General features: G+C 49.2%; 109 protein-coding genes and 1 riboswitch (2 of these 110 running past the window's edge). Of the genes, 102 read left to right on the top strand and 7 right to left on the bottom strand.

Annotated elements, in window-relative coordinates; genetic code table 11:
* Nucleotides 1–151: the 5' portion of a phospho-sugar mutase gene (locus BUA12_RS03670; RefSeq protein WP_245772734.1), read on the bottom strand. 1,496 nt of this gene lie to the left of the window's left edge; only the first 151 of its 1,647 coding nucleotides appear in the window; the start codon lies at nucleotides 149–151; the stop codon falls past the left edge of the window.
* Nucleotides 152–165: 14 nt separating this feature from the next.
* Nucleotides 166–1,860, bottom strand: coding sequence for an Rqc2 family fibronectin-binding protein (locus BUA12_RS03665; protein ID WP_072708401.1), 1,695 nt, complete (start codon nucleotides 1,858–1,860; stop codon nucleotides 166–168).
* A gap of 132 nt (nucleotides 1,861–1,992) precedes the next feature.
* On the opposite strand from BUA12_RS03665, the gene gmk reads away from it, so the two are divergent.
* The 10 genes from gmk (at nucleotide 1,993) to BUA12_RS03615 (ending at nucleotide 13,837) form a co-directional block, all read left to right on the top strand.
* The gene (gene gmk, locus BUA12_RS03660) at nucleotides 1,993–2,616 is read left to right on the top strand and encodes a guanylate kinase (RefSeq protein ID WP_072708398.1); all 624 of its coding nucleotides are present in this window, start codon (nucleotides 1,993–1,995) and stop codon (nucleotides 2,614–2,616) included.
* The gene (gene rpoZ, locus BUA12_RS03655) at nucleotides 2,616–2,810 is read left to right on the top strand and encodes a DNA-directed RNA polymerase subunit omega (protein WP_072708396.1); all 195 of its coding nucleotides are present in this window, start codon (nucleotides 2,616–2,618) and stop codon (nucleotides 2,808–2,810) included. The genes gmk and rpoZ overlap by 1 nt, the downstream gene beginning before the upstream one ends.
* Nucleotides 2,811–2,856: 46 nt before the next feature.
* Nucleotides 2,857–4,059 carry a bifunctional phosphopantothenoylcysteine decarboxylase/phosphopantothenate--cysteine ligase CoaBC gene (gene coaBC, locus BUA12_RS03650; protein WP_072708394.1) on the top strand — a complete coding sequence of 401 codons (1,203 nt, stop codon included), beginning with the start codon at nucleotides 2,857–2,859 and terminating at the stop codon, nucleotides 4,057–4,059.
* On the top strand, nucleotides 4,059–6,437 hold the full coding sequence (gene priA, locus BUA12_RS03645) for a primosomal protein N' (RefSeq protein ID WP_072708901.1): 2,379 nt from the start codon (nucleotides 4,059–4,061) through the stop codon (nucleotides 6,435–6,437). Before coaBC ends, priA begins: the two co-directional genes overlap by 1 nt.
* 9 nt (nucleotides 6,438–6,446) lie before the next feature.
* Nucleotides 6,447–7,376: a methionyl-tRNA formyltransferase gene (gene fmt / locus BUA12_RS03640; RefSeq protein WP_072708392.1), complete on the top strand. Its 930-nt coding sequence runs from the start codon at nucleotides 6,447–6,449 to the stop codon at nucleotides 7,374–7,376.
* 5 nt (nucleotides 7,377–7,381) lie between these two features.
* Nucleotides 7,382–8,692: a 16S rRNA (cytosine(967)-C(5))-methyltransferase RsmB gene (rsmB, locus tag BUA12_RS03635; RefSeq protein ID WP_178138215.1), complete on the top strand. Its 1,311-nt coding sequence runs from the start codon at nucleotides 7,382–7,384 to the stop codon at nucleotides 8,690–8,692.
* On the top strand, nucleotides 8,685–9,788 hold the full coding sequence (gene rlmN, locus BUA12_RS03630; protein WP_072708388.1) for a dual-specificity RNA methyltransferase RlmN: 1,104 nt from the start codon (nucleotides 8,685–8,687) through the stop codon (nucleotides 9,786–9,788). The genes rsmB and rlmN overlap by 8 nt, the downstream gene beginning before the upstream one ends.
* Before the next feature lies 1 nt (nucleotide 9,789).
* The gene (locus tag BUA12_RS03625; RefSeq protein WP_072708385.1) at nucleotides 9,790–10,536 is read left to right on the top strand and encodes a Stp1/IreP family PP2C-type Ser/Thr phosphatase; all 747 of its coding nucleotides are present in this window, start codon (nucleotides 9,790–9,792) and stop codon (nucleotides 10,534–10,536) included.
* The gene (gene pknB / locus BUA12_RS03620) at nucleotides 10,533–12,473 is read left to right on the top strand and encodes a Stk1 family PASTA domain-containing Ser/Thr kinase (RefSeq protein ID WP_072708383.1); all 1,941 of its coding nucleotides are present in this window, start codon (nucleotides 10,533–10,535) and stop codon (nucleotides 12,471–12,473) included. The genes BUA12_RS03625 and pknB overlap by 4 nt, the downstream gene beginning before the upstream one ends.
* 89 nt (nucleotides 12,474–12,562) lie before the next feature.
* On the top strand, nucleotides 12,563–13,837 hold the full coding sequence (locus tag BUA12_RS03615; RefSeq protein ID WP_072708381.1) for a cytochrome P450: 1,275 nt from the start codon (nucleotides 12,563–12,565) through the stop codon (nucleotides 13,835–13,837).
* 46 nt (nucleotides 13,838–13,883) lie between these two features.
* On the opposite strand, the gene BUA12_RS03610 is transcribed toward BUA12_RS03615, so the two are convergent.
* On the bottom strand, nucleotides 13,884–14,195 hold the full coding sequence (locus tag BUA12_RS03610) for a rhodanese-like domain-containing protein (RefSeq protein WP_072708379.1): 312 nt from the start codon (nucleotides 14,193–14,195) through the stop codon (nucleotides 13,884–13,886).
* Between the two features lie 93 nt (nucleotides 14,196–14,288).
* Here BUA12_RS03610 and rsgA point away from each other — a divergent pair, with 93 nt between their 5' ends.
* From rsgA to BUA12_RS03590, 4 genes are read left to right on the top strand one after another with little or no spacing between them, the layout of a single operon-like run.
* Complete coding sequence (rsgA, locus tag BUA12_RS03605; RefSeq protein ID WP_072708377.1) at nucleotides 14,289–15,152, top strand: ribosome small subunit-dependent GTPase A; 864 nt, start codon at nucleotides 14,289–14,291, stop codon at nucleotides 15,150–15,152.
* Nucleotide 15,153: 1 nt separating this feature from the next.
* Nucleotides 15,154–15,798: a ribulose-phosphate 3-epimerase gene (rpe, locus tag BUA12_RS03600; protein WP_072708374.1), complete on the top strand. Its 645-nt coding sequence runs from the start codon at nucleotides 15,154–15,156 to the stop codon at nucleotides 15,796–15,798.
* A complete protein-coding gene (locus tag BUA12_RS03595) occupies nucleotides 15,799–16,419 on the top strand; it encodes a thiamine diphosphokinase (protein WP_072708372.1) in 621 nt (206 codons plus the stop codon).
* A 14-nt stretch (nucleotides 16,420–16,433) separates the two neighbouring features.
* Nucleotides 16,434–17,135, top strand: coding sequence for a DUF554 domain-containing protein (locus BUA12_RS03590; RefSeq protein WP_072708370.1), 702 nt, complete (start codon nucleotides 16,434–16,436; stop codon nucleotides 17,133–17,135).
* Between the two features lie 122 nt (nucleotides 17,136–17,257).
* Here BUA12_RS03590 and rpmB read toward each other — a convergent pair whose 3' ends face one another.
* Entirely contained in the window at nucleotides 17,258–17,446 is a 189-nt protein-coding gene (gene rpmB / locus BUA12_RS03585; RefSeq protein WP_072708368.1) for a 50S ribosomal protein L28, read from the bottom strand.
* A 406-nt stretch (nucleotides 17,447–17,852) separates the two neighbouring features.
* Here rpmB and BUA12_RS03580 point away from each other — a divergent pair, with 406 nt between their 5' ends.
* The 6 genes from BUA12_RS03580 to BUA12_RS03555 all read left to right on the top strand — a co-directional run bounded on the left by BUA12_RS03580 (nucleotide 17,853) and on the right by BUA12_RS03555 (nucleotide 24,142).
* Nucleotides 17,853–18,221 carry an Asp23/Gls24 family envelope stress response protein gene (locus BUA12_RS03580; protein ID WP_072708366.1) on the top strand — a complete coding sequence of 123 codons (369 nt, stop codon included), beginning with the start codon at nucleotides 17,853–17,855 and terminating at the stop codon, nucleotides 18,219–18,221.
* 23 nt (nucleotides 18,222–18,244) lie between these two features.
* Nucleotides 18,245–19,891 (top strand): DAK2 domain-containing protein, encoded by a 1,647-nt coding sequence (locus tag BUA12_RS03575; protein ID WP_072708900.1) that lies wholly within the window; start codon nucleotides 18,245–18,247, stop codon nucleotides 19,889–19,891.
* A gap of 72 nt (nucleotides 19,892–19,963) precedes the next feature.
* A complete protein-coding gene (gene sdaAB, locus BUA12_RS03570; RefSeq protein ID WP_072708364.1) occupies nucleotides 19,964–20,629 on the top strand; it encodes an L-serine ammonia-lyase, iron-sulfur-dependent subunit beta in 666 nt (221 codons plus the stop codon).
* A gap of 15 nt (nucleotides 20,630–20,644) precedes the next feature.
* Nucleotides 20,645–21,517 (top strand): L-serine ammonia-lyase, iron-sulfur-dependent, subunit alpha, encoded by an 873-nt coding sequence (gene sdaAA, locus BUA12_RS03565; protein ID WP_072708362.1) that lies wholly within the window; start codon nucleotides 20,645–20,647, stop codon nucleotides 21,515–21,517.
* Between the two features lies 1 nt (nucleotide 21,518).
* Entirely contained in the window at nucleotides 21,519–23,492 is a 1,974-nt protein-coding gene (gene recG / locus BUA12_RS03560) for an ATP-dependent DNA helicase RecG (protein WP_072708360.1), read from the top strand.
* Nucleotides 23,489–24,142, top strand: a complete 654-nt coding sequence (locus tag BUA12_RS03555; protein ID WP_072708359.1) for a class A sortase — start codon at nucleotides 23,489–23,491, stop codon at nucleotides 24,140–24,142. The genes recG and BUA12_RS03555 overlap by 4 nt, the downstream gene beginning before the upstream one ends.
* Before the next feature lie 222 nt (nucleotides 24,143–24,364).
* Here the strand turns inward: BUA12_RS03555 and BUA12_RS03550 are convergent, their stop codons facing one another.
* Nucleotides 24,365–25,552: an NADH-dependent flavin oxidoreductase gene (locus tag BUA12_RS03550; protein ID WP_072708357.1), complete on the bottom strand. Its 1,188-nt coding sequence runs from the start codon at nucleotides 25,550–25,552 to the stop codon at nucleotides 24,365–24,367.
* Between the two features lie 161 nt (nucleotides 25,553–25,713).
* Here BUA12_RS03550 and BUA12_RS03545 point away from each other — a divergent pair, with 161 nt between their 5' ends.
* The 61 genes from BUA12_RS03545 (at nucleotide 25,714) to rny (ending at nucleotide 89,722) form a co-directional block, all read left to right on the top strand.
* Nucleotides 25,714–26,751, top strand: a complete 1,038-nt coding sequence (locus BUA12_RS03545; protein WP_072708355.1) for an LLM class flavin-dependent oxidoreductase — start codon at nucleotides 25,714–25,716, stop codon at nucleotides 26,749–26,751.
* Entirely contained in the window at nucleotides 26,748–27,080 is a 333-nt protein-coding gene (locus BUA12_RS03540) for a glycine cleavage system H family protein (RefSeq protein WP_072708353.1), read from the top strand. Before BUA12_RS03545 ends, BUA12_RS03540 begins: the two co-directional genes overlap by 4 nt.
* A 77-nt stretch (nucleotides 27,081–27,157) precedes the next feature.
* Nucleotides 27,158–27,937, top strand: a complete 780-nt coding sequence (locus BUA12_RS03535) for a protein-ADP-ribose hydrolase (protein WP_415735765.1) — start codon at nucleotides 27,158–27,160, stop codon at nucleotides 27,935–27,937.
* Between the two features lie 16 nt (nucleotides 27,938–27,953).
* Nucleotides 27,954–28,835 (top strand): SIR2 family NAD-dependent protein deacylase, encoded by an 882-nt coding sequence (locus BUA12_RS03530; protein ID WP_072708350.1) that lies wholly within the window; start codon nucleotides 27,954–27,956, stop codon nucleotides 28,833–28,835.
* 5 nt (nucleotides 28,836–28,840) lie between these two features.
* Nucleotides 28,841–29,863, top strand: a complete 1,023-nt coding sequence (gene lplA / locus BUA12_RS03525) for a lipoate--protein ligase (protein ID WP_072708348.1) — start codon at nucleotides 28,841–28,843, stop codon at nucleotides 29,861–29,863.
* 157 nt (nucleotides 29,864–30,020) lie between these two features.
* On the top strand, nucleotides 30,021–30,593 hold the full coding sequence (gene fapR, locus BUA12_RS03520; RefSeq protein ID WP_072708346.1) for a transcription factor FapR: 573 nt from the start codon (nucleotides 30,021–30,023) through the stop codon (nucleotides 30,591–30,593).
* On the top strand, nucleotides 30,586–31,566 hold the full coding sequence (gene plsX / locus BUA12_RS03515) for a phosphate acyltransferase PlsX (RefSeq protein WP_072708345.1): 981 nt from the start codon (nucleotides 30,586–30,588) through the stop codon (nucleotides 31,564–31,566). Before fapR ends, plsX begins: the two co-directional genes overlap by 8 nt.
* A complete protein-coding gene (gene fabD / locus BUA12_RS03510; protein ID WP_072708343.1) occupies nucleotides 31,563–32,468 on the top strand; it encodes an ACP S-malonyltransferase in 906 nt (301 codons plus the stop codon). Before plsX ends, fabD begins: the two co-directional genes overlap by 4 nt.
* The gene (gene fabG / locus BUA12_RS03505) at nucleotides 32,461–33,198 is read left to right on the top strand and encodes a 3-oxoacyl-[acyl-carrier-protein] reductase (protein WP_072708341.1); all 738 of its coding nucleotides are present in this window, start codon (nucleotides 32,461–32,463) and stop codon (nucleotides 33,196–33,198) included. Before fabD ends, fabG begins: the two co-directional genes overlap by 8 nt.
* Before the next feature lie 33 nt (nucleotides 33,199–33,231).
* Nucleotides 33,232–33,465, top strand: coding sequence for an acyl carrier protein (locus BUA12_RS03500; RefSeq protein WP_072708339.1), 234 nt, complete (start codon nucleotides 33,232–33,234; stop codon nucleotides 33,463–33,465).
* Nucleotides 33,466–33,568: 103 nt separating this feature from the next.
* Nucleotides 33,569–34,318 (top strand): ribonuclease III, encoded by a 750-nt coding sequence (gene rnc, locus BUA12_RS03495; RefSeq protein ID WP_084669873.1) that lies wholly within the window; start codon nucleotides 33,569–33,571, stop codon nucleotides 34,316–34,318.
* Between the two features lie 10 nt (nucleotides 34,319–34,328).
* A complete protein-coding gene (gene smc / locus BUA12_RS03490; protein ID WP_072708337.1) occupies nucleotides 34,329–37,868 on the top strand; it encodes a chromosome segregation protein SMC in 3,540 nt (1,179 codons plus the stop codon).
* Between the two features lie 26 nt (nucleotides 37,869–37,894).
* Nucleotides 37,895–39,013, top strand: a complete 1,119-nt coding sequence (ftsY, locus tag BUA12_RS03485) for a signal recognition particle-docking protein FtsY (protein ID WP_072708335.1) — start codon at nucleotides 37,895–37,897, stop codon at nucleotides 39,011–39,013.
* Nucleotides 39,006–39,347: a putative DNA-binding protein gene (locus BUA12_RS03480; RefSeq protein ID WP_072708333.1), complete on the top strand. Its 342-nt coding sequence runs from the start codon at nucleotides 39,006–39,008 to the stop codon at nucleotides 39,345–39,347. Before ftsY ends, BUA12_RS03480 begins: the two co-directional genes overlap by 8 nt.
* Nucleotides 39,348–39,349: 2 nt before the next feature.
* The gene (ffh, locus tag BUA12_RS03475; RefSeq protein ID WP_072708331.1) at nucleotides 39,350–40,696 is read left to right on the top strand and encodes a signal recognition particle protein; all 1,347 of its coding nucleotides are present in this window, start codon (nucleotides 39,350–39,352) and stop codon (nucleotides 40,694–40,696) included.
* Between the two features lie 98 nt (nucleotides 40,697–40,794).
* Entirely contained in the window at nucleotides 40,795–41,070 is a 276-nt protein-coding gene (gene rpsP / locus BUA12_RS03470) for a 30S ribosomal protein S16 (protein ID WP_072708329.1), read from the top strand.
* 5 nt (nucleotides 41,071–41,075) lie between these two features.
* Complete coding sequence (locus BUA12_RS03465) at nucleotides 41,076–41,303, top strand: KH domain-containing protein (RefSeq protein ID WP_072708327.1); 228 nt, start codon at nucleotides 41,076–41,078, stop codon at nucleotides 41,301–41,303.
* A 152-nt stretch (nucleotides 41,304–41,455) separates the two neighbouring features.
* A complete protein-coding gene (rimM, locus tag BUA12_RS03460; protein WP_072708325.1) occupies nucleotides 41,456–41,947 on the top strand; it encodes a ribosome maturation factor RimM in 492 nt (163 codons plus the stop codon).
* Nucleotides 41,944–42,609 carry a tRNA (guanosine(37)-N1)-methyltransferase TrmD gene (trmD, locus tag BUA12_RS03455; RefSeq protein WP_072708323.1) on the top strand — a complete coding sequence of 222 codons (666 nt, stop codon included), beginning with the start codon at nucleotides 41,944–41,946 and terminating at the stop codon, nucleotides 42,607–42,609. Before rimM ends, trmD begins: the two co-directional genes overlap by 4 nt.
* Before the next feature lie 131 nt (nucleotides 42,610–42,740).
* The gene (gene rplS, locus BUA12_RS03450; RefSeq protein ID WP_072708321.1) at nucleotides 42,741–43,088 is read left to right on the top strand and encodes a 50S ribosomal protein L19; all 348 of its coding nucleotides are present in this window, start codon (nucleotides 42,741–42,743) and stop codon (nucleotides 43,086–43,088) included.
* Nucleotides 43,089–43,193: 105 nt separating this feature from the next.
* Nucleotides 43,194–44,063 carry a ribosome biogenesis GTPase YlqF gene (gene ylqF / locus BUA12_RS03445; RefSeq protein WP_072708319.1) on the top strand — a complete coding sequence of 290 codons (870 nt, stop codon included), beginning with the start codon at nucleotides 43,194–43,196 and terminating at the stop codon, nucleotides 44,061–44,063.
* The gene (gene rnhB / locus BUA12_RS03440; RefSeq protein WP_072708318.1) at nucleotides 44,047–44,814 is read left to right on the top strand and encodes a ribonuclease HII; all 768 of its coding nucleotides are present in this window, start codon (nucleotides 44,047–44,049) and stop codon (nucleotides 44,812–44,814) included. The genes ylqF and rnhB overlap by 17 nt, the downstream gene beginning before the upstream one ends.
* A gap of 267 nt (nucleotides 44,815–45,081) precedes the next feature.
* Nucleotides 45,082–46,308, top strand: coding sequence for an ADP-forming succinate--CoA ligase subunit beta (sucC, locus tag BUA12_RS03435; RefSeq protein WP_281248119.1), 1,227 nt, complete (start codon nucleotides 45,082–45,084; stop codon nucleotides 46,306–46,308).
* 21 nt (nucleotides 46,309–46,329) lie between these two features.
* Complete coding sequence (gene sucD, locus BUA12_RS03430) at nucleotides 46,330–47,238, top strand: succinate--CoA ligase subunit alpha (RefSeq protein WP_072708314.1); 909 nt, start codon at nucleotides 46,330–46,332, stop codon at nucleotides 47,236–47,238.
* A 159-nt stretch (nucleotides 47,239–47,397) separates the two neighbouring features.
* Nucleotides 47,398–48,195 carry a DNA-processing protein DprA gene (dprA, locus tag BUA12_RS03425; RefSeq protein WP_084669872.1) on the top strand — a complete coding sequence of 266 codons (798 nt, stop codon included), beginning with the start codon at nucleotides 47,398–47,400 and terminating at the stop codon, nucleotides 48,193–48,195.
* A gap of 107 nt (nucleotides 48,196–48,302) precedes the next feature.
* Nucleotides 48,303–50,372 carry a type I DNA topoisomerase gene (gene topA, locus BUA12_RS03420; protein ID WP_072708312.1) on the top strand — a complete coding sequence of 690 codons (2,070 nt, stop codon included), beginning with the start codon at nucleotides 48,303–48,305 and terminating at the stop codon, nucleotides 50,370–50,372.
* A 210-nt stretch (nucleotides 50,373–50,582) separates the two neighbouring features.
* Nucleotides 50,583–51,464: a site-specific tyrosine recombinase/integron integrase gene (gene xerA / locus BUA12_RS13175; RefSeq protein ID WP_072708310.1), complete on the top strand. Its 882-nt coding sequence runs from the start codon at nucleotides 50,583–50,585 to the stop codon at nucleotides 51,462–51,464.
* A 4-nt stretch (nucleotides 51,465–51,468) separates the two neighbouring features.
* Nucleotides 51,469–52,008: an ATP-dependent protease subunit HslV gene (gene hslV / locus BUA12_RS03410; protein WP_072708308.1), complete on the top strand. Its 540-nt coding sequence runs from the start codon at nucleotides 51,469–51,471 to the stop codon at nucleotides 52,006–52,008.
* Nucleotides 52,009–52,021: 13 nt separating this feature from the next.
* Nucleotides 52,022–53,392, top strand: a complete 1,371-nt coding sequence (gene hslU / locus BUA12_RS03405) for an ATP-dependent protease ATPase subunit HslU (protein WP_072708306.1) — start codon at nucleotides 52,022–52,024, stop codon at nucleotides 53,390–53,392.
* Between the two features lie 21 nt (nucleotides 53,393–53,413).
* On the top strand, nucleotides 53,414–54,184 hold the full coding sequence (gene codY / locus BUA12_RS03400) for a GTP-sensing pleiotropic transcriptional regulator CodY (RefSeq protein WP_072708304.1): 771 nt from the start codon (nucleotides 53,414–53,416) through the stop codon (nucleotides 54,182–54,184).
* A 151-nt stretch (nucleotides 54,185–54,335) separates the two neighbouring features.
* On the top strand, nucleotides 54,336–55,112 hold the full coding sequence (rpsB, locus tag BUA12_RS03395; RefSeq protein WP_072708302.1) for a 30S ribosomal protein S2: 777 nt from the start codon (nucleotides 54,336–54,338) through the stop codon (nucleotides 55,110–55,112).
* An 89-nt stretch (nucleotides 55,113–55,201) separates the two neighbouring features.
* Nucleotides 55,202–56,083: a translation elongation factor Ts gene (gene tsf / locus BUA12_RS03390; protein ID WP_072708300.1), complete on the top strand. Its 882-nt coding sequence runs from the start codon at nucleotides 55,202–55,204 to the stop codon at nucleotides 56,081–56,083.
* Nucleotides 56,084–56,150: 67 nt separating this feature from the next.
* A complete protein-coding gene (gene pyrH / locus BUA12_RS03385) occupies nucleotides 56,151–56,873 on the top strand; it encodes a UMP kinase (RefSeq protein WP_072708298.1) in 723 nt (240 codons plus the stop codon).
* Nucleotides 56,874–56,894: 21 nt separating this feature from the next.
* On the top strand, nucleotides 56,895–57,452 hold the full coding sequence (frr, locus tag BUA12_RS03380; RefSeq protein WP_072708296.1) for a ribosome recycling factor: 558 nt from the start codon (nucleotides 56,895–56,897) through the stop codon (nucleotides 57,450–57,452).
* A 124-nt stretch (nucleotides 57,453–57,576) separates the two neighbouring features.
* On the top strand, nucleotides 57,577–58,323 hold the full coding sequence (gene uppS / locus BUA12_RS03375) for an undecaprenyl pyrophosphate synthase (RefSeq protein ID WP_072708294.1): 747 nt from the start codon (nucleotides 57,577–57,579) through the stop codon (nucleotides 58,321–58,323).
* A 3-nt stretch (nucleotides 58,324–58,326) separates the two neighbouring features.
* The gene (locus tag BUA12_RS03370; protein WP_072708292.1) at nucleotides 58,327–59,121 is read left to right on the top strand and encodes a phosphatidate cytidylyltransferase; all 795 of its coding nucleotides are present in this window, start codon (nucleotides 58,327–58,329) and stop codon (nucleotides 59,119–59,121) included.
* Between the two features lie 18 nt (nucleotides 59,122–59,139).
* Nucleotides 59,140–60,264: a 1-deoxy-D-xylulose-5-phosphate reductoisomerase gene (gene dxr, locus BUA12_RS03365; protein ID WP_072708290.1), complete on the top strand. Its 1,125-nt coding sequence runs from the start codon at nucleotides 59,140–59,142 to the stop codon at nucleotides 60,262–60,264.
* Entirely contained in the window at nucleotides 60,261–61,553 is a 1,293-nt protein-coding gene (gene rseP / locus BUA12_RS03360; protein WP_072708288.1) for an RIP metalloprotease RseP, read from the top strand. Before dxr ends, rseP begins: the two co-directional genes overlap by 4 nt.
* Before the next feature lie 11 nt (nucleotides 61,554–61,564).
* Entirely contained in the window at nucleotides 61,565–63,250 is a 1,686-nt protein-coding gene (locus BUA12_RS03355; protein WP_072708286.1) for a proline--tRNA ligase, read from the top strand.
* 40 nt (nucleotides 63,251–63,290) lie between these two features.
* Entirely contained in the window at nucleotides 63,291–67,571 is a 4,281-nt protein-coding gene (locus BUA12_RS03350) for a PolC-type DNA polymerase III (protein WP_072708284.1), read from the top strand.
* Nucleotides 67,572–67,690: 119 nt separating this feature from the next.
* Entirely contained in the window at nucleotides 67,691–68,158 is a 468-nt protein-coding gene (rimP, locus tag BUA12_RS03345) for a ribosome maturation factor RimP (protein ID WP_072708282.1), read from the top strand.
* A gap of 13 nt (nucleotides 68,159–68,171) precedes the next feature.
* Entirely contained in the window at nucleotides 68,172–69,233 is a 1,062-nt protein-coding gene (gene nusA / locus BUA12_RS03340) for a transcription termination factor NusA (RefSeq protein WP_072708279.1), read from the top strand.
* Between the two features lie 26 nt (nucleotides 69,234–69,259).
* Nucleotides 69,260–69,544, top strand: coding sequence for an RNase P modulator RnpM (rnpM, locus tag BUA12_RS03335; protein WP_072708277.1), 285 nt, complete (start codon nucleotides 69,260–69,262; stop codon nucleotides 69,542–69,544).
* On the top strand, nucleotides 69,541–69,849 hold the full coding sequence (locus tag BUA12_RS03330) for a L7Ae/L30e/S12e/Gadd45 family ribosomal protein (RefSeq protein WP_072708274.1): 309 nt from the start codon (nucleotides 69,541–69,543) through the stop codon (nucleotides 69,847–69,849). Before rnpM ends, BUA12_RS03330 begins: the two co-directional genes overlap by 4 nt.
* 4 nt (nucleotides 69,850–69,853) lie before the next feature.
* A complete protein-coding gene (gene infB, locus BUA12_RS03325; RefSeq protein ID WP_072708272.1) occupies nucleotides 69,854–71,935 on the top strand; it encodes a translation initiation factor IF-2 in 2,082 nt (693 codons plus the stop codon).
* Nucleotides 71,936–71,939: 4 nt separating this feature from the next.
* Nucleotides 71,940–72,275 (top strand): 30S ribosome-binding factor RbfA, encoded by a 336-nt coding sequence (gene rbfA, locus BUA12_RS03320; RefSeq protein ID WP_072708270.1) that lies wholly within the window; start codon nucleotides 71,940–71,942, stop codon nucleotides 72,273–72,275.
* Nucleotides 72,276–72,328: 53 nt separating this feature from the next.
* On the top strand, nucleotides 72,329–73,246 hold the full coding sequence (truB, locus tag BUA12_RS03315; RefSeq protein WP_072708268.1) for a tRNA pseudouridine(55) synthase TruB: 918 nt from the start codon (nucleotides 72,329–72,331) through the stop codon (nucleotides 73,244–73,246).
* Between the two features lie 16 nt (nucleotides 73,247–73,262).
* Nucleotides 73,263–74,207: a bifunctional riboflavin kinase/FAD synthetase gene (locus BUA12_RS03310; RefSeq protein ID WP_072708266.1), complete on the top strand. Its 945-nt coding sequence runs from the start codon at nucleotides 73,263–73,265 to the stop codon at nucleotides 74,205–74,207.
* A 97-nt stretch (nucleotides 74,208–74,304) separates the two neighbouring features.
* Entirely contained in the window at nucleotides 74,305–74,574 is a 270-nt protein-coding gene (rpsO, locus tag BUA12_RS03305; protein ID WP_072708264.1) for a 30S ribosomal protein S15, read from the top strand.
* A gap of 106 nt (nucleotides 74,575–74,680) precedes the next feature.
* Nucleotides 74,681–76,801 (top strand): polyribonucleotide nucleotidyltransferase, encoded by a 2,121-nt coding sequence (gene pnp, locus BUA12_RS03300; RefSeq protein ID WP_072708262.1) that lies wholly within the window; start codon nucleotides 74,681–74,683, stop codon nucleotides 76,799–76,801.
* Complete coding sequence (locus tag BUA12_RS03295; protein WP_072708260.1) at nucleotides 76,798–77,055, top strand: hypothetical protein; 258 nt, start codon at nucleotides 76,798–76,800, stop codon at nucleotides 77,053–77,055. Before pnp ends, BUA12_RS03295 begins: the two co-directional genes overlap by 4 nt.
* 17 nt (nucleotides 77,056–77,072) lie before the next feature.
* Nucleotides 77,073–78,749 (top strand): ribonuclease J, encoded by a 1,677-nt coding sequence (locus BUA12_RS03290; protein WP_245772733.1) that lies wholly within the window; start codon nucleotides 77,073–77,075, stop codon nucleotides 78,747–78,749.
* A 210-nt stretch (nucleotides 78,750–78,959) separates the two neighbouring features.
* The gene (locus tag BUA12_RS03285) at nucleotides 78,960–81,317 is read left to right on the top strand and encodes a DNA translocase FtsK (RefSeq protein WP_435387542.1); all 2,358 of its coding nucleotides are present in this window, start codon (nucleotides 78,960–78,962) and stop codon (nucleotides 81,315–81,317) included.
* Nucleotides 81,318–81,327: 10 nt separating this feature from the next.
* Nucleotides 81,328–82,572 carry an EF-P 5-aminopentanol modification-associated protein YfmF gene (gene yfmF, locus BUA12_RS03280; RefSeq protein WP_072708253.1) on the top strand — a complete coding sequence of 415 codons (1,245 nt, stop codon included), beginning with the start codon at nucleotides 81,328–81,330 and terminating at the stop codon, nucleotides 82,570–82,572.
* A 4-nt stretch (nucleotides 82,573–82,576) separates the two neighbouring features.
* Nucleotides 82,577–83,878 carry an EF-P 5-aminopentanol modification-associated protein YfmH gene (gene yfmH / locus BUA12_RS03275; RefSeq protein WP_072708251.1) on the top strand — a complete coding sequence of 434 codons (1,302 nt, stop codon included), beginning with the start codon at nucleotides 82,577–82,579 and terminating at the stop codon, nucleotides 83,876–83,878.
* Nucleotides 83,871–84,563, top strand: coding sequence for an SDR family NAD(P)-dependent oxidoreductase (locus BUA12_RS03270; RefSeq protein ID WP_072708248.1), 693 nt, complete (start codon nucleotides 83,871–83,873; stop codon nucleotides 84,561–84,563). The genes yfmH and BUA12_RS03270 overlap by 8 nt, the downstream gene beginning before the upstream one ends.
* Nucleotides 84,563–85,381: a DUF3388 domain-containing protein gene (locus tag BUA12_RS03265; protein ID WP_245772748.1), complete on the top strand. Its 819-nt coding sequence runs from the start codon at nucleotides 84,563–84,565 to the stop codon at nucleotides 85,379–85,381. Before BUA12_RS03270 ends, BUA12_RS03265 begins: the two co-directional genes overlap by 1 nt.
* Before the next feature lie 8 nt (nucleotides 85,382–85,389).
* Complete coding sequence (locus BUA12_RS03260) at nucleotides 85,390–86,223, top strand: helix-turn-helix domain-containing protein (protein ID WP_072708246.1); 834 nt, start codon at nucleotides 85,390–85,392, stop codon at nucleotides 86,221–86,223.
* A gap of 4 nt (nucleotides 86,224–86,227) precedes the next feature.
* The gene (gene pgsA / locus BUA12_RS03255) at nucleotides 86,228–86,812 is read left to right on the top strand and encodes a CDP-diacylglycerol--glycerol-3-phosphate 3-phosphatidyltransferase (protein WP_072708244.1); all 585 of its coding nucleotides are present in this window, start codon (nucleotides 86,228–86,230) and stop codon (nucleotides 86,810–86,812) included.
* A gap of 147 nt (nucleotides 86,813–86,959) precedes the next feature.
* Nucleotides 86,960–88,018, top strand: coding sequence for a recombinase RecA (gene recA / locus BUA12_RS03250; protein WP_072708242.1), 1,059 nt, complete (start codon nucleotides 86,960–86,962; stop codon nucleotides 88,016–88,018).
* 144 nt (nucleotides 88,019–88,162) lie between these two features.
* A complete protein-coding gene (gene rny / locus BUA12_RS03245) occupies nucleotides 88,163–89,722 on the top strand; it encodes a ribonuclease Y (protein ID WP_072708240.1) in 1,560 nt (519 codons plus the stop codon).
* 103 nt (nucleotides 89,723–89,825) lie between these two features.
* Here rny and BUA12_RS03240 read toward each other — a convergent pair whose 3' ends face one another.
* On the bottom strand, nucleotides 89,826–90,044 hold the full coding sequence (locus tag BUA12_RS03240; RefSeq protein WP_072708238.1) for a hypothetical protein: 219 nt from the start codon (nucleotides 90,042–90,044) through the stop codon (nucleotides 89,826–89,828).
* 95 nt (nucleotides 90,045–90,139) lie between these two features.
* On the opposite strand from BUA12_RS03240, the gene BUA12_RS03235 reads away from it, so the two are divergent.
* The 18 genes from BUA12_RS03235 (at nucleotide 90,140) to hfq (ending at nucleotide 111,311) form a co-directional block, all read left to right on the top strand.
* Nucleotides 90,140–90,898, top strand: a complete 759-nt coding sequence (locus BUA12_RS03235; RefSeq protein WP_072708236.1) for a TIGR00282 family metallophosphoesterase — start codon at nucleotides 90,140–90,142, stop codon at nucleotides 90,896–90,898.
* Between the two features lie 102 nt (nucleotides 90,899–91,000).
* Nucleotides 91,001–92,764 (top strand): 2-oxoacid:acceptor oxidoreductase subunit alpha, encoded by a 1,764-nt coding sequence (locus BUA12_RS03230; RefSeq protein ID WP_072708234.1) that lies wholly within the window; start codon nucleotides 91,001–91,003, stop codon nucleotides 92,762–92,764.
* Nucleotides 92,765–93,631: a 2-oxoacid:ferredoxin oxidoreductase subunit beta gene (locus BUA12_RS03225; protein WP_072708232.1), complete on the top strand. Its 867-nt coding sequence runs from the start codon at nucleotides 92,765–92,767 to the stop codon at nucleotides 93,629–93,631. It begins immediately after the preceding gene.
* A gap of 217 nt (nucleotides 93,632–93,848) precedes the next feature.
* A complete protein-coding gene (locus BUA12_RS03220; RefSeq protein WP_072708230.1) occupies nucleotides 93,849–94,751 on the top strand; it encodes a nuclease-related domain-containing protein in 903 nt (300 codons plus the stop codon).
* Between the two features lie 311 nt (nucleotides 94,752–95,062).
* The gene (locus tag BUA12_RS03215; RefSeq protein WP_072708227.1) at nucleotides 95,063–95,590 is read left to right on the top strand and encodes a cysteine hydrolase family protein; all 528 of its coding nucleotides are present in this window, start codon (nucleotides 95,063–95,065) and stop codon (nucleotides 95,588–95,590) included.
* A 110-nt stretch (nucleotides 95,591–95,700) separates the two neighbouring features.
* Nucleotides 95,701–97,422, top strand: a complete 1,722-nt coding sequence (locus BUA12_RS03210; protein WP_072708225.1) for an ABC transporter ATP-binding protein — start codon at nucleotides 95,701–95,703, stop codon at nucleotides 97,420–97,422.
* A complete protein-coding gene (locus tag BUA12_RS03205) occupies nucleotides 97,415–99,235 on the top strand; it encodes an ABC transporter ATP-binding protein (RefSeq protein ID WP_072708222.1) in 1,821 nt (606 codons plus the stop codon). The genes BUA12_RS03210 and BUA12_RS03205 overlap by 8 nt, the downstream gene beginning before the upstream one ends.
* 51 nt (nucleotides 99,236–99,286) lie before the next feature.
* A riboswitch (TPP riboswitch) is annotated at nucleotides 99,287–99,377 on the top strand.
* 63 nt (nucleotides 99,378–99,440) lie between these two features.
* Nucleotides 99,441–100,022: an ECF transporter S component gene (locus tag BUA12_RS03200; RefSeq protein WP_072708220.1), complete on the top strand. Its 582-nt coding sequence runs from the start codon at nucleotides 99,441–99,443 to the stop codon at nucleotides 100,020–100,022.
* 5 nt (nucleotides 100,023–100,027) lie between these two features.
* Nucleotides 100,028–101,434, top strand: coding sequence for an ABC transporter ATP-binding protein (locus BUA12_RS03195; RefSeq protein WP_072708218.1), 1,407 nt, complete (start codon nucleotides 100,028–100,030; stop codon nucleotides 101,432–101,434).
* Nucleotides 101,427–102,218 carry an energy-coupling factor transporter transmembrane component T family protein gene (locus BUA12_RS03190; RefSeq protein ID WP_072708216.1) on the top strand — a complete coding sequence of 264 codons (792 nt, stop codon included), beginning with the start codon at nucleotides 101,427–101,429 and terminating at the stop codon, nucleotides 102,216–102,218. Before BUA12_RS03195 ends, BUA12_RS03190 begins: the two co-directional genes overlap by 8 nt.
* A gap of 81 nt (nucleotides 102,219–102,299) precedes the next feature.
* Nucleotides 102,300–103,838 (top strand): tRNA (N6-isopentenyl adenosine(37)-C2)-methylthiotransferase MiaB, encoded by a 1,539-nt coding sequence (miaB, locus tag BUA12_RS03185; protein WP_072708214.1) that lies wholly within the window; start codon nucleotides 102,300–102,302, stop codon nucleotides 103,836–103,838.
* Entirely contained in the window at nucleotides 103,838–104,266 is a 429-nt protein-coding gene (locus BUA12_RS03180; protein ID WP_072708212.1) for a YlbF/YmcA family competence regulator, read from the top strand. The genes miaB and BUA12_RS03180 overlap by 1 nt, the downstream gene beginning before the upstream one ends.
* A 63-nt stretch (nucleotides 104,267–104,329) precedes the next feature.
* A complete protein-coding gene (thiW, locus tag BUA12_RS03175) occupies nucleotides 104,330–104,821 on the top strand; it encodes an energy coupling factor transporter S component ThiW (RefSeq protein ID WP_072708210.1) in 492 nt (163 codons plus the stop codon).
* 69 nt (nucleotides 104,822–104,890) lie between these two features.
* The gene (gene mutS / locus BUA12_RS03170) at nucleotides 104,891–107,431 is read left to right on the top strand and encodes a DNA mismatch repair protein MutS (RefSeq protein ID WP_072708208.1); all 2,541 of its coding nucleotides are present in this window, start codon (nucleotides 104,891–104,893) and stop codon (nucleotides 107,429–107,431) included.
* Entirely contained in the window at nucleotides 107,424–109,289 is a 1,866-nt protein-coding gene (gene mutL, locus BUA12_RS03165; RefSeq protein ID WP_072708206.1) for a DNA mismatch repair endonuclease MutL, read from the top strand. Before mutS ends, mutL begins: the two co-directional genes overlap by 8 nt.
* 13 nt (nucleotides 109,290–109,302) lie before the next feature.
* The gene (locus BUA12_RS03160; protein ID WP_072708204.1) at nucleotides 109,303–110,181 is read left to right on the top strand and encodes an alpha/beta fold hydrolase; all 879 of its coding nucleotides are present in this window, start codon (nucleotides 109,303–109,305) and stop codon (nucleotides 110,179–110,181) included.
* The gene (miaA, locus tag BUA12_RS03155) at nucleotides 110,168–111,100 is read left to right on the top strand and encodes a tRNA (adenosine(37)-N6)-dimethylallyltransferase MiaA (protein ID WP_072708202.1); all 933 of its coding nucleotides are present in this window, start codon (nucleotides 110,168–110,170) and stop codon (nucleotides 111,098–111,100) included. The genes BUA12_RS03160 and miaA overlap by 14 nt, the downstream gene beginning before the upstream one ends.
* 16 nt (nucleotides 111,101–111,116) lie before the next feature.
* Nucleotides 111,117–111,311: an RNA chaperone Hfq gene (gene hfq, locus BUA12_RS03150; RefSeq protein WP_072708200.1), complete on the top strand. Its 195-nt coding sequence runs from the start codon at nucleotides 111,117–111,119 to the stop codon at nucleotides 111,309–111,311.
* Between the two features lie 33 nt (nucleotides 111,312–111,344).
* Here the strand turns inward: hfq and BUA12_RS03145 are convergent, their stop codons facing one another.
* Nucleotides 111,345–111,830: a glutathione peroxidase gene (locus BUA12_RS03145; RefSeq protein WP_084669869.1), complete on the bottom strand. Its 486-nt coding sequence runs from the start codon at nucleotides 111,828–111,830 to the stop codon at nucleotides 111,345–111,347.
* Nucleotides 111,831–111,949: 119 nt separating this feature from the next.
* Between BUA12_RS03145 and hflX the strand changes: the two genes are divergently transcribed.
* The 3 genes in view from hflX to BUA12_RS03130 are tightly spaced (at most 21 nt apart) and all read left to right on the top strand, a layout consistent with a single transcriptional unit that may run on beyond the window.
* Entirely contained in the window at nucleotides 111,950–113,200 is a 1,251-nt protein-coding gene (hflX, locus tag BUA12_RS03140) for a GTPase HflX (RefSeq protein WP_072708199.1), read from the top strand.
* A complete protein-coding gene (locus tag BUA12_RS03135) occupies nucleotides 113,178–114,398 on the top strand; it encodes a methionine gamma-lyase family protein (protein ID WP_072708197.1) in 1,221 nt (406 codons plus the stop codon). The genes hflX and BUA12_RS03135 overlap by 23 nt, the downstream gene beginning before the upstream one ends.
* A gap of 21 nt (nucleotides 114,399–114,419) precedes the next feature.
* Nucleotides 114,420–115,343, top strand: partial view of a protein adenylyltransferase SelO gene (locus tag BUA12_RS03130; RefSeq protein ID WP_072708195.1) — the 5' portion only. 519 nt of this gene lie beyond the right edge of the window; the window shows 924 of its 1,443 coding nt (coding positions 1–924); the start codon lies at nucleotides 114,420–114,422; its stop codon lies off the right edge, out of view.

The following is a 115,343-nucleotide window of genomic DNA, read 5'->3' as shown; positions in this document are numbered from 1 at the left end:
GTCCGAGGCCGATTTTACCGCGGATCCCCGCAGTCCCGAATTTAAGTTCCGAAGCATATGCATCTTCATGATCGGCTCCACCCGCCTCCGAATACATTTCTTCCGTGATCAGACTGTCTTTCAAATATTTTTCCCATTCTTCACTTGCCACTCGTTTCACCTCATTCATGTCGTTACTTTCATCTTATCAATTTCATGCCCGACCGGGGTAGCGAAAACGGTCTTCTGGTCGGTATAAGTGACGAACCCGGGCTTGGCACCGGATATCTTGTGCACATATTTGATTTCCGTATAATCCACAGGTACGGATTCCGAGCTGCCCGCCTTTGAATGGTAGGCTGCAATCTTCGCCGCATCGTGTATATCCGCTTCTTCAATCTCATGCGGCGGATGGGCGATGACCACATGGGATCCGGGGATGTCCTTCGTATGGAACCATAGATGGTTATTGCGGGATTTCTTTGAAGTCAGGTAATCATTCTGTTTGTTGTTCTTGCCGACGAGCACCGTCAGACCATTCGAGGTCCTGAATTCATGCAGCTGTATTTTCTTTTTCTTTTTCTTCTTACCGGTGTTCCTGAATTTGAGGATGCCTTCCTCGACAAGTTCCTCCCTGATCTCCTCCACTTCATCGGAGGTGGTGATCGCATCCATCTGATGCAGCAGGCTCTCGAAGTATGCCTTGTCCTGATACGACTTCTCCAGCTGCTCGTAGGCAGTGCTCTCACGGTTCTTCAGCTTGTTGTACATGCGGTAATATCTTTGTGCGTTCTCACTCGGTGCGATATCCGGATTGAGCGGAATCGTCACTTCTTCATTCGTGTAATAATCCAGGACGGTCACTTCTTTGTCATAACGTCTGATTTCATGCATGAAGGCAGTGATCAGCTCGCCGTACTTTTGATATTCGTCCTTCTTTTCAGATTCCTTCAGATCTTCCTTCAGTTTCTCGATCTTGCGCTCCACCCGGTCGTGTTCCCTCTCGATGACATGCAGGTAGTCCTGCGCCTTCTGGCGGATGAGGTTGTTACGGAAGCGGTTATGATAGTAATCATCGAGAAGGGCGCCCAGCGTCGGATACACTTCGGGGTCGCCGTCGATATGATGCAGTCTTGTAAAATAGAATACATCCTTATCGAGATGATACAGGGCCGGTGTGATTTCTTCCGCCTGCTTCAGACGCTCTTTGATGGCGGGGACGATATTCTGCATCGTGAAATGATTTGCATGATGTTCGACTTCTTTTATGAACAGCGGGCTGAAACCTTCAACCGCCTTCAATATCTGCCGGTTCAATTTACCGCTGTTGAAGTCGATACGGGCGGGGAGTCCATTTATTTCATCCGTCCTCGGGTTAAGCTTTTCATCCGTCGGCGGCGCCTCATACCTGAAACCGGGCATGACCGTCCTGACATTATTATTCGGGGTCAGGTGCTTGATGCCCGAGATGATTTTATAGTCCTCATCCGTCATGATGATGTTGGAATGTTTGCCCATGATTTCAAGTATCAGTACCCTCGTCATATCATCGCCGATTTCATTTTTGGAATTGACCGTGATGTGGACTTTGCGGTCATTTCCGATCTGCTCGATGGCCTTTATGATACCGCCTTCCATATGCTTTCTCAGCACACGGGAGAACATCGGCGGGTCAAAAGGGAATTCATACTTTTGAGCAGTCAGGTGGAACCTTGCATACATGGGATGTGCACTGATCAGCAGCTGGTGATTTTCACCTTGGCTGCGTATCTTGAAAATCAGTGTGGTATCATCCATCTGCTGAATTTTGTTGATTTTGCCCGATTGTATGATTTTCAGTTCCTCACACAATGCATGAACAAAATTACCATCAAATGCCATTTACATCTCTCCTTAATTACACTACCTGAATATTTTACCATGAACATTTATATATCAATAATTTTTAAGATGAATTTTAACAATATATATGATACATTAGGAGATAATCACAAAAAAGAAAGGTAACTCGCTATGACTTCAGACAAAGGACTTTTGATTGTGCTCTCAGGCCCTTCAGGTGTCGGAAAAGGCACAGTTAGAAAGGCGATTTTTGATGATCCGGATACAACGTTTAAATATTCAATTTCGATGACGACCCGCAGGCAGCGGGATGGTGAAGTGGATGGTGTGGATTACTTTTTCAAGACGAAGGAAGAATTTGAGTCATTGATTGAACAGGATAAATTCATAGAATATGCCGAGTATGTGGGCAACTATTACGGCACACCGATCGATTATGTGGTGGAAACGATGGAAAATGGTCATGATGTCTTCTTGGAAATTGAAGTGGAAGGCGCCAAACAGGTCCGCGAAAAGTTTCCGGAAGCGCTCTTCATCTTTTTGGCACCACCGAATCTCGCACAGCTCGAGGAACGCCTGATCGGCCGGGGCACCGACTCGATGGAAGTGATCAAACACCGCATCACGGAAGCGAAGAGGGAACTGAAGCTCATGAACCTGTACGATTATGTTGTGATCAATGAAGATGTACAACAGGCGAAGGGGCGTGTACAATGTATAGTCGAAGCTTCGCATATGAGGCGGGCACGTGTGGAATCAAAATTAAGAAAGTTATTATTGGAGGTCAATAATTAATGTTATACCCACCGGTACATGAACTGAAGAAAACCGTGGATTCGAAATATCTGGTAGTGACCCTGGCTGCAAAGCGGGCAAGGGAGCTGCAGGACTATCCGGACAGGACGGCCCTGGATGAATATGAATCACTTAAAACAGTAGGCATGGCACTCGAAGAGATTGCTGAAAATAGAGTAAGGCCGCTAAACTAGCTGACAATACTTTGTCAGCTTTTTTTAAAATTGAGGTGAGGTTAAGATGGCAAACATAGTCATAGGTGTGACAGGAAGCATCGCAGCTTATAAAGCTGTCGATCTGACGAGTAAACTGGTACAGAGTGGACATGAAGTGAAAGTGGTACTGACTGGAAATGCGATGGAGTTCATCACCCCGCTTGCTTTCCAGGCAATCGGGCGCAATCATGTATATACAGACACCTTCAGAGAAGAGGATCCGGCGGTGATTTCACATATCAATATCGGCGAATGGGCGGATTTGATCATTGTTGCACCGGTGTCGGCGAACACCATCAGTAAGCTGGCCAACGGCATATATGACAATATGCTGTTGAATGTCCTTGCTGCGAATACAAAGCCCGTACTGCTTGCACCTGCAATGAATGTCCATATGTACGAGCAGCCTGCGGTCCAAAGGAACATGAAATTACTCCTTGATGAGGGGTATCAAATACTCGATGCGGAATCCGGCTTCCTTGCCTGCGGGTATAATGCGAAGGGCCGGATGGCCAATGTCCCGGATATCATGGGTTATATAGAAGACTTTTTAGACGGTGAAGAAAATGCACCCCTTACAGGCAAAAAGGTGGTGATCACTGCCGGCCCGACCCGGGAGGCGCTGGACCCGGTCCGTTACATGACCAACCACTCCAGCGGCAAGATGGGGTACAGCCTTGCTGAAAGCTTCAAATCACTCGGAGCGGATGTGGTGCTGATCAGCGGTCCGGTCACATTGACGCCTCCGGACGGCGTGACGACCCTCGGCGTCATCTCGACTGAAGACATGTTCCAGGCGGTGAAAAGTCATATGGATGCCGACATCGGCGTATTTGCTGCAGCAGTGAGTGATTACACGCCCGTCAGCTTTTCGGAAGGGAAGATGAAGAAGACGGACGCGTCGGACAATCTGGTGATCGAGCTGAAGAAAACACCCGACATCTTGAAATATGCCGGCCATAACAGCGCAGGCATGTACATCATCGGATTCGCTGCAGAAACGGATGATGTAAGGGAGTATGCACTTAAAAAATTGAAGGACAAGAACGCCGACTGCATCATCATGAATGATGTTTCAAATCCCGAAATCGGCATGAACAGCGACGATAATGAAGTGACGCTGCTGTTCAGGGACGGTTCAGAAAAACATCTGAAAAAGTCCTCAAAATCGCAGATTGCCCGACAAATCACCCGGGAACTGCTGGAATATGACGGACGTGGGCGATGATGTTTGCATCGGTGATCGTGAGCATTACAGCAAGTGACGTCAATAAGGTGTTCGAATATAAAATACCTGAAGGTCTCTCGGACCTGATCAAAGTGGGACACAGGGTGCTCGTCCCTTTCGGTCCCCGTCAAATCCAGGGTTATGTCGTCGATATAAAAGACGAGGTGGAGTATGATGCGGCCAGGATCAAGCCGATCATACGCGCCCTCGATATCAGACCGGTTTTGACACCGGAACTGATTCAACTGGCCGGTCATCTGGCGGACCACTACATCGCCTCCTATATTTCAGTCATAGAGACGATCCTGCCGGCAGCCCTTAAGAGCAAATCGAAAAAGATGCTGTCCCTCCACAGCCCGGGCGGTGAAGCGGAACTTGCATGGCAGGGGATGAACCTGCCGCATGAAGTCGAGGTCAAGACGCTCTCCGCTTCCCAGCTTGCGGCATTGAAGCCTTATATCACATCAGGGGAAGTCATTGAAGAAACCGTCCTCACGCAGCATACGAAGAAGAAATATGCCCGGGCACTGAAGCCCACTTTCGCACCGCGTGGGGACTTCGGACGTGCGTATAAGCAGCTGGAACTGCTCGATTTCATCGAACAGCATGATGAGTACGTCCTCCTGTCGGAAGTGCTGGAGCACGGCTACACTTCAGGAACGGTCAATGAACTGGTGAAAAAGGGATATGTCCGGAGAACCGATGTGGTGGTCGAACGCGATCCTTACAAGTCCAGGGTCTTTGAAGAGGATCCGCCCAAGGAACTGAACAGTGAACAGGAGTATGCATACAATGAAATCATCCGGGCCGTAGAGGAAGACACGGCGGAGACCTTTCTTCTGCACGGGGTGACCGGCAGCGGAAAGACGGAGATTTATCTGCAGACCATCGCACATGTGCTGGATAAAGGTCGTACCGCACTCATGCTGGTGCCGGAAATCGCGCTCACACCACAGATGGTCAACCGCTTCAAAGCCCGTTTCGGTGACGAAGTGGCGGTCCTCCACTCGGGGTTGTCGCACGGTGAGAAATATGATGAATGGCTGAAAGTGAGGAACGGCGGCGCGAAAGTGGTCGTCGGGGCACGGAGCAGCGTGTTCGCACCGGTGGAAAACCTCGGCATCATCATCATCGATGAGGAACATGAAACCACTTATAAACAGCAGGACCGTCCGATGTATCATGCGGCAGAGGTTGCCAAATACCGGAGCCGGTATTATAATTGTTCGGTGATTCTGGGGTCGGCGACACCTTCACTTGAAAGTTATGCACGCAGTGAGAGGGGTGTCTATACAAGGATCGAGCTGAACCACAGGGCAGTGACGCGGACCCTCCCTGAAACGAAGATCGTCGATATGTCGGTCGAACACAGGAGCGGCAATATATCCATCGTCTCAGACACACTCAGGGAAGCCATCGAGGAGAGGATCAGGCTTGGGGAACAGACCGTACTTCTTCTGAACAGACGGGGTTATGCGAACTTCCAGATCTGTCAGGACTGCGGCCATGTGCCGAACTGCCCCAATTGCGATATCTCGCTCACCTACCATAAGGCACAGTATTCCCTACTGTGCCATTATTGCGGTTATGAAGACGGTGTGAAACGTGAATGTGATAATTGCAGCAGCGATGAAGTCACCTTCAGGGGCACAGGTACGGAGAAAGTGGAGGAAATATTGAGGGATATGTTCAATACCGGCATCGTCAGGATGGATAATGATACGACGCGCAGGAAAGGGATGCATGAAAAACTGCTGGATAAGTTCGAACAGGAGAAAGTTCCGATCCTGCTCGGCACCCAGATGATCGCGAAAGGGCTGGATTATCCGAATGTGACACTCGTCGGTGTGTTGAATGCCGATACGATGCTGAACATCCCCGACTTCCGGGCCAATGAGAAAACGTACCAGCTTCTGACCCAGGTGGCGGGGAGGGCCGGCCGGCATGAGCTGTCCGGGGAAGTGATTTTCCAGACCTACAATCCCGGCCACTATGCGATAGATCTGGCACAGGGGAATGATTACAGGACGTTCTATGAGAAGGAGATGGCATTCAGAAGACTTGCCAGATACTCACCGTATTACTTCCATGTCCTGTTCACAGTCTCCCATGAAACGGTGCAGAAATGTCTCGAAGCGACCACGCATATCCATCAGGCACTCGTGAAGAGTGTCACGGACAAAGCCATCATCGTCGGTCCATCCCCGAGTCCGATAGAGCGGATCAATAACCAGTACCGTTTCCAAATACTGCTGAAATACAAGAATGAACCAAATCTACTCGAAGTTCTGCATGAAATCAATCTGCATTATAATGAACTTTACAAAAAAGAAAAATTATCATTGAAGATTGATGTGGATCCGAAGTACATTATGTAGGAGGATATGATGCCCAATATAATATTCATGGGGACACCCGATTTCTCGGTGCCCATATTAAAAGATTTACACGAACAGTACGGGGTGGGCCTGGTGGTGAGCCAGCCGGATAAGCCGGTCGGGAGGAAGCGCGTCATGACCCCGCCCAAAGTCGCCGCGGCAGCGCATGAATTGAATATAGAAGTATACCAGCCGGATGACATAAAAGATGAAGCGGCGATGGCGGTGCTTGAGAGCTTCAAGCCGGATATCATCGTCACTGCAGCGTACGGCCAGATACTGCCGGAACCGCTGCTTCAGCTGCCGAAATACGGTGCGGTCAATGTCCATGCGTCCCTGCTGCCGGCGCTGCGGGGCGGTGCGCCGATACACCACGCGATAATAAGCGGTGCCGACAAGACGGGGATCACCATCATGTATATGGCAAAAGGCCTCGACTCCGGTGATATCATCACCCAGAGGGCGCTTTCAATCCAGGAAGAGGATGACACCGGCGCGCTTCATGACAAACTGAGCCGTCTCGGCAGTGAACTGCTTCTTGAAACTCTCCCGTCCATATTCGAAGGATCGAATGAAAGAACACCCCAGGACCACGCCTCGGCCACCTACAGCCCGAACATCACAAAAGAGGATGAACTGCTTGATTTCGACAGGCCTGCACGGCAGGTCTTCAATCATATCCGCGGACTTTCACCTTTTCCGGGGGCCTATACGAACCTCGAGGACAAACGGTTTAAGATCTACAGTGCAAAACTCACCGGTGAGAAGACGACCGGGCAGCCAGGGGAAATTTTAAGTGTGCACGATGAAGGCTTTTTAGTCGCCACAGGCGATGAAAAACTGCTCGTTATGGAAGTGCAGCTTGCAGGAAAGAAGAAAGTCTCTGCGAAGAAATTTATTCAAAACCGTGAAGACTTGATCGGCCGGTTATTAGGATGATGAATATGACAGTGAGAGAAACCGCATTTGATGCTTATTTGAAAATCATGGATGAGAAGGCCTACAGTAATATCGTCATAGACGAAGTGCTGAATTCGGGGGAGGTGTCTCCTAAAGACAGCGGCTTGTTCACCGAGCTGATATACGGGACGCTGTCCCGCCAGCTCACCCTGAATTTCTATCTGCAGCCGTTCCTCAGGACGAAAGTGAAGAAATGGCACAGGCATCTGCTCAACATGGCGGCCTACCAGATGGTGTATCTGGATCGTGTGCCCGCATACGCCGTCATCAATGAAACCGTCGAAATCGCAAAAGAATACGGCGGCAGGCAGGCGGCTAATGCCACAAATGCCATACTCCGGAATTTCATGCGTGAACCGCTGAGGGAAATTGCGGAGATTAAAAATCCTGAGAAGAGGCTCTCCGTTGAGACGAGCATCCCTCTATGGGTGATCAAGCACTGGAAGACGCACTACAAGGCTGAAGGGGCTGAAAAGATCGCCAGGAGCCTTGCCACCCATCCGGAGATGTACATCAGGGTGAATACCAGATATACGGACCCTGTATCATTAAAGGAAAAACTGGACCTGGAGGGGCACCCGGTCGAGCTGACTGAACTGCATCCGGATGCCCTTGTAGTCAGCAGCGGTGCGAGCATAATGAACACCGGGTCTTATATGGATGGTGACTTCAGCATCCAGGATGTGAGCTCGATGTTCGTCAACACCGCGCTTGAGCCCCGTAACGGCGATGTCATCCTGGATGCATGCAGTGCACCGGGCGGGAAAGGTCTCCATGTGCTCGAAAAGAATCCGGACGGGCACGTGGATTTAAGCGATGTCCATGCTCATAAAGTCCGCACCATAGAGCGGAATGCAAACAGGCTGAAACTTGAGAATTACGATGCTTTCAAAGGGGATGCAACGCAACATGAATACCCGCGGATGTACGATAAAATCATAGTGGATGCACCGTGTTCCGGATTGGGCGTGATCAAAAGGAAGCCGGAGATCAGATATGAGAGGAACAGCAAGGATATCGACAACCTTGTGGATTTGCAGCTTGAAATACTCGACCATGTGAAAAAGTTTTTAAAACCCGGCGGCACATTGATTTATGCGACATGCACCATCCACCAGATGGAAAATGAAAATGTGGCATATACTTTTGTCAAAAGTAATGATAACTTTAAATTTGAAGATTTTCACATTCCGGCACTGGACTTTACAGGGCCGCACCGCCAAATACTGCCATACGAATTAAATACCGACGGCTTCTTCATCGCCCGGTTCAAAAAGGATGTTTTAAATGATTGAAAGACCCCAGATAAAACCAGTTAAAGACTTATTCCAGCCGGAATTCGACACACCTTCCATCTATACGTCATCCAAGGATGACCTGATCGCTCGGATGACTGAATGGAACGAGGAAGAATACAGGGGAAGCCAGATCTTCGAATGGCTGTACCAGCACCGGGTGGATGACTTTGATGAAATGAAGAACCTCCCGAAAACCCTGCGTGAAAAACTGAAGTCGCACTACAGCATCGAGCCGCTCGAAACGCTCGTCAAACAGGAAAGTTTGGACGGCACGATGAAATTCCTGTTCAAACTGAGGGATGGCTATACGATAGAAACGGTCCTGATGAGGCATGATTACGGTAATTCCGTCTGTGTGACGACTCAGGTCGGCTGCCGCATCGGCTGTTCTTTCTGCGCTTCGACGCTCGGCGGACTGAAACGTAATCTCGAAGCAGGGGAAATCGTCTCCCAGGTCGTACAGATACAAAAGGCGCTGGACGAGACCGGTGAGAGGGTGTCCAGCATCGTCATCATGGGAATAGGCGAACCCTTTGAGAATTACAACCCGATGATGCAGTTCATCAGAATCATGAATCATGATGACGGCTTGAATATCGGTGCACGCCATATCACCGTTTCAACGAGCGGCATCGTCCCGAGGATATATGACTTTGCCGATGAAGACATCCAGATCAATTTTGCAGTCAGCCTCCATGCACCGACAAATGAGCAGCGCTCCAGCCTGATGCCGGTCAACCGTGCATATGATATCGAAAAACTGATGCATTCATTGAGATATTACCAGCAGCAGACCAGCCGCAGGATTTCATTCGAATACGGTCTGTTCGGCGGTGTGAATGACAGGAAGGAAGATGCGGTGAAACTTGCGTCGCTCATCAAAGACCTGAAATGCCATGTCAACCTGATACCGGTGAACCATGTGCCGGAAAGAAATTATGTCAGAACGACACGTGACGACATATTCGACTTTCTGGAGACGCTCAACCAGCAGGGCATCAACGCGACAGTCAGGCGCGAGCAGGGAACGGACATCGATGCTGCATGCGGGCAGCTGAGAGCGAAAGAATCAAAAGAAGAAACGAGGGGTTAACTTGGAAATCATTGACAAGAGTATTCGTGGCAAATTTCGTGAACTGAATGAGGACAGAACCGGCGTTTTTTATAATGGTACAAATCAGGTGTTGTTTTTGGTCGCGGATGGCATGGGCGGCCACGCCCATGGAGATGTGGCATCTAAATTTGTCAATGATGAAATCCAGGCGGCCTGGGAGCAGGAAAACCTCATCAAAAGCGGCCGGGGGGAAGCTTTTTTACGTGAGCTGGTCATCCGGACCAACCGTAAGCTGCATGATCTGCAGCAGAGCCATCCCGATTACAGGGGGATGGGCACCACGCTGGTGCTGGCGGCCATCATCGAAGATGTCATATTCATATTGAATGTGGGGGATTCAAGAGCTTATGTGATGAGGCATCGTGCAATCGAGCAGGTGACCAGGGATCACTCTTTTGTCAATCTGCTTGTGGAATCCGGTGAAATCTCTGAAGAAGAGGCCAAGAACCATCCTAAAAGAAATATCATCACGAAAGCGCTGGGGACAGACAGGCTGATCCAGCCCGATATATTCCGACTGAGGAACAGGCAGTATGATTACATCCTCCTTGCATCCGACGGACTCACTGATGTGCTCAGGGAAGATGATATCCACCGTACGCTCTATCAGCGGGACCTGAGTCTGCATGAACGGCTCGATTCATTGATCGGGCAGGCTGAGGCAAATGCATCCAAAGACAATATCAGCGCCTGCCTTGCCGACTTGAAGGTGGGTGCGAAAATGTGATAGGCAGATTACTGTCGGAAAGGTACAAAATACTGAAGTACCTCGGCGGGGGGATGAGCTCCGTCTATCTTGCAGAAGATATCATCCTGAACCGTAATGTAGTGGTCAAGATGATAAAAGTTGATGCCCATAATGAGGAGAAGTCCCGTCTCAGGTTTCAGCGGGAAGTACAGAGTACGATCCAGCTCTCACATCCAAACATAGTGAATGTACTCGATGTGGACGAAACCGATGAATATCAGCTGCTGGTGACCGAGGTTGTGGACGGCCCGACCTTAAAACAATATATCGAGGAAAACCATCCGATTTCGATTGAAGAATCGGTGCGCCTTGCAGTCGAGGTTTTGACAGGGATCGAACATGCACATCACCGGGGCATCATTCACCGGGACATCAAACCGCAAAACATCCTTCTCGACAGTGAGCATCGGGTGAGGATCACTGATTTCGGCATCGCCAAAGCACTCAGTGAGACAAGGATGACGGAGACGAACCAGGTCATGGGTTCCGTACAGTATATTTCGCCTGAACAGGCAAAAGGGCAGGATACTGACGAAAGAACGGATATTTACTCTTTTGGGATCGTCCTGTTCGAACTGCTGACAGGGCGGGTCCCGTTCAGCGGTGAAACACCGGTTTCGGTCGCTTTGAAGCAGATATCCGAAGAGCTGCCGGAAATCGACGATTACAGGCCGATCCCCCAGGGTTTGAAGAATATCATTTTGAGGTGCACGGAAAAGAAGCCTGCAGACCGTTACCGGCACGTCGATATGATTTTGGCGGATTTGAGCAAGTATGACACCATCAGCACCCCTTATGTCAATTCTGTTGACGGCCCGGATGAACAGACGATCAAGACGGACAAAATTAAACCACTGGCGCCACCTTCAACTCCTGCCGGGGAAGGTGTGAAGCCGCCTGAAGACAGGAAGAGCGGCTGGCTCTGGCTGGTGCCTTTGCTGTTTCTGCTCTCAGCTGCCGGGCTCGCCGCCTATATGATGTTCCCGGAAGAGGAAGAGGTGACGGCTTTGGCCATGCCTGATTTCCAGGGCATGACGATTGAATCCGCCGAAGCCGTCCTCTCCGAATATCAGCTTGAGATGGGGGAGGTCACTGAGGATTACGATGATGCATTCGCAGCGGGAGAAGTCATCGCGACCAGCCCGGAAAGCGGTGAGGTTGTGGCATTCGGCAGCACCGTGGATTTCATTGTGAGCGCCGGACCGGAACCTTATACGATGGCAGACTTCACCGGCGGGAATTTCACAGATATACAGGGTGCATTGAATGACATCAACTTCAACCGCATCGACCTGAATGAAGTATATTCGGATACCGAGGCAGGAACGATACTCAGTCAGTCGATCAGCCCCGGGGAGGAAGTCCATCCGGATGAACATACCCTTGTACTCGAAGTTTCCCAGGGTGTGGAACCGGTCGAAATCGTGAATTTTGCCGGGGAGCCATACGAAACTGCAAGGGAGCAGCTCGAGCAGAACGGCTTCAATGTCGTCCTGTCCCAGGAGCTTTACAGCGAGGAGGTCGAGCAGGGTTTCGTCATCAGCCAGGATCCGAGTTACGGCAGCTTTCTACCCGGATCGACCATAAACCTCGTGGTTTCACTCGGCACAGAGCCCCCTAAAAATATGCTGTATTCAACGACGGTCACCATCCCCTATGGTGAAACCGGGGCATCCGGAGGAGATGAAGAGGATGGAGAGGGTGCTTCGGATGAAGACAACCCGCCTAAAAGAGTTGACATTTATTTGGAAGATGCAAACAATCCGGATATCGATGATGTCCATGAGACCATTGAAATCAATGAAGACACCTCATACACCGTCCGTCTTGAAATTGAACCCGATGGCAGGGGGATGTTCAGGGTGGAAGTGGACGGGGAACAAGTCATTGATGAAGTTATACCTTACTCTGAATAGGGTAAACCATAAATAACATGCAAATGTTGGTAATCACAGCCTGACTTATAATATAATGAGTTAGAAAACAGTTAATTGGAGGATCTTTCATGGCTACTATTAAAAAAGACAAAGGAATCGATAACACAGCTAAGATAGCGAAACAGGGGTATTTGTATACAACCAATCAGAGGGAACGCCTGGGTGTCAAAGATGGTGTATTTGAGACCCGCGGACTGGGTGGCAAGAGGATCATCATACTGTCCGGTAAAGACGGTGCTGAATTGTTTTATGACAACGATAAAGTGGAACGTTCGGGCACACTGCCAAAACGTGTGGTGAATACTTTATTCGGTAAAGGTGCAATTCATACGACGACCGGCAAAGTCCATGTCGACCGTAAAGCGCTCTTCATGTCCTTGATGACAGAAGGGAACCTTCAATATTTAAGGGAGCTGACCCGCAACCACTGGCTGATGAACACGCAGAGGATGGAGAACATGGACCAGGTCAACGTGTACCGTGAATCCATCATTCTTCTGACCAAAGTCGGCACACGCTGGGCAGGGGTCCAGGCTCCTGAAAAAGAAATCGAAAACATCGCTACGGATATGGACATCATGATCGATTCATTCAAAGCGATCGGCAGCGCATTCAAAGGCTACAGGGCTTCCAAAGCGGCACGCCGCCGTGTCGAAGACTGGCTTGAAGATCAGATCATACAGACACGCAAAGGCAAGATCCACCCGCCAAAAGGCACTGCACTTTATGAATTCGCACATTGGAAAGACTACAAAGGTGAGCCGATGGACTCCAGACTTTGCGGCATCGATCTGATGAATACATTCCGTCCATTGATCGCAATCAACAGGTTCATCGCTTTCGGTGCGCTTGCAATGCACGAGAATCCGGTAGCCAGGGAGAAGATCAAGCAGGATGATGATTACGCCTACATGTTCGCACAGGAAGTGAGACGCTTCTATCCGTTCGTCCCTTACCTGCCTGGTAAAGTGAAAGAGGATTTCCAATACAAGGGATATGATTTCGAGAAGGATACGATGCTCGCGATAGATATCTATGGTACGATGCATGATCCCGACGTATGGGAAAATCCGAATGAATTCTATCCTGAAAGATTCAAGGACTGGGACGGCAGCCCGTTCGACCTCATCCCGCAGGGTGGCGGCGATTATTACACGAACCACCGCTGTGCCGGAGAATGGATGACGATCATCATCATGCAGGAAACGATGAAATACTTCGCTTCCCGCATCACTTATGATGTGCCTGAGCAGGATCTGACAGTCGACCTCAACAGTCTGCCGGGTTATGTGAAGAGCGGCTTCATCATTGAAAATGTCCGTGAAGTGGTAGACAGGGACTAAATCAGTTATCAATCAAAAGGCCTCTCCATATATGGAGAGGCCTTTTTTACAATTCTTCCCTGTCGCCTTCGTATTCCAGAATGCCGCCTTCGACATTGACTGCATCATAACCCTGATCGATGAGCGCATGCTGGACGGTTTCGCTGCGCCTCCCGCTTCTGCACATGATATACAAAGTATCATCCCCATGTTTCTTCAATGTGTCGTCTTCAAAATCAAGGGTGGACATCGGCAGATGGATCGCGCCGGGCACGTAACCCGTTTCTTTCAGTTCGTCCTCTTCCCTTACATCGATCAGCACCGCGCCATCATTTTTGATGAGGGGTCCGATCTCACTTACATGTACTGTTTTAGCCATACTTTCCAACCTTTCCATTATGTTTTGATATTATTATTTTACCATAACAGCCGAACTGTTATAATTGATGTATTATAATACTTGGGGTGAGTTATGAAGAAAGGTCAGATTGTAAAAGCATTGAGCGGTTTTTATTATGTCAAGTCGGACGGCCTGATCTATCAGGCCCGTGCACGCGGACTGTTCAGGAAAACTTCCGAGTCGCCCCTCGTCGGGGATATCGTCGAATTCCAGATAGAAAATGAAACTGAAGGGTACATCACAGCGATTGATGATCGGAAAAATGCCCTGGTCCGCCCTCCTGTCGCCAATATTGATCAGGTGCTGCTCACGACGAGCCTCGTATCCCCTGATTTCAATTATTATCTGCTCGACAGGTTCATTGCCTACGCGGAAGCCCACGACATCGAGCCTGTGATCATCGTGACCAAGATGGATCTATCCGAAGATGAATCGCTGCGTGCCAAAATTGAAGATATATATGATATGTATCCGGTGTTCTTCACCGATAAAGAACAGGTGAATCATGAACTTCTGGACATATTCAAGGATAAACTGAGTGTCCTTTCCGGTCAGTCCGGTGTGGGAAAATCGACTTTGATCAACACGATACTGCCCGAGGCGAAGCTGAATACGGATGAAATATCAAATAAGCTCAACCGGGGCAAGCACACCACGCGGCATGTCGAACTGATTGAGATCGCCGGCGGATATATTGCCGATACACCGGGCTTCAGTACAATCGATTTTTCGGTCATCGACAAATATAATTTAAAGTTCTGCTTCATAGATTTTGATGAACACAGTGAAAACTGCAAGTTCAGGGAATGCCTTCACATCAATGAACCTAAATGTGGTGTGAAGAAAGCTGTCGGAGAAGGGGCGCTTGCTTCCTCCAGGTATGAGAGTTACAAACAGATATTTGAAGAAATCGAATCCAGAAAAGAGAGGTATTGACATGAATAAAGTGCTGCCATCACTGCTTGCGAGTGATTTTTCAAAATTGGGTGAAGAGATTAAAACAATGGAGGAAGCGGGTGCGGACATTTTCCACCTGGATATCATGGACGGGCAGTTTGTGCCGAATATATCCTACGGCCTGCCGGTCACAGAGGCCATCAGCAAGGCGTCCAGCATTCCCCTTGACGTCCATCTGATGACGCTGAACCCGGACCAGTTCATTGACGAGTTCAAAGATATGGGGGTGGCCATGCTGTCGTTCCATATCGAGGCTTCCGATCACCCCCACAGGGTGGTGCAGCTGATCAAGAGCAAAGGGATGAAGGCGGGCATCGCCCTGAATCCGCATACACCTGTTTCCGCCGTGCAGCATTTACTGGGGGATGTGGACTTCATCCTGATCATGACCGTGAATCCCGGATTCGGCGGCCAGAGCTTCATCGAGGAAGGTCTCGTGAAAATCGGGGAACTGAACACCATCAGGACCGAAAAAGGCCTGTCATTTGATATTGAAGTGGATGGCGGCATCAATGACGAGACAGCATCACTGTGCAAAGCGGAGGGTGCCAATCTGCTTGTGAGCGGCTCATTCCTATTCAAGGCCGAAGATAAGAAGGCGACCATTGAAGAGCTGAGGAAATAAATGAAACATATCAATGTGTTGATCAGGGAGACGGACGCGCCTGTCTCCGATATGGGGGATTCGCCGTGGGCCGGGGTCGACCATGGTGTGTATCTGCTGCTTAAGGCGGGGATCATCCCAAGTTATACTTATGGTGACTTCGACTCGATAAATGAAATCGAGAGGCAGTATATCGATGACAGGCTGGACATCGACCCTGTGGAAAGTGAAAAGGATGATACAGATCTTGAGATTGCACTGCTCGACCTGGCAGAAAAAGGTTATGGATCGATTGACGTTTACGGGGCGACCGGCGGCAGGCTGGATCATTTATTCGGCAATACACAGCTTCTGCTGCATCCGGGGCTTGCTGAAGTCAAAATCAGGATCATCGATGCACAAAATGTACTGGAACTGTTGAGGGAAGGGGAGCACGAGCCCCTAAGAAACCCGGCGATGGAATATGTATCGTTCATCCCGATTTTTGCGTCTACAGTGCTGACACTTGTCAATTTCAAATATCCATTGGATCATGCACGGTTGGAATTGGGGTCCACATTGACGATCAGCAATGAATTCACACACAAAAAAGCGCATGTTAAGACTTCCCGGCCGATTTTAATGATACAATCAAGTGATTGAATGGAGGTGTCATCATGATATTGATGGGTGCTGTAGCGAACGCACTTGCAATTTTTATCGGTGGATTACTCGGACTGGTCTTCACTTTCATCCCCGAGAGCATCAAGGATTCCGTAATGAAAATCCAGGCTTTGGTCATCATGACACTCGGGATCCAGATGGTGGTCGGGGCGGAAGCGATCATCATCACCCTGCTCAGTCTGATCATCGGGACGATCATCGGTGAAGTCATCCAGCTTGAGGCCCTGCTGAACCGTTTCGGGCACTGGATGGAAATCCGTCTGGGTGATAAGCACTCCGGTAACTTATCCCAGGGCTTCGTTTCCGGGACGCTCGTATTCATAGTGGGTGCGATGGCGATTGTCGGGGGGCTTGATGCCGGACTGCGCGGTTCGAATGATGTGCTGTATACTAAAGCGATGATGGACTTCTTCATCGCAATCGTCATGACGACCACTTACGGACTCGGCGTCATCATTTCAGGTGTACCGGCGTTCATTTATATATCCATCATCATTTTATCCGCACAGGGCATTGCGGCCGTTGTACCTGAAGACATCCTGCAGCAGATCATATTCCAGGTCAGCGCGACGGGCGGTGTGATCCTGCTAGCAATCGGTATGAACATGATGAATATTACAAAAATGCGCGTAGGTAACATGATCCCGGCCATTTTTGTCGGAATGATCATGGTGTATATCATGAATATCATTTAATGTATGGAAGCGGCCTGATGGCTGCTTTTTTTCATTTCAGGAGGCCTCCCGGGTGTGCTGAAAACGAAAATGGATGCAAAAATCCCCTCATCCACAGGATGAGGGGATTCAAGTCTTCGTCATTAAACGCGTTCAACTTTACCGGATTTCAAAGCACGGGCGGATACCCATACTTTTTGAGGTTTGCCGTCGATCATCACTCTGACTTTCTGCAGGTTGGCGCCGAAGCGTCTTTTGTTTGCATTCAAAGCGTGTGAACGGTTGTTGCCTGTCGAACTTTTGCGTCCAGTGTAATAACATTCTTTAGCCATGCCGTACATCTCCTTTATTAACAAAATTCACTTTAATTTAAATGTATCTTCATTGACATACTATAACATAATACATGATTTTCCGTGATGTGTCCAGTGGAAATCGCAGTATATCAATGACAGGCCCGTCCGGACCTGTTGGAAAATCAATTTTATCACATTGTGCACTGGTATGTAATCACCCATGGCACCAGCTTATCCTTTCAACTTTCAGCATAATAAATTATAATGTACATGAATTCCTCTGCGTACATGAATTCCTCTGCGTACATGAATTCCTCTGCGTACATGAATTCCTCTGCGGATGAATGGGGATTGATGAATTAATCTGCAAAGAATCACTATTGCGCTTGTAATTGCGGGATGTTTTTGATTATAATTATATGATGTACTGGAGGCGAGGGGAATGACTATCGAAATTAAAAATGAACTTGGATCAATCGACATTGCAATAGATGTAATCGCAAACATCGCCGGAGAGGCCGTAGTGGAGAGCTATGGTGTAGTCGGTATGGCCTCAAGGCACCAGGTGAGGGACGGTTTTGCCGAACTGCTGGGCAAGGAGAATTATTCCCGCGGCGTGGTTGTGGAAAATAACGACGGCCTTCTTGATGTCGATCTGTATATCATCGTCGGGTACGGGGTTAAAGTATCCGAAGTCGCAAACAATGTACAGACAAGTGTAAAATATAGATTGGAAAAAACTTTTGGATTGACTATAAATACGGTTAACATTCACGTGCAAGGCGTCAGGATGATTAACACGGATGAGTGAGCTGGGAGGTCGCAGACGATATCATGGATAAGATTGATGGAGTAATTTTCAAGGATATGATTTTGACAGGTGCTGACAATTTGAGGCAGCATGCCGATTATGTGGATTCACTGAATGTTTTTCCGGTGCCTGACGGGGATACCGGTACAAACATGAACTTATCGATGACTTCAGGTGCCGATGAAGTCAGTGATAAAGAGATGGAACATATAGGGGAGATGGGGCGGCATTTCTCCAAAGGGTTGCTCATGGGTGCACGCGGTAATTCAGGGGTGATTCTTTCACAGTTGTTCAGAGGGTTTTCAAAAGCGATCGAGAATGAGGGTACGGTGGATGCGAAATCATTTGGCGAGGCGCTGGACCAGGGTGTGAAGACGGCGTATAAAGCCGTGATGAAACCTGTGGAAGGGACGATCCTCACAGTCGCCAAAGATTCGAGCGCCAAAGCAGTCGAGGCGGCGGAAACGTCATCTTCTTTGATAGAAGTGATGGAAAAGGTGATCGAAGAGTCAAAAGCCTCCCTGGAACGTACCCCGGACCTCCTGCCTGTACTGAAGGAAGTCGGTGTCGTCGATTCCGGCGGGCAGGGACTCGTATATGTTTATGAAGGATTCCTTGCCGCTTTGAAAGGTGAAAAGGTCGAAGTGACGGAAAAAGAAGTGGATACGGAAAATTTCGTCAATGATGAACATGACTTCAATGAGTTCATGTCCGTAGATGATATTGAGTACGGGTTCTGCACGGAATTCATGGTCCGCTTCGAAGATGGCAAACGAGAATTCGACGAAGACGAATTCAGGAATGAAATGAGTGAGTTCGGCGATTCACTGCTCGTCATATCCGATGATGAAATCGTCAAAGTGCATGTGCATACTGAAACGCCGGGCGAGGCGATGACACACGGCGCCAGTTACGGCGAGTTGATCAAGATGAAGATAGAGAACATGCGTGAGCAGTTCAGGGAAGTGCACGGCAGTAAATCACAGGCGGCCGCAGTGAAAGAGAAGCAGGCATATGATACCGCAGTCATCACGGTGTCGACCGGGGATGGCATCAAGACACTGTTTGAAAGTGTCGGGGTCACACATGTCATCAACGGCGGCCAGACGATGAACCCGTCCACGGAAGACATTTTAAATATAATCAAGGACGATGATGTGGGGCAGGTCATCATCCTGCCGAACAATAAAAACATCATAATGGCAGCCGAACAGGCACAGCAGATGCTGGACATCCCTGCAGTCGTCATTCCGACCGTCTCGATTCCGGAAGGGCTGGCAAGCATGCTGATGTTCTCGCCTGACGGCACGCTTGAACAGAACAAGGCAGCGATGCATTCCGCGCTCGAGCATGTGAAGACCGGTCAGGTCACCTATGCTGTCCGTGACACAAAAATCGACGGTATGGATATCAAAAAGGGTCAGCATATGGGAATCAACGATGGTAACATTGATGTTGCGAGCGATTCCCGGAGCGAGACGCTTGAAAGCCTGATCGTCAGCATGCTGGATGAAGAAGCGGAAATCGTCACGGTGATCATCGGTGACGAGGGGTCTGAAGAAGAAGTCGATTCAATTGTCGAAAAACTGGAAGACAGCTATAATGATGTAGAGTTTGAGATTCATGACGGTCAGCAGCCGGTGTACAGCTACCTAGTATCTGTAGAATAATTGCTTAAAATAATCATCATGCCACATCAGTGAGAAAACTGGTGTGGTATTTTTACAATGGAGGTTTCTCATATGAAGTACAATAGTGTGTTTGATATAATCGGGCCGGTCATGGTCGGACCCTCATCCTCACATACGGCAGGAGCTGCACGTATCGGGCTGCTTGCCAAAAGCCTTTTCGGCGGCACCCCGGATCATGTGGATATCTATTTATACGGTTCATTCAAGGACACGTATCGTGGACACGGCACGGATGTCGCCCTGATCGGCGGGCTGCTCGGTTTTGATACCGATGATAACCGCATCATAAAAGCCGAAGAATATGCGGAGGAAGCAGACATGAAGGTGCACTTCATAGAGATGGAAGAGGAAAGAAGCCATCCGAACACTGCCATGCTGCGACTCGTCAAAGGCGAGGAGCGTTTGATGATAGAAGGTATCTCAATCGGCGGGGGCAAGATCGAGCTGGTCAGCATCAATGATTATGCAATCAACATATCGGGGAATTATCATGCCCTGCTCGTATTCCATAAAGACAGTTTCGGCACCATCGCACGAGTGACGACGGTGCTTGGAAACAACGAAATCAACGTCAGTCAGATGAATGTCTCCCGTAAAGAAAAAGGGGATATTGCACTGATGACGATTGAGCTGGATGAAGAAATCAGTCCACGGATCATCGAGGAAGTCCGGAACATCGACGGTGTCGACAGAGTGATAGAAATGGCTGAAAACTAAAATGGAGGAGATATCATGTTCAACAGTATCGCACAATTAATCGACCTTGCTGAGGCGGAAAGTAAGCCGATCAGTGAAATCATGATGGAACAGGAGATCAATGTCTCCAAACGTTCATTTTTGGAAGTGTACCAGGATATGGAACGCAACCTGGACGTCATGCAGAGTGCAGTGGACCAGGGTGTGGGCGGTGTGACAAGCCAGACGGGACTGACGGGCAATGACGCCGTCAAAATGAAGAAGTATATCGAAAGCGGCCAAGGTCTCGGCGGTGATTTGAATCTGCTGGCCATTGCATATGCGGTGAGTACGAATGAAGTCAACGCGGCCATGGGCAAAATCTGTGCGACCCCGACAGCGGGTTCTGCAGGTGTGGTTCCCGGCGTTTTATTTGCCATGAATGAAAAGAGGAATCTTTCCAAAGAAGAGATGGTGAGATTCTTATTCACTTCGGGTGCGTTTGGGTTCGTCGTTGCGAATAATGCGAGCATCTCCGGAGCGGCCGGCGGCTGCCAGGCGGAAGTCGGCAGCGCGAGTGCCATGGCTGCGGCGAGTCTCGTGGAAGTGGCCGGCGGCACACCGGAGCAGTCCGGCCATGCATTCGCCATTGCATTGAAGAACATGCTCGGCCTTGTCTGCGACCCGGTCGCAGGACTCGTCGAAGTCCCTTGTGTAAAAAGGAACGCTGCCGGTGCCTCCAATGCACTCACGGCAGCCGATATGGCCCTGGCGGGGATCGAGTCGAGAATACCTGCGGATGAAGTGGTGGAAGCGATGTATAAAATCGGTCTCACCATGCCATCGGCACTGCGTGAAACAGGGCGCGGCGGACTTGCCGCCACTCCGACGGGCAACCGCCTGATGCAGGAAATATTCGGGGCAGAGTAGAATGTGTGCGATGTATGAAGTCATCACTCCCGGCACGCCTGTAAGTGAACTGAAGGGTGTAGGTGAAAAAACGGCAGGGAAACTTCATGAGCTTGATATACGTGATGTGAACGATATCATCTTCCATCTGCCGACGAGCTATGTCGATCAGTCCGTCGTGGATTTGCGTGAAGCGGAGCATGGCAGCTCGATCACTGTCGAGGGGACGGTCAAAACCGAACCCAAACTTGCCTTCTTCAGGCGCGGCATGAGCCGTCTCACATGTTTCATGGACATTGACGGCATCTATACGAAGGTCGTTTTTTTCAATCAGCCGTATTTGAAGGAAAAACTGATTGCAGGTGAATTTGCGAGGGTGTACGGTAAATTCGACAAGAATAAAATTGAAATGAGCGGCCAGCGTCTGATCTTCGATACATCCCCGGGGTATAATGTCAGGTACAGCCTGAACCGGCTCATGCATGCGAAAACCTTCACCAAACTGGTCCGGGAGGTCTTTGATCACCATCACTTCAATCATGATCTGCCCGAGCCGTTGAAAAGTAAATACCAGCTTTGGAGTTTGCGGGAGGCCCTGTATGAACTGCATTTCCCCGGCAGTCAGGACAGGCTGCATCATGCAAGAAGAACTGTGAAGTTTTACGAGCTGTATCAGTTTCAGATGAAGCTGATGCACAAACGCCGGGCGGAACGTGTGCGTGATGATCACTTCATCATTGATTATGACGTCGGGAAACTGAAACGGTTCATCACGACACTGCCGTTTGAATTGACGGGCGATCAAAAAACGAGTGTCAACGATATATGCCGGGATTTCAAACAGAATATCTCCATGCACCGGCTCCTGCAGGGTGATGTGGGGAGCGGTAAAACGATCGTTGCCGGCATATGTGTGTATGCCCTCAGGACAATCGGCGAACAAAGTGTCGTGATGGTGCCGACGGAGGTGCTGGCCAATCAACACTATGAATCGTTCAAAGAGACGTTCAAGGAAGAGTTGACGATTGAAAGACTGACCGGCAGTACTTCAAAAAAGGAGAAAAGCCGTATATTGGAAAGGCTGAGGCTCGGGGAAATCGATCTGCTGATCGCCACCCACGCCGTATTGGAAGATGATGTCGAATTCAACAGTCTGTCTTTCATCATCATCGATGAACAGCACAGGTTCGGCGTTAATCAGAGGCAGAAGCTGGAGCGGAAGTCATACCGTAAAAATATACTGTACATGACGGCGACCCCGATTCCGAGGACCCTGTCGATCACGGCTTTTGGGGATATGGATGTATCGATCATCCGGGAGATGCCGAAAGGCCGGAAGCCTGTAGAAACTTCATGGCATACCTTCGATGAGCTCGACCATGTGATGAACGAGGTGCAGGTTCAGCTGGATGACGGTTACAGCACATATGTCGTGGCACCTTTGATCGAGGAGTCGGAGACGCTGGACTTGAAGAATGTCAATGAAATCTATCACTCATTCGTGGACCGCTTCGGCACGGAGACAGTGGAGTTTGTCCACGGCAGGATGAAACCGGAAGAGAAGAACCACGGGATGCATTTATTTGAGACGCTTGAAAAGAAGATACTCATCTCCACCACCGTCATCGAAGTGGGTATAAACGTCCCCAATGCGACGATGATGGTCATCTTCAATGCTGAGCGTTTCGGCCTCTCCACACTCCATCAGTTAAGGGGGCGTGTCGGCAGGAGCAGCAGGCAGAGTTACTGTATTCTTGTGAGCCAGCCCCAGACGGAGAATGCGCAGCTGCGGATGGAGATCATGACTTCCACCTCGGACGGTTTTGAACTGAGCGAGCGGGATTTGGAAATGCGCGGCCCCGGGGATTATTTCGGTGTCCGACAGAGTGGCCTGCCGCAGTTCAAAGTTGCGGATCTGATCGAGGATTACCGGATGCTCGAGTATGCAAGGAAAGAAGCGATCAGTGAATTCGAACATATGGAGGATCCAATATGAGAGTGATGATGAGGGCAGTCGGTGTGCTTTTGATCGGCGCGGCGGCCGTGCTGTTTTTCTGGCAGGACATCCAGGAACTTTTCACCGACCGTGTCAATGAAAGGCTGGTTGAAGCATTTCAGAATGGTGATGAAGATGTGAGGATCAATCAGGTCGAAAGCTTCATCACCGGAATCGAACCGGCCAGCAGTGTTTCGGCGGACACAGGGGACGGGCCTGAAAGCGGCATCAACATCAGTGATGAGATGGCAGGAGTGCTCAACATCGACAGTGCGGACATCAGCGAACCGCTGTACTATGGTCCTGTCACCGAAGCCAAGCTGCGCAATGGCATATCGTTCGTCCATGAAGGTGATCACCTCGATATGCAGAATATACCGATCGCCGGGCACCGAGTGGAAGGTGCGGGGATCCGTTTCAACTATCTCGACCGGGCTTCCATCGGTGATACGGTGGAACTCAGCACACGCGATGAAGTGAGGGAGTATGAGATTACGGAGATTTTCAATGTCGACCCTTCCGAAGTCGGGGTGATGGATCAGGTTGAAGGCGATCCACAGCAGCTCACCCTCATCACCTGCGATGATTACAATCCCGAAACATTGCTGTTTGAAGAGCGCATGATCGTCAAAGCGGAAATCATTCAATGAATGAGGATTCAAAGCCTGCAGTTAACAAAAAGAGGCTGGGACCGAATTTTATATGAACAATTAAATCCGTACGTTTGCTTTCATGGGGCATCGCGCAAGCCTGTAGTCTTGCGCAGATGCTGTTCCCCCGGGAGTCAAACGTACGGAATTTTTGTCTCTTTCATTCAATTAATACTTTTTTAAGGACTGATGGCCCAGCGCATTTTAAGATTTAACCGGGCTTCATTTTTCTTCGGCGAGCCGCCTCAGTTCATCCCTCGTCTCTTTTGGCAGGCCCTCGCCGTAATCCATCATTCTCACGATATCCTTGAATGCAGCCGTCGGGATTTTCAGGTCATCCAGATCATCGATGGTGAACTGCAGATTGATCTCATCCTCACGGCCCTCTTCAATTTTCCGGACGAAGTCGGGTTCCGTGATGAACGGGGTGGAAGCGCCGACCATGTCGGCGTGACGTAGTGCTTCAACTGCCTTGTCCGGACTGTTGATGCCGCCGGTCGCCATCATCGGAATCCTGTTTTTGACATGGTCATGGACCACTTTATTGACAGGTTCAGCCTGGCTCGGACCTTCAGCGCGCACGGTGTTCTGATAAATGTTCCTTCCCCAGCTGGCGATCGCGAGGTAATGTATGTCGGTAATCTCTTCAGCCCAGTCTATGAATTGTAAAAACTCATCGACGGTGTAGCCGATTTCATTGCCCCGCGTTTCTTCCGGTGTGCCCCTGAAGCCGAAGATGAAGTCATCCGGCGCCTCTTCTTTTACGACATCACTTACCGCCTGTATCACTTCGAGTCCGAAGCGGGAGCGGTCTTCAAGTGTGGCGGCTCCGTATTCATCTTCACGTTGATTTGAAAACTTCGAGAAGAAAGTCTGGATGAGGAGGCGCTGTGCCGCGGAGACTTCCACGCCGTCGAAGCCCGCTTTGATCGCGCGCCTCGCCGCATCTGCGTACTGCCTGATCACCATGTCGATCTTGCGCTTCGTCATCGGCAGCACCTGGTGTTTCACCGGAACATTCAATTCCATGAAGCTCGGCCCGTAGACGACGCCGAGGTCGAGTATCGCCTGATTGGAGAAACGTCCTGCATGTGTCAGCTGGAGTATCGCTTTTGCCCCGTCTTTCTTCATCGCATCCGCAAGCCTGGTGAGACCCGGGATCGTCCGGTCATCGGCCACACTGAAGCCGTATTCGAAAAGCTGTCCATACGGTTCTATATATGCAGCACCCGTCACCTGGATCGGTGCAGAACCTGCCCGTCTCCTGTGGTAAAGTTCATCCTCTTCTGTGACGTGGCCGTCGACGGTTGAGGAATTTGTGATGACCGGCGAGAGGACGAAGCGGTTATCCAGCCGGATGCCGTTCTTAAAGACGAGGGGTACGAATAAAGGTGCATATTTACTGTTCATCTCTTAACTCCTTTGAATTTCATCTGTTCTTGAATCATTATTTCAAATTAGCAATAGAACGGATTTATGTCAACGCCGGCTGTGTGGATTGACGGGTAAAATATGCATAGTTATAATTGACGATATACATATGTGAAATAAATGCCAAAGGATTTGTATGGATGATAAAACTCAATGTACTGGATTATGCGGTCGTCGATGAAGGATTATCGGCGGCGGATGCTTTAAAGGAAACGGTCGACTTATGCAAAAAAGCGGAGGCGCTCGGCTACAGCAGATTCTGGATGGCTGAACATCATGATGTCAGTGCATTCGCAAGCAGCAGCCCCGAACTCGTGATGATGCATCTGCTCGGGGAGACCGATTCGATACGGCTCGGTTCCGGCGGGGTCATGATTCCGCACTACAGCCCGCTGAAAGTCGCAGAGAATTTCAGGATGCTTGAAACTTTGCACCCCGGCCGTGTGGACCTCGGGATCGGCAATACGATCGGCACGAAAATCGTCAATAAGGCGCTGAATGAAACGCGGCGGAGAAAGCAGCGGTATGAAGAAAATATCAGTGATATTTTGAAATATGTGACCAATACGGATGATCCGGAGCACCGCTTCAACGATCTCACCGCGAATCCGGAAAGCCGGACCAACCCCGAGTTCTGGATGCTCAGTACAAGCGTGAAATCGGCGCTTGTCGCCGCACGGCAGGGCATCGGCTACACGTTCGGCCTCTTTCCCTATGCCTCGGAAGATAAGATGGCGGCCGGCCGGGAAGCCATCCGTGTTTACAGGGAAAACTTCCAGCCCTCCGCTGTCATGAAGTCACCTGCGGTGATGGCCGCACCTTTCGTCGTCGTGGCCGATACGGCTGAGGAAGCCGACCGGCTTGCAGCTGCACTTGACCTGTGGCTGCTGGGCAAAGACAATTTCAGTGAGTTCGACCGCATGCCGTCGGTTGAAACTGCGGAGAATTATCCTTATACTGAAACAGACAGGAAAAGAATCGGGGAGAACCGCACACGGATGATCGTCGGGGATAAAGAGAGCGCAGCTGCCGAACTCTCTTCCATTGCCGAGGCACTGGATGCGGACGAACTGCTCCTCATCCCGCTCATGCCGGGATCGGAGAACCGTGCACGTGCACTTGATCTGATCGCGTCGGAGCTGAAAATAAAAAAACATGGAAAGCAGGGTAACGAATGAGAAAAGTCGCAAATTATTTATGGGTTGAAAAAAACGGTGAGGAGTACAAGCTCATCATGACACCGGAACTGCAGGATGATATCGGCACGGTCGGGTTTGTTGAATTCACCAAAGAAAAGACCCTCAAAAAAGATGATTCGGTGCTGGAGCTTGAAGGTTCCAAAACGGTGCTCGACCTGACTGCGCCGATCGGCGGAAAAATCGTGGCGGTCAATGAAAAAGCTGAGGACGCACCTGAACTTTTAAATTCTGCCGACCCGGATGAAAGCTGGGTTGTAAAACTGGCAGAGGTGGATGAAGCTGAATTCAATGCGCTGGAAAATGCTTAATGCATACTAATATTTAATTTTTAAGCCTGCGTTCAAATGTCCCGGCATCGAATGCAGGCTTATTTTTTAGGGATCGGGTGGTAAGAATGATGACTCAACTCCAAAGGCTGCATTTTTTAATTTCGTATATGCAGCAGGAAATGAAGGAAAAAGGACCCATACCGGAGCATTTTGATGAACGGTTCGCGATGTTCCGCGGTCTCGCCAACCGGCGGCCGGCCCGGCCCGCCGCCGGTGAGTTCATCGATGTCCAGGATGCTTTCCTGGCTGAATATAACGCAGCAGGCATCACGGATTCAGATGCACTGTCCCCGGTGGCGGCCCAGCTGTACTTGTGGCAGGGGGACATCACGACGCTCCGGGCTGAGGCGGTCGTCAATGCGGCGAACCCGGATATGCTCGGCTGCTTCATCCCGAACCATGACTGCATCGATAATATCATCCACACGAAGGCGGGAGTGGAACTGCGCCTGGAATGCGCGGAATTGATGCAGCGGCAGGGCAGGAAGGAAGCCGTCGGGCGTGCTAAGATCACTTCTGCATATAACCTGCCGGCGGAATATATACTCCATACCGTCGGACCTTACGTACGTGAGGGCAGGGTGACTGCGATGAAGGCAGATCTTCTCCGCAAATGCTATACCAGCTGCCTTTCGCTTGCCGATGAAAACGGCATCCGGAACATCGCTTTCTGCAGCATTTCGACAGGCGTGTTCGGCTTCCCGAAAGAAGCGGCCGCGAAGATTGCCGTCGATACGGTCAGGAATTATTTAGAGGAGACGGGTTCGGGTCTGGAAGTCATATTCAATGTATTTGATGAAGAGGATCTGAAGATTTATGAGGCGCATTTAATTTAGGAAAGGTCGTATCTGAATGAAAAATTGGAAGACTTTAGAAAATGAGAAGGATGAAAGCCGGCTGCTTGCCGGGTTGATTGATGAGGCGGATGCGATAGTGGTCGGAATCGGTGCAGGCATGTCCGCAGCTGACGGGTTTACATATACGGGCGACCGCTTCAAGCGGAATTTCCCGGATTTCATTGAGAAGTATAAATGGTTCGACATGCTGCAGGCGAGCCTGTTCGACTTTCCCACACTGCAGGAATACTGGGCATTCCAAAGCCGTTTCGTCGAATTGAACTATCTCGACCAGCCTGCAGGGGAGGGTTATATCACCCTTAGGAAAATGATCGAAGATAAAAACTACCATGTCATCACGACGAATGCGGACAATGCATTTTATGCCGCTGATTACGATATGGACAAGGTGTTCTATTATCAGGGGGAATACATACTGTGGCAGTGTGCGTCCTTCTGCCATCAGCAGACTTACCGTCATGATGAAAAAATCCGTGAAATGGTCAGCGTGCAGAAAGACATGGAAATTCCGCCCGAACTCATCCCGCGCTGTCCGGAGTGTGATGCCCCGATGGAACTCAACAAGCGCACAGCGGAGAAAGGGATGGTGGAAGATGACGCTTTTGAAGCCGACCGCCGCAGGTACGAGTCATTTTTGGAAGAAAACAGATCCGGCAAGGTGCTGTACCTTGAAATCGGGGTCGGGTATACTACGCCGCAGTTCATCAAGCAGCCTTTCTGGCGGATGACCCGCAGGAATGAAGAGGCGGTCTACGTGCCGATGAACCAGAAGACATATCGGATTCCTGAAGCAGTCAGGCCGCAGACCGTGGCACTGACAGGCGATATCCGGGAAAATATATTGAATGCAGGCAGGGCATTGACACATGGAGGGTGATTTGAATGTATCTGATCGAACCATACAGAAACGGTGAATACATCACGGACGGGGCCTATGCACCCGCGGTGCAGGTGCATGTGCAGCAAAATGTATTTTTGGATGAAGGCATCCTTTTTCCGTACTATTGCGATCCCAAGATAGAGATTGGACGGTTCCAGAATGCGGCATCCGAAGTCAATCAGGACTATCTTGATGAGAACGGCATCGCTCTGGTGCGGAGAGAGACCGGCGGTGGTGCGATACTCGTCGATGACGGGGCGGTGAACGTCTGCTTCCTCGTCCCTGAAGACAGCGGCGTGTACGGTGATTACAAGAAAATGTACGAGCCGGTCATCAAGGCACTCAAAAACCTGGGAGTGGACAATGTCGAGCAGAGCGGCAGGAACGACCTGGTCATCGACGGGAAAAAGGTATCCGGTGCCGCGATGACCCTCTCCCACGGGCGGGTTTACGGCGGGTTTTCACTCCTCCTCGACATCAATCCCGAGGCGATGGTCAGGGCGCTGAACCCCAACCGTAAAAAAATCGACTCCAAAGGCATCAAGTCCATCAGGTCACGCGTGACGTCACTGAGGAAGCATCTGGCGCCTGAATATAAAGATGTCACGACATCGGAGTTCAAAGACCTCATCATACAGCAATTCCTCCAGATCGATGACGTCAGTGAAGCAAAACGGTATGAACTGACGGATGAAGACTGGCAGGCGATCGATCTGCTCGCTGAAGAGAAGTATAAGAACTGGGACTGGAACTACGGCAAATCGCCGCGTCACTCATATAACCGGGATGCACGGCTCAATGCCGGTACAGTCGAAATATCTTTGGAGATAGAGGCCGGAAGGATCGCCAGCTGCTCGATCCACGGCGACTTCTTCGGCAAAGGCGACATCAAAGATGTGGAAGCGGTACTGATCGGCACGCGAGCCGAGCGGGGTGAGCTGGAACAGACACTGAAGTCAGTCGACCTGAATCACTATTTCGGCAGGCTTGAAGCAAAGGAGCTTGTCGACCTGATCATCAGTTGATGACTCAAAAAGCGCATTTTCAATTATGAAAGTGCGCTTTTTATGTCTGCCTGACCGCATATGAAAATTTGGATGATGAATTGCATAAAATCATTTGAAATCATGCAGGCACTTATATATACTGATTTTAGTACCAACTACTAAATGAGGTATTAAAATGACAAAATATAAGAAGCACGAACGTCAGGAAATACTGCTCACAAGGATCAATGAAGATCCGTTCCTCACCGATGAAAAACTTGCCGATATTTTCAAAGTCAGCATCCAGACCATCCGGCTGGACCGGCTGGAGCTCAGCATCCCTGAACTCAGGGAGCGCATCAAGAATGTGGCAACGGAGGAAGTGGACAAGATCAAAAGCCTGTCCCTCCAGGAAGTCATCGGTGAAATCATAGATATAGATTTGAATGCCCAGGCGCTCAGCCTTTTCATCATCGAAGAAGGTCATGTATTTGAGCGCAATGAAATCGCAAGAGGGCATTTTTTATTTGCGCAGGCGAACTCGCTGTGTGTGGCAGTGATCAACAGACCGCTTGCACTGACAAAAAGTGCGGAAATTGAATTCATAAGGCAGGCAAAACTGCATGATAAAGTGATATCAAAAGCTGTGGTCAATGAAATGGACAACAATAAGGCAGCCATCACAGTGGAATCGAAGGTGGACGGCAGGCTGATCTTCAAAGGACGGTTTGTCATGTATTATTCAAATGAGGGTGATGAGATTGGTTAAAATTGCTGTGGATTTAATGGGTGGCGACAATGCACCGGAAGCAGTCACAAAAGGCATCATGGAAGCCGTGAAAGACGACGGTACGCTTGAAATCCTCGCCTACGGTCTGGAGGGGAGCTACAACGGAGATCACCCGCAGATCGAATTCATCGAAGTGACGGAAAAAGTCGAATCTGAAGATGACCCGGTCAGGGCGGTCAGGAAAAAGAAGGACAGCTCACTCGTCAGGGCGGCGAAAGCTGTGAAAGACGGCGAAGCGGATGCATGTGTATCCGCAGGCAACACAGGTGCGATCATGAGTGCGGGACTCTTCGTGGTGGGCCGCCTTAAAGGCGTGGAACGCCCGGCCATCGCCTCGCTCATCCCGAACACATCAGGCAAGGGCATCATGCTGCTGGATATGGGTGCGAACGCCGACAATAAGCCGAAACATCTGTACCAGTTCGCAGAAATGGCAAGCATCTATATGGAGGAGATCGAAGGCAGGAAGAATCCGGAAGTCGGCCTCGTCAATATCGGCAGTGAAGACAATAAAGGCAACGAAATCACAAGGGCTGCCTTTGAACTGCTGCAAGAAAGTGATCTGAACTTCACCGGCAACTTTGAAACGCGGGATATCATTTCCGGTACGATCGACATCGCAGTGACCGATGGCTTCACCGGCAATATCGTGCTGAAGACGATCGAGGGGACGGCGAAGTCCATGATGACCGAGATCAAGGACATCTTCCTGAAGAACACCAAAAATAAACTCGCAGCCGCCGTTTTGAAAAATGACTTCGGCAGGGTGAAAGATTTGCTCGATTACCGGGAAGTGGGCGGTGCCCCGCTTCTCGGCCTCGACGGCTATGTCCTGAAGGCACACGGTTCAAGCGATGCCCGTGCGATCCACAATGCCGTCAGGCAGGCTGTGCGCATGGCGGAAAGCGGCGCACTTGAAAAAATCAAAGCCAAAGTGGGTGGACAATCATGAGTGAAATCATTTTATTCCCGGGCCAGGGTGCCCAGTACAGCGGGATGGCAAAAGACTTGTATGGAAATGATGAAGCTGCAAAAGAAGTGCTGGATGGGATATTCAGTGAGCTGGATTTCGACCTGAAAGCCATCATGTTTGAAGAAGATGAACGGCTGAACCGGACGGAATTCACCCAGCCCGCATTATTCGCGCATTCCCTTGCGGTGACGAAGGCGGCCGGATTAAAGGGTGAATACGTGCTCGGCCACAGTCTCGGCGAACTCCCGGCGCTTGTTCATGCGGGGGTTCTGTCACTCGGGGACGGCGCGCGGATCGTCCAGAAGCGCGGTGAGCTCATGAGCCATTCTGAAGGCGGTAAGATGGCGGCGGTCATCGGGATGGATCATTCTGACCTCGTTGAATTGTGCGAATCAGTCTCGAATGAGTCGGCCAGGGTCGCGCCGGCGAACATCAACGCGCCCGACCAGGTCGTGGTATCGGGGGATGCCGAAGCGGTGGATGCTTTCAGTGAAAAGGCGAAAGAAGCGGGTGCGAGACGCGTCATGCCTTTGAATGTCTCAGGAGCCTTCCACTCGCATCTGATGAAGGAAGCCCAGAAAGAATTCGAAACTTTCGTTGAAGACATCACTTTCAATGAAGCAGAGGTACCGGTCATCCAAAATGTGAGTGCCCGGCCGGAGACCGACGGACTGACGATCAAGCGCCAGCTGGTCGAGCAGATCACGCATCCTGTGCGCTTCGTCGAATGCATTGAAAGTGCTGCCGCCCTCGGCGTCACCTCAGGCATCGAGGCGGGGCCGAAGAAAGTGCTCAGCGGACTGGTGCGCAAGATCGACAAATCGATCAAGGTTAAAAATCTGGACACACTAGAACAAGTAAAGGAGCATGTATATGACTAAAACAGCGCTGGTAACAGGTGCTTCAAGAGGTATCGGCAGAGGGATCGCACTTGCGCTCGGCAGCGAAGGCTACCACGTGATCGTGAATTATTCAGGTTCCGAAGACAAGGCGAAGCAGGTCGTTGCGGAAATAGAAGATGCGGGGGGCAGTGCGGAAATCCATCAGTGCCACGTTGAGATCTACGATGATGTCAAGAAGATGATCAAGCACATCACTGATGCGCATGGTTCGATCGATCTCGTCGTGAACAATGCAGGCGTCACAAAGGATGGTCTCCTCATGAGGATGAAGGAAGCGGACTTCGACCGTGTCATCGATGTGAACCTGAAAGGGACGTATAACGTCATCCAGAATGTGTCACGTCCAATGCTGAAACAGAAGTCGGGCAAAATCATCAACATTTCAAGCATCGTCGCCTCCCTCGGCAACGCCGGCCAGGCGAACTATGTGGCTTCAAAAGCGGGGATAGACGGGCTGACCCGTTCCGTGGCGCGCGAGCTCGCCCCGAAAGGCATCACGGTCAATGCCATCGCTCCCGGCTTCATAGAGAGCGAGATGACTGATGTGCTGTCCGATGAAATCAAGGAAGGCATGCTCGGGCAGATTCCGCTGAACCATTTCGGCAGCGTCGAAGATATAGCGGATACCGTAACCTTCCTTGCAAGCGGCAGGGCAGACTATATCACCGGACAGACTATCCACGTCAACGGCGGTATGTACATGGGATAGCCGCTATGATATTATTAGAGGGAGGTGAGACATATGGCAAACTTTGACAAAGTTAAAGACATCATCGTCGACAAACTTGGAATTGACGAAGATAAAGTGACTAAAGACGCATCTTTCAAAGATGATCTTGGTGCGGATTCATTGGACATTGCAGAACTTGTAATGGAACTTGAAGACGAATTCGAAATGGAAATTCCAGATGAAGAGGCGGAGAAAATCGTCACAGTCGGCGATGCTCTTGACTATATCGACAAATTAGAAAAATAATTGATGATTGATAAAATCCACTTTTTCAAGTGGATTTTATTTATGAATTTCTTTTCCGGACAAACTCTTTTGGATACACTAAAGGTATAGAGGTGAGACACTCATGAAAGTAGTTTCAAATAAGATTGATAATGATAAATTGGCAAGACGCAAAGTCCATACATTCGACAAGCTGTTCAAAGCATTTCAACAACGGATCGGAATGGATCTGGGCGACCATGAGATTTACCGGCAGGCGTTCATGCACAGCTCTTTCATAAATGACCTGCATCTCAATAAAATCTATAATAATGAGCGTCTGGAATTTTTGGGCGATGCTGTACTAGAATTGATGGTGTCAGACTTCATCTACAATAAGTTTCCAAAGCTGCCGGAAGGCGATCTGACGAAGCTCAGGGCAAACATAGTGTGTGAACCGTCACTTGTGGTATTCGCTGTAAAATTGAAAATGCCTGAACTGATCATACTCGGAAAAGGCGAGGAAAAGACGGAAGGGCGGAACAGGCCGTCAATCATTTCGGATACATTCGAAGCCTTTTTAGGGGCACTTTATATTCAGAAAGGCCACGGGGCCGTGAACGAATTTTTGGAGAAATTCGTCTTTGTGGATATTAAGGATGCACATTATAATGCGGTGGTCGATTATAAAACATTATTACAGGAAGAGGCACATAAAAGGTTTGAAGAAGAGCTGGAATACAGGCTGCTGAACGAATCGGGCCCAAGCCACAGCAAAAACTTCGAAAGCGGGGTCTTCATCGGCCAAAAACGGCTCGGCATAGGCAGCGGGCGGTCTAAAAAAGAATCGGAACAGCGTGCTGCTGAAAATGCATTGCTTGAGATTCACGGGTAGGAGTCAGGAAATGGTTTATTTGAAATCAATCGAAGCGAACGGATTCAAATCATTCGCGAATAAAGCAGATATAAAGTTCGACAGCGGCCTCACCGCCGTGGTCGGACCGAACGGCAGCGGCAAGAGCAACATCACCGATGCCATCCGCTGGGTGCTGGGTGAACAATCCGCAAAAACCATCCGCGGCATCAAGATGGAAGACGTCATTTTCAGCGGGACGGAATCCAGGAAACCGATGAACGCCGCGTCCGTGAAGCTGACGCTCGACAACGGTGCACGCGGACTCGCGGTTGAGGCGGATGAGGTCAATATCATGCGGAAGCTGTACAGAAACGGCGACAGTGAGTACTTCATCAACGATGAACGTGTCCGCCTGAAAGAAATTACGGAGTTGTTCCTGGATTCCGGTCTCGGCAGAAATGCTTATAACATCATTTCGCAGGGCGAAGTGGACACACTCCTGAAAGCACGCCCGGATGAGAGGAGAGTGCTGATCGAAGAGGTCGCGGGGGTCATGAAATATAAGCTCCGCAGAAAAGAATCCGAAAAGCGCCTGGAAGATACGAAGGATAATTTGAACAGGGTCAATGATATCGTCGGGGAACTTTCGGGGCGCCTCGATAAACTGGAAATCGAAAGTGCCAACGCCGAAGAGTATCTGGCTTTGAAAGATGAGATGAAAAAAGCGGATATCGAAGTCAGCATATATGATATCAACCACCTCCTGAAAAAACTGGAGGAAGAGAACACCAAGATCACGGCGTCGGAAACACTTCTGAAACAGTACAAAAGCGAGACATCCGCCCTCGATGAGAAACTTGCGGATCTTGGCACGGCACGTGATGAGGAAGACGCGGCATCCAAATCGATCAACAGGAAAATTGTCGAAACATCCAAAAAGCTCGAGCAGCTCAATGGTAAGATCGCCCTTTTTGAAGAAAGGAAATCCAACAAGGGCCAGCTGAAGGAAGAGCTTTCGGGACGTCTTGAGAAGGCAGTATCCGAAAAGGAGACACTTGAAGCCATGATCTCGGACATTGATGAAGGGCTCGGGGAGTATGGTGCGGCCATCAGCAATTTACGGCATTCATTGAAGGAGACCGATCAGAAAAGGGCTTACCTGAACAGGGACCACAGCGATGAAATTGAAAATTTGAAAGATCGGTACTATGCGCTCATGGTCGATAAGACGACCCTTGAGAATGAACGGAAAAGAAACGCAGAGATGCTGAATGATCAGCACTCCCTTTTCAGCCAGCAGCGGACAAGACTTCGGGAACTGACCAATGAAGTTTCTGATATGGAAGCTGAATTGAAGGAGAAGGAACAGGCAGAGGAAGAAAGTGAAGCACGGCTCACGTCATTGAGGACACAGTTCAAGGAAAAGCAGCAGCAGAGGAGTGCGCTGGCTTCGGAATACCGCGGGGAAAATGACACGTATGAAAAAAGCCTCACGTATTTCGAAAGGCAGAAGTCCCGCCTCGATATGCTGAAAAGCATGCAGAACGAATACAGGGGGTACTTCCCCGGTGTCCGTGCAGTCCTTCAAAACGACGGGGGACTGAAGGGTATCAAAGGTGCCGTCGGTGAACTGATCGAGGCAGACCCGAAATATGTGACTGCACTCGATACGGCTCTCGGCGCTACAAGTCAGAATATCGTGATGCAGTCGGAAGCCGATGCCAGGGCAGCCATCCAGTTCCTGAAGAAATTGAAACGGGGATTTGCGACGTTCCTCCCGCTTGATGTCATAAAAAAGCGGACCCTTTCCGAATCGCTTTTGAACACGGTGAGACATTCACGTGTGGAGGCACAGGTGCTGGCGGAAGCAGTGGATATCAATGCGGAATATGAGAATATCCTATGGCACCTCCTCGGCACGACCGTCGTAGTTGAAAACATCGATGATGCGAGCACCATCGCAAAGGAGACGAACCACCGCGTGAAAATCGTCACGCTCGACGGCGAGACCGTCTTCCCGGGCGGGGCAATGAGCGGCGGTTCAAAGCAATCCAAGGGTTCCGTCCTTGAGACGAAGAGTGAGATTGATGAAATCGGCAAAAAGTTGAATGAGCACGAAATGCTCATTGCCGGCCAAAAAGAGAAAGTACGGACTTTAAGTGCCGCGATCACCGATGTGGATATGGAGCTCTCAAACCTTGAAGAGGCCGGCAGGACGGAAAGTGAACGTCATGATGCACTTAAACAGTCTGCTGCATCGCTGTCCTACCAGCTTTCTTCAAGAAAAGAGACCATACGGATGCTTGAAGATGAAATTTCTGCAAGGGCACCGGAGTATGACGATGTGGATTTCACTGAACAGATCAGGAAGAAAGACGCCGAATTGAAACAGCTGGATGAACATATACGTCTCATCAGTGCTTCAGATAAAGACAAAAAGGCCGAACTTGAAACGCTGTCCGATGAGTACAATGCGATACAGAATGAATTGACGAAGGCAGAGGAGCGCTACAACCATAAGAAAAGCGAGCGCTCGAGGCTGTCCGGGGAGCTCGAGGCAATCACCGCAACGATGGATGAAATCCAAAATGAACAGGAGATCATCTCGCTCGACCTGAGCACCCTGGATGTCAACACCCTGATTGAAGAGCGGCAGTCACTCAAAAGGGCCCTTGAGGTGCTGTATGAAGAAGCTGATGCACATTCAAACCTGCAGTACAGCCTGAAAGGCGAGTACCAGGAAGCGGGCAGGCAGCGCGAAGCAATCTACAGGCAGTCGGAAGAAGTCCAGAATACACTGAGGCATGCCACCGGCGTGAAAGAGAAGCTGGACACCCGGCTGGAGCAGAAGATCGAGTACCTTGCAGACAACTATAAGACGACGTATGAACGTGAAAGCGGCCGGTTCACCGAGTTTGAAAACATTGAGGATAAGAGGCTCCAGATCAACCTGAACAAGAAAAGCATCGAGGAGCTCGGACCGGTCAATCTTGGTTCAATCGATGAATATGCAGCTGTCAATGAACGGTACACTTTCCTGAAAAGCCAGGAAGAGGATCTTCTGGAAGCTCGGGAAACGCTGCTGGAAGTGATTGCGGAAATGGATGAGACCGTAACTGTCCGGTTCAAGGACGCATTTCACGAAGTGGACGGGCAGTTCGGCGAAGTGTTCAGGGAAATGTTCGGCGGCGGTCTTGCCGAGCTGAGGCTGACCGACCCGGATGATTATCTGAACTCGGGAATTGAAATCTATGCCCAGCCGCCGGGCAAGAAACTCTCGAGTCTGTCACTCCTCTCAGGCGGCGAGCGGGCACTGACGGCAATCAGCCTGCTGTTCAGCATGCTGAAGGTGAGAGTGAGCCCGTTCATCATCCTGGATGAAGTGGAAGCTGCCCTGGATGAAGCGAATGTGGTGCGTTATGCACAGTACTTGAAGAAGCTCTCCATGGATATGCAGTTCATTGTGATCACGCATAGGAAAGGTACAATGGAAACGGCTGACAGGCTATTCGGCGTGACGATGCAGGAGCGCGGCGTCAGCCAGCTGATCAGCGTGGATTTAAAAGAGTACGAAGAGACGAAAGTCTGATTAAGATGATATTGGGGTGTATATAAATGGGTATATTTAACCGCTTTAAGAAGAAGTTCAAACCTGAAAAGACGACCGAAGACCTGCCGTCGGCAGAACAGCAGCATGAAAACCTGGATGACGGTCTCATTAGCATCGATGAATTTGAAGAATGGGAACAGGAGCAGATCACCTACAAATTCAAGGCGGGCCTTGAAAAAAGCCGGGACAAATTCCAGACGGAGATCAACCAGCTGATGTCAGTCTACAGGAAAGTCGATGAGGACTTTTTTGAAGCGCTTGAAGAGGTCCTGATCGGGGCGGATGTGGGATTCAATACGGTCTTGGAGCTGACTGAAGAACTGAGGCAGGAAGCAAAGCTTAAAAACATTACAGAAACGGAAGATTTGAAAGAGACGATCGTCGAGAAGATGGTCGAGATCTACAACCGCAATGACGAGCTTTCCGAAGAAGTCCACATCGAAGAAGATGGCCTGACGGTGATCCTGGTCGTCGGTGTCAACGGCGTCGGTAAAACGACGAGCATCGGTAAACTGGCCCACAAATATAAAAATGAAGGTAAATCGGTCATGCTTGCAGCAGGCGACACCTTCCGTGCCGGTGCGATCAACCAGCTCCAGATCTGGGGCGACCGCGTCGGGGCCGACGTCATCAGGCAGGGGGAGGGCAGCGACCCTGCAGCAGTCATGTATGATGCTGTGAATGCAGCTAAGAACCGCGGTACCGATGTGCTGATCTGTGATACCGCCGGCCGCCTGCAGAATAAAGGCAACCTGATGAATGAACTCGGAAAAATGAAGAAAGTGATCCAGAAGGTGGTGCCCGAAGCACCGCATGAAGTGCTGCTCACACTGGATGCGACGACCGGGCAGAATGCCCTGATCCAGGCGAAGTCGTTCCAGGAAGTGACCGATGTCACAGGGATTGTCCTGACGAAGCTTGACGGCACCGCAAAAGGCGGAATCGTACTCGCCATCAAAAACGAGCTCGGCATCCCGGTGAAATTCGTGGGTCTTGGTGAGCAGCTTGATGATCTGCAGGAGTTTGATGCGGAAAACTACGTCTACGGTCTTTTTGCCGATATGATCCATCAGTCCGATGAGATCGATGAAGCTGCGGAAGAAGCGGTGGATAGGGATGACTGAGGAACTCGAACGCACCACCAGGATCAATTACCTGTTCGATTTTTATCACTCCCTGCTGACTGAAAAACAGCGTGCCTACGTGGAACTTTATTATCTGGAGGATTATTCTTTCAGCGAGATTGCAGATACTTTGAAAGTGACAAGACAGGCGGTATATGATAATTTAAAACGTACTAAAGATCTGCTTGAGGATTATGAGGCCAATCTGGGACTGTACAGCGACTTCATCAGGAGGCAGCAGTGTTACCAGCAGATCAGGGAGTATATAAAAAATCAGGATTTCAATAAGATAGACGCAGTCATAAATGAACTTGAAACTCTGGAGGAGGAGTAATAATGGCATTTGAAGGTTTAGGAGAACGGCTTCAGGCCACCATGGACCGCATCAAGAGCAAAGGTAAAGTTTCGGAAGCCGATGTCAAAGTGATGATGCGTGAAGTGCGTCTGGCACTTCTTGAAGCGGACGTCAACTTTAAAGTGGTCAAGCAGTTCATCGGCCAGGTGCGGGAACGTGCCCTCGGCAGTGATGTCATGCAGTCGCTGACCCCGGGTCAGCAGGTCATCAAAATCGTCAAGGAAGAGCTGACCGAACTGATGGGCGGGGAGAACCAGAAGATCAACCTTGCTCAGAAGCCCCCGACCGTCATCATGATGGTCGGCCTGCAGGGTGCGGGTAAGACCACCACCGCAGGCAAACTTGCCCTGCATCTGAGAAAGAACCACAATAAGAAACCCCTGCTCGTGGCGGGGGACATCTACCGTCCGGCAGCGATCGACCAGCTGGAGACGGTTGGAAAACAGATCGACATCCCGGTGTTCAACCTGGGCGATCAGGTGAAGCCGCAGGAAATTGCAACGAAAGCGCTGGAACATGCAAAAGAGGAGCACCACGATACGGTCATCATCGATACGGCAGGACGCCTGCACATCGATGAGGATCTGATGAATGAGCTGAAGGACATCAAAGAGATTGCCAGCCCTGATGAAATCATGCTGGTCGTCGACTCGATGACCGGTCAGGATGCCGTGAATGTCGCGGAGTCCTTCAACAACCTGCTCGACATCACCGGCGTGACGCTGACCAAGCTGGACGGGGACACACGCGGCGGTGCCGCCCTATCCATCCGTTCGGTCACTGAAAAGCCGATAAAATTCGTCGGTGTATCCGAGAAGATGGACGGACTCGAGTCTTTCCACCCGGACCGCATGGCGCAAAGGATCCTCGGCATGGGGGATATGCTTTCAATCATTGAAAAAGCACAGACCAATGTCGATATGGATGAACAGAAGAAGATGGAGCAGAAGATCAAAGATCAGAGCTTCACCCTGGACGACTTCCTCGAACAGATGGATCAGGTGAAAACACTCGGCCCGTTGGATGAGCTGCTCAAGATGATGCCGGGCGCGAACAAGATCAAAGGTCTCGATAAGATGCAGATGAGCGGGAAGGAGATCGACCACATCCAGGCGATCATCCGTTCCATGACGATGGAGGAACGTGAGAGACCCGAAAAGCTGAATGCAAGCAGAAAGAAAAGGATCGCCAAAGGATCGGGACGTTCACTGCAGGAAGTCAACCGTCTGCTGAAGCAGTTTCAGGACATGAAGAAGATGATGAAGCAGATGACGAGCGGAAAAGGCAAGAAGAAAAATCCGCTTGGGAATATGCAGCTGCCGTTTTAGGATGGCGGAAAAACTTGTAAAGGGAAAGCCCTTTACAAGTTTTTTATTATCTGGTATAGTATTAAAAGTGAAATCGAAGAGAGAAAGGAGTTATTCAAATGGCAGTTAAATTAAGATTGACACGTATGGGTTCCAAGAGAAACCCTTACTACCGCATAGTCGTTGCAGATTCAAGAAGTCCGAGGGACGGACGCATCATAGAACAGATCGGTTCCTACAACCCGGTATCCAAAGAGGATGAAAACATCACTCTGGATGAAGAAAAAGCGATCGAGTGGTTAAGAGAAGGTGCGAAACCAAGCGACACGGTCCGCAACATCCTCAGCCGCAAAGGTATTATGGAAAGATTCCATAACGAGAAACTCGGGAAATAATCTATATGGAAAAATTACTGCAAACCATTCTTGAACCGATGCTTGAGCATCCGGAGGACTTGGAAATCACTTCAGAAGAAACGAAGTACAATATTTCTTATAAAGTATCTGTGCACAGTGAGGATGTCGGCCGTGTCATTGGTAAGCGCGGGCGCGTGATCAAAGCGATCCGCATCATCATGTCCAATACGAATCATGAAAGTTCCAAGAAAGTGTTTGTTGATGTAGATTAATATTAAAATTTTCCAGGCACACCGGTAGGTGTGTCCTTTTTTATGTGGTGCAGCTGAACAGGCCGCGCGGCACTTTCAGTTGTTACACCGCAGTCAACAGGTATATAATAATGTGGAATTGATTCCGGAACAAAATTTGAGGTGGTTATAAAATGATAACAATCGGCAGACTCGTCAGCTTTCACGGTGTGCGCGGTGAAGTGAGGGTGCTCAGTGATTCGGATTTCACAGCGGAGCGTTTCCAGCCGGGCAATAAAGTCCTGATAAACAATAAGGAATTCACTATTGAAAATTACCGCACGCATAAGAATTTTCATCTTTTGACTTTTGAAGGCATCACAAATATCAACGAGGTGGAAGATCTTAAAAATGCGGATCTCCTGCAGGATGCAGAAAGCGTGGAATTGGAACTGGCGGAAGGCGAGTTTCATTTCAGCGATATCATCGGCCTGGCGGTGGAGACCGACGAAGGTGAAGCGCTCGGTACGGTGACGGATATTTTCCAGACGGGTGCAAATGACGTCTGGGCAGTCGGGGACGGTAAAAAGGAATACATGATCCCTTATATCGAAGATGTGGTGAGAACAGTCGACATCGGGAATGGAAAGATCATCATCACACCGATCGAGGGGCTGCTGGAATGAATATACATTACTTGACGCTGTTCCCGGAAATGTATGAAGGTGTGCTCAATGCCTCCATATTGAAACGTGCGAAGGATAAAGGCATCGTAAATTACAACCTCATCAACTTCCGTGATTATTCGAATGATAAACACAACAAAGTGGATGACTACCCGTACGGCGGCGGGGCGGGCATGGTGTTGAAGCCGGGGCCGGTCTTCGATGCCATGGATGCCCTTGAAGTCGACAACCCGCGTGTGATCCTGCTGTGTCCCCAGGGCGCACCCTTCAATCAGAAGATGGCGGAAGACTTGAGCACCGAAGCGGACATCGTGTTCATATGCGGCCATTACGAAGGTTATGATGAACGTATACGCACGCTAGTCACCGATGAAATTTCCATCGGTGACTATGTACTGACCGGCGGCGAACTTGCGAGCATGACCATGACGGATGCGATCGTCCGACTCATCCCGGATGTGATCGGCAAACAGGCAAGCCACGAACAGGATTCATTTTCAACGGGGCTGCTTGAACACCCGCATTACACGAGGCCGAGGGAATACCGGGGCATGGAGGTGCCGGAAGTGCTTCTGAGCGGTGACCATAAGAAAATCCAGGAATGGCGGCATGAGGAAAGTCTGAAGCGGACGCGGGAAAGACGCCCGGACCTGCTGGAATGATAAATTTATTTTTTCTTAAATGAATTGAAACAAAGCATGGATTGTGGTAATATTATACGAGTGTAAAGACACATATCACAACTATCCGCTGCTATGATGGGCAAGAAAGTTGGAAGAAGGAGAAGATAATCATGTCACAGCAATTAATCAATGAGCTGACAAAAGAACAGCTTAAAACAGATCTTCCGGACTTCAAGGCCGGAGACACTGTACGTGTACACGTACGTATCGTAGAGGGAAGCCGTGAAAGGATCCAGGTCTTTGAAGGCGTAGTCATCAAGAGACGCGGCGGCGGCATCTCCGAAACTTTCACAGTCCGTAAGATCTCTTACGGTGTGGGTGTTGAGCGTACATTCCCTGTACACACACCGAAAATCGAGAAGATCGAAGTTACCCGTCGTGGACGTGTACGTCGTGCGAAACTTTACTACCTGCGCAACCTGCGTGGTAAAGCAGCGCGTATCAGAGAACTTAGATAATACGATGAAAACCCGGACATCACATCTTGATGTCCGGGTTTTTATTTTGTTATGCTGAATTGGATATGATTTGAAAAAAATAAAATAGGATTCGAGGGGAAAGCCGTGAGTATAAACTGGTTTCCAGGCCATATGGCCAAAGCGAGAAGAGAAGTAGAGGAAAACTTGAAGAAAGTGGATGTGGTGATAGAGATTCTGGATGCCAGAATCCCTTATTCGAGCCACAATCCCATGATGGATGACATCACACAGCATAAGCCGCGTGTGGTGGTCCTGAACAAGATGGACATGGCGGACCAGGCAGAGACGGATAAATGGATCAGCCATTTCAAAGCGGAAGGTAAATATCCGGTCGCAATCGTCGGGCGCAGCCATCAGATCATCGGTAAAATTGAACCGGTGGCCAAAGCGGCGACTGAAGAGGTTTTTGAAAGGATGGAAAGCAAAGGCATCAATAAAAGGGCGATCCGGGCGATGATCATCGGAATCCCGAATGTCGGGAAGTCGACGGTCATAAATAATATTGCAAAGAAGAAAATCGCCAAAACCGGGAACACCCCGGGCGTCACCAAAGCACAGCAATGGATCAAAGCGGGAAAGAATATGGAGCTGCTCGATACCCCGGGCATACTGTGGCCGAAATTTGAAGATGAAACCGTCGGGAAGAAGTTGTCCCTGACCGGTGCCATCAAGGATTCCGTCGTGGCGCTGGATGAAGTCGCCATATACGGCCTCCGCTTCCTGCTGCAGCACCACCCTGAGGATATCAACAAATTCTACAACATCAATGCTGATGCGGACACCGGAGTCATCGAATTATATGAGTCAATCGGCAAAAGCCGCGGACTTAAAATGAGCGGCAATGAAATCAATTATGAAGCTGTGACCAACAGGGTGATCTATGACATCAGAAATGGAAAAATCGGCAGATACACTTTTGACAAAGTGAGTGACTTCAATGACGACAGTCAATGAAACGGTCAAAGCGATCAAAGCGATCCAAACACTAGAAGCGCTTGCGGTCTGTCCGCATCATGATGACAGTCGGGCAGGGGTAAAGAAAGCATTGCTGCAGCACCGCAGCCACCTTGAAAAACAGGTTGTGCTGATTAAGAAATATGAAGAGATGAGCAGGTATGAGAACAGCCTGGAGGGCCACATTGCGGGTGTGGATGAGGCCGGACGCGGCCCGATCGCAGGCGAAGTGGTTGCTGCTGCAGTCATCCTTCCTGATGGCTTCATGCTGCCGGGACTTGATGATTCCAAGAAGCTTTCGCTCAAAAAACGACTGGCATTCCGTGAAACAATCATGCAGGTGGCATATTACGGTATCGGCATCGCAAGTGTCGAAGAGATAGATATGCTCAATATATACCAGGCGAGCAGACTCGCCATGAAGCGTGCGGTGGCAGGCCTCGGCGAAAGGCCGGGACACCTCCTTGTGGATGCGATGACGATCGATGCGGGCATCCCCGAGACATCGATCATCAAGGGGGATGCGCACTCCGTCTCCATTGCAGCGGCGAGCATCATCGCCAAGACGGAGCGGGACATGCGCATGGAGGCCCATGACATGAAGTATCCAGGCTATAATTTTTCCGCCCACAAGGGGTATGGCACAAAGGAGCATCTTGAGGCACTCGAAACCCTCGGCCCGTGTGAAATCCACCGGCGGACGTTCGAGCCGGTCCGTACCATCTCACAGGGACGACCGGAAATGTCGTGACATGGGGATAGTGCCCTTGAAGTAAAGCTGAAGGAGCCTTCAAATGAAGAAGGCCTGAAATGTTTCAGCGATCCTGACATCCCCTTCTGCTTTCATCCGTCTGGAGGGGGATACGGGTTGATGACCATCAATGCCGTAGAACAGCCTTCGCACGAGTGCGGCATGCTGATGCCGAACGCCCCATAAAGCTTCGATGTCGGCGGGTCATTTCCCGGCACGAGGTAAATTTATACAGGAAAATGAATTTAATCATTGCAGTTTACTTTGATGAAAACCTTTTCTATAATTGAAGGGCAAGGTTTAAAAAAGCTTAGGAGGAAAAACATGAATATTCATGAGTACCAAGGGAAAGAAATTTTTCGCTCTATGGGTGTGAACGTCCCGAATGGGAGCGTTGCCTATACACCTGAAGAGGCGGTAAAAGCAGCAAAAGAACTGGATTCCGATGTCTATGTTGTGAAAGCTCAAATACACGCCGGCGGCCGTGGTAAGGCGGGCGGGGTCAAAATAGCGAAAACACTGGATGAAGTGAAAGAGTATGCAAAGGAACTCCTTGGAAAAGTGCTGGTCACTCCCCAGACAGGTCCTGAGGGCAAAGAGGTCAAAAGGCTTCTTGTCGAAGAAGGCTGTGATATTCAAAGCGAATATTACATCGGTTTCGTCATCGACCGTGCGACTGACAGCGTCGTGCTGATGGGCTCTGAAGAGGGTGGCACGGAAATCGAAGAGGTGGCTGCCGAAACACCTGAAAAGATTTTCAAGGAGGAGATAGATCCGATCGTCGGATTGATGCCTTATCAGGCAAAACGCCTCGCATTCAATATCAATATACCTAAAGAGTCTGTCAACAAAGCAGCAAAACTGATGCTTTCCCTTTACAATGTATTCGTTGAAAAAGATGCTTCCATCATTGAAATCAACCCGCTTGTAACGACAGGCGACGGCGAAGTGCTGGCACTTGATGCGAAAGTCAATTTCGACGGCAATGCCCTGTTCAGACAAAAAGATGTGGTCGAACTCCGTGATCTGGACGAAGAAGATCCAAAAGAGATCCAGGCTTCCAAGTATGACCTTTCATACGTGGCACTGGATGGTAATATCGGCTGTATGGTCAACGGTGCCGGTCTTGCGATGGCGACGATGGACACAATCAACCATTTCGGCGGTGAACCGGCGAACTTCCTTGATGTGGGGGGCGGTGCGACAGCAGAGAAAGTGACCGAAGCATTCAAGATCATCCTTGGTGATGAAGGTGTCAAAGGGATTTTCGTGAATATATTCGGCGGTATCATGAAGTGTGACATCATTGCCCAGGGTGTGGTCGAAGCGGTGGAGAATGTCGGACTTGAAATTCCTTTGGTCGTCCGACTTGAAGGCACCAACGTCGATGAAGGCAAAAAGATCCTGGAAGAGTCGGGCCTCGACATCACTCCGGCGACGACGATGGCTGAAGGTGCCGAGAAGATTATCGCAGCGGTAGGAGAAAATAAATAAAAATTAACGGAGGAATTTACTGTGGGTGTTTTTATTGATAAAGATACAAAAGTGTTGGTTCAGGGTATCACCGGTTCAACTGCAATGTTCCATACAGAGCAGATGCTGGAGTACGGGACCAAGATCGTTGCAGGTGTGACACCTGGTAAAGGCGGTCAGGAAGTTCAGGGAGTGCCCGTCTTCAATACTGTGGAAGAAGCCAAAAGGGAAACAGGTGCGTCCGTGTCCGTCATCTATGTGCCGGCGCCATTTGCTGCAGATGCAATCATCGAGAGTGCAGAAGCTGAACTGGATCTTGCAATCTGTATTACAGAGCACATCCCGGTGCTTGATATGGTCAAAGTGAAGCGTTATCTGGAAGGCAAGAAAACACGCCTTGTCGGTCCGAACTGTCCTGGCGTCATCACTGCCGACGAATGTAAAATCGGCATCATGCCAGGGTATATTCATAAGAAGGGGCACGTGGGTGTCGTCAGCCGTTCAGGCACACTGACTTATGAAGCTGTCCATCAGCTCACTCAGGCGGGCATCGGCCAGACGACTGCCGTGGGCATCGGCGGCGACCCGATAAATGGCACGGATTTCATCGATGCGCTCAATGCCTTCAATGAAGATCCTGAAACGGAAGCAGTCGTGATGATCGGTGAAATCGGCGGTACGGCTGAAGAAGAAGCTGCTGAGTGGGTCAAGGAAAACATGAAAAAACCTGTCGTCGGCTTCATCGGCGGAGTCACGGCACCTCCGGGCAAGCGTATGGGTCATGCCGGCGCAATCATTTCAGGCGGTAAGGGTACGGCTGATGAAAAGATCAAGACGATGAATGCCTGCGGTATAGAAACAGCAGATACACCGTCTGAAATCGGCCAGACACTGATCGACCGCATCAAAAAAGTCGATGGTCTGTATGAAAAATGTCTGACTGTAAAGTAAATTTAATAAAATGATGTCATGAATTATAGAATAGTACTGTCCTCATCTCAGGACAGTACTATTTTTGCATTTATTTTCCAGTAAGTGACCCGATAATGTAAAACACGGCAGACCATCCCTCCATTATAATTAAAGTCAACAATCATAAGGAGTGAGGATGTGGAATTAATAGCGTTGTCCCATGCAGGCATCACCGTCCAGGAGTACAATCAGATGAAAAGAATGAATCAAAGGCTTCTGTTGCCAGAAAAGTTTCAGCGCAAATTGTCCTTGGCGGAACGGCTGAATATTGATGAGATAAAAAGTCATCTGGCCTCGAAGGGCATCGGCTATATCACCCTGAACGACGCATGCTATCCGCCTCTGCTCAGGGAAATTCATGACCCGCCCTACATCCTGTATTTCAAGGGTGACCCATCCCTCCTTCACAGGAGGACGATCGCAATCGTCGGGAGCCGCAAATCATCCAGGTATACATATGAGTCACTCCGGGAGGTCATCCCCGGACTGAAAAAGTTATCTGTCGTCTCAGGACTCGCCTACGGAGCGGATGAGGCGGCCCACCGTCTCTGTCTGAGCTGCAACATCCCGACCGTCGGGGTGCTTGCCTTCGGTCATGACATCCATTACCCGAGATCTACATACGATCTCCGCATCGAGATGGAGAGGCATCATTTGACGATCAGTGAATATCCGCCGGCAACCCCGGTGGATAAATGGCGTTTCGTGGCACGCAACCGCATCATAGCAGGTTTATCGGAAGGTGTCCTCGTTACGGAAGCCGAAGAAAAAAGCGGCAGCCTCATCACTTTGGACATGGCGGTGAATGAAAACAGGAACATCTACTGCCTCCCGGGGAATATCACTTCAAAACTGTCACGGGGTACAAATCTGCGTATTCAGGAAGGGGCTGAGATCGTGCTCACGGCGGAAGACATATTGAAGGATTTCCACTGACAGTTTTCAGTAATTTATGATAAATCTAAACATCAATGAGTTGACAAAAGAATTTTTTCCACTTAATATTTGATTCTGAAACTACAAACGAAGGAGGCAAACGCATCGTGGCTGATAATTTAGTGATAGTGGAATCCCCGGCGAAAGCAAAAACGATTGAAAAGTATCTTGGCAAAAGATATAAAGTCGTTGCGTCGATGGGACACTTGCGTGATTTGCCCCGCAGTCAAATGGGAATTGACACAGAAAACAATTACGAACCTAAATATATTACAATTCGTGGCAAGGGCCCGCTTTTGAAAGATTTGAAGAAAGAGGCCAAAAAAGCCAAGAAAGTATTTTTAGCAAGTGACCCGGACCGCGAGGGGGAAGCAATCGCATGGCATCTGGCACATGCGCTCGGTGAAGATAATGAATATTACCGGGTGGTATTCAATGAAATAACGAAAGATGCAGTCAAGGAGAGCTTCAAACATCCGAGTGAAATCAACCAGGACCTGGTGGACGCGCAGCAGGCAAGGCGTATTCTGGACCGGCTGGTGGGCTATAACATTTCTCCGGTATTATGGAAAAAGGTGAAAAAGGGATTATCTGCTGGACGGGTCCAGTCCGTGGCACTGCGTCTGATCATCGACCGGGAGAATGAGATCAGGAAATTCAAGCCGGAAGAATATTGGACGATCGAAAGTGATTTCAAATACAAACGCTCGGAGTTCAAAGGCAAATTCAACTCTGTAAAAAATGAAAAAGTGAAACTCAATGTAAAAGAAGACGTGGACAAGGTCCTGGCACAGATATCAGGGGAAGAATTCACAGTGGATAAAGTGCTGAAAAAGGAAAAGAAACGTTTTCCGGCCAACAGTTTCACCACCTCATCGCTGCAGCAGGAAGCTGCAAGAAAGTTGAACTTCAAAGCAAGGAAAACCATGATGGTGGCACAGCAGCTCTATGAAGGCATCGATATCAAAGGGGAAGGCACTGTGGGTCTGATCACATACATGAGGACAGATTCCACAAGGGTCTCACCTGTCGCCAAAAACGAGGCAGCCGGTTATATAGAAGAAACTTTCGGCAAGGAGTACCTGGGAGCTGCAAAGCAGCAGAAGGCCAGTGCCCAGTCCCAGGATGCACACGAAGCTGTGCGGCCGACCTCGAGCCTCAGGACACCGGCAAATATGAAGCAGTATTTGAGCCGTGACCAGCACAGGCTGTATAAGCTCATCTGGGACCGTTTCATTGCGAGCCTGATGGCGCCGGCCGTCCTCGATACGGTGAGGATGGACATGACGAATAACGGTGTGATGTTCAGAAGCAACGGACAGACCATCAAATTCAAGGGCTTCATGCAGATTTACATCGAAGGTAATGATGACGAGGAAGAAGAGCTGAACAACCGCCTGCCTGTCATTGAAGAAGGTGAGACGGTCAAGAGTCTGAAGATCACTCCAAACCAGCATTTCACCCAGCCGCCGCCGAGATACACAGAGGCAAGGCTCGTTAAAACACTTGAAGAACTGGGCATCGGGCGGCCGTCCACATATGCCCCGACCATCGATACGATCCAGAAACGCAACTATGTACGCATGGACCAGAAACGTTTCATGCCGACAGAAATCGGTGAAATCGTCAATCAGTCGATGGAGGAGTATTTCCCGAACATCATCGATGTGGACTTCACCAAGACAATGGAAGCGGACCTTGACAGTGTGGCCGACGGTGATGCTTCATGGGTGAAGGTCATCGACGATTTCTATAAGTCATTCGAACCGAGGGTCGAACGTGCCGAAGAGGAAATGGAGAAGATTGAAATCAAAGATGAACCTGTCGGTGAAGACTGCGAGAAATGCGGCTCTCCGATGGTTTATAAGATGGGCCGTTACGGTAAATTCAAAGCCTGCTCGAATTTCCCCGACTGCCGCAATACAAAGGCGATCGTCAAATCCATCGGCGTCACCTGTCCGAAGTGCAAGAAGGGCGACGTCATAGAGCGTAAATCGAAGAAGAACCGTATATTCTACGGCTGCGACCAATATCCGGAATGTGATTTCATCAGCTGGGACAGGCCGATCGGCAGAGATTGTCCGAAGTGCGATCATCATCTGGTGGAAGCTAAAAAAGGTAAGAATGCACAAGTTAAATGTTCAAACTGTGATTACACAGAAAAAGTGAATAATTAACCTTCAATCTACCTATGTTTATTAGGTAGATTTTTTGTGAATGGATGAATTAGATGGTTAATTGATAATATTCATAGTATTGTGTGCAATTTTCCTGAAAATATATTAAAATGTTTAAGTGGCATTTAAACCGGTCTGTGAATGCATCTAAATCATTGAAACATTATTTGGAATTGTGATAAGATTCTGATAAAAAGGGGGGGCGGGTCCATCAGCTATAAACAGCGTTTTTTAGACAGACTGCTTTATCAGAGAAATTTATCGAACCACACCATCATGAGCTATCAAAACGATATCGATGAATTTCATGCTTTCCTGGAGAGTGAGGGCTTAAAGATTGAAACATTCAAATACATGGATGCCAGAAACTATTTATCTGTACTTTATGATAAAAGCCTTAAAAGGTCGACGGTTTCGAGGAAAATTTCAACCCTGCGGAGTTATTATCATTTTCTGATCGAAATCGGTGCAGTTGAAAATCATCCATTTTTAAGTCTGCCTTTTCCCCGGAAAGAAAAGAAACTGCCCACCTTTTTGTATGAAAATGAAATCAATGCACTTTTCGAATCTTTGGATCAGAGCAGCAAGATGTATTTAAGGGATAAAGCGATACTCGAACTGCTCTATGCGACGGGCATCCGCGCATCGGAGCTGATCACGCTGAAGAGGGAACGCATCGATTTCAATTATCAGATCATAAAAGTATATGGAAAAGGCAGCAAAGAGAGGATCGTGCCTTTCAATGAGAGTGCCAAATCCAGTCTGGTTGAATATATAGAGCATTTCAAAAAACATATCGATCATCATGATTCATTATGGCTGAACTACCGCCTTGAACCATTGACGATCCGCGGTCTCCGTCATGTGCTGGATATGATGGTCAAGAAAAGTGCTGAAAACTTCGACCTTCATCCGCATATGCTGAGGCACAGCTTTGCGACCCACTTGCTCAACAACGGTGCGGACATCAGGGCGGTCCAGGAACTGCTTGGCCATGAATCATTGCAGACGACCCAGAAATATACCCATATTTCAAAAGAGCAGCTCAGGAAGACTTATTTGAATACACATCCAGGTAATCAGAAGAGGTGAAAGAATGGCTATTAAAGGTACAACGATATTTGCGATAGAACATAATGGTTCCAGAGCGATCGCCGGAGACGGTCAGGTCACCCTCGGCAACCAGGTGGTGATGAAGCATACAGCCAGGAAAGTGCGCAGGTTGTTTGATGATAAGGTCGTCGCCGGTTTTGCAGGTAGTGTGGCGGATGCATTCACTTTATTTGAAAAGTTTGAAGCCAACCTCCATGCTTATAACGGCAATCTGCAGAGGGCGGCAGTGGAACTCGCCAAAGAATGGCGCGGTGACAAGATGCTCAGGCAGCTTGAAGCGATGCTGATCGTCATGGATCAGGAAACGCTGCTGCTCGTCTCGGGCACCGGTGAAGTGATTGAACCGGACGACGGCATACTCGCCATCGGCAGCGGCGGTAATTTCGCCCTCAGTGCAGGACGGGCGCTGAAGCGCTACAGCAGTGAACTGACGGCGAAGGAAATCGCATATAACAGCCTGTTGATCGCAAGTGAAATATGCGTATTCACAAACGATAATATAATAGTGGAATCTATCGATTAAAGGAGCGTTTATATTGAAACAGAATCTGACGCCAAGGGAAATAACATCCAGGCTGGATGAAGACATCATCGGCCAGGGCGAGGCGAAAAAGAAAGTCGCCATCGCGATGAGGAACCGTTTCAGAAGGATGATGCTGGATGATGACCTGCGGGACGAAGTCATCCCCAAAAATATACTGATGATCGGCCCGACCGGGGTCGGCAAGACGGAAATAGCACGGCGCATGGCGAGGCTCACAGGTGCACCTTTCACAAAAGTCGAGGCGACGAAATTCACGGAGGTCGGTTATGTCGGCCGTGATGTCGAGAGCATGGTCAGGGATCTCGTCGAGGCAAGTGTCAAACTTGTAAAGGATGAGAAGATGAAGCTTGTGAAAGATGAGGCGGAAGATCGTGCCAATGAAAGGCTGACAGCCCTGCTCGCACCCGGGTTCAAAAAAGAGAAGGCCACCACCAACCCTTTCGAGGCGCTGATGAATCAGCAGGGCCAGGAAGAAACGGAAGAGGTGACACCGGAAGTCAAGGACAGACGCCGGAGCCTCAGAGCAAAATTGATGAATGGTTATCTGGAGGATGAGGAAGTCACGATTGAAGTGGAGGAGGAACAGAACGCCATGGGCATGATGATGCCCGGTATGGAAGAGTCCGGCATGCAGGACATGTTCAAGCAGTTCATGCCGAAGAAGAAGCATAAACGCACCATGCCAGTCAAAAAGGCGCGTGAATATTTAAGCCGTGAAGAAGCTGAAAAAATAATCGACACGGACAACGTCAATGACGAAGCGATCAACCTGGCCCAGACGATGGGCATCATCTTCATAGATGAAATGGATAAGATTGCAAAAGGCGGCCAGAGTTCCGGGGACGTTTCCAGAGAGGGTGTCCAAAGGGATATACTCCCGATCGTCGAAGGCAGCAGGGTCCAGACCAAATACGGCGCCATTGATACAGAGCATATACTGTTCATAGGCGCCGGTGCTTTCCATGTTTCTAAGCCGAGTGATCTGATCCCTGAACTGCAGGGCAGATTCCCGATCAGGGTGGAGCTCGACAAGCTGACGGATAAGGATTTCGAGAAAATATTGAAAGAGCCGAAGCGTTCCCTGATCAAACAGTACGAAGCCCTGCTTCTGACGGAGGATGTAACGATTTCATTCACTGACGAAGCGCTTGCTGCCCTGGCAAAAATCGCACACCAGGTGAATACCGATACGGATGACATCGGAGCCAGGCGACTGCACACAATCCTTGAAACACTGCTCGAAGAGCTGTTGTTCGAGGCGAGCAATATGCAGGGTGCACACGTCGAAATCACTGAACAGTATGTCAGCAGCAAGTTGTCCCATATACAGAAAGACAGGAATTTAAGCCGGTTCATACTATAAATTATAAGAGGAGAATTTCAAATGAGTACATTACTGCAAAAAACAAGAGAAATCAATACATTGATCCAGAGCCATTCGGGCGTTAAAGTCGACTTCAACGAGGTATCTCAAAAAGTGAGCCGGGTACTGGAATGCAATGTTTTCATCGTTTCGCGTAAAGGTAAGCTGCTGGGGTTTGGAGTCAACCATAAGATAGAAAACGAACGGATTGTTGAAATGCTTGAAAACCGCCGTTTTCCAGAAGAGTACGTGAATAAGATCATGAGGGTCAGTGAAACGACTGAAAACATCGATTTCGACAATGAACTGACGATTTTCCCTACTGAAGATTCCTTCCAGGATTCGGAAACGACGATTCTACCGATTTACGGCGGCGGCGAACGTCTGGGGACGCTGGCTCTCGGCCGTGTGTCGGAGGCTTTCAGCGAGGATGATCTGGTACTTGCCGAATATGCGACGACAGTCGTCGGTATGGAGATCTTGAGGGAGAAACAGGAAGAGATCGAGCAGAAGGCAAGGGATAAAGCGAGCATCGCCATGGCCATACGCTCACTTTCTTATTCAGAAAGAGAAGCGATCGAGCATATCTTCGATGAATTGAATGCCGACGAAGGCCTTCTTGTGGCATCGAAAGTCGCCGACAGGGTGGGCATCACACGTTCGGTCATCGTCAACGCCCTCAGAAAACTGGAAAGCGCGGGTGTCATTGAATCGCGCTCCCTCGGTATGAAGGGGACTTTCATCAAAGTGAAGAAAGAGGACTTCCTGCCGGAACTTAGAAAAGACAGCTGAATCCATTTGATTTAAGGCGGAATTTATGGTATATTATTAAACGGCTAAAATTTGCCGATTACACACAGTGTCATGAATGTGGGGCCGGTTGCCCGGACAGGGTGGTTCCATCCAGTGACACTGGAGGTAACAACAAAAGGAGGAAATTATAATGGCAGTAATTACTATGAAGCAACTGCTTGAAGCGGGTGTTCACTTCGGACACCAGACACGTCGTTGGAATCCTAAGATGAAGAGGTACATCTTCACTGAGAGGAACGGCATTTATATCATCGACCTGCAGAAAACAGTCAAGAAAGTGGCTGAAGCTTACAACTTCGTCAAAGAAGTTTCTGAAGACGGCGGCAAGGTCCTGTTCGTAGGTACAAAGAAACAGGCACAGGACGCCATCAAAGAAGAGGCTGAAAGAGCCGGCCAGCTTTATGTCAACCAAAGATGGCTGGGTGGAATTCTGACCAACTACAAAACGATTTCAAAACGTATCAAACGTATAGATGAAATTGAAAAAATGGAAGCGGACGGTGTATTCGAAGTCCTTCCTAAAAAAGAAGTGGTGGAACTCCGTAAAGAATATGATCGTCTGATCAAGTTCCTCGGCGGTATCCGCGATATGAAAGAAATGCCGAAAGCGATATTCATCGTTGACCCTCGTAAAGAGCGCAACGCGATCGCAGAAGCGAAAAAGCTGAACATTCCAATCGTTGCAATGGTTGATACCAACTGTGATCCGGATGAAGTGGATTATGTCATCCCGGCCAACGATGATGCGATCCGTGCAGTGCGTCTGATGACCAGCAAAATGGCCGATGCCGTTCTGGAAGGCAAGCAGGGTGTTTCTGATGAGGAAGTTGCAGCAGAACAGAACATTGAGCTGGAAGAATCCGCTGAGACTGCTGAAGAAAAGCCGGCAGAAGCTAAAAGCGAATAATCTTAACAGATAAAAATAATGATAATATCGGTGATAAGTTAATTCTCTTATCACCTTTTTTAAAATATGAATTCCAGGAGGATAATATTATGGCTACTATTTCAGCAAAATTAGTAAAAGAATTACGTGAAAAAACAGGTGCAGGCATGATGGACTGTAAAAAAGCGCTCCAGGAAACTGATGGAGATCTTGATGCTGCTGCGGATTACCTGCGTGAAAAAGGTATTTCAAAAGCAGCGAAGAAAGCAGACCGCATCGCAGCCGAAGGTCTTGTCCATGTAGCATCCAAAGGTAATGACGGCGTGATTGTCGAAATCAACTCCGAGACAGACTTTGTTGCCCGTAATGAAAATTTCCAACAGCTGGTCAAAGATATTGCCGACCACATCCTCGAGACGAAGCCTGAGAACGTCGAGGCGTTGAACCAGTCTGAGCTTGACGGTCAGACGGTTGAAGCGAAGATGACTGAAGCTGTTGCCAAAATCGGTGAAAAACTGACTTTAAGAAGATTTGTTCTTGCCGAGAAGCCTGACAATGGTGCATTTGGCGAATACCTGCACATGGGCGGCCGCATCGGTGTGCTGACTGTGGTTGAAGGCACGACTGAAGATGCAGTGGCTAAAGGTGTAGCCATGCATGCAGCAGCACTCAACCCGAAATATGTCTCTTCCGACCAGGTCCCTGAAGAAGAGCTGAAGCATGAGAGGGAAATCCTTAAGCAGCAGGCACTCAACGAAGGCAAGCCGGAAAACATCGTCGATAAGATGGTGGAAGGCAGAATGCGCAAATACCTTGAAGAGATCAGCATTGTAAACCAGCCATTCGTAAAAGACTCTGATGTCACTGTCGAAGAGTATCTTCAGAAGCACGATGCGAAACTGGTGGATTTCATCCGTTTCGAAGTGGGAGAAGGTATTGAAAAGAGAGAAGACAACTTCGCAGACGAAGTCATGGGTCAAGTGAATAAATAATATAAAAGACACTTCGGTGTCTTTTTTTAAGATTAGCTCATCAAATATCATAAGTGAGGGAATTATAATGGCTGAATCTTCAACGTTCAAAAGGATTGTATTAAAACTCAGTGGGGAAGCACTGGCGGGAGATGATGGTTTCGGCATCAATCCCGCTGTCATCAAGAATATTGCGAACCAGGTATCGGAAGCAAAAGAACTGGGTGTCGAGATTGCTGTGATCGTCGGCGGCGGGAACATCTGGAGAGGCAAGACGGGCAGTGATCTCGGTATGGACCGCGGCACAGCCGATTACATGGGCATGCTTGCCACGGTGATGAACTCACTTGCTCTCCAGGACAGCCTTGAACAGCTCGACTGCGAAACGCGGGTACTGACTTCGATAGAGATGAAACAGGTGGCAGAACCCTATATACGACGCCGTGCAATCAGGCACCTTGAGAAAGGCCGGATCGTCATATTCGCTGCAGGCATCGGCAATCCATATTTCTCAACGGATACGACTGCAGCGCTCCGGGCAGCTGAGATTGAAGCAGATGTGATCCTCATGGGCAAAAACAATGTCGACGGTGTCTACTCTGCAGATCCAAAGCTCGACAATACTGCACTGAAATATGATAATCTGACCTATATGGATATGCTCAAGGAAAACTTACAGGTCATGGATGCGACCGCAGCCTCCTTCTGTATGGACAATGACATTCCACTTGTGGTATTTTCAATTACAGAGCAGGGTAATATCAAACGTGCAGTTTCCGGTGAATCCATCGGTACAACCATCAATAAATAATGATTGGCAGGAGAGAGTCAAATGAGTGATGCAATTTTAAAAGATGCAAAAAGCAGAATGCACAAGTCGATTGAAAGTCTGCAGAGGGACCTGGCAGCGATTCGGACAGGTCATGCCAACGCCAGCCTTCTGGACAGGGTGACTGTGGATTACTATGGTGCGCCGACCCCGGTCAACCAGCTGGCCACAATCTCTGTACCCGAAGCAAGGATGCTGACTGTCACACCATATGATAAAAGTTCGGTAGACGATGTCCTGAAAGCAATCCAGCAGGCGGACCTCGGCATCAACCCTACGAGTGACGGTACAATGATCCGTATCACAGTCCCTCAGCTGACTGAGGAACGGAGAAAAGAATTCGTCAAAGATGCACGCAGGGAAGGTGAGGACGCCAAAGTTTCCGTCAGAAATATCCGTCGTGAAGCGAACGATAAGCTGAAGAAGTCTGAGAAGGACGGAGATATCTCAGAAGATGAGCTGCGCAATTACACTGATGAGGTTCAGAAGATCACTGACGACTCAATCAGGAAAATCGATACCCTCTGTGATGAAAAAGAGAAAGACATCCTGGAAGTATAGTGAAAGCAGTGAGCAGGTGGAGCCTGCTCTTTTTTTTGTGTGTGCACTTTATGTTACAATAAACTGATTGAGTCGACATAGGTATAGATGTATACTAATAATTATAATTCTTGTGGAGGACTATATGTTAGGTAGAAAAAAAGAACTGAAAACAGCGAAGGACTTACCTTTACATATTGCGATGATCATGGATGGCAATGGCCGCTATGCGCAGTTGAAAAGACGCCCGCGTGTACATGGTCATTATGAAGGTATGCAGAATGTAAAACGTATCACGAGACATGCCTCTGATATAGGGATAAAATATTTGACACTGTATGCATTTTCAACCGAAAACTGGAGCAGGCCGAGCTCCGAAGTGAGTTACCTGATGAAGTTGCCGGGTGACTTTCTGGGTACTTTCCTGCCCGAACTCATTGAAAAGAATGTCAAGGTGACCACCATAGGCAATCTGGAAGATCTACCGAAGCATACAATCAAAGCAGTGATGAAGGCCGTGGATGATACTAAGGACAACACAGGATTGAACCTGATATTTGCCCTCAATTACGGGGGCAGGGACGAACTGGTCCAGGCGTTCAAGGCGATGCATGAAGACTTAGACAGTGGACGGCTGTCCCTGGAATCAGTTGATGATGCCACCATAGACCGTTATTTGATGACCACATCAATCCCCGATCCTGAAATGATCATCAGGACAAGCGGTGAATACAGGCTGAGCAATTTCCTCCTGTGGCAGTCTTCCTACAGTGAATTATTCTTCACTGAGACGCTGTGGCCGGACTTCGCTGCAGAAGAACTGGACGACTTGATTGAACAATACAGAAGACGTGACAGACGTTTTGGCGGACTGAATAATAAGGAGGTATAGAATGTGAGGACCAGGACAATTACTGCTGTTATTGCATTGTTGCTTTTCATTCCCATTATCGTGATCGGCTCCTGGCCGATGCTCATCGCAGTATACCTTCTTGCTCTGACCGCTTTATATGAAATTCTGAAGATGAACCGTATACATATATTTTCGATTCCCGGAATTCTCTCATTGATCGCATTATCAATATTGATTCTGCCGCGGGCGGATTACCCTTTCATCACCATGATTACAGACATACAGGTCGACATGATCATCGTCATGGCCCTGTTGATGCTGAGCTTCACCGTCATCAGCAAGAACAGGTTCTCATTTGTGGATATGGGTTTTTGTGTACTCGCAGTCGCCTATATCGGCATCGGGTTCATGTATTTCTATGAGACTAGGGAAGCAGGCTTGATCTTCATACTATATGCACTTCTGATCGTCTGGATGACCGACACCGGTGCTTATTTGGCAGGGCGGACGTTCGGCAAAAGGAAATTATGGCCGCAGATCAGCCCGAATAAAACTGTCGAAGGCTTTGTGGGCGGGATATTGTCGAGTGTGCTGCTTGCGGTCATATTCAGCCTCTTCGGCCTGATAGACAACCCCCACGTCATTCTGCTCATCTTATACACCATGATACTGAGTGTGTCCGGGCAGCTCGGCGACCTTGTGGAATCTGCCCTGAAACGCCACTTCGACGTCAAGGATTCCGGCAGTCTGCTGCCTGGGCACGGCGGTGTATTGGACCGTTTCGACAGTTTCATATTTGTTCTGCCACTGATGAATATCCTTCCATTGGTGAGTTAAGTTTATGGAGTGTGGATCATGAAAAAGATTTCAATACTGGGAGCAACGGGCTCCATCGGCACACAGGCGATCGAGGTGCTGAAAAATAATCGGGACCGGTTCGAGCTGGAGAGCATGTCAATAGGCCGCAACACAACACGGCTGCATGAAATACTGGCATCGGTCACTCCGAAGATGGTATCCGTCATGGATGATGGAGACCGGAAATCGCTGGAGGCCCGGTATCCTACCATCACATTTGTGAGCGGGGAGGACGGTCTCCAGGCCGTGGCTGCAGATGACAGTGATATGCTGCTTACCGCAGTGATGGGCAGTATCGGCCTCCCGCCGACACTCACAGCGATAGAAAATGGCAAGGACATCGCCCTTGCGAACAAGGAAACGCTTGTCGCCGCCGGTGAAATCGTCATGGACAAAGCCCGTGAACACGATGTGCAGATCATACCCGTGGATTCGGAGCATTCGGCAATCTTCCAGTGCATGAGGGGCGAATCCCCCTCCGAGATCAAACGGCTCATCATCACCGCAAGCGGCGGTTCATTCAGGGACCTTTCAAGAGATGAATTGCATGATGTGACACTGGCCGATGCACTGAACCATCCGAACTGGGCGATGGGCAGAAAGATCACGATCGACTCCGCCACCATGATGAATAAAGGTCTTGAAGTCATCGAAGCGAAATGGCTCTTCGACCTTGAAGTCGATCGGATTTCCACGCTGCTGCACAGGGAGAGCACCATTCATTCGATGGTCGAGTTCGTGGACAACAGCATCATCGCTCAGCTTGGCAATTCGGATATGAAAGGGCCCATCCAGTTCGCCTTCAGTCATCCCGAGCGCCTGGCGATGGACAATCCGCTCGATTTCGACACCCTCACCCAGCTGAACTTCAAACCGATGGATTTCGAGCGTTTCAGGATGCTGAAGCTCGCATACGAAGCGGTTGAAATCGGCGGCACGATGCCTGCGGTCATGAACGCATCGAACGAGTATGCCGTGGACCGCTTCCTGAAAGGCGAGATTTCTTTTCTTGATATAGAAAAGATAGTAGAATTACGTATGAACGGACATGAAGTGATCGATGAACCTGATTTGGAAACGATCCTTTATTATGATGAAATATTTAAATCGGACATGAGGTGATAGATTTGACCGGCATTTTAGCTTTTATAGTCGTATTCGGTGTGCTGGTCACTGTTCACGAACTTGGCCACCTGATAGTTGCAAAACGTGCAGGTATAATGTGTCCCGAGTTTGCAATCGGAATGGGACCAAAAATTTTTTCCTACAAATTCAATGATACTGTGTATACAATCCGACTGCTGCCGATAGGCGGTTATGTCAGAATGGCCTCCAGTGAAATGGAAGTCAATCCCCTGAACCCCGGCATGCGCGTCCAGCTGAAATTGAACGACCTCGGTGAAATTTCCCACATCCTGCTTGATGACAAGCATAACTTCAACGACATAGAAGAAATAGAAGTGGTCAGTGCAGATATCCAGAAAGCGATGACTGTGAGGGCCGTGCGTACTTACGACGATGTTGAAACTTCATATAAAATCGCACATGAGGCTTATTTCGTGCAGGATTCGGAGCTTGAGCGCATTGCGCCGGCTTCGGCACGTTTCGAGTCGAAATCCGTCATGGCAAGATTCTGGACTTTATTTGCAGGACCTTTAATGAATTTTGTACTGGCTTTTGTTTTATTCACAACGCTGTTCTACATCAACGGGAAAGCGACCGATGAGCCGGTCGTCGGCGTGGTCGCCGAAGATACACCCGCTGAAGAAGCGGGGATAGAAGAAGGTGACCGCCTCCTCAGCATCAACGGCAACGAAGTGGACAGTTGGGACCATATGTCAGCGATGATCCAGCAGCATGGAGATTCTGAGCTCGATATCGTTGTAGAGAATGAAGGGGAAACACGGGAAGTGGAGATGACGCCTGTTGTGGAATCGACTGAACTGCCTGACGGCGAAGTGGTGGAACGGCTGATCATAGGCATAGGTGCAGAATTTGAACAAGGCACCGTTGCACCGCTGTGGTGGGGTGTCCAGCAGACTTTTGAAATGGGTACACTGATATTTGAACTTGTGGTCCAACTATTCATCAGCATATTCGAAGGCACATTTTCATTCGACATGCTGAACGGTCCGGTCGGCATATATTATGTGACTGAGGAAGTGGCGGCCCAGGGGCTCCTGGTGCTGATGAACTTCACCGCCGTTCTCAGCGTCAATCTCGGCATAATGAACCTGCTGCCGATACCGGCATTGGACGGCGGACGGATACTCTTTGTATTATATGAAGGCATATTCAGAAAACCGCTCAACAAAAGGGTCGAACTGAACATACAGTTGCTCGGAGTATTGTTCTTACTGGTAGTAATGGTGCTTGTCACCTGGAACGACATCAAAACATTTTTCCTATAGGAGTGAGTCACATGAGACAGTCACAAATGTTTATCCCGACTTTAAGAGAGACACCGCAGGACGCTGAGAGCCTGAGCCACCGCCTGATGCTGAAGGCGGGCATGATCAAGCAGATGGCGAGCGGAATCTACACATACCTGCCGATCACAAGGCTTGTACTGCACAACATAGAAAAAATCGTCCGTGAAGAGATGAATAAGATCGGCGGGGTGGAAATCCATATGCCCGTGCTGCATCCTAAAGAGTTATGGGAAGAGTCCGGACGCTGGGATGCCTACGGCAGTGAACTGATGAGGATGAAAGACCGTCACGGGCGCGAATTCGCCCTCGGACCGACGCATGAGGAAATGATCGTGGCCCTCCTCCGGGACGAGCTCAGGAGCTATAAGAAACTGCCGCTGACACTGTTCCAGATCCAGACGAAGTTCCGTGATGAACTGCGGCCGAGATACGGGCTGCTCCGCGGCAGGGAGTTCATCATGAAAGACGCCTATTCGTTCCATACGGATGATGAGTCATTGACGAAGACTTACAACGATATGTATCAGGCGTATTCAAACATATTCTCACGCATGGGGCTGAACTACCGCGCCGTCGAAGCGGATTCAGGCGCAATCGGAGGCAGCCATACCCATGAATTCATGGCACTTGCCGACATCGGTGAAGATACGATCGCCTATACGGAAGAGAGCGATTATGCGGCGAATATTGAAAAAGCCGAATGCCAGCCGATGGAAAAATCGGCGGATGAACAAAAGGAGATGACGAAAGTGGAAACACCGGGCGTCACTTCATGCCAGTCGCTGTCAGACCACCTCGGGATTGCGCTTCAGGAAACGACGAAGACGATGGTCGTCAAAATCAACGGGGAGTTCCTGATGATCCTCGTACGCGGGGACCAGGTGCTGAATGATGTCAAAGTGAAGTCTTTCTTCAATGCGGAAGAAGAGATCGAATTTGCAGATGAAGATGAGATCATGAAACATTTCAATGCAACACCGGGAAGCCTCGGGCCCGTCAATACGGAAATTCCGGTCTATCTGGATTATCAGGTGGATGCGATGGTGAATTATCCGACAGGTGCGAACGAGACCGACCACCATTATGTCAACGTCAATCATCACAGGGATTTTGACGTGAAGGGCATCGGGGATTTCAGGTTCATCAATGAAGGTGAGACGGCGGCGGATGGCAGCGGTCCTGTCAAGTTCATGAAGGGCATCGAGGTCGGACAGGTCTTCAAGCTCGGAACCAAGTACTCGGAGTCCATGGGTCTGAATGTCCTTGATGAGAACGGCCGAAGCGTGCCCGTCATGATGGGCTGCTACGGTGTCGGCGTCTCGAGGACGCTTTCTGCGATAATCGAAAGCCACCATGATGAGCGAGGCATCATCTGGCCCGAATCGGTCACCCCGTTCGATATCCATATCATCACTGCCAACACTAAGGATGAGACGATTTTGAAGGTGGCGGAAGACCTTTATGAATCACTTCAGGAAAAGTACAGGGTGCTGTATGATGACCGTAATGAGAGGGCGGGTGTGAAGTTCGCCGACTCGGACCTCATCGGCCTGCCTTACCGCATCGTGGTCGGACGCGGGGCGAAAGACGGCGTGGTGGAAGTGAAGAAACGCACGGATGAAAAAAGCGAAGATGTCGAAATTGACGATGTTTTAAAGTTCATAAATGAGTATTGATTCATACGCCCGCAAGTTATCAGGTTTAGGAGTGTTGTGAATGCAGGGGCATGAGCAGTTTAAAATTTTATTATCACAGGCGAATATAGAAATGAATGAGCACCTCACAAGTGGGGTGCTCAAAAAAGTCATTGTGGACGATGAACAGAGGTTGTTCCATTTCCAGTTACACTTTGAAAAACTGATTCCCGCCTCCCTCAGGCTTTTATTGATCGAAAATATCAAAAAAGCATTTGCGGATATCGCTGACATCGAAGTGACTTTGACGAGCGATCATTTTTCGGATGCCAACGTGATCGACTACCTGGAAGATGTATTACTGTATTTGAAGATTAACGATAATGTCAGATATCAGCTGTTGAACTGTAAAAAAGAATACAGCGACGGCATACTGACCTTCAATGTACAGAACGAAATAACAAGGGCTCATTTCAATAAGCACGTCAACGGCAACCTGAAAGATGCCTATCATGCGTTCGGAATGGCCATCGGGGATATCGAATTCAGCGTGGATGCAGACATGGATGCCGAGAAACGTGAAAATCTTGAAAATCGTCTGCAGGAAGAAAAGACGGAGCTCGTGCAGAATTTCATCTCACATCAGGAAGAGATGAAGGAGCAGCAGAGGGATGAGGGCGAAGCGGTCGAAAAGCAGATCGGAAAGCATGTCAGCTTCGACGGCGTGAGACCGCTCGCCAACGTCCTCGACGAAGAATTCAACGTGAAAATCGAAGGCGTCATCTTTGATAAAGACGTCAAAGTACTGCGTACAGGGAGACAGATACTGAACATCAAGATCACGGACTACAGCGACTCGATCAGCGCCAAAATGTTCTCAAGGAACAACAAGGGTGATGAAGCGGTGTTCGATGCACTCGGTGAAAATGATTGGGTGATCATCGAAGGTAATGTCGAGTATGACGACTTCGTCAAAGACCTCGTACTGAACATCAAGAACCTGACTGCCGTCAATAAACCGCCCAAAAAAGATGCAATGGAAGATAAGCGGGTGGAACTCCACCTGCATTCCGCCATGAGTCAGATGGACGGACTGAACCACATCAACGAATTTGTCAAGAGGGCGAAGGACTTCGGACACCGGGCGATCGCCATCACCGACCATAACAACGTGCAGGCTTTTCCGGATGCGTATTATGCATCCCAGGATACCGGAGTGAAAGTCATTTTCGGCATGGAAGGGCTGCTTGTGGATGACGGTGCGGACATCGCGTATAAATCTCAGGACATCGACCTTGAAAACCACGAATATGTCGTTTTTGACGTGGAGACGACGGGACTGTCATCAAAATACGATAAGATCATCGAACTCGCAGGCGTCAAAGTGAAGGGCGGCGAAATCATCGATCGCTTCGAGGCATTCAGCAACCCGGGCGAGCCGCTCACGGAAACGATCAAGGAAATCACCGGCATCACCGATGACATGCTCGTCGGTGCACCGCCGGTCAGTGAAGTCATCACCGACTTCAGGGAGTGGGTCGGAGATGCGATTTTCGTCGCCCACAACGCCAGTTTCGATATGGGCTTCATTGAAGCCGCCTATCAGGCAGAGGGTTTCGGAAGCTATCAGAATGGCGTCATCGACACGCTTGAATTATCGCGGACGATCAACACCGACTTCAAGAAGCACGGATTGAACATCCTCGCCAAAAAGTACAATGTCGAGCTGACCCAGCACCACCGGGCGATCTACGACGCCGAGGCCACTGCCTATATATTCATTAAAATGCTTTACCAGTTGAAAGAGATGGGTGTGAGCAATCACATCGATATAAACGACAAGCTCAGGAGTGAAGATGCGTATAAGCGTGCAATGCCTTCCCACGTCACGCTTCTGGTGCAAAATCAGACAGGGTTGAAGAATTTGTTCAAAATCGTTTCTTACTCCCTGACGGACCACTTCTACAGGACACCGAGGATACGTAAAAATGTACTTGAAAAGCACCGGGAAGGCATTCTTGTTGGCAGTGCGTGCGATCAGGGGGAAGTGTTCACTGCAATGATGCAGAAGCCCTACGAAGATGCCAAAGCGGTCGCCGGGTTCTATGACTACCTTGAAGTATTCCCGAAGCCGCTATACAGAAGGCTGCTCGACAGGGAAATCGTCAGGAGCGAGAAGACGCTCGAGGAGATCATCACAAACATCATCAAGGCGGGGGATGAGCTCGGCAAACCGGTCGTTGCAACGGGGAATGTGCATTATCTGGATGAATCGGACAAGCTGTGCCGTGAAATCCTGGTCAAAAGCAACCCGGGCAATCCGTTGAGCCGCGGCCGCCTGCCGGATGCCCATTTCCGTTCGACTGCCGAAATGTATGAGGACTTCAGCTTCCTCGATGAAGCAACCAGAAAGAAAATTGTGATCGAAGCGCCGAATGATCTGGCAGACAGCATAGATGTGGTCAAGCCGATCAAAGATGAACTCTATACACCGAATATTGACGGTGCGAATGATGAAATCAGGGATATGAGCTACAGCAACGCAAAAGCACTGTACGGCGAAGAACTCCCGGACATCGTCGTGGACAGGCTCGAAAAAGAGCTGGAGAGCATCATCGGAAATGGTTTCAGCGTCATCTACCTGATCAGTCAGAAGCTTGTGAAGAAATCACTTGATGACGGATACCTCGTCGGCTCCCGCGGTTCCGTCGGCTCGAGCTTTGTTGCGACGATGACCGAAATCACCGAAGTGAACCCGCTGCCGCCGCATTACATCTGTCCGGGCTGCAAGGACTCAACCTTCTTCATGGACGGTAGTGTGTCATCGGGGTACGATCTTCCGGACAAATCATGTGAAGCGTGTGGCGCCCCCCTGACAAAGGAAGGGCAGGACATCCCGTTTGAGACGTTCCTTGGCTTCAAAGGCGACAAAGTGCCGGATATCGATTTGAACTTCAGCGGGGATTATCAGCCGAAGGCCCATGGTTATACTAAAGATCTGTTCGGTGAAGATTATGTCTTCAGGGCGGGGACGATCGGCACCGTCGCCGAGAAGACGGCATACGGTTACGTGAAAGGCTATATGAACGATCACGGCATCACACGGCGCGGTGCAGAAATCGACCGCCTCGTCAAAGGGTGCTCAGGGGTGAAACGGACGACCGGACAGCACCCGGGCGGCATCATCGTAGTGCCTGACGACATGGATATATACGATTTCACACCGATCCAGTATCCGGCCGATGACATCGAAGCGGAATGGAAGACGACCCATTTCGATTTCCATTCGATAGACAATAACTTATTGAAGCTCGACATACTTGGACACGATGACCCGACGATGATCCGCATGCTTCAGGACCTTTCACACATCGATCCGAAGACCCTGCCGACGGATGATGAGGAGACCATGAGCCTCTTCAGTTCACCGCAGGCGCTCGGTGTCACGGAAGACGACATCATCTGTAAGACGGGTACGCTCGGAGTGCCGGAATTCGGCACCGGATTCGTGCGGCAGATGCTGGAGGATACAAAGCCTTCCACATTCAGTGAGCTGGTGCAGATTTCAGGGCTTTCACACGGCACGGATGTATGGCTCGGCAATGCACAGGACCTGATCAGGCGGGGGACATGCGACTTATCCAACGTCATCGGGTGCCGTGACGACATCATGGTCACCCTGATGTACAAAGGCCTTGAACCCTCCCTCGCCTTCAACATCATGGAGAAGGTCAGGAAGGGGAAAGGGCTGACCGAGGAACACGAAGCTGCCATGCGGGAGAACGGTGTCGAGGAATGGTACATCGATTCATGTAAAAAGATAAAATACATGTTCCCGAAAGCCCACGCCGCGGCCTATGTGCTGATGGCCGTGCGCATCGCCTACTTCAAAGTGCATCATCCGCTCTACTACTATGCAAGTTACTTCACGGTGAGGGCATCGGATTTCGATCTTTTGACGATGGTGAAGGATAAATCCACCATCCGCCATAAGGTCAAAGAGATGAACGGCAACTTCCACGAGCTGACAAAAAAAGAAAAAGACACGCTGGTGGTTCTTGAAATCGTCAATGAAATGGCCCATAGAGGGTATAAAATGCACCCTGTGGACATAGAAAAATCGGATGCATTTGAATTTAAACTCACCGGAGACGGACTGATACCGCCTTTCATCGCAGTACCGGGTCTCGGGGCAAACGTTGCGAAGAGAATTGTTGCGACAAGGGAAGAGGAGCCGTTCATATCCAAAGAAGATCTGAATAAACGGGGCGGTGTCGCACAGAAAGTGGTGGAGTACCTGACCGAGCTCGGCACCCTTGATCATCTGCCCGATAAAGCCCAGTTATCAATTTTTGACCTGTAATGTAAAGTTGCATAACAATTGGGAATATGGTATCATAGTCAGTGATATTAATACTCATGCACATGGAGAAGAACGGGTCCGCCCGTTCTTTTCTTACGTTTAAAGGAGGCGATTTTGGGATGAATCATACTGAACAAAAGGTTTTTGACAATGCTTCGCCAGTGGTCGAAGCGCTCGGCTTCAAGCTCATCGAAGTGGAATACGTCAAAGAAGGCAAGGATAATTTCCTGAGGCTCTATCTTGATAAAAAGGGCGGCATCACCCTTGAGGACTGTGCAGCCGCAAGCGAAGTGGTCAGTGAAAAACTGGATGAGTGGGATATTGTGAAAGGTGCTTATTTTCTGGATGTCTCCTCCCCGGGAGCCGAACGTCCGATCAAGAATGACGAAGATCTGGAACTGACTCTGGACAGCGGCATCTATGTGAAGACCTACCAGCAGATTAACGGTGAAAAAGAGTGGACAGGCATATTGAAGTCCTACGATCAGGACACTGTTACTGTGGAGTACAAAGACAAGACCAGAAAAAAAACCATCACGGTCGACCGTGAGAAAATCGCCACTTTAAGGAAAGCAGTATTAATCTGATCGGAGGAGATAAATTGTGAACCAGGAATTATTGAATGCCATGGAATACCTTGAAAAAGAAAAGAGCATTCCAAGGGAAATATTGATAGAAACAATTGAAGCAGCGCTGTTGACTGCTTATAAAAAGAATTACACGCAGCACAGAAACGTCAAAGTTGATCTGAACATCACAAACGGCAGCTACCGTGTGATTTCACGTAAAGATGTCGTGGAGGAAGTCGAGGATCCGACGGGGGAAGTCGATCTGGAAACTGCACGTACAGTGAATCCCGCCTATGAAATCGGGGATCCATTTGATGAGGATGTGACCCCCAAAGATTTCAACCGTGTCGGTGCACAGGCAGCGAAGCAGGCGGTGATGCAGAGGCTGCGGGATGCCGAGCGCGGCATCCTGTATGATGAATTCATCGACAAAGAAGATGAAGTGATGACCGGTCTGATCGACAGGGTGGACCACCGTTTCGTCTATATACAGCTCGGACGTACAGACGCTGTCCTCAGCGAGTCGGAAAGAATGCCGAATGAAGTCTACAGGCCGAATGACCGCATCAAGGTGTACGTCAACAAAGTGGAGCAGACGACGAAAGGTCCGCAGATTTTCGTCTCCAGGACACATCCGAATCTGCTGAAGCGCCTCTTCGAAAAAGAAGTGCCTGAAATCTATGACGGCACCGTGGAAGTCATGAGTGTGGCGCGTGAAGCCGGTGAACGTTCGAAGATCAGTGTGCATGCTGAGAACACGGACGTCGACGCCGTCGGTTCATGTGTCGGTGCGAGGGGCGCAAGAGTCGAAGCTGTCGTCAACGAACTGTCAGGTGAAAAAATCGACATCGTCCTGTGGGACAGCGACCCCAAGGTTTTCGTCAAAAATGCACTGAGTCCGTCGCAGGTGGTCGATGTGCTTGTGGATGAGGATCATCAGTCCACAGTCGTCATCGTCCCCGACAACCAGCTCTCGCTGGCCATCGGCAAAAGAGGTCAAAACGCGAGACTGGCGGCTAAACTGACAGGTTGGAAAATTGATATTAAAAGTGAATCCGATGCTGTGGAAGAAGGCATTATTGAACAGGACTAAAAATATTAATTTCAGCGGGTGATAACATGGCAAGAAAAGTTCCACTGAGAAAGTGCATTCTGACTAATGAAATGTATCCGAAAAAGGAGTTGCTCCGCATCGTCGTCAACAAGGAGGATGAAATCTTTGTCGACCCGACCGGTAAAAAGAACGGGCGGGGCAGTTATGTCGTAAAAGACCTTGAAAAAGTGGAAGCAGCAAGAGGGAAGAAAGTTCTGGAAAGAAAATTTGGAAAGTCCGGTGAAGAGCTGGGCCCGATATATGATGAAATCATCAGGCTGATATACCGGGAAGATATCCCGAAACGATGAATGACAGATTACTGAACATGCTGGGCCTGATCGTCAAAGCGAACAAACTGGTGAATGGTGAAGAGCGGACGTTGGAAGCGACCAGGAACAATAATGCGAAAGTGATCTTCCTGGCCAGTGATGCAGGCAGATCCACCGCGAAGAGAGTCTCTGACAAAGCGCGATATTACAACGTCCCCCTCATCGACAAATACAATAAAAATGAACTGAGTGCAGCTACAGGCAGTGAAAACCGTGTAGTACTTGCAGTCACAGATAAAGGTTTTGCAAATAAGTGCATCGACCTTCTCGAGAAAGGAAAGTGATTCAATGAGTAAAATCCGAATTCATGAATACGCCAGGAACAATAAATTAACAAGCAAAGAAGTTATGGAATTTCTACGCAAAGAAGGTGTGGAAGTCAGCAGTCATATGCGTTCACTGGAAAGCAGTGAAGTATCTTTGCTGGATAAGCATTTCGGCAAAAAAACGAACGATAAGACACAGGACAACAAACAGCAGAACAATAAACCGCAACAAAGAAACAACCAGAACACGAGACAGAAGAAACAGGGCAGGAAGAAGAACAGCAGACAGAACAATAAAAATCAGCAGAACCGGAAAGATCAGAAAGCGGCTGTTGAAACCGGGGAGTCCGCCGAAGCCAAGTCATTCACTTATGAAGCAGGCATCACGGTAGGGGAGCTTGCCGAAAAAATCGGTGCCGATGCTTCAACAGTGATCAAAGATCTTTTCATGGTGGGCGTTGTCGCAAACATCAACCAGTCCCTTGATAAAGAAACGGTGGAATTGATTGCGGATAACCATGGCTACACAGCCGAAGAAGACACCCAGGTCGACGAGGCTTCACTCGAGCACTACTTTGAACTGGACGAAGCATCACTGACCGAGGAAAGACCGAGTGTCGTCACCATCATGGGGCACGTCGACCATGGTAAAACGACTCTGCTCGATTCCATCCGTGAGACGAAAGTGACAGCCGGCGAAGCGGGCGGGATCACCCAGCACATCGGTGCATACCAGATTGAAGCCAACGGAAAGAAAATCACCTTCCTGGATACCCCGGGGCACGCAGCGTTTACGACAATGCGTGCGCGCGGTGCGCAGGTGACCGACATTACAATTCTTGTCGTGGCAGCCGATGACGGTGTCATGCCTCAGACCATCGAGGCGCTCAACCATGCCAAAGCTGCAGGAGTGCCGATCATCGTGGCAGTGAACAAAGTCGATAAACCTACCGCCAACCCGGACCGGGTGATGACGGAACTCGGGGAACACGGCCTGTATCCTGAAGACTGGGGCGGCGACACCATATTCGTCCCGCTTTCCGCTTTAAGCGGCGAGGGCATCGACGACCTGCTTGAAATGATCACGCTGGTCGGTGAAGTCGAAGAGCTTAAGACTGAGAGCAACCGCCCTGCAGTCGGCACGGTGATTGAAGCTGAACTCGACAAATCAAGAGGACCTGCTGCATCCCTCCTTGTACAGCACGGTACTTTAAAAGTCGGGGATTCACTTGTAGTGGGCAACACATATGGCAAAGTGCGTGCGATGGTCAATGATCTTGGACAGCGGATCAAGAGTGCAGGACCGTCCACACCTGTTGAAATCACAGGGTTGAATGATGTGCCGCTTGCCGGTGACCGCTTCGTCGTATTCAAAGACGATAAAAAAGCACGTGCCATCGGTGAATCCAGACAGAGCGACATGATCGTCCGTGAACGCGAACAGACCCAGAAGGTCAGTCTTGATAACCTGTTCGAACAGATGAAAGAGGGAGAGACGAAAGATCTCAACATCATCATCAAAGGTGATGTACAGGGGTCTGTCGAAGCGCTCAGCGCATCGCTCCTGAAAATAGATGTCGAGGGTGTCAATGTCCGCATCATCCATACGGGCGTCGGTGCAATCAATGAATCCGACGTGACGCTTGCGAATGCTTCCAATGCGATCATCATCGGCTTCAACGTCCGTCCGGATGTCAATGCGAAAAGTGCAGCGGAACAGCAAAAGATCGATATGAGGCTGCACCGCATCATCTACAAAGTGATTGAAGAAATCGAACAGGCCATGAAAGGCATGCTTGATCCGGAGTATGAAGAGCAGGTCATCGGTAATGTAGAAGTCAGACAGACATTCAAAGTCTCCAAAGTGGGTACCATCGCAGGATCCTACGTCACTGATGGGAAAATCACACGGGATTCAGGTGTGAGAGTCATCAGAGAGGGTATAGTCATTTACGAAGGCGAACTGGATACTCTGAAACGCTTCCAGGACGATGCAAAAGAAGTGGCTGCAGGTTATGAGTGCGGCATCACCATCAAAAACTTCAACGACCTGAAAGAAGGAGACCAGATCGAGCCTTACATTATGGTGGAGATTGAAAGGTGATTAAATGTCTAACAGAAATGAAAGAGTAGCTGAAGAAATCAAGAAGGTTGTCAGTGAAGCATTGAGGACCAAAGTATCCGATTCTGATATCGGGATGGTTACTGTAACCGAAGTTGAAGTGACAAAAGAGCTGGAGAACGCAGTCATTTACTATACTTCCTTGAATGAAAACAAAGAAGAAGTTGAAGCCGGCCTTGAGCGTGCGAAAGGTCTGCTGCGCAGCGAAGTCGCCAGGGAAATCCGTTTGAGGAAAGCGCCTGAGCTGTCATTCAAGTATGATACTTCAATCGAGTACGGTAACAAGATTGAATCTTTACTGCGCGATCTCAAAGAAAAATAAATCAATGGCAAACCATAATGGTTTGCCATTTTATCTTATATGCAGGTGATGATATGTATAATGGAGTGTTTCCAATATTCAAGGACAAAGGCATGACGAGTCATGATGTCGTTTATAAAATGAGGAAAATTCTACATATGAAAAAAGTGGGGCATACCGGCACACTCGACCCGGAAGTGACAGGGGTCCTGCCTGTGGTTGTGGGCGAAGGCACAAAACTGGCGGAATTCATGCAGACCAGGGATAAATCCTACAGGGCTGAAGTGACTCTCGGAGCCGCTACCGATACCGAAGATGCCCACGGTGAAATCATTGAGCGCCAACCTCCGGGAGATATTCCGGCTGAAGCGATCGACCTGGCTTTACGCGCTTTCCAAGGCAGTTATGCCCAGCAGGTGCCGCTGTATTCTTCCGTGAAAGTGAATGGCAGGAAACTTTATGAATACGCAAGAAAGAATGTGCCCGTCGAGCGGCCTGTAAAAACGGTTTTCATAAAAGAAATGGTGCGCACCGGCGACATCATCCGGACAGGGTCCGAAATCAAATTGACCGTCGATGTAGTGTGCTCAAAAGGCACATACATCCGGACGCTTGCAGTGGATATAGGCAGGAAACTGGGCGTGCCGGCCCATATGTCAGAGCTCATGCGCACCGGATCGTGCGGCTTCGGCCTTGAAGATACGGTCAGTCTGGATGAATTGTCACGTCTGTCCGACGATGAGAAAAAACAGCACCTTCAACCGGTCAAAGAAATAATAAAATCTGAAAATCTGTTGGAAGTCGATGATGATGAGCTGCTTTTCAAAGTAAAGAACGGGCAGAAGCTGATCAAATCTGATATTATGGAAATGGTTAAAGACAAAGGCGCTTATATTGTATTTTTGTATGAAGGGGCACCGATCGGCATGTATCACCAGCATCCTTCGAAGGAAAACGTGCTGAAACCATATAGAATGTTCAACAGATCATGATTAAGAGGCGGTTTTTATGGAGATTATACGACTGAATGCTACAGACCATATTGACATGGATGAGATCCGGGAGAATGCAACGGCGATAGGTTTTTTCGACGGCCTTCACAGGGGCCACCTGAACGTCATCAAAACGATGATTAAAATAGCGGAGGAAAAACAGTTGAAGAAGGCGGTCATGACTTTCGACCCCCATCCTTCCGTTGTCCTCAACCCAAAGCACCAGCGGACGACTTACCTGACTCCGCTCGAGGTTAAATTGGAAATGCTCGAGGAGATGGGTGTCGATTATGTATTTGTGGTCAACTTCTCAAGTAAACTTGCGAAACTCGAGCCGGATGAATTCGTGCGGAATTATATCATCAGCATGAATGTCAGGGAGCTGATTTCCGGATTTGATTATACGTACGGCAAAAAAGGGCAGGGCAACACGACCACGCTGAACAAATATTCCGAGTTCAACATGACGACAGTCGGAAAATATGCGCTGACCGATGAAAAGATATCCACGACAAATATTCAGCATAAGCTGGCAAGGGGTGACCTGGAGCAGGCCAACATTGAGCTCGGGCGCATCTATACGATCAGGGGTGTAGTGGTGCAGGGCGAAAAAAGAGGACGCACCATCGGTTTTCCGACAGCGAACATTGAAGCCAGCTACAAGTACTTCCTGCCTAAAAACGGGGTCTATTCTGTGACCCTGGAAGTCCATTCGACGGGCGGCGTACATAAAGGCGTCGGAAACATCGGGGTCAAGCCCACATTCCACGATGATATCGTCAAACCCATCATTGAAGTGCATTTGTTCGATTTCAATGAAAGTATCTACGGGGAGAATGTGACAATCTACTTTTACCACTATCTCCGTCCCGAAGTCAAATACGAAGGCATCGGCCCACTGGTCGAACAGATGGAAATCGACCGGGAGCAGGCAAAGAAATTACTTGAAGATATAGATTGAAGTGTGTATAATCCTATAAGTACCTTATCTTGGCTGCAAGACACTCCAACTGCTGCTCGGATAAAGGTGTAACAATTATAAAAGGAGGCGTTTCTTAATGGCTATTTCACAAGAACGCAAAAATGAACTGATTCAGGAGTACCGTGTACACGAAACTGATACCGGATCTCCGGAAGTGCAGATTGCTGTACTGACTGCTGAGATCAACTCACTGAATGAGCACCTGAAGACACACAAGAAAGATCACCACTCAAGACGTGGTCTTTTGAAAATGGTCGGCAGACGTAAGCACCTGCTCACCTACCTTCGTGGAAAAGATGTTCATAGATATCGTGACTTAATCGCCAAGCTTGGCTTGCGCCGTTAATCACGTGTGGCATATCCTATCGGGATATGCCTTTTTTTATATATATTTTAAAGTAAAAGTGATATGATTATTATTAAGTAGTCATACTAAGGAGAGAAGATTAAAGATGACAGAATCTCAGAAAAAGACATACAAAACAAAATTGGGTAAACACGATTTAATCGTCGAATATGGTGAAATGGCCCGTCAGGCGAACGGCTCTGTGCTCATCAGATACGGTGATACGGTGGTATTATCCACAGCAACGGCCTCAAAGCAGCCGAAAGACATCGGCTTTTTCCCTTTGACGGTGGCTTATGAGGAAAAACTCTACTCCGTCGGCAAGATTCCCGGAGGTTTCAATAAGCGTGAAGGACGCCCGAGCGAGGAGGCGACGCTGACAAGCCGCCTGATCGACCGTCCGATCAGGCCTTTATTCCCGGAGGGGTATAAAAGGGATGTACAGGTCATTTCCATGGTGTTTTCCGTAGACCCGGATGCATCACCTCAAATGGCGGCCATGTTTGGGTCATCGCTTGCCCTCGGCGTGAGTGACATTCCATTCCAGGGTCCGATTGCAGGGGTCACAGTGGGCCGCATCGATGGTGAATTCATCATCAACCCTTCAGAAGAGGAAATGGAACAGTCGGAGCTTGACCTTCAGGTGGCAGGCACAAAAGACGCCGTCAACATGGTTGAATCAAGTGCGAAGGAAGTGACGGAGGATGTGATGCTCGAAGGCATCCTGTTCGGTCATGAAGAAATCAGGAAGCTTGTCGAATTCCAGGAGAAAATCATTGAAGAGATCAGTCCAGAAAAACATGGTGCTGACCTTGAAGAAGAGATTCCGGGCCTCAGGGAGGATGTTGAAGAAAAAGTCAAAACGCACGGCCTTTATGGCGCCATCCAGGAAGTGGATAAACAGAAGCGTGAAGAAGGCATCGCCAATGCAAAAAACAGCATTCTCGATACTTACGATGAAGAGAGCGACGATTACACCAGTACGGTGAAGGAGGCGGGCGGCATCATCGAAGAACTGCTCAAAGCAGAAGTGCGCCGTCTGATTACAGAAGATAAAGTCCGTCCTGACGGACGTAAGCCGGATGAGATCAGACCGCTTGATTCACAGGTGGGGCTTCTGCCGCGCACCCACGGTTCAGGGTTGTTCACACGCGGGCAGACCCAGGCGCTCTCTGTATGTACGCTCGGCGGACTGGGCGAATACCAGATCATTGACGGTCTTGGTGCAGAAGACCAGAAACGCTATATGCACCAGTATAACTTCCCGCATTTCTCAGTAGGGGAGACCGGGCCGATCAGAGGTCCCGGACGCCGTGAAATCGGCCATGGCGCGCTTGGTGAACGCGCATTGCTGCAGGTCATCCCGGATGCGGAAGAGTTCCCGTATACGATACGGGTGGTTTCCGAAGTGCTGGAATCGAACGGCTCTTCCTCCCAGGCTTCGATATGCGGCTCCACACTTGCTTTGATGGATGCCGGTGTGCCGATCAAGGCACCGGTTGCGGGCATCGCCATGGGCCTTGTCAAAAAGGATGAAAACTACACGATTTTATCCGACATACAGGGTATGGAAGATGCCCTCGGGGACATGGACTTCAAAGTCGCGGGCACGGATAAGGGCATCACTGCAATCCAGATGGACATAAAAATCGAAGGGCTGGATGAGAGCATTCTCAGAGAGGCGCTCGAACAGGCAAGAACCGGCAGACTGGCAATACTGGACAACCTGAAATCTGCAATCAGCGCACCGAGGGAAACACTGTCCCGTTATGCGCCGAAAGTCGAGGTCATGAAAATCAGTCCCGATAAAATCCGCGACGTCATCGGACCCGGCGGCAAGAAAATCAATGAAATCATTGATGAAACAGGTGCGAAGCTGGATATTGAACAGGACGGCACCGTCTTCATCGGCCACAGTGATCCTGAAATGATCAAGCGTGCAAGGGAAATCATCGAGGACCTGACGCGTGTCGCCGTAGTCGGGGAAACTTATATGGGAGAAGTCAAACGCATAGAAAAATTCGGTGCGTTCGTCCAGATCTTCCCGGGTAAAGATGCGCTTGTGCATATATCCAACCTGGATACGAAGCATGTCAAAAATGTTGAAGACGTGACAAAAATCGGTGACAAGTTCCTCGTCAAGGTGACGAACATCGACAATCAGGGGCGTGTGAACGCTTCCAGGAAAGTGATACTGGAAGAAGAGAAACAGGGGGAGAAAAAATGATATTCGATAAGATCTTTTTGGACGACAGGGAATTCGAAGTGGAAGGGCAGCTGAGGATCAAAGAAGCGGACGAAGTCAAACTCATATTCGAAGATTTGAACCTCGGCACTTATTTGAAGGAATTGCACCATGAAGATAAAACTATCGATCATCTGGTGATCAAGAATGTTGAAGAGACGAGATACGACACTAAAGATGTGACGCTCACTCATATTACGATTGACGGCAAGCATTATCATGCCACGTTCAAATGATTTTAGGAGGTAAAGATTTGAAGTCAGCAGATAAAGAGACAGGAAACGTCAAAATCATCCCGCTCGGCGGCGTCGGTGAAATAGCCAAAAACATGTACGTCGTCGAAGTGGATGATGAAATGTTCATATTCGATGCAGGTTTGATGTTTCCGGAAGATGAAATGCTCGGTGTCGACATAGTCATACCCGACATTTCATATATAAAGGAAAATAAGAGTAAGTTGAAGGGTATATTCTTAAGCCACGGCCATGAGGATGCGATCGGTGCGATACCATACATCATCGGTGAGCTGAATGTCCCTGTATACGGATCCAGATTGACCCTGGCGCTTGTCAAGGAGCGCCTTAAAGAAAAGGGCGTCAACAAGAAAGTCAAGTTCTACACGATCAACAGCAAATCAAGGATGAAGTTCAAAAATGCGGAAATGGTCTTCTTCGAAGTCAGCCACAGCATACCTGATGCCTACGGCGTCAGCCTTGAAACCAAATATGGTTCCATCGTCTATACAGGTGAATTCAAATTCGATCAGAGCCTGAGCGGCAGCTACCGCTACAATATGGCGAAGATGTATGAAATCGCCGGAGAGGACGGGGTGCTCGCCCTGATCAGTGATTCCACAGAAGCCGAGAAGCCGGGCTATAACACCGCAGAAAATCTCGTCGAGGAGCAGATTCTGGACGGCTTCCATAAAGCGGACGGCCGAATCATCGTCTCATGCTATGCATCCAACTTTGTAAGGATACAGCAGGTGCTGAACAATGCTGCGAAGACCAGGCGCAAAGTGTCATTTTTAGGACGGACTCTGGAAAGCTCCTTCAAGACGGCGAGAAACCTCGGTTATTTCAATATACCGGAAGGCCTTCTCGTGCCGAGCCATGAAATCAAGGATTATCCCAAAAATGAAATCGTCATCATTGCGACAGGCTCACAGGGTGAGCCGATAGAAGCACTCGGTCAGATGTCGAGGGGCACACATGACGTGACGAACATCATAGAGAGTGATACGGTATTCATACTGACGACGCCTTCATCCAATATGGAAGTGATCCTCTACAGCACGTTGAATGATCTTGTGAAATCGGGTGCGAATGTCGTCACACCTTCACAAAACATTCACGCTTCCGGACACGGTCTCAGCGAAGAGCTGAAGATGATGCTGAATGTCATGAAACCCAAATATTTCATCCCGGTGCAGGGTGAATTCAAAATGCAGATTGCGCATGCCAAGCTTGCAGCAGAGACGGGCGTGGCGCCTGAGAACATCTTTTTATTGGAGAAAGGTGATGTTGCAACATTTGACGGTAAAGAGATGGTCAGTTCTGATAAAGTCACTGCCGGCAATACTCTCATCGATGGCAGCGGCGTGGGTGATGTGGGCAACATCGTCCTCAGGGACCGCAGGCTTTTGAGTGAAGACGGCATATTCATAGCGGTCGTCACGATCGACCCCGCCTCCCGGACGATCATGGCAGGACCGGAACTGCAGTCCCGCGGTTTCGTCTATGTAAAGAAAAGTGAAGACCTGCTGAAGGAAGCGGAGAGCCGTATCACCGACATCGTCAATGATGCGCTCGAAGAGAAGAAACTCGACTGGAGCACAATAAAACAGAGTATCAGAGATGATCTCGGAAAGTATTTGTATGATAGTACAAAAAGACGTCCGATGATCATTCCGATCATTTCTGAAATATAAATCATAATGAGACTGTCAGCGATGACAGTCTCATTATCAATCGAAAGAGGAGTTTTTATGACTTCAAAACGTAAAAAAAGTTCAACTAATAAGAAAAGGAAAAAACAAAATAATAAAACATATTACTCACTGATGACTTTTGCTTTCATCGTGATAATATTTATCGCCCTGTTGAGGCTGGGAGTAGTTGGTGCTTTTTTGGATGCCGGTATGGCTTACGTTTTAGGTGAAAGCCGCTTCTTTACATATTTGGTGGCTGTCCTTGCAGGTGTATATATGATGAGGGAACAAAAAGTGCCGTTCACGAGACGTATGGGCGGGTATTTGCTGCTGCAGTTTGGCCTGCTCTTCCTGCTGCATTCCGTATTGTATATATCAAACCAGCCGCGAACTGAAAATTTTTACAGCTTCAATGAAATTTTTACAGCAATCCGTGAACCCGGAGGTTCGGAATTCTTCGGGGGCGGAGTATTCGGACAGCTGTTATTTGCATTTTCATCCACAGGTGTTTCCCTGTTTGGCACGCTGCTTCTCAGTATCATCTTCATCTACTTCAGCATACTGCTGATCACCCATAAAAATATTGCAGATACACTGACCGCGCATACGAACAAGCTGGTTGCAGGACTGCAGGCAGCAGGATTGGCAGTCGCACGTCTGTTCACCTGGTTGTACAACGCCATTAAAGATGCCATTCAGACGTTGTTCGATAACAGGAAGGTCGAGTCGGCGCGGGAAGACAAGCCGACGCAAAAGAGCCGGAAGCGCAAGGCGGACAATATACCCGCAGCGACTGCTGAGAATCCGGTCTACCAAGAACCGAAAACACTGGATTCCTTCTCGGCTGATGAATCGATCATAGAAGATATGCACAGCTTCGACCGTGAGAGTAACATGAAAGCACTCGAGCAGAATAAGAAGGAAGCAGAAGACCGTGCAGAAATGAGGGGACCGGAGGCCCCTGTCGAGCAACCGGTATATGAGCCGGATGCGGATGATGCACCGGCCTTTTCCGCTGCCCGGGAGGATGCACTCGAAATTGCAGAAGCGGCGGACGAGCCGCAGCAGATCGAATATGAGAGTGAAGACTTCACAGACACGGTGGCGCCGGAGCCGGGGGAAGGCGAAAGTGAAATCGCAGAGTTCGAAGAAGAGGAGCTGAAAAAGCTCATCGAATATCAGCTGCCGTCAATTTCCCTGCTGGATGATGCGGAAGTGACGGAGAAAGTCAGCAATCAAGAAGTGCTGAGCCAGGGCAAGATCCTCGAGGAAACGCTGAAGAACTTCGGAGTCAATGCGAAAGTTTCGAAGATCAGGATCGGTCCTGCCGTCACGCAATTTGAAGTGCAGCCGGACATCGGCGTGAAAGTCAGTAAAATCATCAATCTTCAAAACGACATCGCCCTCTCCCTCGCCGCCAAAGACATCCGCATCGAGGCACCGATACCGGGGAAATCGGCCGTGGGCATAGAAGTGCCGAATTCGGTCATCAGCATGGTCACGCTGAGGGAAGTGCTGAAGCGGAAGACATCATCCAATCCGCTTGAAGTGGCGCTTGGGAAAGATATCTCCGGGGCACCGATCCTTGCTGAACTCAATAAAATGCCGCACCTTCTAGTGGCAGGGGCGACCGGCAGCGGAAAATCAGTCTGTATCAACGGCATCATCATCAGCCTGTTGATGAATGCAAAGCCTCATGAAGTGAAACTGATGATGATCGACCCCAAAATGGTTGAACTGAATGTCTATAACGGCATCCCGCACCTGCTGAGTCCGGTAGTGACAAATCCCCAAAAGGCGAGCGATGCGTTGAACAGGATCGTCTCCGAGATGGAACGCCGTTATGACCTGTTCTCACATTCGCATACAAGAAACATCGAAGCATACAACCAGTATCTTGAAAGGGAGAGCGAACATCCGGAAAAAGTGCAGAAGCTGCCTTATATCGTCGTCATCATCGATGAGCTTGCAGACTTGATGATGGTCGCTTCAAAAGACGTGGAGGCGAGCATCACCAGGATCGCCCAGATGGCCCGTGCTGCGGGGATCCATTTGATCATCGCGACACAAAGGCCCTCCGTCGATGTCATCACGGGCATCATCAAGGCCAATATACCTTCACGTATCGCATTCAGCGTAAGCTCGAATACGGACTCGAGGACCATCCTGGATACACAGGGGGCGGAAAAGCTGCTTGGCCGGGGCGATATGCTCTTCCTGCCTTCCGGACGCTCCAAGCCGCTCAGGGTGCAGGGGGCTTTCCTTGCCGATAATGAAGTGTATGATGTCGTCGAATTCATTACGGCGCAGATGAAGGCGAATTATGAAAAGTCCATAATGAACAATCAGCCGCAAAAAGAAGAAGTGGAATCTGAAGATGAACTATATCCGGATGCAAAATGGTTCGTCATCGAGGAACAGCGGGCGAGTGCCTCCCTTCTGCAAAGGCAGTTCCGTGTGGGCTACAACCGTGCCGCAAGGCTGATTGATGACCTGGAAGCGAACGGCGTCATCGGGCCTGCAAGCGGCAGCAAGCCGAGGAATGTGTTGGTTAAAAATGACGAGTGAGGAGTAGTGTATGTATAACGTTGAAACGAAGTCCATAAATAATGTACCGGTTGTTTTCATTCATACCGAAAAATTCAAGACGATCAATTTAAAAGTCCAATTCAGAAGTGAACTGAGACGGGAAAGGGTATCCGTAAGATATCTGCTGAGCAGGATGATGGTCAAGAAGACAGGGTCATTCAGCACGGAAAGTGAATTCCTGAATTATCTCGCCCACCATTACGGCGCACACCTGACTTCCAATGCCACTAAAAAAGGCCGGGATCACATGGTCTCCTTCAACCTGGAATTCATCAACTCCAGGTTCGTGAAAGAGGATTTGAACTTCCTTGAGACGATGACCAGCGTGCTGAAGGAAGTGCTCGCCACACCGGCTGAATATGATGAGGCGGATGAGCAGTTTTTCGAGAGGGAAAAACGGCTCTATAAAAACAGGCTGAAAGGTCTGAAGGACAATAAAGCCCAGAAGAGTTTCGAAAATCTGCTGAACATCATGTTTGAAGATGAGCCATATAAGTTTTTATCACACGGTGTGCTTGAAGATATCGACGGGATCACCCTTGAAGACATCAAAAAAGAACACCGGCAAATGATGGCTTCTGATGAAGCGGCCATACTGATTTCCGGCCACCTGGATGAAGTGGGTGAGGAGAGCCTGAGGGGCATCCTCTGCCGCAGCGAGACAGTGAAGCTGCCCTACAGAGGATACGCCTTCAAAGAAACAGAATACAAGGCAGTCACCGAAAGGGAGAGCGTCGAACAGGCGAAACTCAACATCGGATTCAGGGCGGATGTAAAGACGGCGGAAGAACGGATGGCTTTGAATGTGATCAATCAGATGTTCGGCGGCAGTGCCACGAGCTATTTATTCAAGAATATCCGAGAAAAGGAAAGTCTTGCCTATCAGATACATTCCCAGGCCGACATTAAAAATGGCTTTATTTTCGTCCTGGCAGGGGTTTCACCCGATCAGACGGCGAAGGCTGAAAATGCAGTCATGCATGAGCTCGAAAGGATCAAAAAAGGCGATTTCACCGATGAATTCGTGGAAGAGACCAAACATTTGATGAAAGTGAACAGGAAGGAAGCCGTCGATAAACCGAAAGGCCTGATTGCCCTGGTTTACAACCAGTTTCTGAATGGCACGACCGGTAAAGACTGGGAGGAATGGATGGATGCTGTCGACCGTGAACTCATCCTGAAAGTTGCAGACCGGATTCATGCAGATACAGTATATACATTAACAGGGAAGTGACTTGATGAAACATATAGAGTATAGGGAAATAGATGAAAATGTTTACCAGGACACACTGGAAAACGGCCTTGAAGTCTTCTTGATCCAAAAGTCAGGCTATAATAAGAAATTCGTCACTTATACGGCAAAGTACGGTTCGATGGATAACAGGTTTGAAGTCAATGACGAAACATACAGCGTGCCGGATGGCATCGCACACTTCCTTGAACATAAGATGTTCGAAAAAGAGGATGGAGACGTCTTCGATTCATTCGCTAAGGGCGGTGCAAACGCCAATGCCTTCACCTCCTATGACAGGACCTCGTACCTTTTCAGCACGACCGATGACTTTTATAAGAACCTCTCGCTTTTGATGGAGATGGTGGAGCAGCCGTACTTCACCGAAGACACGGTAGAGCGTGAAATCGGCATCATCAATGAAGAGATCAGGATGTACCAGGATAATCCCGGTTACCGGCTTTATTTCGATACGATCAGTCAGATGTATGATGAGCTGCCGGTAAAAATTGATATCGCAGGCACCGAATCATCCATCAGTGAAATCACGAAAGACCATCTGTACTTATGCCATGATGTGTTCTATCACCCTTCGAATATGGTGTTGATAATGGTCGGTGATTTCGACATCGATGAGACTTTCGGATTCATCCGTGAGCATCAGGACAGCCGTGGTCCCATAGAGCCATTGGATGTCCGGCGGATATTGCCGGAAGAAACAAGGGAAGTGGTCAAAAGGAAGAATGATCTCTATATGGATGTGAAAGAGACCAAAGTCATGCTTGGTTTCAAGAATGAAAAGATCGACTCCGCTTCCGAACGGTTGACACGCGATATCGCTATGATGTTCGGACTCGATATGATGTTCGGAGAGCAGTCGGATCATTATTACCGTCTGCTGGAAGAGGGGATCATCGATGATTCATTCAACTTTGCCCACAATGAGGAAAAAGATTTTGCGCACGTGCTCATGACCACCCAGACCGACGATCCGGAACGGTTCATTTCCTCGATACTGGAGATCATTGATGAAATAAAGGCACAGGACTTCTTCACGGATGAAAAACTGGTGAATCAGAAAAGGGAGGTGCTGGGGGACTATCTGTCCAGCCTGAATTCACCCGAATATATCGCAAATCAGTATACCAAGTACCATCTGGACGGATATGACCTGTACAAGCTGCCCGACCTGATCGAAGAAATCACAGTGGATGATATCAAGAAGTATATCTTCGACAGCCTGGATGCGGATTACCTTGTAGAATGTGTCCTTCGTCCCGAGACCCAGAAAGAGGCTGTGCATGGCTGACGGATGTTATTTGCTGGTGGGCGCCTCCGGTGATATCGGCAGGGCGATCCACTCCGGGCTTGAAGGGGAGAAGGTGATTTCAGTTTCAAGGTCGCGAGTGCCGGAATTCGAAAGCGAACACCACTTCCTAGACCTGTCCCGCCCGATTTCAGAAGATGAGGTGAGGGCAATCACTGCCGGCACAGATGTGATCGACGGATTGATATGGGCGCCCGGCACCGAACTGTTCGGAATGTTCCAGGATACGAGCCTTGAAGCTCTGGATGCGCAGTATAACCTATCTGTGCGTTCCCTCATAATATTCATAAAAGAGGTTCTGCCTAAACTAAAATCCAGTAAAAGTGGTAGAATAATAGTGATCACTTCAGTGTGGGGAAGCGTCGGTGCAAGCTTTGAAAGCATATATTCGACGATGAAGGGCGCACAGAACACCCTCGTCAAATCATTGGCCAAAGAACTGGCTGCGACGGAGGTGACGGTGAATGCCATTGCGCCGGGGGTCGTCGAAGGCAGCATGACACAAGCGCTTTCGGACGAAGACCTTGCAGCCGTACTCAGCGAACTTCCGCAGCAGAGGCTGATCGAACCCTCGGAGATCGGCAGTCTCACCACTTTCCTTCTGAAAGGCGAGACAAGGAGCATCAATGGTGAAATACTGAATATAAACGGAGGATGGTATACATGATGGATACAGATGACATGCATCCCGAGCGTAATATAGAGCAGTATTTGGAATATGAGAACGTCATCAACCGGCCGGGGCTGCTCGGTGACATTTCCTCCCTGCTCGGAAATCTGGGCATCAGCATCAACACCATCAACGGTGTTGAGAAAACACGGCGCGGGCTGATCGTGCGTACGGACAATATCGATAAACTGAGGCGGTTCGTCTACATCAGCCAGTATGTGGAGGATATCAATATCATCAAGGTGAGGAAGCCTCAGGTGCGGGACAGGCTTGCAGTCAGGCATGGCCGCTTCATCAAACGGGATGAAGAGGATAAGAAGATATTCAGATTCACCCGTGATGAAATCGGTATCCTGGTCGATTTCCTCGGAGAGCTTTTCCTGGAGAAGCAGCACAGGCTGATCGGCATAAGGGGTATGCCGAGGGTCGGTAAAACCGAATCCATCGTAGCTGCAAGTGTGACGGCGAAGAAGAAATGGCTGTTCCTGTCCAGCACATTGATCAAACAGACGCAGCGCAAAAGCCTTCTGAAAGGTGAGTATGATGACAGCAACGTCTATATCATCGACGGGGCGGTGACCGCCAACACGATGAACAGTGAGCATAAGAACCTGATCAGGGAAATGATGAGCTATCCTGCCGTTAAAGTTGTGGAACACCCCGACCTGTTCATAGATGACATGAAGTATACAATGGACGACTTTGATTTCATCATTGAACTGCGGGAACATGAGGATCAGAAAATCACATATGAGAAACATAAGAAGAAACACTGGTTCGAGAATGAGGACATGGACTTCTTCGATGGTTTTTAGGAGGCATTATGAAACTTGGAGCGTATTTAAGGGATAAACGTGAAAAAGGCGGCATCACCTTAAAAGAGATGCAGGAAAAATCAGGCATCAGAAAAAGTATAATAAAGATCATAGAAGCGGATGATTTCAATAACCTTCCTGACCGGAACCATGTATATTTCCTGTTGGAAAAGTACGCAGGAGTCCTTGACCTTGATCCCGATGACTTGTTTGCAAGGTTCGGTGACCAATTGCCCGAAGAGAATGAACAGTCGAAAAAACGCCAGCAGAACGATAGCGAAGATTTCAACTATATGAAGAAAGTACTGGTGAGTTTTGGAGCGATGGTTGCGGCTCTATTCGTCATGTGGCTGATATTGCTGCAGGTCGGCTCGGAGGCCGGGCTGTTCGAATCAAAGCCGATATATGAAGCGACCGCATTTGACATGGATTCTTTAAGCGATGAAGCCCCTTCTGAGGATGCGGAGGGCACCGAAGAGGCGGAGGTGGCTGAAGAAGAGGCGCCGGAAGCGGATGAAGAGGAACAATCCGGTGCGGAGCTCAGTTATGCAGGTACTGAGGACAATATATTATTTTACGATATTTCAGTGAGTGATACATTGGTTGTGGCCCTGGAAGGCGAGAATTCATGGGTGAGCCTCTCGGATGATGCCGGCAACACTTATGTATACGAGGAGATTTCTGAAGGAGAGTTTGAGATCAGTGATGAAGCATCCATACTGTACCTGACCCTCGGTAATGCCTCCGGTCAGGAGTTGACGGTGGGCGGGGAAACTGTCGAAAGCAACCCGGCGGATGATGCCATCACTGTGCACTATCAATTTATGGTTACAAGGGAGTGACGATATGAACATACCTAATCAATTAACGGTTTTTCGAGTAGTCCTGATCCCCGTCTTCATGTTGTTCGCTCTCGTGGACTTCGGATTCGGGGAGATGACATTTCTCGGCGGTGAATTGATCCGGGTCGAACAATTCATTGCAGCTGTAATATTCGTCATTGCGACATTCACGGATTTTCTAGATGGTTACCTGGCCCGGAAGTGGAACCTGATCACGAACATGGGTAAGTTCCTTGACCCCCTGGCAGACAAATTACTGGTCACTGCCGGCCTGGTCGTCCTGGTGGAATGGCACACGATCTCCTCCTGGATCGCGGTGGTGATCATTGCCCGCGAGTTTGCGGTCACGGGACTCAGGCTGCTGCAAATCGAACAGGGGTTTGTAAGCGCGGCTTCACAGCTTGGAAAAGTGAAGACGGTGTTCCAGATGCTTGCCCTGATCTTTTTATTGTTCGGTGACATCTTCACACAGTTCATCCCGTTCTCGCCCGGAATGCTCCTGATGTATGCTGCGGTCTTCTTCACAGCGCTTTCAGGTGTTGAATATTTTTATAAAGGCAGAGCGGTCTTCAAAGCCGACACTGAGTGATCTTTGCAGCACTTTTCCTACAGATATCGGATAACTGCATGAAAAGCGGGCCAAATTTTCGAATACCGCGCTTGAAAGCGAATATATGTTCGCTTTTTTGGAGTGTACATGGTATAATATTATAGAATTAATATTTGGAGGGATAACATGGACGAAAGACAAAAAGCATTGGAAACTGTTATTAAGAATATGGATAAATCTTTTGGCAAAGGTTCGGTCATGAAGCTGGGAGACGACGCCGGAAGAAGGGTTTCCACAGTTTCCAGCGGCTCGATCACATTGGACAAAGCGTTGGGTGTAGGTGGTTATCCGAAAGGCAGAATCATAGAGATATACGGTCCTGAATCCTCTGGTAAGACGACAGTGTCACTCCATGCGATCGCCGAAGCACAAAAGCAGGGCGGCATCGCCGCTTTCATAGATGCGGAACACGCCCTGGATCCCGAGTACGCGAAAAACCTGGGTGTGGATACGGAAAATTTATACCTTTCACAGCCGGATCACGGTGAGCAGGGACTGGAGATTGCAGAGGCATTCGTCAGAAGTGGTGCTGTGGATATCGTGGTCGTCGACTCGGTTGCGGCCCTCACGCCGAAAGCGGAAATCGAAGGCGAAATGGGGGACAGCCACATGGGGCTGCAGGCACGTCTGATGTCCCAGGCGCTGAGAAAATTGTCCTCCGCCATCTCCAAGAGTAATACAACGGTGATATTCATCAACCAGATCCGTGAAAAGATCGGTGTGATGTTCGGCAACCCTGAAACGACGACGGGCGGCCGTGCGCTCAAGTTTTACAGTTCAGTGAGGCTTGAAGTGCGTCGGGCGGAACAGCTGAAACTCGGTCAGGACATCGTGGGTAACAGGACGAAGATCAAAGTCGTCAAAAACAAGGTCGCACCGCCGTTCCGTGTTGCCGAAGTCGATATAATGTACGGCAAAGGGATTTCGAAGACCGGCGAAGTAGTGGATCTTGCATCCGAGATGGATATCGTCGATAAGAGCGGTGCGTGGTATTCCTATAACGGGGAACGCCTCGGCCAGGGGAAAGAAAACGTCAAGGCACATCTTGCTGATCATCCTGAGCTGTTTGAAGAAATCGAGAAGAAATTGAGGGATGCACTCGGATTCGGTGAAAAAGTCGAAGAAGATATTCCTGAAGATTCAGCGGCAGATGAAAACGCGTTGTTCCAGGATGAAGACAACTGAAATTGAGATTAAACGCACCAGCATGCACAAATGTGATGCTGGTGCTTGATTTTATTTGAAATTATATTTAGAATTGTTATATATAATATTTTAAAATTTATATTATATATAATTAGCTTGAGCCCTTTTAAGGAGGTGTTTATTGTGGAATTGATAGACATTTTCTTAATCTTGCTCGGCATAATTCTAGGCGTTGTAATCGGATATTTTATAGTGAAATCAATTTTGACCAGGCAGCAGCAGGAAGCGCGCACATCAGCTCAGCACATCATCAGCGAAGCTGAGAAGGAAGCGAACAGCCTGAAGAAAGAAAAGCTGCTGGAAGCAAAAGAGGAAAATCAGAATCTTAAGGATGCCATGGAGCGCGAAGTGGATGCACAGCGCGACGATTTAAGGGCATTCGAATCCAGACTGCTGCAGAAGGAACAGACGCTTGATCGCAAAAGTGAAAATCTGGAAAAGAAAGATGAAGCTCTGGATATAAAAGAGGCGAAAATTGAAGAAAAGCAGCAATTGGTTGATGCCGAGGATGAAAAGATTAAAGAAATTATCAATCAGCAAGAAACAGAATTATCCCGCATCTCCGGTTTAACACGTGTGGAAGCACGCGAAGAACTATTCTCTGAACTAGAGAAAGAACTGTCACATGATATGGCTGTTATGGTTAAGGAAAAAGAAAACCAGATGAAAATGGACGTAGAGAAAAATGCGAAGGAACTGCTCGCCATGACTGCACAGAGATATGCAGCAGAGTATACTTCCGAATCTACCGTCTCGGTAGTGAATTTACCGAACGATGAAATGAAAGGCCGTATAATAGGGCGTGAAGGCCGTAATATACGCACACTTGAAACACTGACAGGTGTCGATCTGATCATCGATGATACACCTGAAGCCGTAATTTTATCAGGCTTTGACCCCATACGCCGGGCCATTGCGAAAAACGCATTGGAATCACTGGTGCAGGATGGAAGGATCCATCCGGGAAGAATTGAAGAAATGGTGGATAAAGCGAGACGAAATATGGAATCGGAAATTCGTGATGCAGGTGAAGCTGCGGCGTTTGAACTCGATATCCATAATTTGCATCCGGAACTCACAAAACATCTTGGTAAAATGAAATATCGTTTGAGCTACGGACAGAATGTACTTAAACATTCTGTTGAAGTCGGTTATCTTGCAGGCATGCTTGCAAGTGAACTCGGTGAAGATGTAGCGATGGCACGACGTGCCGGACTGCTTCATGACATCGGCAAAGCGATCGACCATGAAGTGGAGGGCAGCCATGTCGAAATCGGTGTGGAACTTGCCAAGCGTTACAAAGAGCCGGAAACCGTGATCAATGCGATTCATTCACACCATGGTGATATTGAACCGAACAATATAATATCTATACTTGTTGCTGCAGCGGACGCATTAAGCGCTGCAAGACCGGGCGCCCGCCGTGAAACGCTTGAAAACTATGTGAAGCGTCTGGAACGGCTTGAAGAAATTGCAGACTCCCATCCGGGCGTCGAGAAAACATATGCCATTCAGGCCGGCCGGGAAATCAGGGTGATGGTGGCACCTGATGCCATCGATGACCTGAATGCCCACAGACTTGCGAGGGACATAAAAAAACAAGTAGAAGATGAACTGCAGTATCCAGGACACATTAAAGTGACAGTCGTCCGTGAGATGAGGGCAGTGGAATATGCCAAATAAAAGCACCCCGAACTGATGAAGTTCGGGGCTTTTTATTTTGTAACTGTTTTGTCTATTTTATTATTCCTGAAGAGGTGGGACTTCAGGGCTTTTTCATGTATAATTACATTTTGGTGTCATTATCCTTTAAAATCTGAAGGATCTCGGAAGTTTCCTGGGTATTATGTGTGGTCGAGAGCCTCTCATATTTTTCCGCGAGACGGTATGCGCTTAAATATAGTTCCAAAGCTTCCATCGCTTTTTCGTCAGAAGTGGCGCCCTGGGTGTTATTGGAGATGACTGCGGTTTTGGCGAACTCTTTCGGATCGATTGATAATGACATATGTTTCACTCCTAAAAATTTTTATATTAACTACTACCCAACCTGATATCCAATAAACATAATTCCATTAAAATAAACATAGTAAGGATGAAATCATGAGAATCTTATTTATAGGCGATGTGGTCGGTAAAGTCGGCAGGCGGATGGTCCGCGAGCATCTGCTGCCGCTGAAAAAAGAGCACGGGGCACAGATCGCCATCGTCAACGGTGAGAATGCCGCACATGGCAAAGGCATCACTGAAAGTATTTATAAAGAACTCCTGGGCTATGGCGCGGATTTCATAACACTCGGCAACCATGCATTCGCCAAAAGGGAGGCATACGGACTCCTCGATGGTAAAGTCAATATGGTCAGGCCGCTGAATTATCCGGACGCTGCACCAGGCCGGGGATGTGAAATCAAAAATGTCAATGGCAAAAAACTGCTGATCGTCAATCTGCAGGGCAGAAGCTTTCTGCCGGCAATCGACTGTCCGTTCAAGGCGGCTGATGAGGTTCTCGAGAAAAATGAGTATGATCACGCACTCATTGATTTCCACAGTGAAACGACCAGTGAGAGCCTGGCGATGGGCTATTATCTCGATGGCAGGGTGGATGCGGTCATCGGGACCCATACACATGTCCAGACGAACGACGAGCAGATTCTGCCGGGCGGCACCGCTTATATTACCGATGCCGGCATGACGGGCTTCAAAGACGGCATTTTGGGCATACGAAAAGAGGAAGTCATAGAACGCTTCCTGAATCAGCTTCCCGTCAGGCATGATGTACCGGACGAAGGCCGGGGCATATTGTCCGGTGTCATCATCGATACCGATTATAAGAAGATAAAAAAGATAAAAATCACGGAGTGACACGCTCGGACTCAAGTATGATTTTGCCTGGAAATGGCACTGCCATCATGATTGTCGGACGTTTATCTGATATAGTTTTAAATGAATGAGGAGGCACTTATTATGAAAGAACAATTGTCCTGGAAAGTGGGTGGACAGCAGGGTGAAGGTATCGAGTCGACAGGTGAGATTTTTTCAACGACACTCAACCGGCTGGGGTATCACCTTTACAGCTACCGCCATTTCTCCAGTCGTATAAAAGGTGGACACACCAACAACAACATCCGGATTTCTGTCGATGAAGTCCGGTCGGTGGATGACAATATAGATATTCTTGTCGCATTCGACCAGCAGACGATCGACGTCAACAGCCACGAGCTTTACGATGGCGGAATCATCCTGGCGGATGCAAAATTCAAGCCGACAGTGGATGAATCACTCGATGTGGTCCTCGTGGATATTCCATTTACGGAAATCGCAAAAGAGCAGGGCAGCCAGCTGATGAAGAACATGGTTGCAATCGGTGCGAGTGCAAGACTGATGAATCTGCCGATGGAACCATTCAAGGATATGATCCATACGATGTTCATAAGAAAAGGCGAAGAAATCGTGAAGAGCAACCATAATGCCTTGACACTCGGTTATGAAGCGATGGATGAGAAGCATTCCCATATGAATATCACGAACGATTTCGAGCTTGCGGCTTCAGACGGAAAGGAGAGGCTATACCTCATCGGTAATGACGCCATCGGCTTCGGTGCGGTGAACGCCGGTGTGCGCTTCATGCCGGCATATCCGATCACGCCTGCGAGTGAAATCATGGAGTATATGATCAAGCATCTGCCTAAACTCGGCGGCACCGTCATCCAGACCGAGGATGAAATTGCTGCTGTGACGATGGCGATCGGTTCCAACTATGCCGGTGCAAGAAGCTTTACGGCTTCAGCCGGGCCGGGATTATCCTTGATGATGGAATCCATCGGCCTCTCAGGCATGACGGAAACACCGCTCGTCATCGTCAATACGATGCGCGGCGGCCCGTCGACCGGTCTGCCGACCAAACAGGAACAGGCGGATCTGAACCAGATGATCTACGGGACGCACGGGGACAGCCCCAAAATCGTCCTTGCGCCGGCCGACGTTGAAGATGCTTTTTATTCCACTATAGATGCATTCAACCTCGCGGAATACTATCAGGTGCCGGTGATACTGTTATCCGACCTTCAGATGTCACTCGGAAAGCAGACATCCGACCCGTTTGATTTTTCAAAAGTGAAGATCAACCGCGGCAAGACGGTGCTTGAAGATATAGAACGTGAAGAAGAGGACCAGGGATACTTTGAAAGATACGGCGACAGCGATGACGGGATATCTGCACGTCCGATACCCGGCCTGAAGGGCGGCATCCACCATGTGACCGGTGTGGAGCACAGTCCGACGGGGACGCCGAGCGAGACCGCTGAAAACCGCCAGACCATGATGGAGAAGAGGATGCGCAAGCTTGACGACTTCGTCATGAAAGAGCCGTTCAAAGTGAGCGGCGAGGAGGACAGTGAACTGCTCGTCATCAGCTTCCTGAGCGTCAACGGTGTGGCAGGCGAAGCGATTCGGAGGTTCGACCAGGATATCGTCGGCAACATCACGCATGTCCAGCTGAAACAGCTGCACCCGTTCCCGGCGGAAGCGCTTTATCCGTATCTCGACGGTGCAAAAGAAGTGCTCGTCATCGAACAGAATTACAGCGCGCAGCTCTTCAACATCGTCAAAATGAACTATCATAAGCACAGCAAGATGAAGTCATTCACAAAATATAATGGCACTCCGTTCAAACCGAATGAGATTGAGCAGTATATCCAGTCGATCTTAAAGATAAAGGAAGTTTTATAAATGGCGACATTCAAAGATTTCAGAAATGATATAAAACCCAACTGGTGCCCCGGTTGCGGCGACTTCAGCGTCCAGGCCGCCATCCAGAAAGCCTGTGCAGGAAACGGCCTTGAACCGGATGAACTTGCGGTCATCACAGGCATCGGATGCAGCGGTCGCCTGAGCGGCTACATCAAGTCCTACGGCTTTCATGCGACACACGGCCGCAGCCTGCCTGTGGCACAGGGGGTCAAGATGGCGAATAAGGACCTGACGGTCATCGCTTCCGGCGGTGACGGCGACGGTTTTGCGATCGGCATGGGGCATACGGTGCACGCCCTGAAGCGTAATATCGACATCACCTACATCGTTATGGACAATCAGATTTACGGCCTGACGAAAGGTCAGACGAGCCCCTCCTCTTCGAAGGGATTCGTCACGAAATCCACACCGAAGGGTTCTCTCGAACAGCCGATCCAGCCGATCAAGACGGCACTCGCGAGCGGTGCGACATTCGTTGCACAGAGCGTGAGCTCGGACATCAAGGAACTGACTTCGATCATTCAACAGGCCATCGACCACAAAGGCTTCAGTTTCGTCAACGTCTTCAGCCCGTGTGTCACCTACAATAAGGTGAACACATACGACTGGTTCAAAGAGAACCTGATTCCGATTGCGGATTTTGAAGATTACGATGCCCATGATGCGACGGCAGCGATGAATACGATCATGGAGCAGGACGGACTGCTGAAAGGGGTCATCTACCATGACCCGGATGCACCATCATATGAGGAGCAGCTCGAAGGATACGGAGATCAGCCGCTGATATCACGTGAGATGAGGCTTGAGAGAGGCACTTTTGATGATATGATGGCGGAATTCAAATAGAAAAGTGAGAGCGCCCGGAATTCAGGTTCCGGGTGTTTTTTGAGTCAGAAACGAAATTTCACAGATTTCATATTTCAGGGTGCAGAAACCGGGAAACTGCCGGTTTTTGACACATCTTTTGAATAAATGTCCCAATTTTGCTCCAGAAATCGAATTGTTGCAATGTGACAACAATTCAAACCGGGTTTAAGCTTGGAATAAAAACTGGAGGTTAGTGATGAGGGAGAAGACCAGAAGGCACCGTCAGCTGGAAATACTGAACCGTCGATATACTTTGTCAATTTACGAAGTTGAGGAGCTGCAGAAGCTGGATGCAGGCTATGAGGGGGAGTTGATATTTGACGGGCTACTGGGGGCCTTTATTAACGGGACGAATATCATACATATTAAAGATTACAACTTTTATCCTGCAAATGCCGACCATCACCTGCTGACACGTCCCAAAGATGAAGCGGCACATGTGCAGGTGGATAATGTGGTGATTGCGAAAGACTCACTGTATACATTCGAGATCAAGAATTATAATTTCGACCTTCATTATGAAGATGCCAAATGGTACTTTGAAAATGGCAATGATTTCACAGATCCGTTGATGCAGTTGGTGAAGCAGCGGGATATGCTGGTGAAGCTGTTCCGGGGTATGAATCATCAAATCAGGATGTTCAACGTACTCGTGTTCATCAATAAAAATCAGACCATATTCAATCTGCCTGCCCGTAATGAAATCATCGTCAGGAGTAATCTGCAGAAGAAGTTGTCGAAGGCGATGATGTATAATCATTATGATCATTCAAGTCTTGCAGCGAATCTCGAATCCCGGCGGGCCGGTGTGCTGAAGTATCAGGGAGATACGACAGTGGAGTTCCGTGAGCTTGCGAAAGGGGTGTTCTGCATCTCCTGTACAGAACGTCTGGTGAGGGTGAACCATTATAAATTCAAATGTGCAAAATGCAGCGAGGAAATCCCTGTTTTAGATGTAGTTAAACAGCTGATCATGGAATTAGGCATATTGAATCGCTCATGGACTGTTACGCCCTCTTTAATCCAACAATATTCGGATCATGAAATCAGTGAGTACTGTGTAAGGGACAATAAGAATAGAGGGTTATTGGATTTTTAAGACGTATGCGCCTTAAATTCGATTTGGAAGAAGTGAAATGATGGTGCAAATCGAAATCCCTCACTGAAATCGATTTGAAGTGGGTAAAACGGCATCGCAAATCGAAATCCCTCACTGAAATCGATTTGCGTTAGAGAAGAGGGGAGTACAAACCGGATTCCAAACCATGAAACGAGCAAACCCCTGGAAATCGGGAAGATATACAATCCCCACACCCGCATCGCCAGCCCCAAAATGTTTAAACAGAAGAACGCAGGGGATAATATTAATGAATCAATCCCCAAAACCAACCACAGGAGGTGCAACCGACGATGCTTGTAGCAATCGATCTGCAAAATGATATATTTGATGAAAGAGGTTCCGGTTTTGCCAAATGGACCGGCAAGATCAGGGACGGCATAGAAGAGAGGATCCAAAGGGCCATAGATGAAGGTGAACCGATCATATATACACGGAATCTGTATCCGGACTTCGAGCATGATGAGCGCTCTACCGAAAGCATCCGCTTCGATGAGGCGATCTTCCCCCAGTTCCGGAAGCTGCTTGAAAACCACGGGGACGAGTACACGAAGACCTTCTACGGCATCCCCCCGGAAGAAGCGCAGAGTCTTAAGGACACGTATTATCAGGACGTCGAAAGCAACAGGCCGATCGAGTTCATCGGTGCCGAAACGAATATCTGCATACTCGCAAATATAATGGTGATCCAGAATATCTTCCCGCATGCAGAGCTCCTTTTAAATAAAGACCTCGTGGCCAGTACGAGTGACGATCTTCATGATAAGGCCATCGAACTTCTGTCCAACATGAACGTCACGATTACCGCGACGGCCGGCTGATCCATGGTCAGCTGGTTTTTATTTATGTATGAAATCCCCTACTAATTTTTTAAAAATTGTGTCATAATAGGATTAATTCTTCGGTAATCGAAAGAAATGTGGTGTGAAGTGTGCGTAGGATTTTCAAATTTTCATTAAAATACAAATGGTTTATGGCCATCGCTCTTTTATGTATGCTGACAGAGCTGACTGTAGAGCTGCTTCAGCCTTTCTTCATATCCAAAGTCATCGATGACGGGATAGTGGCCGGGGAACTCGATGTCGTCTGGATTTACCTCGGTGTCATGCTGGGTCTCAGTCTTGTGTCTTTTGCCGCAGGCATCATCAATTCATACTTTGCGAGCTTTGTCGCAACAAGTTTCAGTTATGATTTGAGAACGGCGATATTCAAAAGGGTGCAGAATTTCACACTCACGACGTTGTCCAAGTTTCCGACTTCAAGTCTGATCACGCGTCTGACCCAGGATGTGCTGCAGACCGAGATGCTTTTGTATATGTCGCTGCGGATTGTGCTCAGAGCGCCGCTTCTTGTGATCGGTTCCCTGGTCATGTCATTTGTCGTCAATCCGACATTGGGCCTTTATCTGTCCATTCTGACACCGTTCCTGCTGATTTTCCTCTACATAGTTGCAAAAAAAGGGGCGGCGATCTTCCTGCGGGTTCAGAAGCGTCTGGATAAGCTGAACAGGTTCATCCAGCAGAATCTCGAGGCGGTCCGCCTGATAAAAGCCAATGACCGCGCCTCCTATGAAAATAACAAATTCTTCAGTGTTGCGAGGAACCTTAAAAGTGATACGGTGGCCGGTCTCCGTCTGATGGAGTCCATCCTGCCGGTGCTTTTGGTCATCATGAATACGAGCCTGCTGCTCGTCATATGGGCCTCATCCGACCTGCTCGCCACCGGCGGCGTTCAGATCGGTGAAGTGGTGGCTGTCATCAACTACGGCCTCAGGATGCAGGGCGGATTTTCCATGTTCGCATTCATCATCATCGCCTATTCCCGTTCCAAAGCGAGCAGCGAACGTATGAATGCAGTGCTGGAATCCCCGATCGTTGAAAATAATCATGAAGTCATCAATAAAGAGGCCAAAGCCGGCTCGGTCAGATTTGAGAATGTTTCATTCAAGTACCCGGGATCGACAAGGTATGTATTGAAGGACATATCTTTCGAGGTCGCTGAAAATGAAAAACTCGTCATCATGGGCGGGACCGGCTCGGGTAAAAGCACCCTGATCAGCCTCATCCCGAGGATGTACGATGTCATGGAAGGCCGGGTGCTCGTCAACGATAAAGACGTGCAGGACTGGAACGAAGAGGATTTGAGGCAGACCATCGGCTACGTGCCCCAGTCGGCAATCCTCTTCTCAGGCTCCATCTATGAAAATCTCCTGTGGGGGGATGACGAAGCGCTGCATTCGGACATAGTCTCCTCGACTGAAAAAGCACAGATCCATGATAATATAAAAGATTTCGACCATGAGTATAAAACCATCGTCGGTCAGCGGGGCGTGACTTTATCAGGCGGACAGAAACAGCGCCTGTCGATCGCCCGCGCACTCGTGAGGCGGCCATCGATCCTCATTTTGGATGACAGTACTTCTGCCCTTGACATCAAGACCGAGTCCGCCCTGTGGTCGGCCCTCGACGGGGAGGAAGCGACGCGCATCGTCATCACCCAGAAGATCGTCACGGCGAAGACCGCGGACAGGGTCATACTTCTCGATGACGGCAGGATTAGTGCCATCGGCTCCCATGAGTCTCTCATTGAGGAATCCGAACTCTACCGCAGGATCAATGCATCCCAAAATGAAGGGGGTCATCTGGATGATTGATAAAATAAAAAGACCGTTCGGATATGAGCCGTTACTGAGAAAGGAAGATCTCGGCCGCAGGAAGAAGAAGGAAGATCAGCGTGCAAATGACTTCTGGGGGACACTGGTCCGGCTGTGGCAGTTCATGCGGGGCGAACGCAGACTGTTATACTTCATCATCTTCGTTGTGATGATCACGAGCCTCCTGACGATCGTCGGTCCGTTCATGATCGGTTATACTGTGGATAATTATCTGGTCGTTCAGCAATTCGACGGCCTGATCACCCTGCTGATGTTCATTTTCTTCATCTATGTTTTATCTGCGGGGACACAATATCTGGCATCCTTCCTCATGGTCGGCCTCGCCCAGCGGACGATCTATAACCTGAGGGTGCGACTGTTTTCACATATGCAGCAGCTGTCGGTGAGGTTTTTCGACAAAAGGCAGCACGGTGAACTGATGAGCAGGATGACGAATGATATCGAGACGTTGTCCCAGACGATGAACTCATCATTCATCCAGTTCACCACCAGTATCGTCACACTGATCGCGACGGTATCGGTCATGCTTTATCTGAGTCCGCTGCTCACGCTGCTCACGATGACGATCGTGCCGCTGCTCGTGTTCGGGGTGGCATTCGTCACCAGGCGCACCGGACCTTTATATAAACAGAGGCAGCGCCGGACTGGTGAGCTGAACGGATATATAGAAGAGGTCATTTCCGGTCAGGAGATCGTCAAGGTCTTCTCCCAGGAAGAACGCACCATCAATGACTTCGAGGAACGTGCAGCAAACCTCCGTCATGTGACTTTCTGGGCCCTGCTGTATGCCGGGTTCATACCGAAGATCATGAATATGCTGAACAACATCAGTTTTGCGATCGTCGCCGGTGCCGGCGGCCTCATGGCACTGTATACGGACGGCCTGATCACAATCGGGACGATAGTGATCTTCGCTGAATTCGCAAGGCAGTTCACACGCCCGCTCGCCGACCTCTCCAACCAGTTCAACCAGGTGCTATCCGCGATTGCCGGTGCGGAACGGGTATTCACGATCATCGACACGGAACCTGAAACCGATGACGGCACCATTGAAGATCAGGCGGTCGAGGGAAAAATCGATTTTAAAAACGTCTATTTCTCCTACGATAAAGAACAGTTCGAGCATACGATCCGTGATCTGTCATTCTCCATCGACGCCGGTGAATCGGTCGCACTCATAGGCTCGACCGGGGCAGGCAAGACCACGGTCATGCAGCTGCTCGCAAGGTTTTATGAAGTGGACGGCGGTGAAATACTGATCGATGGAACGAACCTCACGGATTATAAGCGCCATACAATACGCTCACAGACGGCTTTCGTATTGCAGGACCCCTACCTCTTCGAGGCGACGATCAGGGAAAACATCAGATACGGCAAGCTTGATGCGACGGATGAAGATGTCATCGAGGCGGCGAAGCTCGCCAATGCGCATGATTTCATCATGCAGCTCGAGGACGGCTATGATACGGTGTTGGAGCTTGATGAAGGATTCATATCGCAGGGGCAGAAGCAGCTGATATCCATCGCCCGCGCCCTCGTCACCGACCCGGCGATATTATTGCTGGATGAGGCGACTTCCAGTATAGATACCGTGACCGAGCTTAAAATCCAGGAGGCACTGGAACATCTGATGAAGGGCCGTACGAGCATCATCATTGCCCACCGTCTGAATACGATCAAGGCCGTCGACCGGATATTCGTACTTGAGCAGGGGCAGATGCTCGAATCAGGCTCCGAGGAAGAACTGATGCGCAGGAAAGGCCGCTATTATGAAATGATCAACGCAAAATGACTTCACAAATTCACATGAATGTACTATCATATGGGTTAACTGAATAATAAACACATCCACTGGGGGTGCCCGTACGGGCTGAGATTCACCCTTAATACCTGATCTAGATCATGCTAGCGTAGGGAAGTGGCATATTTCATTATATGCACACCGTACGTTTTGCGGTGTGTTTTTTTATTTGGAAATACGTTTTAGGAGCAGGGATATGGAAAGAAAAAGAGGTTTGACTTTAACCGATGTGCTGATCACGGTCGTGATCGGACTGGTGTTTGCAGTGATTTATTCAATATGGGGCGCCGTATATACGGTGCTGCAGCCGCTCGGACTCCATCTGAATGAGCTTGTATACGGCATGTGGTTCATCGCGGCTGTCGTTGCCGTACTGATACTCCGCAAACCCGGTGTGGCGATACTCGCAGAGTTTGCGGCTGGTGCCGGGGAAACGATCGTCACATTGCAGTTTGATGCGTTTTTAATGGTCTATGCGCTGCTGCAGGGCCTGGCTGTCGAGATTGTTTTTGCCTTTACGAAATATGAGAGCACGAGGATGATGACGGCAGTCTGGGCAGGCATCGCCGCCGCCCTCATCACCCTGCCGCTCGACTGGTTTTACGGTTATCTTGCTGAAGTGGCGGCCTGGAACATCATACTGATGTTCACTTTGCGGATCATCAGCGGTGCACTCATCGCCGGCGTTCTTGCACACCTGATCTATCAGGCACTCCGGGAGACCGGAGTATTGAAGTTTGTCGGGAGCCGTAACATGAAGCACCATGAAGGGTTGTAAAGGGCTTGGTCATTGAAATTGAAAATCTCAGATTAAGATTCCCCGAAGCTGAGGAGAGACGGTTCGACCGGTTGAATATATCCATCCGGCAGGGTGAGAAAGTGCTGCTGCTCGGACCCTCCGGCTCCGGGAAAAGCACACTTTTGAACCTGCTCGGCGGCAATATACCGCGCAGTATGGATATACCTTTCAAGGCGGATGTCCTCACTGTGGATCCAAAAGCAGCCTATGTCTTCCAGGATCCGGATTCCCAGTTCACGATGCCCACGGTCGGCGAGGAGCTTGCCTTCATACTTGAGAACAGGCGCATCCCGCGTCCGGAGATGGGCGGGATGATGGAAGATGCACTCCGTGCAGTCGGCCTAAGGGTGGAATTCACCATGGCAATCAACGATCTGTCCGGCGGCATGAAGCAAAGGCTCGCCATCGCATCTGCACTGCTGCAGGGGGCCGATACACTGCTGTTGGATGAGCCGACAAGCATGCTTGACGAGGCGGCGGTGACGGACCTCTGGGGAACGCTTCAGGATGTGTGGCATGATAAGACGGTCGTCATAGTTGAACACAGGGTGAATGAGATATGGAATAAAGTGGATCGGGTCATACTGATGGATGCAGCCGGACAGCTGATCATAGATGAGGCCCCCGAAGCAGTGATGAGGGATCATATCGAACTGCTGAACGACTATGGTGTCTGGCATCCCCATTCATGGGACTATGCGCCCGTTTTTGAAACAGTGGGGCCTCGCGATGAAGCGGTCATCGAAGTCCGGGATATGAAACTGGCACGCGGCGGCAGAACGCTTCTGAACATTGATGCGCTGAACGTCAAAAAGGGTGAATGGCTGACGATTGAAGGGGAAAACGGCACCGGTAAGACGACACTGATGCTCGCCATCTTGAAACTGATCAAGTCCGAAGGTCACATCCATGTCAATGGCAGGCGGGTCAAAAAGACGAAGGACATTGCAGGCACCGTCTACCCGGTATTCCAGAACCCGGAGCTCCAGTTCATGACCAATAAGGTGTTTGATGAAGTCTTCATCAACCTGGAGATGCATTATCCGCGTGATGAGGCGGAGAGGAGATGTGCTGCACTGCTCGAGAGGATCGGACTCCGGCATGTCAGCCACCTGCACCCGCTCGAAATATCCACCGGCCAGAAACGGCGCCTGTCCGTGGTGACGGCTGCGGGCGGGGTGCCTGAAGTCATCATCTTTGATGAGCCGACATTCGGCCTCGACCAGAAACTGTCATTCGAGCTGCTTAAAATGTTTAATGAACTGGTAGAAGAAGGTGTGACCGTCATCATGATCACGCATGACAGTGAAATCAAAAAACGCTATCCGTCGAGGCGGTTGATCATTGAAGAGGGACAGTTGAAGGAAATCCGGGGTGCGGGACATGCTTGAGAAAATAAAGCGACGCAGCACATTCATCGACAAAGTGAATCCGATCACCAAAATCTCCACCGGGCTTCTGATGTTCATCCTTGTCGTCCTGATGCATGATCCGAACCAGCTCTTTTATTTAAGTGTGCTGATGATGGCGGTACTCATCATACTTTCAGGTGTCAGGTTGAAATATCTGGCCATTGTTCTAATGTTGTTTTTGGTGTTCGGCGCCTTTTCTGCAATGTATATGGTTCTGTATGGGGCGGGCGCCACGACCCTTTTCCGCTTCGGGCTCATCCACATCACTGAAGAGAGTCTGGTGCGCGGTGTGCATGTCATGATGCGCGGCCTCACACTGTCTTTCTTCGGCTCGCTCGTCATATTCACCACCAGGCTCACCGATGTCTTCTACAGCCTGATGATCCAACTCGGACTGAAACCCAAGTTTGCCTATTCATTCATGGCTGCAATACGCATGGTGCCGATCATTGCGGGTGAGTACATGATGCTCCGTCAGACCCGGAAAGTCAGGAAACCGCTGATCCATAAGAGGCATGTTTCAGGGCTGAAAGGGTTCATCACCACAGTGATCACATTATTGTCACAAAGCATCAGGCGCGCATACAGGCTCGGCGTTGCGATGGAGGCCAAACAGTTTGATGACGGGCCGAGAAGCTACTATTACGAAACCCGCTTCACACCGTACGACATCCTCTTCCTCGTGATGATGCTCGTGATCGTGTTCACCTCTTTCGTGACGGGCAGTACATTCAGCCTGATTGGAGTCACCGATGCCAGGTAAAAGATTAAATGCACTTTAAATTATCATTAAAAACCGCTATACTGAATAAAGATATTTCAATGGAGTAAATGGGGTTTTAAAATGAATGAAGAACAGAGGCTGGATGCTTCGAAGGTCACTCAGAAAAAAGAAGAGAAAGACTACAGCCAGTACTTCCAGCATGTCTATCAGCCGCCCAATTTAAGGGATGCAAGGAGGCGCGGCAAGGCTGAAGTCGAATACCATATGGATTTTGAAATAGATGAACGCTTCAAAGGCCTCGGCAAGGGACGCAAATTCTTCATCCGGACTTACGGCTGCCAGATGAATGTACATGACACTGAAGTCATTGCCGGCATCCTGACGGCACTCGGCTATGAACATACCGATACGACCGATGATGCGGATGTCATACTGCTGAATACATGTGCAATCAGGGAGAATGCGGAAAATAAAGTTTTCGGCGAGATCGGTAACCTGAAGCACGTCAAACAGAATAACCCTGAAGTTTTGATCGGGGTGTGCGGCTGCATGGCACAGGAGGAATCCGTCGTCAATAAGATCCTGAAGTCATACCAGAATGTCGATATAATATTCGGGACTCACAATATACACCGTCTGCCGAATATACTCGATGAAGCTTACATGTCCAAAGAAAAAGTCATCGAAGTCTGGTCGAAAGAAGGGGACGTCATCGAAAACCTGCCTAAAGTGCGTGAAGGCGGCACTAAGGCATGGGTCAACATCATGTACGGCTGTGATAAATTCTGTACATACTGCATCGTCCCGTTCACACGCGGAAAAGAGCGTTCCAGAATGCCTGAAGACATACTCGATGAAGTCAGGGACCTGGCGGCAAGGGGCTATCAGGAAATCACCCTCCTCGGACAGAATGTCAACTCATACGGTAAAGACCTGAACCTCGATTACAATTACGATCTCGGTGATCTGATGCGTGATGTATCCGAAACGGACATCCCGCGTGTACGGTTCACGACGAGTCATCCATGGGATTTCACGGACAATCTGATCGAGGTGCTCGCCACAGGGGAAAACCTGATGCCGCACATCCACCTGCCTGTACAGTCCGGTAATAACGATGTCCTGAAGATCATGGGGCGGAAGTACACTCGTGAAGAATATCTTGAACTTGTCGGCAAGATCAGGGACCGGATGCCGGAGGTGGCCCTCACCACCGACATCATCGTCGGTTACCCGAACGAGACGGAAGAACAGTTCCAGGATACGCTGACACTGTACCAGGAAGTCGGATTCGAACATGCATACACATATATCTACTCCCCGAGGGACGGCACACCCGCCGCCAAAATGGAGGATAATGTGAGCGACCAGGACAAGAAGGACCGTCTGCAGCGGCTGAACCGACTGGTGACACATTACACACGTGATGCGCTCAGCAAATACCAGGATGAGTATGTCAATGTGCTGTGCGAGGGGACAAGCAAGAAGCGTGATGATGTTTATGCAGGTTATACGGATAAGAGCAAGCTCGTGAATTTCACGGCACCGGATGATGGCGTGATCGGTAAAATAGTCAAAGTAAAAATCACTGAAACAAAAAATTATTCCTTAATGGGTGAGTTTGTAGAAGTGCTTAATGAAGAAAAGGTGGAAGCGTAATGTATACAAAGCAGGAAATCGTGGAAGAAGCAAAAAAATTGGGCAAGATGATGGCTGAGACGGAACAGGTGGAATTCTTCAAAAAGGCGGAAGCTAAAATTCACGAAAACCAGGAAGTGCGTGAAAGAATGGCGAGCCTGAAGAGTCTCCAGAAGCAGTCGGTGAATTTCCAGAATTACGGTAAGGAACGTGCTTACCAGATGACGGAGGAAAAAATCAGTAAAATCCAGGATGAACTGGACGAAATGCCGATTGTGAACCAGTTCCAGGATTCGCAGAAGCAGGTCAATGAACTTCTGCAGCTTGTTTCCCATGCAATCAGCCGAACTGTGACCGAGGAAGTGATCACTTCGACTGACGGAGATCTGCTGATGGGTGAGACCGGCTCTGCCGTGAGGAACAGGCCCAACCAGGATGCTATGGAATAATAATAGGAATGCAGCTGTACGCCGTCGGTGTGCAGCTGTTTTTATTTGAGGGGAGCTGTTGATATGACAAGGAAATTGACGATGACGAGTATACTGATTGCACTGAATGTAGTACTCGGCATGATCGTGACGATACCGCTCGGTTTCATCAGGGCTGCACCGGTGCAGCATCTGATCAATGTGATCGGCGCTGTGCTCACCGGACCGTGGGTGGTGCTGCAGGCCTTCGTGTCTTCGACGATACGCATCCTGCTCGGCACCGGCACACCGTTCGCCTACCCCGGGAGCATGGCGGGGGCGCTGCTGGCCTGGCTCCTGTACCGGCGGCTGAAAAAGCTGCCCGCTGCAGTGGCCGGAGAGGTCATCGGCACAGGACTGATCGGTGCACTGATGACTTACCCGCTCATACTGGTGCTCGGACTGGACGGCAGCTTCTTCATGGTGCTCGCGCCGGCATTCATCGCAAGCAGCCTGATCGGCGCGCTGATCTCCTGGTTCATCCTGAGGCAGCTGGAGAAGCGCAATGTGTTGGCGAGGATGATGGATGAGCGTTAAATCCTTCAACCCGGACTTTGAATGATGATATAATTAAAAAGATAAAATTATTAATTTGGAAGTGTTAATATGGCAACGTCAGTCACACCGATGATGAAACAGTATTTTACAATCAAAGAACGGTATGAAGATGCACTTTTATTCTTCAGACTGGGTGATTTCTATGAATTATTCTACGATGATGCCGTGACTGCGAGTAAAGTGCTTGAAATCACGCTGACATCAAGGGATAAGAAAAAGGACCCGATTCCCATGTGCGGGGTGCCGCACCACTCTGCGAAAAACTATATCGCAAAGCTGATCGACAATGGATACAAGGTCGCTATATGTGAACAGATGGAAGATCCGAGGGAAGTCAAGGGGATGGTGAAACGCGATGTCGTGCGTGTCATCACACCGGGCACCCTGATCGACGATTTCGGCATGGAGGATGGCAGGAACAACTACCTGCTCGCCTTATATACCGATGGAGAGTGTTACAGTGCCGCCTATGCCGATATTTCGACAGGTGAACTGTATGCATTCAGCACCTCCGATGAAAATGAACTGAAGAGTGAAGTGGAAAGGGTGGGACCGGCGGAAATCGTCGTCGATGAAGACAGTGAGGGGCTGCTCGGGCTGATCTATAATGATCCGCCGCTTTATACGGTCTATACTGAAGTGGCAGAGCACGAGCTGGAGAAGGCGGGGGATGTCGAAGAGCATGAAGTGCTGAATCTGCTCCTCTCATATATAAACGCAAATAATATGAAGAGCCTCATGCATTTCAGGCCGGTGAAGAAGCACAGCATCAGCGGGGCCATGAAACTCAACCATGCGGCGGTCTCCAACCTGGAACTGTTAAGCAATTTACAGACAAAAAAGGAAAAAGGTTCACTTTTCTGGTATTTGAACCGGACCGAAACGCCGATGGGCAAAAGGAAGCTCCGGTCATGGATCGAGCGTCCCCTCATGAACATTTCCGAGATCAAGGCGAGGCATGATGTGGTCAATACGTTCCTCGACAATTTCATCGACCGGGCGGACCTGATCGGGCTGCTGAACCAGGTATATGATATAGAAAGACTGGTGGGCCGGCTCAGTTTCGGCAATATAGATGCAAAAGACCTGGTACAGATCAGGGATTCACTGGAAGGCCTGCCCGACATCAAAAACATCCTCTCCGAGCTCGGACTCCTTGAATTCCCGATCTTCCACGGCTTCGATGCACTTGAAGACCTCTTTCATATCTTGAACGACAGTCTGCTCGACCCGCCGCCGAAAACCGTTCGGGACGGGAACATATTCAAATCCGGGTACGATGAGAAACTTTCCGAACTGAGGTATATCCAGGACAATGCAAGGAGTTATCTGAATCAGTATCTGGAAGAGGAGCGTGAACGGACAGGAATCAAAAACATCAAAATCGGATTCAATAAAGTCTTCGGTTATTTCATTGAAATCTCCAAAGTCAATGCGATGAATTTCGATGCCGAAAAGTTCGACTACAGCCGCAAGCAGACTTTGACGAATGCAGAACGGTTCATCACGCCTGAACTCAAAGAGATGGAATCGAAAATACTGACTGCCGAAGATGAGAGCATCGTGCTTGAATACCGGCTGTTCACGGAGCTCAGGACAGTGATGGAGAAGTATGTGGAACGTCTGCAGAAGACCGCTGAAATGATCTCCACACTCGACTGTCTCCTCGCTTTTGCGGAAGTCGCCAATACGTACCGGCTGACCGAGCCGGAATTCGACCGGGAGAAATTCGATGTGGCGGACGGGAGGCATCCGGTCGTCGAAAAGGTGATCGGTGAGAACACATATGTGCCGAATGATCTGAAGATGGACGGCGATGAATTCATCTATCTCATCACAGGACCGAACATGTCCGGCAAGAGCACCTATATGCGTCAGGTGGCAATCATCAGCATCATGGCCCAAATGGGCATGTTCGTACCTGCTAAAAGAGCGACCCTTCCGATCTTCGACGCCATATTCACACGCATCGGCGCCAGTGACGACTTATCGAGCGGCAAGTCGACCTTCATGATCGAAATGATGGAAGCGAATGAAGCACTCAGAAAAGCGACGAAGGACAGTCTGTTGATCTTCGATGAAATCGGGCGCGGCACTTCCACTTATGACGGCATGGCGCTTGCCGAGAGCATGCTCGTCTATATCCATAATTTCATCGGGGCCAAAACGCTTTTCTCGACACATTATCATGAATTGACCAGACTGGATTCGGAACTTGCAGGGCTTGGCAATTATCATGTCAAAGCGACGGAGTATGACGGAAAACTCGTCTTCCTTCATAAAGTGAAGCCGGGTGCGGTCGAGAAGAGTTACGGCATACATGTCGCAAGGCTTGCCGACCTGCCTGAAGAGGTCACGACATATGCAAGGGAGAAGCTGGCGGCGCTCGAGTCGGGCAGAAAAACCGGGCATGCAGAGGATATATACCAGCTGGAACTGCCGCTCGATGATCTGGAAACGGTCGGGGAGGAAGCGCAGGATGTCCTCGAAGCGCTGAAGGCGATTGATGTGAACAGTCTGACACCGCTCGAAGGACTGCAGAAACTGAACGATTTGACCAGCATGGTAAAGGATGATCGGAATGAGTAAAATAAAGATCCTCGATCCAAAAATACAAAATAAGATTGCTGCAGGGGAAGTGGTTGAACGACCGAGCTCCGTCGTCAAGGAACTCATCGAAAATTCAATCGATGCAGGGTCCGGGGAAATTCAGGTGAGCATCGAAGAATCCGGCATGAAGGAAATCCGGGTGATCGACGACGGTGAGGGGATTGAAGCGGAAGATGCGCCGCTTTTGTTCGAGCGTCATGCGACAAGCAAGATCGGTGACGACTATGATTTATTCCAGATACGCACGATGGGCTTCCGGGGGGAGGCACTTGCAAGTATCGGGGCAGTGGCGAAGGTCACCCTCGAGACGATGCACAAGGAATCGGAACCTGTAAAACTGCAGTATGAGGGCGGTGCCATCGTCGCCGATGAACCTGGCAAAGCAAGGAACGGCACGGATATCACCATCCGTGAGATTTTCTTCAACACCCCTGCGAGACTTAAGTATGTCCGTTCCCTCAGGACCGAAGCGGGAAAGGTCATTGATATCGTTCAGCGTATGGCCCTGAACCATCCTGCCATCAGTTTTACACTGCTGATCGACGGGAGGGAGAAACTCCGCACGGGAGGAAAGGGGGACCTGAAAGCGGTGATCGCCGATATTTATGGTATCAATGTCGCAAGACTGGCGGTGCCTGTGGAAGCCGAATCACCGGATTTTCATATCACCGGTTATATCGTAAAACCTGAAGTGACGAGGAGCCACAGGAACTTCATCAACCTATCCGTAAACCAGAGGTTCATCAGAAATTTCAAGCTGACACAGAGCATCATAAACGGCTATCATACCCTGCAGCCGAAAGATAAATATCCGATAGCGGTGCTCAACATGGAAATGGATCCGAAGATCGTCGATGTGAATGTGCATCCCGCAAAAACGGAAGTCAGGTTTTCAAAGGAGATGGAATTGAACGCGCTTGTTGAAAACACTGTAAGGAATGCTTTGAGGGAAGAGACATTGATACCCGATGTTGAAAAAAACACTGAGAAACGCGAAAAAGAAAAAGCCGAACAGCCGAAGTTCGAATTCTCCCGGCGTGCCGGGACGGCAGCGCCGGGCACGTCTCCAAAACAAGATTTCAATACCGGCAGCGTCAAAGAAGCGGCTGAGCGGCCGGCTTCCAGAGCCCGGGAACCTGTGTTCAGAACTGAAGAGAGGGCTCCATACAGCCACCGGGGGAGGGTGAAGAGGGAAAAGCCCGGCGGCAGTGAGACCGGGACAGCCACCGGGACAGCACCATCGTTGCAGAAGCAGAAGCTGCCTTATCTTGAAATCATAGGTCAACTGCACGGCACTTATATATTGATGCAGAACGACAGCGGGATGTACATGATGGACCAGCATGCCGCACAGGAAAGGATCAAATACGAATATTACTATGAAAACATCCAAAAGGACGGGGACGGCGTGCCGCTTTTGATTCCGTATACATTCGAATTTCCGTTGGATGACGTCATCACCATCGATGAGAAGATCCACGACTTGAAGGATCTCGGGTTCGAGATAGAGAAGACAGGTGCAAAGAATTATTCGGTCTCCCGGTATCCGGACTGGATAAGAACGGAGGATCCGGAGGAAGATATCGCCTCAGTCATCGACTTCATCTGTCATAAAGACCATTTCAGCGTCAACGATTACAGGGAAGAGATGTCGATCATGATGAGCTGTAAAAAGTCCATCAAAGCAAACCATCATCTGGATAAGAGGCAGATGGAAGCCCTGCTTGAAGCATTGAACAAGTGCGAAAGTCCGTACACATGTCCGCACGGCAGACCGGTGATCATACAGATGACGACATATGAGATTGAAAGGATGTTCAACAGGATCATGAAATAGGGGGAAGGCCGGATTGATTTATTATGAGGAAGTTTACAATGGAGATTACAGGATTACAGCGAAACTGTTCAGGCCGGCAGCACCGGTGGTGGCGGTGCAGATACTTCATGGCATGGCGGAACATATGGGCAGGTATGACGAGTTTTGCACATGGCTGATGGCCAATGATATTTTAGTCATCATCCATGACCACAGGGGCCATGGAGCTGAAGCTGAAAATCCGGGTCATTTCGCAAGCTTCGATGACCTTACAGAAGATGCCCTGATGGTCAGGACACTCATACCCGAACATTTGAAGACCTTCATAACCGGTCACTCGATGGGGTCGATTGCAGCCCGGCGCCTCCTTGCCGAATCGGTATATGACGGGGGGATCATCATCGGCACCGGCAGTAAAAAAGGCTTATCAAACGCACTTTTATCACGGCTGATGAACGGGGCAAAGCATTTCATACCGGAAGTCAGGGGTGACTGTCTGACGAGGCTCGCCTTTTTCGGGTATGATGGCCATTTTCCTGAAAAGGCACATAACCGCTGGTTGTGCAGTGATATGGAAGTCGTCCGGGATTTCAACGCAGACCGGTTTTGCGGACATAATATGACCTTCAATGCACTGGCTGAAATAGTGAAGAATATAAGGGTTGTGGACGGTGCCGGGATCCTGGAGCGTTATCAGCCGGATATTCCGGTTTTACTGATCGGTGGAAAGGAAGACCCGTTTTCCGGTTTTGGAGAAGACGTCCGTGCACTGGGGAAGAAAATGGCCCGGCACACGGATTCCGTGACAGTTCAGTTATATGAAAAGAGCCGTCATGAAGTGCTGCATGAAAAAAACAGGGAACAAGTATATCAAAAACTTTTGGAATGGGTGATGTCACATGTCGACCAATGAAAAATTAATCGTGCTGATCGGTCCTACGGCAGTCGGTAAAACCGAACTGTCGCTTGACATAGCTGAAAATTTCGATCTGGATATCATCAGTGGTGATTCAATGCAGGTGTATCAGCATATGGATATTTTAACGGGTAAGATCAGACCGGAGGAAACGAGGGGTGTCGTCCACCATATGATTGACATTAAAAAAACCGGCGAGAGTTTTTCCGTTCATGATTTCAAACTCGAAGTTGATGATCTGATAGATACGTATCACGAAGATGAGAAAATCCCTTTCATCGTCGGTGGCACCGGCCATTATATACGCGCCCTCATATATGATTATGATTTCCATGATGAAGACGATGAAGATAAACGTGAATTGATGCAGAAGCTCGATAAATTGAGCACCACCATACTGTACGGCCGGCTGAAGGACATATCCGAAGACCTTGCCTCAGGCGTCCATCCGAATAACAGGCAGAGGATACTCAGGCAGCTCATCAAATTTGAACTGTCCGAGAGGATCAGCCAGCGGCCGGCCGCTAAGGACTCTGACTATCAACACACGCCTAAATATGATACATTTATAATAGGATTGGAACGTGAACGTTCCATATTATACGATAGGATCAACCGGAGAGTTGAAGAGATGTTTGAGATGGGGATTGCCGCTGAAGCCGAAAAATTATACTTGGAACACAATTTATCGACGACGGCCAAAGGCGCAATAGGGTATAAGGAATTCATCCCTTACTTCGAAGGCCATGCCTCTTTACAGGAAGTGAAGGAGACGATCAAGCAGAATACACGTCAATTTGCAAAGAGACAGCTGACATTCTTCAGAAACCAGCTGGAAGTCAACTGGTATGACATGGAGGATGAAATGAGCAAAGAGAGAATCTTCAATGATTTGACTCAATTTTTAAGATCATGAAAAGGGGCACGAGACTATGAACAACTTAAATCTTCAGGACGAATTTTTGAACGGCATCAAAGATGCGGATTTGGAAGTCACGGTGATTTTGCAGAATGGTTATCAGATGAAAGGCAAGATCAAGGATTTTGATAAATATGTGATAAAAGTGGAGTCCGGCGGCAAGAGTCATATGATCTACAAGCATGCGATCAGCACTTTTGTAAAATAATAAAACCCATCCAATTTTGGGTGGGTTTTATCTTTAGCCGCTGAGCAGCTGCTGGATTTCCTCTTCAAGCTGTGAAACGGGAACCCGGGGTGAGTGTCTGGAAACGACCCGTCCTTCACGGGAAATGATGAATTTCGTATAGTCCCATTTCACTTTATTGGTGAAAAGTGCAGACTTGCCTTCAGTGAGATACTGGAACAGCGGGTGGACATCCTCGCCGCTGACGTGGACGGTCTCCATGAGAGGGAAAGCCGGGACGTAAGTGCTTCTTTCTTTATTGCCGGCCAGAGGATTTGGAACAGGTATCCTCCTGTTGAAGTCATCGGAAGGAAAACCGAGTACATTGAAACCGACTTCCTTATATTTAAGGTACAAATGATCAAGATCAGCCAGCTGTTCCGTATACTCGGGCTCTGCCGGAAGATTGATGATCAGCACGACTTTTCCTTCATAGTCTTTCATGAAATGTTCCTGACCATCCGCACCTTTAAACTTCAAGTCATATATATGTGTTTTCACTTGAAGCGCCCCTTTCTGAATTAAAAACGATTATTCCATATATATAATAAGTACACTAAACACTATAGATTTAAACATTTATCCGAGACGAAATCAATTGTTGGAGGTGGCCCGATTTCATGGCAGAGAATCTTAAAGGCATCATCATCGCAGTCAATACGTTCGATGTAAAAGATATCCATTCTGAAGTGGAGGAGTTGAAGAGCCTGGCGATTTCGAGCGGCATTGAAGTGACAGGTTCATATATACAAAACAGGAATGCAATCGATCCGAAAAGCTATGTCGGCATCGGATTCCTGGAGTCGGTGGCAGAAGAGAACGGGGATGAGATGGACTATTGCATCATCAACGATGAAATCACGGCGAGCCAGAACCGGAAGATTGAATCTGTACTGGACACGAAAGTCATAGACCGGACCCAGGTCATCCTCGATATATTCAGTCTGAGGGCCCACAGTAAGGCCGGACAGCTGCAGGTTGAGCTGGCCCAGCTCGAATACCTGGTGCCACGGCTCAAAGGCCAAGGCATCAATTTATCCAGGCTGGGCGCCGGGATAGGTACAAGAGGCCCCGGTGAAACCAAGCTTGAGACGGACAGGCGCCATATCAACACACGCATCAAGGAAATCAAAAATCAGCTGCAGACGATCATCAACCACCGGGAGAGGTATCGGGAGCAGAGAAGAAAAAATCAGGCTGTCAAAGTATCGCTGATCGGTTATACGAATGCCGGCAAATCCACTCTGTTCAATATCATGGCGGACAGCGATGCGCTTGAGGAAGACAAGCTGTTCGCCACCCTCGACCCAAAGACGAGGCAGCTGACGACACCTGCCGGCTTCAACTGTATAGTGACTGACACCGTCGGGTTCATTCAAAACCTGCCGACCACTCTGGTGGAAAGCTTCAAGTCGACACTCGAAGAAGCCGGGGACAGTGATTTCATCATTCATGTCATCGATAACAATGCAGACGATATCATGGCGCATTATGATACTGTCAAAAAGTTGATGAAGGACCTCGATATGACGGATATTCCACAGATCATATATTTCAATAAGACCGATTTGAACCATTATGAAAATCTGGTCACTGATGAACATGCTGTGCATGTATCGAAAAATACAGCGCAGAACGAACTGAATCAGCACCTGGAAGATTTCATGAAGCAGCATTTTGAAAAGTATGAAGTCGAGTTGGCTGCGGAAAACTCACATTTATATTATTCTTTGAAGAACGCAACGATTGTTGAAGGTACGCGCACTGATGAAGAAACAGGTGCATTGAAAGTATACGGCTATTCACCGGAAGGTGGATGGATTGAAAGGATTGTAGGCAGTGACGACATTGGCAGTAAGAAATTTGATTGAAGCATCTCTGGAAGAGATCGAACCGATCATTAAAGAAAATAAAAAATTGGGATACAAAAATTTTTCAAAAGTGATGCAGGCTTTTCTCGACAATGAAGTGACCGATACGGATTTCTCAGGAACGACGGGATACGGCTACAATGACATCGGCCGTGACAAACTCGAGTATATCTACCGGGATGTCTTCAAGGCTGAAGATGCACTCGTCAGAAGCCAGATCATCTCAGGCACCCATGCAATCAGCCTGGTGCTCTTATCGCTGTTGAGGAAAGGTGATGAACTGCTTTATATCACGGGCACACCCTATGACACACTTGAAAAAGTGGTGGGGCGCAGCAAAGATGACATCGGCAGCCTTCATGAAGAAGGCGTGTCTTACGGGGAGGTGGATTTGAAGGACGGGACTTTCGATATTGAAGGGATAATGGACGCCATCAATGACAGGACGAAAGTGATAGGCATCCAGCGTTCCAGAGGCTATTCTTTGAGACGTTCGACGTCGATCGATGAAATTGAAACGGTCTGCCGTTCAATCAAGGAAAAGCATCCGGACCTCATCATATTTGTGGACAACTGTTACGGGGAGTTTGTTGAAGAGAAGGAACCGCTTGAGGCGGGTGCGGACATCATTGCCGGCAGCCTGATCAAGAATCCCGGCGGCGGGATCGCCAAGATGGGCGGCTATATTGCGGGGCGGACAGACCTCGTCGAGCGGGTGAGCTACCGGCTGACGGTGCCGGGCATCGGCAAGGAGATGGGGGCGAGCCTCAATGTACTGACTGATATGTTCCAGGGTTTTTATATGGCCCCGCATGCTGTCATGGAGAGTCTGAACGGCGCTGTTTTAACGAGCCATGTACTTGGCAGGCTCGGTATGGCAACCGATCCGCTTCCGGGGGATAAAAGGACGGACCTCATCCAGACGGTCAGCTTCAACAGCGAGGAAGAGATGATCAAATTCACACAGATGATCCAGAAGGCCAGTCCGGTCAATGCGAAATTCATGCCGGTCCCGGACCTCATTCCAGGTTATCAGAGCCCGGTCATCATGGCCGCTGGCACCTTTGTCCAGGGCGCTTCCCTCGAATTGAGTGCAGACGGCCCCATCAGAGCGCCATATACCGTTTTTGTACAAGGCGGATTGGTCATGGAACATGTCATCTATGCACTGCATATGGCTTTGGAAGAATTAATATGAATTTGGAATGGAGATGAGACAATGACGTTCGGTTTCAATTTTGAAACGACCTATAAGCAGTTGACACCGCACTTTTATACAGAAACAGAACCTGAAAAATCCAGCAGCCCTGAAATAGTATTGTTCAACACCGGGCTTGCTTTGAGCCTCGGATTGGAGGCATCGGCACTCCATTCACCCGAAGGTGCGGGGGTGCTGTCCGGTAACGCAATCGCTGGAGAGACACCGATTGCGATGGCATACGCCGGGCACCAGTTCGGAAACTTCACACAGCTTGGTGATGGCCGGGCAGTACTGCTCGGGGAGCATGTCTGCAATGATCAGAGATATGATATACAACTGAAAGGCTCCGGGCGGACGAAATACTCCCGGTCGGGGGACGGACGCGCCCCGCTCGGCCCCATGCTACGGGAGTATGTGATCAGTGAGGCGATGCATGCGCTCGGAATCCCTACGACGCGGAGCCTCGCAGTCACACTCACGGGTGATACCGTCATAAGGGAGACGACACAAAAAAGTGCCGTACTGACCAGAATCGCAAGCAGTCATTTAAGAGCGGGCACTTTCCAGTATGCGATCATTGAAAGTGAAGTTGCTGCAAAAGAGCTTGCCGATTATGCAATTGAACGTCATTATCCGGACTTTACGGAGAAAGAGAATAAATACGAGCTGTTTTTGGAAGCTGTCGTCCATGCTCAGAGCTATCTGATTGCGAAATGGCAATCGATCGGATTCATCCATGGTGTGATGAATACGGATAATATGGCAATCAGCGGTGAGACCATCGATTACGGACCATGTGCATTCATGGATTATTACGATCCAACAACGGTGTATAGTTCGATCGATGTCCAAGGCAGGTACCAATTCAGGAATCAGCCGGGCATCGCGCAGTGGAATCTGGCCAAGTTCGCTGAAACGCTACTGCCGCTGCTCCATGAAGAG

The organism is Lacicoccus alkaliphilus DSM 16010 (genome assembly GCF_900142805.1).
GTDB classification, from domain to species: Bacteria; Bacillota; Bacilli; order Staphylococcales; family Salinicoccaceae; genus Lacicoccus; species Lacicoccus alkaliphilus.
The sequence above is the reverse complement of the archived record's forward strand: the minus strand, read 5'-3'. Positions and strand labels throughout refer to the sequence as shown.

Bases quoted from the DNA above. Each gene is read 5' to 3' on its own strand.
- BUA12_RS03665 (WP_072708401.1), bottom strand. From the start codon at position 1,860: ATGGCATTTGATGGTAATTTTGTTCATGCATTGTGTGAGGAACTGAAA.
- gmk (WP_072708398.1), top strand. From the start codon at position 1,993: ATGACTTCAGACAAAGGACTTTTGATTGTGCTCTCAGGCCCTTCAGGT.
- rpoZ (WP_072708396.1), top strand. From the start codon at position 2,616: ATGTTATACCCACCGGTACATGAACTGAAGAAAACCGTGGATTCGAAA.
- coaBC (WP_072708394.1), top strand. From the start codon at position 2,857: ATGGCAAACATAGTCATAGGTGTGACAGGAAGCATCGCAGCTTATAAA.
- priA (WP_072708901.1), top strand. From the start codon at position 4,059: ATGTTTGCATCGGTGATCGTGAGCATTACAGCAAGTGACGTCAATAAG.
- fmt (WP_072708392.1), top strand. From the start codon at position 6,447: ATGCCCAATATAATATTCATGGGGACACCCGATTTCTCGGTGCCCATA.
- rsmB (WP_178138215.1), top strand. From the start codon at position 7,382: ATGACAGTGAGAGAAACCGCATTTGATGCTTATTTGAAAATCATGGAT.
- rlmN (WP_072708388.1), top strand. From the start codon at position 8,685: ATGATTGAAAGACCCCAGATAAAACCAGTTAAAGACTTATTCCAGCCG.
- BUA12_RS03615 (WP_072708381.1), top strand. From the start codon at position 12,563: ATGGCTACTATTAAAAAAGACAAAGGAATCGATAACACAGCTAAGATA.
- BUA12_RS03610 (WP_072708379.1), bottom strand. From the start codon at position 14,195: ATGGCTAAAACAGTACATGTAAGTGAGATCGGACCCCTCATCAAAAAT.
- rsgA (WP_072708377.1), top strand. From the start codon at position 14,289: ATGAAGAAAGGTCAGATTGTAAAAGCATTGAGCGGTTTTTATTATGTC.
- rpe (WP_072708374.1), top strand. From the start codon at position 15,154: ATGAATAAAGTGCTGCCATCACTGCTTGCGAGTGATTTTTCAAAATTG.
- BUA12_RS03595 (WP_072708372.1), top strand. From the start codon at position 15,799: ATGAAACATATCAATGTGTTGATCAGGGAGACGGACGCGCCTGTCTCC.
- BUA12_RS03590 (WP_072708370.1), top strand. From the start codon at position 16,434: ATGATATTGATGGGTGCTGTAGCGAACGCACTTGCAATTTTTATCGGT.
- rpmB (WP_072708368.1), bottom strand. From the start codon at position 17,446: ATGGCTAAAGAATGTTATTACACTGGACGCAAAAGTTCGACAGGCAAC.
- BUA12_RS03580 (WP_072708366.1), top strand. From the start codon at position 17,853: ATGACTATCGAAATTAAAAATGAACTTGGATCAATCGACATTGCAATA.
- BUA12_RS03575 (WP_072708900.1), top strand. From the start codon at position 18,245: ATGGATAAGATTGATGGAGTAATTTTCAAGGATATGATTTTGACAGGT.
- sdaAB (WP_072708364.1), top strand. From the start codon at position 19,964: ATGAAGTACAATAGTGTGTTTGATATAATCGGGCCGGTCATGGTCGGA.
- sdaAA (WP_072708362.1), top strand. From the start codon at position 20,645: ATGTTCAACAGTATCGCACAATTAATCGACCTTGCTGAGGCGGAAAGT.
- recG (WP_072708360.1), top strand. From the start codon at position 21,519: ATGTGTGCGATGTATGAAGTCATCACTCCCGGCACGCCTGTAAGTGAA.
- BUA12_RS03555 (WP_072708359.1), top strand. From the start codon at position 23,489: ATGAGAGTGATGATGAGGGCAGTCGGTGTGCTTTTGATCGGCGCGGCG.
- BUA12_RS03550 (WP_072708357.1), bottom strand. From the start codon at position 25,552: ATGAACAGTAAATATGCACCTTTATTCGTACCCCTCGTCTTTAAGAAC.
- BUA12_RS03545 (WP_072708355.1), top strand. From the start codon at position 25,714: ATGATAAAACTCAATGTACTGGATTATGCGGTCGTCGATGAAGGATTA.
- BUA12_RS03540 (WP_072708353.1), top strand. From the start codon at position 26,748: ATGAGAAAAGTCGCAAATTATTTATGGGTTGAAAAAAACGGTGAGGAG.
- BUA12_RS03530 (WP_072708350.1), top strand. From the start codon at position 27,954: ATGAAAAATTGGAAGACTTTAGAAAATGAGAAGGATGAAAGCCGGCTG.
- lplA (WP_072708348.1), top strand. From the start codon at position 28,841: ATGTATCTGATCGAACCATACAGAAACGGTGAATACATCACGGACGGG.
- fapR (WP_072708346.1), top strand. From the start codon at position 30,021: ATGACAAAATATAAGAAGCACGAACGTCAGGAAATACTGCTCACAAGG.
- fabD (WP_072708343.1), top strand. From the start codon at position 31,563: ATGAGTGAAATCATTTTATTCCCGGGCCAGGGTGCCCAGTACAGCGGG.
- fabG (WP_072708341.1), top strand. From the start codon at position 32,461: ATGACTAAAACAGCGCTGGTAACAGGTGCTTCAAGAGGTATCGGCAGA.
- BUA12_RS03500 (WP_072708339.1), top strand. From the start codon at position 33,232: ATGGCAAACTTTGACAAAGTTAAAGACATCATCGTCGACAAACTTGGA.
- rnc (WP_084669873.1), top strand. From the start codon at position 33,569: ATGAAAGTAGTTTCAAATAAGATTGATAATGATAAATTGGCAAGACGC.
- smc (WP_072708337.1), top strand. From the start codon at position 34,329: ATGGTTTATTTGAAATCAATCGAAGCGAACGGATTCAAATCATTCGCG.
- ftsY (WP_072708335.1), top strand. From the start codon at position 37,895: ATGGGTATATTTAACCGCTTTAAGAAGAAGTTCAAACCTGAAAAGACG.
- BUA12_RS03480 (WP_072708333.1), top strand. From the start codon at position 39,006: ATGACTGAGGAACTCGAACGCACCACCAGGATCAATTACCTGTTCGAT.
- ffh (WP_072708331.1), top strand. From the start codon at position 39,350: ATGGCATTTGAAGGTTTAGGAGAACGGCTTCAGGCCACCATGGACCGC.
- rpsP (WP_072708329.1), top strand. From the start codon at position 40,795: ATGGCAGTTAAATTAAGATTGACACGTATGGGTTCCAAGAGAAACCCT.
- BUA12_RS03465 (WP_072708327.1), top strand. From the start codon at position 41,076: ATGGAAAAATTACTGCAAACCATTCTTGAACCGATGCTTGAGCATCCG.
- rimM (WP_072708325.1), top strand. From the start codon at position 41,456: ATGATAACAATCGGCAGACTCGTCAGCTTTCACGGTGTGCGCGGTGAA.
- trmD (WP_072708323.1), top strand. From the start codon at position 41,944: ATGAATATACATTACTTGACGCTGTTCCCGGAAATGTATGAAGGTGTG.
- rplS (WP_072708321.1), top strand. From the start codon at position 42,741: ATGTCACAGCAATTAATCAATGAGCTGACAAAAGAACAGCTTAAAACA.
- rnhB (WP_072708318.1), top strand. From the start codon at position 44,047: ATGACGACAGTCAATGAAACGGTCAAAGCGATCAAAGCGATCCAAACA.
- sucC (WP_281248119.1), top strand. From the start codon at position 45,082: ATGAAAACCTTTTCTATAATTGAAGGGCAAGGTTTAAAAAAGCTTAGG.
- hslV (WP_072708308.1), top strand. From the start codon at position 51,469: ATGGCTATTAAAGGTACAACGATATTTGCGATAGAACATAATGGTTCC.
- codY (WP_072708304.1), top strand. From the start codon at position 53,414: ATGAGTACATTACTGCAAAAAACAAGAGAAATCAATACATTGATCCAG.
- rpsB (WP_072708302.1), top strand. From the start codon at position 54,336: ATGGCAGTAATTACTATGAAGCAACTGCTTGAAGCGGGTGTTCACTTC.
- tsf (WP_072708300.1), top strand. From the start codon at position 55,202: ATGGCTACTATTTCAGCAAAATTAGTAAAAGAATTACGTGAAAAAACA.
- pyrH (WP_072708298.1), top strand. From the start codon at position 56,151: ATGGCTGAATCTTCAACGTTCAAAAGGATTGTATTAAAACTCAGTGGG.
- frr (WP_072708296.1), top strand. From the start codon at position 56,895: ATGAGTGATGCAATTTTAAAAGATGCAAAAAGCAGAATGCACAAGTCG.
- uppS (WP_072708294.1), top strand. From the start codon at position 57,577: ATGTTAGGTAGAAAAAAAGAACTGAAAACAGCGAAGGACTTACCTTTA.
- dxr (WP_072708290.1), top strand. From the start codon at position 59,140: ATGAAAAAGATTTCAATACTGGGAGCAACGGGCTCCATCGGCACACAG.
- BUA12_RS03355 (WP_072708286.1), top strand. From the start codon at position 61,565: ATGAGACAGTCACAAATGTTTATCCCGACTTTAAGAGAGACACCGCAG.
- BUA12_RS03350 (WP_072708284.1), top strand. From the start codon at position 63,291: ATGCAGGGGCATGAGCAGTTTAAAATTTTATTATCACAGGCGAATATA.
- rimP (WP_072708282.1), top strand. From the start codon at position 67,691: ATGAATCATACTGAACAAAAGGTTTTTGACAATGCTTCGCCAGTGGTC.
- rnpM (WP_072708277.1), top strand. From the start codon at position 69,260: ATGGCAAGAAAAGTTCCACTGAGAAAGTGCATTCTGACTAATGAAATG.
- BUA12_RS03330 (WP_072708274.1), top strand. From the start codon at position 69,541: ATGAATGACAGATTACTGAACATGCTGGGCCTGATCGTCAAAGCGAAC.
- infB (WP_072708272.1), top strand. From the start codon at position 69,854: ATGAGTAAAATCCGAATTCATGAATACGCCAGGAACAATAAATTAACA.
- rbfA (WP_072708270.1), top strand. From the start codon at position 71,940: ATGTCTAACAGAAATGAAAGAGTAGCTGAAGAAATCAAGAAGGTTGTC.
- truB (WP_072708268.1), top strand. From the start codon at position 72,329: ATGTATAATGGAGTGTTTCCAATATTCAAGGACAAAGGCATGACGAGT.
- BUA12_RS03310 (WP_072708266.1), top strand. From the start codon at position 73,263: ATGGAGATTATACGACTGAATGCTACAGACCATATTGACATGGATGAG.
- rpsO (WP_072708264.1), top strand. From the start codon at position 74,305: ATGGCTATTTCACAAGAACGCAAAAATGAACTGATTCAGGAGTACCGT.
- pnp (WP_072708262.1), top strand. From the start codon at position 74,681: ATGACAGAATCTCAGAAAAAGACATACAAAACAAAATTGGGTAAACAC.
- BUA12_RS03295 (WP_072708260.1), top strand. From the start codon at position 76,798: ATGATATTCGATAAGATCTTTTTGGACGACAGGGAATTCGAAGTGGAA.
- BUA12_RS03285 (WP_435387542.1), top strand. From the start codon at position 78,960: ATGGCTTACGTTTTAGGTGAAAGCCGCTTCTTTACATATTTGGTGGCT.
- yfmF (WP_072708253.1), top strand. From the start codon at position 81,328: ATGTATAACGTTGAAACGAAGTCCATAAATAATGTACCGGTTGTTTTC.
- yfmH (WP_072708251.1), top strand. From the start codon at position 82,577: ATGAAACATATAGAGTATAGGGAAATAGATGAAAATGTTTACCAGGAC.
- BUA12_RS03270 (WP_072708248.1), top strand. From the start codon at position 83,871: ATGGCTGACGGATGTTATTTGCTGGTGGGCGCCTCCGGTGATATCGGC.
- BUA12_RS03265 (WP_245772748.1), top strand. From the start codon at position 84,563: ATGGATACAGATGACATGCATCCCGAGCGTAATATAGAGCAGTATTTG.
- BUA12_RS03260 (WP_072708246.1), top strand. From the start codon at position 85,390: ATGAAACTTGGAGCGTATTTAAGGGATAAACGTGAAAAAGGCGGCATC.
- pgsA (WP_072708244.1), top strand. From the start codon at position 86,228: ATGAACATACCTAATCAATTAACGGTTTTTCGAGTAGTCCTGATCCCC.
- recA (WP_072708242.1), top strand. From the start codon at position 86,960: ATGGACGAAAGACAAAAAGCATTGGAAACTGTTATTAAGAATATGGAT.
- BUA12_RS03240 (WP_072708238.1), bottom strand. From the start codon at position 90,044: ATGTCATTATCAATCGATCCGAAAGAGTTCGCCAAAACCGCAGTCATC.
- BUA12_RS03235 (WP_072708236.1), top strand. From the start codon at position 90,140: ATGAGAATCTTATTTATAGGCGATGTGGTCGGTAAAGTCGGCAGGCGG.
- BUA12_RS03230 (WP_072708234.1), top strand. From the start codon at position 91,001: ATGAAAGAACAATTGTCCTGGAAAGTGGGTGGACAGCAGGGTGAAGGT.
- BUA12_RS03225 (WP_072708232.1), top strand. From the start codon at position 92,765: ATGGCGACATTCAAAGATTTCAGAAATGATATAAAACCCAACTGGTGC.
- BUA12_RS03220 (WP_072708230.1), top strand. From the start codon at position 93,849: ATGAGGGAGAAGACCAGAAGGCACCGTCAGCTGGAAATACTGAACCGT.
- BUA12_RS03215 (WP_072708227.1), top strand. From the start codon at position 95,063: ATGCTTGTAGCAATCGATCTGCAAAATGATATATTTGATGAAAGAGGT.
- BUA12_RS03205 (WP_072708222.1), top strand. From the start codon at position 97,415: ATGATTGATAAAATAAAAAGACCGTTCGGATATGAGCCGTTACTGAGA.
- BUA12_RS03200 (WP_072708220.1), top strand. From the start codon at position 99,441: ATGGAAAGAAAAAGAGGTTTGACTTTAACCGATGTGCTGATCACGGTC.
- BUA12_RS03190 (WP_072708216.1), top strand. From the start codon at position 101,427: ATGCTTGAGAAAATAAAGCGACGCAGCACATTCATCGACAAAGTGAAT.
- miaB (WP_072708214.1), top strand. From the start codon at position 102,300: ATGAATGAAGAACAGAGGCTGGATGCTTCGAAGGTCACTCAGAAAAAA.
- BUA12_RS03180 (WP_072708212.1), top strand. From the start codon at position 103,838: ATGTATACAAAGCAGGAAATCGTGGAAGAAGCAAAAAAATTGGGCAAG.
- thiW (WP_072708210.1), top strand. From the start codon at position 104,330: ATGACAAGGAAATTGACGATGACGAGTATACTGATTGCACTGAATGTA.
- mutS (WP_072708208.1), top strand. From the start codon at position 104,891: ATGGCAACGTCAGTCACACCGATGATGAAACAGTATTTTACAATCAAA.
- mutL (WP_072708206.1), top strand. From the start codon at position 107,424: ATGAGTAAAATAAAGATCCTCGATCCAAAAATACAAAATAAGATTGCT.
- miaA (WP_072708202.1), top strand. From the start codon at position 110,168: ATGTCGACCAATGAAAAATTAATCGTGCTGATCGGTCCTACGGCAGTC.
- hfq (WP_072708200.1), top strand. From the start codon at position 111,117: ATGAACAACTTAAATCTTCAGGACGAATTTTTGAACGGCATCAAAGAT.
- hflX (WP_072708199.1), top strand. From the start codon at position 111,950: ATGGCAGAGAATCTTAAAGGCATCATCATCGCAGTCAATACGTTCGAT.